We start from the raw sequence: 115,343 nt of genomic DNA, 5'->3' as shown, positions 1-115,343 counted from the left end.
GCGCGATTCTGGGGTGTTTTGTGAGATGTTCCCTTATGACATCGACACTCAGCGCATCATCGATTTTGGCGCAAAAGGCGTCATCTTATCGGGTGGCCCTGAGAGTGTCCATGCAGAAAATAGCCCACGTATTAACGATGCGGTATTTGATCTAGGCGTGCCAGTACTAGGTATCTGCTACGGTATGCAAGCAATGGCAGATCGTTTTGGCGGGCAAGTTCATGCCAGTGATATCCATGAGTTTGGTGCAGCGACCATCGAAGTAAATGGTCACTCGCAGCTGACTGACGGTATCGAAGACAGCAAGACTGACAGCGCGGCTGCCAAGCTAAACGTTTGGATGAGTCATGGTGACAAGGTCATCGAAGTACCTGAAGGCTTTGATATCATCGCTAGCACGCCAAGCTGTCCGATCGCGATTATGGCCAATGATGACAAGCAATACTACGGCCTACAGTTCCACCCAGAAGTCACGCATACGCTACAAGGTCAAGCGCTGCTTGGTCGTTTCGTTCATCAAATCTGTGAATGTGCAGGTGAGTGGACGCCAGACAATATCGCTGATATGCGTATCGCACAGTTAAAAGAGCAAATCGGTGACAAGCAAGTATTGCTAGGTCTATCGGGCGGTGTCGATAGTTCAGTCGTTGCCGCGCTATTGCACAAAGCAATCGGCGATCAGCTGACCTGTGTGTTCGTCGATAACGGTCTATTGCGTCTGCATGAAGGTGACCAAGTGATGCAAATCTTTGCAGAAAACATGGGTGTAAAAGTCATCCGTGTTGATGCTGAAGACTTGTTCTTAGATGCGCTAGCAGGCGAGTCTGATCCAGAGAAAAAACGTAAAATCATCGGCAAAACCTTCATCGACGTATTCGCTGATAGCGCGCGTCAAGTGAGTGAGCAGAGCGATGGTAAAGTCGTTGAGTTCTTGGCACAGGGTACGATTTACCCAGACGTGATTGAATCTGCTAAGTCGCATCAAGGCAAAGCACACGTGATTAAGAGCCATCATAACGTAGGCGGTTTGCCAGATGATTTGGCATTTAAACTGATTGAGCCGTTACGTGATTTGTTCAAAGACGAAGTACGCAAGCTTGGTATTACGTTAGGGTTACCAGCCAAAATGATCTATCGTCATCCGTTCCCAGGTCCAGGTTTGGGCGTGCGTATCCTTGGTGAAGTCAAAAAAGAATACGCGGATATCTTGCGTTTGGCTGATGCAATCTTTATGCAAGAGCTTGAGCGCTCAGGCTGGTATGACAAGACGGCACAAGCATTTGCCGTATTCCAACCAATCAAATCTGTCGGCGTGGTCGGCGATGGCCGCCGCTATGCGTGGGTAATCGCGCTACGTGCGGTTGAGACTGTTGACTTTATGACGGCTCGCTTTGCGCATCTGCCGTATGATTTGATCGAGACAGTATCGAATCGTATCATGAATGAAATCGCTGAAGTATCTCGCGTGACTTATGATGTGTCGAGCAAGCCGCCTGCAACGATTGAGTGGGAATAACACTTAATAAAAGCTATCAAACCAAAGATCTAATTAGTTCAATATAGCAATAAAAAAGCACTCAACTTAGTTGGGTGCTTTTTTTGGTTATTAATAAATGTACAATTTTTTTTAACTTTCTAATGACCATTCCTGTAAAGCAAAATCTATGAGTCTTTGCTGTCTCTGTATACTAGATCTAGATGACCATCTGTCATTATCTAAGAAATCCTCTAACTCATTTTGAGTTTTAAAGGGAGCTTTCAAAAAGTAACCATTATTTTTACTCTCAAAATCTAAGTTACCTTTGCTTGAGTTTGAGCTTAAGGGATCAATAGTAAGGTTACCTAAGCTATGTAAGTAATTATCTCTAAAGCTTTCATCCATTTCAGGAAGTGTTTCTATATTACTAACAATTTTTACACTAGGGTTTTGACTAGCTATATGCTCAATAGATAGTTTTAATTTAGTACTGGTGTTAGTTAGCTCTTGTTCCGACATGGGTGAAGCTTTAGGCTGTACATTTTTTCTTAAGTAATTCTCATACTTCCAAAAAAAGTAGTTCAGATCTTTTTTATTAATCCAATTATACAAATCTGAATGAGATAAGCTCTCTCTGAAAGATTTTTCACTACAATACTTCATTACTAATGATACTAAAGAGTCAAATAATTTTTCAAAATCCCCATTAAAATTATTAGCTAAGTTGAGTAAACTTGATTGACCAGTATTACTACGACTCTGATTAATTGCATAGACCCTAAAACTATAAATATTCAAAATTTTTACTGTTTTCTCAAAATTTATTTTAGCTTCTGTTTGATCGAGCTTGTAAGTCTTTATTAACAGTGGCCAAAAATTTCCTAATCTATTGAGTATAAAAAGTTCTCTTACTGACAATGATTTAGATCTAAATATTTCATGAACAGTATAAAAGGTTTCTTTTAGCTGTTGTGTATATTCGTTTATGTACTTCAAAGCCTGAGTATTATTTCCAGAGGATATTAAAGTATTGACGTGATTTTTAGTCTCTTGAACATGCTGTTGGTATTCCTTATTCGTCCAACGTTCATGACAAATAAAGTGATATTGCAAGATAGAATCCTCTTCTATTTTTCCGTTGAACTGTTCATACTCCTTATAAATTTCACTGAATCGAGTCCTTATTTTTTTAAGTAAGGCTTCTGGTAAGTCATCAGAAGCTATGTAGCTTCTGTACATCATAAAGCTTTTTATCTTTTCTAAGTTTGTCAGCCCTTTACCTCGATCATTTGTCGTCTCAAAGATCAGCGTGGCTTCTGCGGTATCTTGTACTGAGTAAACTAATACACGTGAAAATTCATCTACTTTTGACTTTAAAATATCAAGCTCTGTTTTTGATAGTAAATCTAGTCGGCTGACGAAGAATTTTTTCGCTAAATGAAGACGACGTTGTGCTGGAGTTCTTACAAAGTTTTCACCATCTTTATCTTCAAGGATATAGCTATGAAAAAAATCATTATCTTCTTCCAAAGCACGTAATTTATATTGCTTATGATATTTAACGTATGTTTCATACAGAAGGTTTAAATTATCTTCATCATCTTCTGATGAACTAAGCTTTCGCATACGATTGATAAGACAGCTCATAAAAATTATTATTGTAGTTAGTCTTTGCTGTCCATCGACAATATCAATTATTTCATGGTTACCCTCTAGCCCTTTTTCTTCGAATAATACTGTGCCAAGGAAATAACTACGATTGAGTTTTTGGTTATTTAAATCGTCTAAGAATTCACGTAGTTGTAAGTCTGACCATGCATATGCCCTTTGATATTCGGGAATATTAAATATAGTACGACCACTAAAAAGACTAGATATCTTTTTCTCACCATTATCCATTTTTGAACCTTATCTACATTAATTTAATTATTGTTTGTTTCTCTCTATAGTATCTACAAAATAGCAAAAGTTCTCAAATATTTAAATTAAGATAGACTAATATCATGTAAAGATAAAAAAAGCCCATGAAATCATGAGCTTAATTTTTAAATATATCAATATGAGAATCTAGAAATAATTACTATTTCTATGAATTATCTTGTGAGCCTCAACCCTTCACATTCACCACATAACGCCCAACCACTTTGCTCGACATAAAGCGATCTAGGTATTCTGGCGTTTGCTCTAACGTAATCTCTTCACCATAGCTCTCAAGATTAGGCAGCTTCATATCGGTGGCAACACGTTTCCAAATGGCTTCTTTATCAGCCAACGGAATATAGACCGAGTCGATACCCAATAGCGATACTGCGCGGGTAATAAACGGCATGACCGTCATAGAAAACTCAGCGCCACCTGCTAGACCACAGCTCGTCACCGCGCCGCCCGCTTTGGTTTGCTTGAGCAAGTTAGATAGGTAATCGCCACCGATGGTATCGATAGCATTCGCCCATAGCTCACGGCCGACAGGTTTATTACCGATTTCATTGATGGTATCGCGATGACGGACTTCGCTTGCGCCAAGCTCTTTTAAATGCTCGCTTTGTTCTGGCTTACCTGAGAATGCAATCACGTCATAGCCGAGCTGCTTTAAGATAGCGATACTGATCGTACCTACGCCGCCTGTTGCGCCAGTCACAGCAACTGGGCCATCACTTGGTTTTGCACCCATTTTTTCTAACTTTTGGACACTCAGTGCTGCGGTTAGGCCGCCTGTACCGTAGGTCATTGCTTCTTTTAGTGTCAGCGTTTCTGGGCAAGGTAGCGCCCACTCTGCTGGTATAGAGATCATTTGACCCAGACCGCCATCCGTATCCATACCAAGATCATAGCCGAATACCAATACTTCTTGTCCTGCGCTAAACGTGCCTGACTTATCACTAACGACCACGCCAGCTGCGTCGATACCTGGGGTATGCGGGTATTGTTTGGTGATTCGTTTATTGCCCGTGGCTGACATCGCATCTTTAAAATTCAACGATGAATAATGTACTTCGATGAGTAAGTCATTCTCCGGTAAGTCACTGACTTTGCGCTCTTGAATGCTTTTTTTAAATTCGTCATCGCTGGTTTCTTCGACGACTAAGGCTTTGAACGTTGTATCGTTTGACATGGTTATATCCTTATTAAATATTATTATTTGGGTTGATGAGTACTTGCTTATGTATATGTCTTCATTAGAATTACCATAACAACAGTACGGTTAAAATAAAAAAGCCCATAGTATTATCTAACGAGTAATACAGATGGACTTTTCATATTTATGATGCCTTCAATGACAATCAATGCAAGGTTAAAGTATCACTTAAGGTTTTAGGATAACTTTACCTTTTTTGCTTGATTGTACTTTTCCAGAGACGGCAGTTGTGATGTCATCTAGACTATAAATGGCTTCGATTGGTAGCTTTAAGTCGCCATTCGAAGCGCGTTCTAGTAGCTCATCGATTAGACGTTGTTTGTTTTCCAGATCCATTTCTTGGCTGGTTTTGCTGCCCCAGAATCCTTTTACAACGGCCTGCTTAAAGATCAAGCTGCCAGCGTCTAGTGCCATTGGCTTGCCTGACATGATACCAAACGAGACCAGCGTGCCTTTGCTACCCAGTAATGATAGTAGCTCATTGCTCGACTCACCACCGACTGAATCGACGGCTGCTGTAATCTTGTCATCGCCAATGATGGCGCGAACTTGGTCTTTCCAGTCATCGTCAGCAGTGACGACATTGTTTTTGATACCGAGCGAGGTCAGCTCTTCTATCGCATCTTTACTACGGACAAGGTTGATCGTATTTACACCGCGTGCTGCTGCTAGCATCGCAAGCGTTTTACCCACAGCACCATTCGCCGCGTTATGAATAATCCATTGACCACTTTCTACTTCCAAGAATTCTAATAGCATCAAGGCAGACAACGGCATAGCGATCAGCTGAGCAGCTAACTCGTCTTCGATACTATCAGGCATGTTAAATACCATGCTGGCAGGTGCGACAAAATACTCTGCCCACGTCTCGTGCACACTGGCGCACGCCACACGTTGGCCGACGCTTAGGTCTGTGACGTCATCACCCACAGCATCGATAATACCTAACGCCTCACTACCACCGATGGCTGGCATCTCAGGCTTATAGCCGTATTGACCACTTACGGTTAGCAGGTCATGGTTGTGAATAGGGGAGAGGATGGTTTTGATACGGACTTCGTTGGCAGCTGGCTGCGGCATCGGGCTGTCGCCAACGCTCAATACGTTGGAGGGTTTGCCAAAGCTGTTATGAATAGCACTACGCATGATGATTTCCTTTATATATTTATGATTTAATTTATTTATAAGTGTATGAATAACCGATGATAAACATCATGTCATTGAGATCATTCATCGATGTATTTTTTCTTCTAGTAGAAACGATACCATGATAATGATGCTTAGAGATTATCGACTAACAAAGACACTATACTTAAAAATAGACTGGTCGTCTAGGAGTTGAATACATTTGCGCTAACGGGATTTTGTTATAGAAAGCTTGGCTTACATCGGTAATATTCTTTGTGTTACCGCTCACACTATTGTAGAGCTGTTCATTTTATTTGGTTTATGAGTTTCAGCAGGATTCTCTAATGACTAGGGCTTTTTAGAGAGAAACTAAAAAGAAAAATCATTGGTAACATGACTCAATGAATTACAGCGAATATCTTAATTAATCACCGTGCTACTCAAGGTCGCACTAGAACGTATCACATGAATGCTCTTCCATATAATTATCTAAATTATCAAATGCCTTACGCTTAATAATAGATTGCTATTCCAAGTATTAGTTCGTAAGCACTATAAAATGTCAAACATATGTCAGATACAATTTATAACATAAGAGTAGCATTTTGACGAATGATGGGTTTTTTATAAAAAAATCGGTTAAGTCCTTGTAGAATTCCATAAATTAGTATGTTTTTTGTTCGTTTTTACTCACTAATAATATATGCAAATGTTTGACTAAACTCACGTTTTTTATATGAACTGAAAAATTGTTGACATCGATAACTTTTTTTACTATTACTATTACCAATAGTTTTCTAACAAGCATTATGAACAGATGGTAGTCATCTAGACAGCCACTTCAAACAATCTAGATAATTATGATGATTGCAAAGTTACTGGTCAAATCATGGCCTTTAACGACGTAAATAATGCATATGAAAACGATATATTAACTGTAAATGGATTTACTACTAGATTAGTTAATCTGATTGCCACCTGCCTGCTAGGACGCCATATGACCCGCAATTCTGTCTCCCTTCGTACTGCTGTATTTTTACCGACTTCTCTTGTACTTGCCATGTTTATGACAGGGTGTAGTGATAATGCGGCCACTAATAGTACCAACTCATCAGCCAATATTGATCCAAACGTACTAGCAGATACTCAAGAGCTGGTCATCAATAATGGAACAGAGCCTGAATCGCTTGATCCACATAAAGTGTCTGGTGTACCTGAGTCTAATATTGGTCGTCAATTATTTGAAGGGCTGACCAATACCGATGCAGACGGTAAAACCATTCCAGGAATCGCAACTGAGTGGGAGAGTCCGGATAACAAAGTATGGACTTTCAAATTACGTGATGCCAAGTGGTCAAATGGTGATCCAGTCACTGCGCAAGACTTTGTTTATAGCATGCGCCGCCTAGTCGATCCTAATACAGCGTCGCCTTATTCAAGCTATTTGGTTGATGCTAAAGTAGTTGGTGCTGATAAAATCGTTGAAGGTGCTGCAGGTATAGATACGCTTGGAGTAAAGGCAATTGATGAAAAAACACTGCAGGTTACTTTGTCAGAGCCAGTACCTTATTTTCCAGATATGCTTATTCATAATTCCGTCAAACCTGTGCATCAAAAAACAATCGAAGCATTTGGTGATAAATGGACAGATCCTGCCAATATCGTTGTCAACGGCCCTTATAAAGTCAGTAAATGGCAGATTAACGATGAGCTAGTCTTGACACGTAATACTTCTTATTATGATGATGCCAATACAACGCTTGATACCATCACGATGCTACCTATTCCCTCTAGCACGACCGATGTAGCACGCTATCAGGCTGGTGAAGTGGACGTCACTTATAATGAGATTCCAACCGAGCAGTTTGCTTCTTTGAAAGAGAAAAATGGTGATGAGCTTAGAGTTTCACCTTATCTCTGTACCTATTATTACGAGTTCAATACCGTCAAGCCTCCTTTCGACAACCCTAAAGTACGTCGTGCCTTAGCCTTGTCACTAGATCGTGACACCATTGCCGATAAGGTTATCGGACAAGGCCAAACAGCGGCTTATCAGCTCACACCTATAGCAGCTAATGGCAAGGTGGAAAACAAACCAGAATGGTCCACGTGGGATAAAGAGAAGCGTATTGCTGAAGCTAAGAAACTACTGAATGAAGCTGGCTACAACGAGAGTAATCCGCTCTCCTTTGAGCTGCTTTATAACACCAATGACAATCATAAAAAGGTCGCAGTTGCCGCCACTTCGTTATGGAAACAAGCGCTCGGTTTCGTCGATGTAACCTTGACCAATAAAGAATGGAAAACCTATCTTGATACACGCCGAAACGGTAACTATCAAATCGCTCGTGCTGGTTGGTGTGCCGACTACAACGAACCTTCAGCATTTTTGAATATTGCCAAATCTGACAATAGCGGTAACTACGGTAAGTACGCCAATGCCAATTTTGATAGCTTAATGGCTCAAACGTTAAAAGCGGGCGTCACGCCTGAGCAACGTGCAAGCTTATATCAAAAAGCGGAAGCACAGTTAGATCAGGATATGGGGCTACTTAATATCTATCACTATGTCAGCCCTCGTTTGGTAAAACCTTATGTCATCGGCTTTTCAACGAAAGATCCTCTAGACAACTGGCAAGGTAAAGATATCTCTATCGCCAAGCACTGATCATTAAGCACTGATCATCAAAGAATTACCATCCAATAGTCTTATTAGCAGGCGCTATGAAAAGGAGTAATTCCGATTGATAGCGTCCGTCTGCTATGGACCAGAGAAAGTCTGAAAGTGGCGTAAATACTCAAAACGAGCATTTTGAAATCAAGCGTTGTTGTACAGGTAACCTTATAAAGAGGCATTATGCTAAAGCTTATTTTTCGGCGGATTTTAGAAGCCATTCCGACCATGTTTGTTTTGATAACCGTGTCTTTTTTTATGATGCGTTTGGCACCGGGCAGTCCTTTTACTAGTGAGCGTAGTTTGTCGCCAGCAGTATTGGCCAATATCGAAGCCAAATACAATCTCAATGATCCTATGTGGCTGCAATATGTTAATTATCTAAAGCAGCTGGCTCTAGGCGATTTCGGACCATCCTTTAAGTATAAAGACTATACGGTCAATGAATTGTTATCGCAGTCCTTTCCGGTATCAATGGAACTTGGCTTGTACGCTTTTATATTAGCACTGGTGTTAGGGCTTATTCTTGGGGTGATAGCTGCGCTCAAGCAAAACTCTTGGATGGATTATATTCTAATGGCGTTTGCCATGACAGGTGTCGTGATTCCAAGCTTTGTAAAAGCCCCCTTATTAGTACTGGTGTTTGCGATTCTTTTACAGTGGCTGCCAGCTGGTGGCTGGAATGATGGAGCAGTGCGAAACCTGATACTGCCCGTTACAGCTTTAGCATTGGCTTACGTCGCTAGTATTGCACGTATCATGCGTGGCTCGATGATTGAGGTGATGAATAGTCAGTATATCCGTACGGCAAAGTCTAAAGGGTTGCCGATGCGTCGAATCGTGATGAAACATGCGCTCAGACCAGCATTACTACCTGTGATCTCTTATCTGGGTCCTGCATTCGTCGGCATTATTACTGGCTCTATCGTAATCGAGACTATTTTTGGTTTACCGGGTATCGGGCAGCTATTTGTGAATGGTGCGCTGAATCGCGATTATGGTGTTGTACTTAGTTTGACCATTTTGGTTGGTGTATTGACGATTGCCTTTAATGCCATCGTCGATATTTTATACGCCATTATTGATCCAAAAATTCAATATTAATATTGATATTAATGGCCACTTAAAGCACACCGTATAAATGCCAATTATCGCTTAAAAATAAATATTAGATTCTCAATTAAATGAGTAAGAGGACGACTATGAGCCTGACCGTAGACCAGCCAACCGAGCTTATGGAACTGCCTATCAAAGAGATAAAAGGCCGTAGCCTTTGGCAAGATGCATGGCGCCGCTTTTATCAAAACAAAGCGGCAGTGACGAGCTTTTTTATCCTATTACTCGTCGGTATGTTCGTCATATTTGTACCTATGCTAGCACCTTTTGGTTATGCAGAGACTGATTGGAACTTTATGCAATCTGCACCGTCTATTGAAAACAAGCACTACTTCGGTACGGACTCACTCGGTCGTGATTTACTCGTGCGTACAGCAGTCGGCGGGCGAATATCACTATTAGTGGGTATCGCTGGTGCAACGGTGGCGGTATTGGTTGGTACAGTGTATGGCGCAACGTCAGGCTATCTAGGCGGTAAGGTAGATATGATTATGATGCGCTTTTTGGAGATTCTAAGCGCCTTTCCATTTATGTTTTTTGTGATTCTACTAGTGACGATATTTGGTCGTAACCTTATTTTAATTTTCGTCGCTATCGGCTTAGTCTCTTGGCTAGATGTCGCTCGCATCGTCCGTGGTCAAACACTGAGTCTGAAGAGTAAAGAGTTTATTGAAGCGGCGCACGTTGGTGGGGTATCAGGTTTTGATATTATCCTGCGTCATATCGTGCCCAACGTGCTTGGTGTGGTTGTGGTGTATGCCTCTTTGCTAGTGCCAACGATGATTTTATTTGAGTCGTTTTTAAGCTTTTTAGGGCTTGGTGTGCAAGAGCCAATGACCAGTTGGGGTGCGCTACTCCAAGAGGGTTCACAAACAATGCAAGTTGCTCCTTGGCAAATTTTGATTCCCTCGGCTTTTTTAGTCATTACTTTATTTTGTTTTAACTTTATCGGCGATGGTCTACGTGATGCGTTTGACCCTAAAGACCGCTAGACTCAAGCTCGCTAGGAGAACAACATCATGTCAATACAAGATAGCAATAGCGCACCTGAGAAAGTAGACTCTACTGTTCGTAAAGTGAGCGCTGACTCAGTGCTCAATGCCCAAGCCAATCAGGCTAAACAAATTAGTCAAGAAAGCAGTTTATTAGCAGTTAAAGATTTATCTGTGCAATTTACAACCGAAGATGGACTTGTGACTGCAGTGAATGGTTTGAATTTTAATCTGCATGATGGTGAGACGTTGGGTATCGTTGGTGAGTCGGGCTCTGGCAAGTCACAGACGGCTTTCGCTATCATGGGTCTGCTAGCAAAGAACGGCCGAACCAAAGGTTCCGTAAAATTTGAGGGCAATGAGTTATTAGGCTTATCGCAAAGAGCATTGAATAAGATTCGTGCTGAGCAAATCGCTATGATCTTCCAAGATCCGATGACCTCACTCAATCCATATATGAAAATAGGCGATCAGCTTGCCGAAGTGTTGATTCTACATAAAGGAATGAGTAAAAAAGATGCGTGGGCGGAGTCGATCCGTATGTTAGATGCGGTCAAGATTCCTGAGGCAAAAAAACGGATTGGTATGTATCCGCATGAGTTTTCAGGAGGTATGCGCCAACGGGTAATGATTGCGATGGCACTCCTCTGTCGTCCGAAATTATTGATTGCCGATGAGCCAACGACGGCGCTTGATGTGACCGTGCAAGCACAGATTATGGTGCTGTTAAATGAGCTAAAGCGTGACTTTGGTACCACTATTATTATGATTACTCATGATTTGGGTGTGGTAGCTGGTATCTGTGATCGGGTACTCGTGATGTACGCTGGTCGTACCATGGCGTATGGGGAAACGGAAGAGATTTTTTATACGCCGACGCATCCTTATACCATCGGGCTATTAAAAGCTATTCCGCGTCTCGATGATGACAAAGGCAAGCTTGAGACCATTCCTGGTAGTCCACCGAACCTACTCAATCTACCGACTGGCTGTCCTTTTCATGAGCGTTGTACGCATGCCATGGATATCTGCCGTGATGTACCACCGCCGCTTGAGTTTTTACCAAATGAGCGTCAACGTGCTTGCCATTGGCATCCTGAGATGCAGATTGATGATTCAGCAGACGTTACTAAGGGTATGGCAACAGATACTGATATCAATAACCTATCAACATTGGAGGGCTAGGATATGACATTATCTAATATAAGCATAGTCAAAGAAAGCCAAGCTCCACTACTACAAGTGCAGGATGTGCATACGACGTTTAATATCAAACAAAAAGGGACGTACTTTTGGCAAAAGCCTGACACCTTAAAGGCTGTCAATGGTGTCTCGTTTGAGCTATTCGCTGGCGAGACTTTAGGTGTGGTAGGTGAGTCGGGCTGCGGTAAATCAACGCTGGCAAGAACGATTATCGGCTTAGTGAGAGCCAATGCTGGCAGCATAAAGTTTGGTGATGAAGAGATAGTAGGCGCCTCTAAGAAAACCATGAGAATAAAGCGCAAAGACATTCAAATGATATTCCAAGATCCGCTAGCGTCGCTTAACCCACGCATGACGGTAGGCGATATCATCGCAGAACCGCTGCGTACCTACTATCCAGAAATGAAGAAATCTGACGTACAAGATGAAGTGCGTACAATGATGAAAAAGGTTGGGCTGTTGTCTAATCAGATTAACCGCTATCCGCATGAGTTTTCTGGAGGTCAGTGTCAGCGTATTGGAATTGCTCGCGCCCTAATACTAAAGCCTAAAATCATCATCTGTGATGAGCCAGTATCGGCTCTTGATGTCTCGATTCAAGCGCAAGTCATTAACTTGTTGCAAGACATACAGCAAGAGATGGGGTTGGCGCTTATCTTTATCGCCCATGATCTATCAGTGATTAAACATATCGCGGATAGAGTGCTTGTTATGTATTTAGGTCATGCCGTCGAGCTAGGTATAAACGAAGCTGTATATGGAAATCCGACGCATCCTTATACACAAGCGCTGATGTCAGCGGTACCATTACCTGATCCTATTGCCGAACGTAATAAGGTCATTCAGTTATTAGAAGGCGACTTACCAAGTCCAATCAATCCACCGTCAGGCTGCGTATTCCGTACTCGCTGTCCAATAGCGGATAGCGAGTGTGCACAAATCAAACCTGTGTTAGAAGGGACTTTGGACCATAGAGTGGCTTGTTTAAAGAATAAGGTTGAGCTTTAATTAACCTACATCCATGATGCTATCGGTATAAAGAACACTAGTATAGATAATTCATCAGCGTAGTCAGTGATGTCCACTATGTAGTGATTTTAGCTGCGGTAGGGCATATTTCAATAAAACTCTATTCTACTCAGTACATGCTCTTGTATTAGATAGGCGCAGATGTACGCACTTGGCCACGCAAAGATAAAGGCCAGTCCCCAAGAATGCATTAATTCTGTAAAAAAGCCATCAACGTAGCCTACTTTTACTAATAATAGCGCTGACGAGATAATAAGCGACATCATCATCGCCATCAGACCTGTAAAGATAAGGCGATAGAGCTTGCGACGAATGCGTATTCTGATAGTGGGGAAGTTGGTCATAGTATTTGGTGTCCTACAAAATGATAGCAATTAATGACGCTCAGCCTATGATGCTGGCGTATGGCACAAATATAATTATGCGGTAATAAATAAGCGTAACTGACAAGATAGTTGGCTACGAGGGCACATGATACGCTTCGAAAATGAGTAGGTAAAATCGTTATTATTAATGGTAGGGTTTGCGATATGTTATTAATATGATTATTGTCTTTAAGGCAGCATTTTAAAGCTTTTTGAAGAGGATATTTCTAAAACGAATATCTCTAAAAATAGCGCGTTCTCAACAGTCGGTTTTGCTACGATAACTTACTATAACTAAGACCAAAAATAACTGGGAGTATAGTATGGAAGTTCAAGAACAACGAGGGTCTCAACAAAAAACATTAGGAATCATCGGTGGTATGAGCTGGGAGAGTACCGAGAGCTATTATCGTCTGATTAATGAAGGTGTCAAGCATCAGCTTGGCGGACTACATTCAGCAGATTTGTTGATTCATAGTGTGGATTTTGCGTTGATTAATGCGCTACAGGAGCAAGGCAGATGGGACGAGCTAGGCGTGATAATGGCTAGCAGTGCTCAGCGTCTACAAGCAGCTGGCGTACAAGGAATCATGATTGCCTCTAACACGATGCACAAACTGGTCGATGACGTGCGCTCCGCCACAGACTTGCCATTGACTCACATCGCTGATGCGACTACTGATGCTATCAAAAAACAAAATCTCACCAAAATAGCCTTACTTGGTACTCAGTTTACGATGACTCAAGATTTCTATAAGCAGCGTCTTATTGATGCGGGTTTACAAGTATTGATACCAGAAGATGAGGCGAGAGCAGAAGTACATCGCATTATCAAAAAAGAGCTGTGTGTCGGTGAATTTAAAGACAGCTCACGAGCGTATTATCGTCAAGTGATTAAAGATTTGGCAGCGCAAGGGGCAGAGGGTGTGATCTTGGGCTGCACAGAGATTGGTCTACTTATCAAACAGGCTGATAGCCCCATACCTGTATTTGATACCACAGCTATTCATGCAGCTGCGGCGGTAGATTTTTTATTAGAGTAGTGCGAACTGATAAAAATACCTAAGCCTATAACGTTTTTACCAGTCGCTCAAGCAGTTCAAACGTGCTCTCTTGTTTGACCAAAGTTACCCCTTGTCCTGCCCATAAGGATTGATGTTCTGCATCCATATTCTTAGACGCATGAGCTCGCATAGATTTGGACATGGCATTTAATTGTGGGTAGGGAGGTAGCTCGTCAGCGCTTTCAAATTGAGCAAAATCACGCAGATAATCGTTTAATAAACCACGAGCGAGCTTACCTGAAAATAATCGAGTTAAGCGTGTCTCTGAGCTGCGTCTGCTGTGACTGGCATCGAGTAAGGCTTGTTTATAAGTATCATTGATACCACATTGGTCGGTGGTCAAAAACGCCGTCCCCATTTGTGCAAGCTCAGCACCTGCCGCTTGTACTGCCTTGATATCCTGTCCTGTCATAATGCCACCTGCTGCAATCAAAGGAATATCAGTACAGGCGCGGGTTTGGGCAATCAAAGTCAATAATACCAATGGATCGCTTGCACTTTGCGGTAACCAACCACCGCGATGACCTCCCGCTTCGACCCCTTGTACACATACCGCATCTGCGCCAATATCTGCCCATGCTTTCGCTTCTAGTGGATGATTGGCAGTGCCGATGACGCGTGTGCCGAGACTTTGCAGACGCTGAACTTGCTCAGCACTGATAATACCAAAGGTAAAACTGGCAACGGGAACGGGGTTATCATAGAGCACTTGTAGCTGCTCTGCGAAGCTCTGCGCTGGGCGTTCAGGTAGTGCAATTTCGATATTATTGTCTTGATAGTATTGACTTAGCCAAGCGGGAATTTCGGTATCAAAGGTCGTGGATTCTTGCTCAGACAATACCATGAGATTGACCATAAACGGACGGTCGGTGAGCGATTTAATGGTACTAATTTGGCTGGTCAAAACATTTGGCGCAGTCATGCCAGATCCTAATGAGCCCAGTCCGCCAAAATTACTGACCGTCGCTGCCAGTTCAGGCGTGGTTGCTCCTGCCATTGGCGCTTGGATAATCGGGTAGGTGATATTAAGCGTATCAAGTAAGCTCATGAATGGTTCCTTTTTATTAGGATATTTACATGGCTTACTTTAACAGAGCTGAGTAAAGAGTATGTGAGATAGTGTTTATTTAGTTGCTGAATAGGGTGGTGGGTTTTGACTACGGAGTTGTAGTTAAGATAGTTGACTACAAAACTGTAGTTAAAGCTTATTAATACATATACTTGAGATCACTAAATATCTAGCCAAAGAAAGTTGAAATAAATAATGAGTAAAATATCTCAAATTACTCGACGTGACATATCTAACAAGGCAAAAGCAGCGAGCTAAATAAGACAGATTCTAGGTAGTTTGTCCGCTGTTGTCCAAGGCATTGCAGAGGTTAGAAAAGAATATGGTAGTGGTCATGGCAAAGATAGTAATTTTAAAGGTCTACAACCTAGACACGCTAAGTTAGCAGTTGGAGCATCATCTACCTTAGCTATATATCTACTAGAAACGCATGAAATGAGAAAATATAATTAAAATTTATCTTTTTAAGAAAGTTTGCTCACCTAGAAGGTAAAAAATAGGTCAGCTTTAAAGCCATCAAAAGATGACTAAGAAACTGACCCATTCTTATAATTCTACTTTTTACTATTAATTCAACTGCAACGACCCTTTCGCATTCATCAGTAGCTCAACCACATCATCACCGCTAATCACTTCAAAGCGCTTATCGATATCTGACTCTTCTACGCCGTTGTGCTTCATGCAGGCACCGCAGACCAATACTTGACCACCTTTTTCGATAAAGGCTTCTAGTAATTCACCAGCTGGCTCAAACGGATCGCCGATATCTACATTGTCTAGCGCGTTTGGTTTTGCCAAATGCACCGCATCCACCATTAATATCACAGTAGCAGAATGGCCTTTTTTCAGTGCCACGCCTGCCATGGTAAACGCTAAAGTAATTTTGCTTGGGTTTGATTCACTATTATCAAATAACGTACCGACATAATCTGTTGTATTAGCCATATTATTCTCCTTATAAGACTATATTTGTTTTGTCTGAGTATGTACTCACCACTATCCTAACATTTATTATATGTATTTATATAATGAGTTGTTATGAAATAGTAGCTATAAGGTTGCTTGCTTGTACCGTCTGTTAAATAAGATAAAAGTAATTAATTACTAGCTTATAAAGTTAAGTTAGTCAGCTGTATCGACAGGCGGCCACGGACGATCAGCATCACTTTTAATCCACTCAGCTACGTAACCCGTTGGCGGTAGATCCCAGTCAGATTGGCCTAGTGCAGCCAATACTTGTGCTGTGTCGATCACTCTACCACCCTTTGTCACACCAGTACGCAGTAGTCCAGATGAGCAGGGCTGTCCTTTGACCCACATTGATTGTTCGATATAGAGCCAGCGCGCGTCGATACCGACGATTTTGGTCTTGAGTGTGACTTTTTGAAAGGCACGAATACGCTTACGGTATTGAATAGTGCTTCCAGCGATGACCAAGCCCCAGCGTTTTTTTAACAACTGCTTGCCAAGCCCAGTCCGTACTGCAAAGTCCATACGACCCAAATCATACAGCGTAAATACGCGGCCGTTATTCATCTCCAAAAAATTATCTATATCGGATAAGCGGCAGCGAAACTGAATCTCACTAGTGTCCTTAAACGTCAGTGTATCGCCCTTTTTTGCTTTTAGAGCAGCATGAGCGATGGTGCTAGCATAACGGATAAATGGGTACATAAAACACTCTCAAAAGGTTATAAACGTTGGCGTTATTATTTTGTCATTGATGACAGTGATTACTTATTGTCAGAGACCACATCCTGAGAAGGCTCGCTAATAGAAGCCACACCAATCCAATTAAAATAAGCGCTGACCGTTTCAGGTATCCAGTTGATATCGAATTTTGAAGTCTTGGACTCTTTATCATTGGTGACAGACGATTTGCTTTTGGACTGACCGTTATCTGAGCGATAACGCAGATAACCGATGTGCCCACCGTGCTCAGTATCTAAGATAGTGACACTATCAGAGACATCATTTGGGGTAGCGGTAAAGCCAATAAAAGGATCATCTTTTGCACTGATTAATAGCAGAGGGTGAGTGACGTTGCGCAAATACGGCATGGCGGATGCAGTATGGTAATAGTCGTTTTTGGAGCGATATCCGTGACGCGGCGCGGTAAAGATATCATCGAAATCACTGATACGATTGGCAGCTTTGATAGAGTTGATTTCATCTTGAGTAAGATCGTTTGCCAATGCTTTTTTGATAATTGGGTTAAGCAGATAAGGCGTATAGATACGATGACTCAAAAAGCTGTGCATAGTAATGGCAGCTGAGGACATATCGACTGGCGCGGAGATAACCACTGCACCTTTACATAGGACTTTGTCCTCATATTCGCCCATGTATTTGGCCAGTGCATTGCCTCCCAATGAGACGCCAACGGCATAGATATTGGCATACTGCTCACGCAAGTTTTGTAGCGCATGATGCACCTCATCAGTGTCGCCTGCATTATAAAATACTGTGCCACTAGCAGGGATACCACCGCAACTACGGAAATGCGCTACCACAAAGTGCCAGCCTTGCGCGTGCATTTGGTACGCTAGTGCGCGCGCGTAATGACTGTCACTACTGCCTTCCATCCCGTGGAATAGAACAATCAATGGGGTTTGCTCAAGCTCGCCATCTTTTGACACTGCTACAGGGTGCGTATCATAGAAATCATAAGCAATATCACTCTCGTCCAATGAGTCTTTTTCGACCACGCGGCGGTAGGTCGGTGCCTTTGGCGCAAAAAACTTGGGCAGGATGCTTTGCAGATGGGGATTGGTCAGCCAAAATGGTGGCTTAAAAGGTGCTGGAGAGAATGGTTTGGTTGAAGTTGACATATATTGGTCTTATTTAATAATCGTGAAAAAACAAATAGAGGAGCGTGGTAAGGGTTTTTTATCATAACGCCAGTACCTGTGAAAACCAATAATTTTCAGTGAACGCATGATTACTGAAAACAGCTACTGGAAATTAGCTACTGAAAGCAGTTACTGAGAAGTAGGTGCTAAAAATCATTTACCGAGAAACAGTTACTGAAAAAATCTAACAAATAAATATATTGAAAAGAGAACTATCTGAAACGGCCGATGAGTAGTTAGTTATATTTTAGTCTTCTAGCTTATCTAATACTCGACCATCCATTGCTAAACGCTCTTTTAAATTTTCGACATCTGCTTCAGCAAATGTGGCGGTTAGGGTTACTTGCTTGCTATAGGCGACATCGTCGATGTGACCGCCAAGACTTTCTATTATATAGCGGCATTGCGCTTCAGTCGCAAATTCGGCCAGTATTTGAATCTGGGTCATCGGTACATAAGGGTTTAGTATCATCTCGTCGACGGCCGCTTGAGCAGAGCCTGCATAAGCACGAGTAAGACCGCCAGCACCCAATTTGATACCACCGAAGTAACGTACTACGATGATAATCACATTGCCGATTGACTTATGTTGTAGCACATTCAATATCGGTCGACCCGCTGTACCACTTGGCTCGCCATCATCATCGAAACCAGCACTAGTGGTATTATCTGGATCACCGATGATGTATGCCCAGCAGAAGTGCCGTGCATCGGGGTATTGCTCTCGCAGTTGTTCCACGTGAAACATTGCTTGCTCACGAGAGGTCACCGGATAGGCGTAAGCGATAAACTCAGATTTTTTAATTTCGAGTCGCGTGGTAACGGCACGTTTTAGCGTTTGATAGCTCATATTTCATCAGGCTTAGGTTGGATATGTTAAACTGGTCTGACTTTCACTGGCTTTTGTATTGAGCACAGTGTTCATTTAATTTTTCATTATAGTACCATTTCTAACCATCGAAGATAACGAGCCGCTCACGGCTGAGTGCTGGCGTCGTTAGTTTCTGATTTAGGGCTGGTATAATAAAACCGATGGTAGTAAATAGTATGCGTTTAGATAAATTCATTAGTAAAGCCACCGAGCTGTCGCGCAAAGAGTCAAAAAAGATCATGCACGCTGGCGAAATCACCGTAAACGATCAAGTGGTTAAAGATCCTGGCCTACATGTCGATGTCGTCAATGATGATGTGATGTGGGCAGGCGAGCCGTTGTCGGTCGCTGCGGGCAATCGCTATATCTTGTTATATAAGCCTGAAGGCTTCGAGTGCACGCTAAAAGTTAAAGAGTATCCAATTGTCACCGAACTGATTGCTGTACCAGAATTGGGCAGCTTGCGTATCGCTGGGCGTCTTGATGTCGATACCACTGGCGCATTGCTGATGAGTGATGATGGCGGCTGGCTGCACCGTGTTACCAGTCCTAAGCACGAGCATGCAAAGGTGTACGAGCTGACTTTGGCAGATGCAATGGATAGTGATGCACAAGAGAAAGCCGTGAAGAAAGTGACTGAAGGCATCTTGCTTGAAGGTGATTATGAGCCAACCAAGCCTGCTATTCTTGAGTTCATCGATGAAAAACATGCACGCCTAACATTAGAGCAGGGCAAATACCATCAAGTCAAACGTATGATGGGTTACTTCGGTAATCGAGTCACTGAGCTGCACCGCGCTAGTATCGGTCACATCAATCTAGAAGGCCTAGAGAAAGGCGATAGCCGTTTCTTAACGCCAGAAGAAGTTGCCAAGTTTTAATAAATGAGCACTGAGATTATTAAGCTTTGGCCTTAGTATTTGTCTTGAAACTATCGTTTTAAACCCATTAGCAGCCGCTACTCAGTGTGCTGCTTTTTGCGGTCTGCTATATAGTATTTATGTCTATTATCTGGCTGTGTTGCCTATCTCTTAAAGCTAAGTAGCAGTTTTGCGACATTAGCCATTTAGTGCTTTGAAAAACTATCCCATATGCTACAGTCTTTTTTATCTATATTTTTATGACAGACAACCCTTAAATTAATTCCAAGATTCTGACTAATCAGAAAATGTATTGCTACCTTTCAATTAGTGGTAGGTTTGGAGTTGGTCTTAATATTGAAAACTGCCATTATTAAAAACCAGATAGGAATCTCTCTGTGACATTACCTGTATTAAAGTCCGCTAGCCTAATCAGCGTCATACTATTAGCAACGACTGCTTGCGCTCAGCCAAGTTCGGCGGATGCCAACAGTAATAACATAACGCAAAGCACTACTAATTCACAATCAGCTCAAGCAGTGAGTGCGACTGTTGATAAGCGATTGCGCCAAGTACTGACCCAAGCAGGTATCAAAACACAGATTACTTCTATTGTGCCATCCAAACTGCCCAATATGTACCAAGTGAATTTGGCCGGACAACTGCCGCTGCACATTACCGAAGATGGTCGTTACGTCATACAAGGTGAGCTACAGAAAAACCCAAGTAAGCGAGTAGTGCCCAAAACGCCAGTACGTAGCACGAGTGCGCAAGTAGGCAAACCTGTCAATACGAGTGTCAAGTCTGACATGCTAGCAAATATGGCGGCGCTTAAGAACATGAGCGCGAAAACACCATTCTTTTATACCGCAGTACCGGGTGTCATCTGGGGTGCAACGCTAGAAGGCGTGCCGTTTTTACTATCGGACGATGCGCAGTATATTACCGATGGTGAAATATCAGTCATCGAAAATGGTCAATTTATCGGCCTCGATGAGAACTTTGAAAAACGCAAAAACCAGTCTGTGTTTGCGTCATTGGACAAAAGCCAACTGATTACTTATCCAGCAACCACTACTGAGAGAGCCGTTATCTATGTAGCTGATGACGTGAATTGCCCTTACTGCCGCCGCCTGCATCAGCAAGTGCCATCACTCAATGCAAAAGGCGTGACGGTCAATGTCATCGGCTATCCGATATATGAGGCGTCACCAAAGCAGATGCGTGGTATCTGGTGCCAAGCGAATGAAAACAGTCGTCGTCAGGCATTTGATAAGGCGATGCTACAGGGTGAAATGACACCTGCATCAGCAAGTTGTACAGTTGACCATGTGACACCCAATCGTGAAAAAGCAGCTGGACTTGCGGTGATGGCGACGCCTGCCATCTACCGTGAAGATGGCGTACTATATCAGGCGAGTTTTGAGAGTCCAGAATTTCTAGAATTTTTGGGTGTTGAATAATCGATTGGTATGGTTAAATGTTCGAGCAATTCAAGATTTTAATGTATTGGACTCCTAAACAAAGTAAAAAACCGCCTTATGAATCAGTTCATAAGGCGGTTTTTTATGGTTCTATTCAGACATTTTTGTACCTCAAAAGCTGTCTTAAATAATTTATGGTAAGACGATATCAACTATTTTCCAGTTAATAAGCCCTTCACGCTGCATCTCGATAGTGAGAGGGTAGCCTTTTACCTGACCACTAATACTAAAACAATTGATACTGCAGTAGCTCAGCGTTGGCTTTTCGCTGTCATTGCCTTGGGCTACTTGCTGCTCAAGTTCGGCAGCTTGTTTTTTCATGACTTGCTGCATTTGGCTTTTGACCACGGCATCGACATCACCGCGCTGAATAATTAAGCTCTGAATTAGGTTTTTCAAGTCAACTTGATCGCTAGCGATGGCCCATGCTGCGGCTAGCTCTTTGGTTGCTGTATTGGCTTGACCTTGGGTATTAATCACTTTTTCGATATTCTGCGGCGTGATGGCCCCTTCAACTGCCTGCGCGATAAAACCATTCGCGGCTTCGGTCAACGGCTCACCGCCCAATTCAGAAATTAGGGGATACTTAGTCATTGTCGTCGCAAATTGGCTGGTTAGCTGATTTTGGACGCTTGGTCGCACTTGCTCATAATCAATAGCCGCTGCGATAGTGGCACCGTCTTTATCATCATAAGCGTTTTTGAGCTGATAAGCACTGTAGTAAGGCGAGCCTGCATACACTGCTACCGCAATGATGATTAATAGAATAACCAGCTTTTTCATAAGACTTGATACCTTGTCGCAAGCGTCATCACTATGAGTATAAATGACCGTAGATGTGGCGGTAAATATTAGCACGACTGGGCACCGCTCAGGTACGAAAAGCTTTGCAGTAACCTTAATGAATCGTTTGGCTTTTGCCGCAGCAATGCCAACTGCTAATTTCATCATTTAAGAGCTTGATAAATCAGTAGACCATCTCCATAAATAGCGCAAACTTTTTATAATTGATTTGGCTAAGCAGCCTTCACCGTATTTGTTGGTTAAGTCTAAGCATTATGGTTCTATAGCATGGTGAGTTGTAATGTTTCATGTGAAACGTTATACATATCCATTAGCTAAGAATCACGAATAAGATTAAGACAATTATCAATTGAGCTGATGATTTGACGAACCGGTGTGGCTGTAAAGACGATAGGAGAGAGCATGAGTAAGCGCGATTTTTATGAAATATTAGGTGTCAGCAAAACCGCTGACAGCAAAGAAATTAAGCGAGCCTACCGTAAGCTTGCCATGAAATACCATCCAGATCGCAACTCTGATGATCCTGATTCGGAAGACAAATTCAAAGAAGCTTCAATGGCTTATGAAGTATTGAGCGACGAAGAGAAACGTTCAGCCTACGACCGTATGGGCCATGCAGCCTTTGAAAACGGCATGGGTGGCGGCGGCTTCGGCGGCGCAGGTGGCGGTAACTTCCAAGATATCTTTGGCGATATATTTGGTAACTTCGGTGATATCTTCGGTCAGCAGCGTGGTGGCGGCGGTGGGCGTTCGCGTCGCGGCTCTGACTTGCGTTATGTGATTGAGCTGACATTAGAAGAAGCTGTACGTGGCTGCAAAAAAGAAATCAGTTTCACGGCTCCTGCGCCTTGTGATACCTGTGATGGTAAAGGGGCAAAAAATGCTTCTGATGTGGTTACCTGTCAGACTTGTCATGGCCAAGGTCAAGTACGTATGCAGCAAGGTTTCTTTGCGGTACAGCAAGCTTGTCCTCATTGCGGCGGTACGGGTAAGCAGATCAAAAACCCTTGTTCAGACTGTCATGGTAACGGCGTAAAAGACAAATCACGCACCTTAGAAGTCTCTATCCCTGCAGGCGTCGATGATGGTGATCGCGTTCGTCTAGCTGGCGAGGGCGAAGCGGGCGGCGCTGGCGTACAAAACGGCGATCTATATGTCGAAGTACGCGTCAAACAGCACAATGTATTCACCCGTCAAGGTGCTGACCTATATATGGATGTGCCAGTAAGCATCACTGATGCAGCATTGGGTAAAGAAGTCGAAATCCCAACCTTAGATGGCAAAGTAAAAATCAAAGTGGCAGAAGGTACGCAAAGCGGTAAGTTACTGCGTGTACGTGGCAAAGGCGTAACGCCAGTCCGTACTACCATGAAAGGTGATTTGATTTGCCGCGTGGTTATCGAAACGCCAGTGAATCTGACTCGTGAGCAAAAAGACTTGTTACGCCAATTCCAAGACACGTTGGATGACGATAGCAAGCATCAACAGTCGCCGCATAAGAAGTCATTCTTCAAAAAAATCGGTGATTTGTTCGATTAAGAAACAGTCTAACTAAGTAGCTAGTATTAAACTAAGCCCAAAGGTTTCACATGAAACCTTTGGGTTTTTTATTGATGGTATAAAAAGCCCTTCGTGTGATGATATTTGCTAAACTTACGATAAATGATAGTCAAAAATAGTTTCACCAAATATAAAACATCTAAGGTAAAAACATGAGCGAACAAGCGAATAATAAATCTATCAACGTTGGGGTAATCGGTGCAGGCGGACGTATGGGTCGTATGCTAATCGAGGCAGTACAGAACAATCCACAAACTACATTAAAAGCAGCGATTGAGCGTCAAGGGTCTAGCCTAGTTGGAGCAGATGCCGGCGAAGTTGCTGCTATCGGCCATTTAAATGTGCAAATCGTTGATGACTTAGCCGCTGTGATTAATGATATCGATGTACTGATTGATTTTAGCTTGCCTGCTGCCACCGAAGAAAACATGCAAGTTTGTGCTGAGCATAATGTCGCTATGGTCATCGGTACGACAGGATTTAATGAACAGCAAGAACAAGTACTGGCAAAAGCAAGTGAGAAAATAACTATCGTATATGCGGGTAACTATTCGACAGGCGTTAATTTATCATTGAAGCTACTCGGTATGGCTGCCAAAGCGTTTGGTAATGATGCTGATGTAGAAATCATCGAAGCCCATCATAAACACAAAATCGATGCACCTTCTGGTACCGCATATATGATGGCTGAAGCCGTCGCAGAAGCTCGCGGACAAAACCTAAAAGACGTCGCTATCTGTGGCCGCGAAGGACAAACTGGCGAGCGCGAATCGGGTACAATTGGTATTCACGCAGTACGTGGTGGCGAAATCGTAGGCGACCATACTGTGATGTTTATCGCAGATGGCGAAGTGGTCGAGATTACCCATCGTGCACGCGCGCGCATGACATTTGCCGCTGGTGCAGTACGTGCCGCAACTTGGGTCGTTAAGCAAGAAGTAGGTCAGTACAATATGCAAGACGTGCTTGGATTAAGTGACTAACGACTGTTTATAGTTGACGGTCAAGTTTAACGTGATAACTGATGACTTAATAGTAATAAGGGAGCGGGTATGAATAGTATCAAACGTTATATTAGTCATAGACTGATAAATGCTATTTTTACCATCAACCTTACGAGCCGTGTATGTCTGTCTGTTGGTGCACTGAGTCTAGCCGTTCTACCAGTAACCGTACAAGCCAGTACTTCTCAAACCTATGTTATCCATACTTATGGTGGGGCTAGTCTGTTACCTGCAGTAAGGCAGCAATTAAATAGTAGCGCAGACGGTGGTACGGTGACTACGTATCAAGATAAATTGGTACTGCTAACGACGGCACGCAATTATCAGGCGGTACAGCAGTTGTTGTCTCAGATTGACCGTCAGCCACAGGCATTGACGGTCGCTGTACGTGTTGGCAATAGTAGTAGCGAGCAAGGCAATACTCAGCAAAGTCAGGTCATTATTACCAATCGCGGTATCCAAGGTGCAGGGGTTATTAGTCAGCGTAGCAGCCAGCAGCAGGGTAATAATCTATATCAAGTACAAACATTATCTGGTAGTGCGGCGAGTATCAGCACAGCTACGCTCTACTCACTGACTCAAACCTATAATACTAATAATCATTCAACTTATCATCGTTCAGCTAGTCACGACTTCAAACCACAGATCGTGATTCAGCAGCAAATGCTATTGCCAACGACACAAGGTATTGCTGTCACACCAAGACTGTTGCCTAGCGGGCAGGTGGAAGTACAACTTTCCCAAGTGGAAGAAAGGTTAGTGCAGCCGAATTCATCTTATAATCAAATGAGTTCTACTGGCAGTGCTAGCAATGCTATTCGAAGCCAAAGATTGAACAGTACGATGATCGTGCCACGTGGACAGTGGGTGACGATTGGACAAGTTTCACAAAACTCAAGCAGTAGCACCAGCAACGGTAGCCGAACTATTGATAACAACAGTAGCGTGCCTATTTCTTTAAGAGTTGAATAGTTATTAAATCGTTACGCACAAAAAAGCGCGATACGGGTATTAACCGTGCCGCGCTTTTTTGTGAAACATTAGAAATACTAGTCAATATAAACCACTTCGAGCGGTGGGAAACCATTGAACTCTACCGATGAGTAAGAGTTGGTATAAGCACCAGTAGTCAGCCAGTAGATTTTATCACCAATCTCAAGCTCTTCGGGTAGCTGATAGCCTGCTTCTTCATACATAATATCGGTTGAGTCACAAGTTGGACCTGCCAGTACTACTGTACCTTCACTGGTAGACGTTTCCATTTTAGGCGTATAGACAGGGTACTTGATAGCTTCACCTAGCGTCTCGATTAAGCCTTGGAATAGACCAACATCAGTATATACCCAACGAGTCAAATCGGTATCAGACTTACGAGAGATCAGTACCACATCACTGACCAACACGCCTGAACCACCAACCAATGAACGACCCGGCTCCAAAATAATTTCTGGCATTTCGTCATCATTATAGTCGTCAGTCAGATAGCTGGTAATCTCTTCCGCATAGACTTTGATAGGATTGACTTCGCTAATGTAATTGGTCGGGAAGCCACCACCCAAATTTATCATTTGTAGCTTGATACCTTCTTCATTCTTCATCCAGTCAAACATATATTTAACTTTGGCTAACGCATCATCCCATGCAGCGACGTCTTTTTGCTGGCTACCAACATGGAACGAGATACCATAAGGAACCAAGCCCAGCTCGCGTGCTTGAACCAGTAGGTCGATGGCCATATTAGGATGGCAACCAAACTTACGTGACAATGGCCATTCTGCTGTCTCTGAGCCTTGCACCAAGATACGAACAAATATTTTAGAACCTGGAGCATGTTTGGCAATGTTTTTTAGATCTGCTTCTGAATCAGTTGCATATAGATCGATGCCTTTCTCAAAGGCATACTTAACATGCTCAGCTTTTTTGATGGTGTTGCCATACGAGATACGAGATGGCTCAACGCCGCAACCAAGCACGCGATCAAGCTCATAAATAGAGGCACAGTCAAAGTTTGAACCAAGGTTTGCTAGTAGATCGATTACTTCCACCGCAGGGCTAGCTTTCATTGCATAATGCAGTTTTGCATTAGGAAACAGGCTTACCATCTCATGGTATTTGGTTTCGATACGACTAAGGTCAACTACTAAGAAAGGCGTTTCGCGACCTTCAGCAGCCTTGGTGAATTTCTGCCAGCTGGCAGGTTCAAAATATTGGTCAATTTTGATCATTGTCATAGTAGTAAACCTTTTGTGGAAACTGTATCGGTTAGAAAAATTATCGCCAAACAGTGAATGCTAAATATTAACACTCACTGTAGACGTAACTATGTGAAGGATAAAGACGAAATAAAAAAGATAAGAATAAAGAGTAGAGCTTTAAGAATTGACGGCTTGGGTCTGTTTTTCTGCTGATTGTGCTTCTTGCTTTTCACGTATTTTAAGAACTTTACGGACTTTATCACGAGCACGCGTCTGTTTAAGACGAGACAAGTAGTCAACGAAGATTACGCCATTTAGGTGATCCATTTCATGTTGGATACAAACAGCAAGCAGTCCTTCGACTACTTCGTCGATGACCTCACCGTTACCGTCTAACGCTTCGATACGGACCTTATTAGGACGTTCGACTTTGTCATAGACATCAGGTACAGATAAGCAGCCTTCTTCATACGGTTGCTTTTCTTCTACCAGTGGCGTGACTTTTGGATTGATAAAAACTCTAGGAGAGCTTTTGTCTTCAGACAAATCCATAACGATAAGCTGAATATGATGATCCACTTGACTGGCTGCAAGCCCAATGCCTTGAGCATCATACATCGTCTCGATCATGTCTGCGATTAAGGTTTTGATTTCAGCAGTCACTTCCTTGACAGGCTTGGCGATAGTACGCAAGCGAGGATCTGGGTAACTTAAGATAGGGAGTAGTGCCATAACGCTCACCTCAATGATAAGGACAAAATAGGGTTGATATTATAAGATAAATGGGGACAAAAGTAATGCTTATCAATACTTTCGCAGTCATATGATGCTATATGCAGATAGAAAGACTGGATTTCGATGATAAATGGCATAAAAAAGCCCTGCTTAATGCAAGGCTTTGTTTATATAGTATTTTAATTAGCTAGTAATCATTTATGACTAAACTATGCATGGCTTATGACCAATTATGCACGGCGTTTATTTACAATCATTTCATATAGGAACAATAGGATAATTGCACCGATCACTGAGAAAATCAGACCAGTGAAACCACCATCAGCGTTGATACCGATTAGGCCAGCTAAGAAACCACCTAGCATCGCACCAACGATACCCAATACGATAGTCATAATCCAGCCCATAGGGTCATTACCTGGTTTGATAGCACGTGCTAATAAACCTGCGACTAAACCTACAATAATCATCCAAATAAAGCTCATGTTATTCTCCTAATATTATTAATATTTATAATGTGTTACAAGTTTTGATAAATCTATTGTAAACACTCCCTGGACGCAAAAGTAAGCATAAAATGTTACTACTGTAGGGGCTATGTGAGGAAAAAGTCCGATTTGCTATCGAGTAAGGGCAATAAGTAAACGAAAGGTTACAAAGGTAGCAGTGGTGCTAACATCGTTTATCAATGTGGTACCTGTAGTGCTGAACTCATATAGTAAAGACATATAAATATTAGAAATAAAAAACGCAGCCATCTATTAGATGAGCTGCGTTTGTATAGAGGAAAATAATAAGAGTTATTTCTTTATAAGAGCTGCTTCTTTATCTTAGCTAGAAGCGTTAGCTTTTATGCAATGCGGTTAATAGACGCTGATGAATCCCTTCAAAACCGCCATTTGACATGACCACAATCGCGTCACCTGCTTTTGCATGACTGCTGATATGCTCAATAATAGCATCAATGCTTGATAGCACTTGTTGGTTGCCGATAGAGTCGCTAGTAGCCTTAGCTTGTTCGATGACCTCTTTTAAGCCCCATTCCAAACCAGTAGGCTCGTACCATAATGTATAGTCAGCAAGTGCCGCTGATTGAGCCAAACTGTCTTGATGAATGCCCATTTTCATGGTGTTACTACGCGGCTCAATGATGGCCCAAATGCGTCTATCAGCCAGCTTCTTTTTGGCACCATCTAATGTGGTTGTAATAGCTGTTGGATGATGGGCAAAATCATCAAAGACTAAGATGTCATTGACGTCGCCAATCAGCTCCATCCGGCGCTTGATACCAGCGAAATCTGATAAGGCAGCACAAGCAGTCTCAACACTGACACCAACATCATAGGCTGCAGCCACAGCAACTAACGCGTTATTGACGTTATGGATACCGCTCATTGACCAGTTTACGATAGCAGAGGCATCTTCATTAGCGGCAAAACTGACTTTGAACTGACTACCGTCTTCTTGAATCAGCTCAGCCTGCCAGTCGCTACTATCTTTTAGAGCACGCGTATTTTCGCTGGTATCGGCTAAAGTAGAGTCGATGACAGCAGTACGCCAGATAGGTGTCCAAACCCCTTTCGCTAGCGTATCTTCTAGACTGATGGTCGCGGCTGGCATAATAATTTTGCCACTGCTTGGAATCATACGCACCATATGGTGAAACTGAGTTTGTATTGCATTGAGGTCTGCAAAGATGTCTGCATGATCAAACTCAAGGTTATTCAAAATAGCAGTGCGCGGACGATAGTGAACGAACTTTGAGCGCTTATCAAAAAACGCAGAATCATACTCATCTGCTTCAATCACAAAGTAACCAGATTTATCGTCATCGCTTTTATCAGCACCCAAATAGCTGCTGTGTGCAAACACTTGCTGTAAGTGCTCGTCAGTCGTATCGACCAATGGCACACCGCCAATCAAAAACCCTGCATCGATACCAGCATAATGTAATATCCACGCAAGCATAGTCGTGGTTGTGGTCTTACCATGCGTACCTGCAACGGCGATTACGTGACGTGACTGCAATACTTGCTCAGATAAGAACTGCGGACCTGATGTATAGCGAAAGCCATTATCTAGCATATACTCAATCACATCCATGCCGCGCTTCATCGCGTTCCCAACGACAACTAAGTCTGGCGTTGGTTGCAAATGCTCTACCAGATAGCCTTCTTCGATAGTCACGCCAGCATTTTCGAGCTGAGTGGACATAGGAGGATAGACATTGGCATCTGAACCTGTGACCGTATGCCCAAGCGCACGTGCTAGCAATGCCAGTGAGCCCATAAAAGTACCACAAATACCAAGAATATGAATATGCATAGACGTTCCGTACGCGCTTGAATGAAAAGAATAGAAAGCGGATAAAATAAAGTATGAGGTGCCTAGCTGTCATCAGTAAAAATAAACGCTTTGATAAACAATGATCAATACATCAGCTGGGCAAACCAGCAATCATTGTAAAGTAAACCCTGTTCGATGACCAATAAAAAACGCCTAACAAGTAGGCGCTATGTAGCTAATACAAGTTGACTATTTTAGTATGCAGCGAGACGCCAATTAATAGCTAGCACGAAGAGACTTTTATTCAAGTGATTCTTATTGATGCGCCTATCATTTGCGAGATAACGTATAGTCATCCTCTAAATTATCGTGCTCATCGATCCGTATCAAATGATTGTCTTGGATATGGTAGGTCTCGATATTTTTCCCTTCATAGACAATAGTGATTTTATCACTGTCTTGTCGGTAGATACCCGATTCGAGTAGGGGTGTTTTTGGTTTTTCAGGATTATGATAATAACTTGCTTTTAGTACAGACCCATCAGCGAACAAGTTCAATGTAACGTCGATACTGTCGCAATCCGTACAAGAGACCATGCCGCCATAATCGCCCATCAATGTTGCTTGCAGCATACTGCTTTTTGCTTCTGATCGCTCCATAGAGCTGTCTGCATAGGTATCTTTATTTGACTGAGCAGCAGCAATTAATGATTGCCCTTCCACCATTTCGCTTGTCTCATCATCACTCGCTAGCTCAGCATTTTTAGTATTGTCATCTTGCAATGATTGTGAAGCCTCCTGCGACTCAGAACCAGTCGACGCGAACGTAGATACCATGTCTTTATCGGTATTGGACGAGGCACTATCACAGCCTACGATTAGCACGCATAGTGACGCTACAAGTAACGAAGGACGCCACCGTTTTACGATAGCAAGCGTAGTAGAGCGAACGGGAGCAAAATATATCATGGTCATACCAAAAACAGTTTTTAACAAGTATTTTTCAAGCTCATCTATACTATCGACAACGTAAAGCCATTGTCAAAGATAAGGATAATAAGGCATGGGCGCGTAGTAATAATATAAATTAAGAACTTGATAGCATTATCTTATATTCAAAATACAGATAGCTTATGAGTAGAAAGCGACAAATATCTAATGCTTATCTGTTTATAAGGTAAGCTGAGTAAAGATATCAAAGGCTTGAAAATATCTCTGTGGGCTTTTTGTTGTTGGCCTTATATCTAAAAGGCATAAGTTGACATTAGCGATACCTGTTGGTATCGCTAATATGGTTTATAAGGGCGAGTTAATAGTAGATAAAAAAACAGACATTGTATCGAAGATAGCAATGTCTGTTTTAAAAGCAGAAGTAAGAAAGAAACTTAACGTCTTATTGAGTCATACGATCTTAATTAGCAGACTTTATAATACGCATTAATATCAACACATGTACGATTAGCAGCACACTAAATAGAATCAACGACTGCTCAGGAATACTTAATCCCATAAGCGTCCAATCAACAGAGGCGCATTCGCCAGATCCTGCAAATACTTCTTTGAATACTTGTAGGATAGGGAGGGTATCAAGCCAATAGTTCAGTCCTGGACCACAAGAAGGTACTTGGTCAGCAGGCAGGTGTTGCAGCCATACATGGCGCGCTGCTACTGCAGTTGCCCAGCCGATACCTACTAGACTACCAAGCCATAGCAGTAGTCTTATCACTTTAGATTTAGGATTAAACAACGCTGATATGAGGGCGAATCCGCCCATGACGATTAGACCAACACGCTGAAAAATACAGAGCGGGCAAGGCGAAAGCCCTAGATGACGCTGTAGATAAAACAGCGCAAAACTCATGCCTATGATGGCCATTATCACCAAAAATACTTGCAGGTTACGGTAAGTGGTTAGCTGTCGCATTGTGCGGTTACTCTTATGGGTTTATCTATAATAGATGTAGGGTAGCAATCGAGATTAAGCAGTCAAAATTTCATAGTCAGGACTTAGCAATTAGACCTTAGCAATCGAAAACTAGTCATCAGAACTCAGCAATCAATAACTGGCAGTTAAAAGCTAGCAATCAAAGCTTAGCGATACTGCTGTAAAAATTCCGCAAAGTCTTCTGTTTCAGATTGCTCAATTTCAGCTTGCTGCAAGATAGATTTTTCTGCCAATACTTCGTATTTAGCTTGAGTGTTTGGACTAAGTGTCTGCTGTAGTAAAGACTCGCGATGCTGCTGAGCCAACGTAAATCCAAGCTGCCATAAGCTGCCTAAGCGTTTGCTATCAGAATTTACTTGTGCAGAGATAGTCGACTCAGAGTGTCCTGCTTTGCCCTGCATCAATGCTACAGCCGCGCGGTAATCGTTACCACCATAGTGAGCATCAAGCAATGCAGCAAGCGGCTGCATACGCTCTAAATGCGTTAGCATCCAGCTTTCAAGTGACTGCTCTTGACCATTATTGATAATATGCAAGTCATCACGGCGACCTTCATTGACCACACGCTCAAGATTGATAGCGAGCGTGTCTTCTTCTTCAGGTAGCAAGTCTGGTGAGTCACTGAACAGACAATACAGCGCCATCACTTCCAAGAAACAAGCGCTAGAGAGACGAATACCAACATCACTATATGGATCAAGGTCGATAGCGCGGAACTCAACATAGGCGATACCGCGACGCTCAAGCGCTTCGGTTGGTGTTTCACCGCTCATTGCGATTTGTTTAGGACGAATAGGGCTGTAGTACTCGTTTTCTATTTGTAGAATATGATTGTTAATTTGGATCGGGTTACCATCTTCGTCTTCTAAGCCAAGCTTAGCAAAGCTCTCGTGCGGCGTTTGGATGGCACGGCGCAGACCATCGACATACTCTGGCAGATAGTTATAACGGATATCAAGTTGCTCTTGCACGCTATTGGTATAGCCAAGCTTACCCATACGTAGGCTAGTCGCAGCAGGTTTGTAATAAGTCGAATCATTAAGCAATTCTAAATCATGCTCACGCCCTGCCAAGAAACAAGGACACACGCTCGGACTGGCACCCAGTAAATACAAAACAAGGCTGGTCAGACGTTTAAAGTTACGAATCAACCCTAAGTATTTCTCGTTTTTGAACTCTGTCAACGTTTGGCTTTGTGCGGTCGGTGTTTTGGCTTGCCATGTCTCAAACAACGTATCACCAAAAGACAAGTTGTAATGCAGACCAGCAATCGTCTGCATACGGCGACCATAGCGGATACCAAGGCCACTGCGATATAGAGTTTTTAGCTTACCCGTATTAGAGCTACCATAATCAGCTAGTGGGATATCTTCGTCTTTAGAAGACAACATGCAAGGCATCGATAATGGCCACATCAACTCACCTTCAGGTATGCCCTGATAGACCAATACGTGCAATTGGCGCAGCATATTGAGGGTTTCTTTTGGTGAGGACTTTGGTTCAGTGATGAGCTCAAGCAGACTTTCTGAGTAATCGGTAGTAATAAAAGGATGGGTAAGTTTTGACCCAAGTTTGGCTGGATGCGGAGTCTGTGCCAAGAAACCATCAGGCTTTACGCGTAGGCCCTCTTTTTCAATACCGCGGAGCATACCCGTTAAGTGTTGGCTATCAAACCAATTAGGGATGTCGAAATTAACAAAGCTACTCGCAAAATTACTCATAATAGTCATCTATTGTTATTTATTATGGCGGATCAAAACACGATAAGCGTTTGTCCATAAAATAGGTAAATGTTAGGTCAATAATCCCGTCAGTTTAGCTCAAAGCTGTGTTGAAAACCACGGACAATTACAAATACGATAAGCTTTAGGCAAAGCGATTTGTGAGGATTTTGACCTTATTTTTGATGCAAATTCATCTCGAATATAGCGTTATTCTGGCCAGATAGTTTGATAAAAAAAGCATCTACCTGAGAGATAGATGCTTTGTTCATTATGCCTACAAGCCATTTGACATAGTATTGGCACACTATCGCATTATCTTGATAATCATAGCGCGACCGCGTCCATCTGGCTTATATAGAGAATGACGAACCGCAGCCGCACGTGGTCGTGGCATTTGGATTGGTCACCACAAAACGTGCCCCTTCCAGTCCTTCGGTATAGTCAACGGTAGAGCCTTGCAAGTATTGATAGCTTAGTGAATCGACGACTAACGTCACATCACCATTATCAAAATTGGCATCGTCTTCGTTTAGATCGTTGGCAAAGTTAAACCCGTAAGAGAAACCAGAACAACCGCCTCCTGTCACATAGACACGTAACATAAGATCGCTATCGCCTTCTTCTTCGCGTAGACGGCGTACTTTTTGCGCCGCACTATCAGTTAGGCTTAGTACGGTTGGGTCTACTGGCTGGCTTGAGCTTGGACTAAATTGGTTGGCTGATTCGTTCATATCTACCTCAGTTGCTAGGATCAAATGCGGTCGTCGTCCTGTTTGGGTTTGCAATAGGGTACTTGCAAATAAAGATACGCACGGCGTTTGATTTAATTGGGTGCTGTCATTATGGCAAAGCTATTGGTGCATTATAAGCTGTTTGTACAATTTCAAGATATTATTTGTGCCACCACAATATTTTATTGGCACTATTGATAGTGGGCACTTATCTTTCAGCAGTATATCATAATGGGGGTGCTGATTCGTTTGTCAAGAGTGATGCAACTACTGAATTTTACTAACGAATAGCAGTGTCCCAATTTTGATATTGTGTTTTTTAAAATAACTGCGTCAATGGGCTAAACCAATAACCAGACTAAAAAATAATAGCGTGTGACTGTATAAAACACTACTTAATAATATTAGGCAGTCTTAAAGCTTATTAGTCATATTACGGTATTTTACGGTCATAACCTTTATAATAGTAACAACCATGTATGAGCTCAAGAGTCGCTTGTGCAACTTAAGGTATTTAGCGTAATAAATACTTAGTTTTGAAATAGTTATTTAATTGTTTGCCTATGGGGCAAGCGTTTGAAATAATAGCCGCCAGTTGGCATACCCTATGTGTGTTTCTTATTGCCCTATATCTATATTATTGTTGAGATGAAGAAATTATATGATCGAATTTAAAGACGTTGGTGTTCGCCGTGATGGTCGTGAATTGTTTGCAGGTGCAAGCTTTCAGCTCCATCCAGGTCACAAAGTTGGACTGACGGGCAACAACGGCACAGGCAAATCTACCTTATTTGCGCTATTACTGACGCAGATGGGGACAGGCGATACAGAGGTCACCCTTGATAAAGGTGAAGTCAGTATTCCTGATAGCTGGCATGTGGCGCACATGGCACAGGAAGTTGGTGCTACGACGCAGTCTGCAATCGATTATGTATTGAGCGGTGATGAGCAGTGGTATGAAATTAATGCTGCGCTAAATGATTTAAGCAGCGTGAGTGATGAGCAAATTGGTGTGCTACACCAACAGTTTGATGAAATCGACGGATATCGTACGCCGACCAAAGCGGCACAAATTATGGCAGGCCTTGGTTTTAAGACTAGCCAGCATGAGCTGCCGGTAGAAGGGTTTTCTGGTGGTTGGCGTATGCGCTTAAACCTCGCCAAAACCTTGATGAGTCGTGCTGATCTGATGTTACTCGATGAGCCAACCAACCATTTGGACTTGGATGCTATCTTGTGGCTTGAAACATGGATCAATGCTTATATGGGTCTGGTCATCGTCATCTCGCATGACCAAGCGTTTTTGGACGCGACAGTCGGTCATATCCTGCATGTAGAGCAACAAAAAATCACCCTATATACTGGTAACTATCAGCAGTTTATTCGTACCCGTCACGAGCGTATGGCGCAGCAGCAGCAAGCGTTTGAAAAGCAAGAAGCGACCAAGGCTCACTTGGATGACTTTATTCGTCGTTTCCGTGCTAAAGCCAGTAAAGCTAAGCAAGCACAGAGCCGTATTAAGCAGTTAGAGCGTATGGCAGAGCTATCACCAATGATGGCTGACAATCCTTTCTCGTTCCAATTCTATGAGCCAGCAAACATGAGCTCACCACTGATTGAGCTGACCAACGCAGATATTGGCTATAGTGAGACACCGCTTCTACATAATGCCAATGTACAAGTGACACCTGATACCCGTCTTGGCTTACTGGGTATGAACGGCGCTGGTAAATCAACGTTGATTAAAGCCTTAGTCGGTGAGCTTGGCGTATTAACAGGGAAGTATCGTGTTTCGGATACCCTAAAGCTCGGCTATTTCAATCAGCATCAAATGGATATCCTAGATGCCAAAGCAACGCCTATAGAAATGCTACGTCGCCTAGCAGGTAAAACCTCTGATGCGATGCTACGCTCATTTTTGGGTAGCTTTGATTTCCGCGGTGAGCGTATTGATACACCAAGCGAGCTATTCTCAGGTGGCGAGCGCGCGCGTTTGACCTTGGCATTGATCGTTTGGCAACGTCCAAACGTCCTTGTACTCGATGAGCCTACTAACCATTTAGACTTACAAATGCGTCAAGCACTGACTATAGCTTTACAAGGCTTTAAAGGTGCAGTGGTACTGGTCTCGCATGATCGAGAGTTGATTGCCAACGTCTGTGATGAGCTGTATCTGGTACACGATGGTATTATCGAAGAGTTCGATGGCGACATTGGTGACTATGGTAAGTGGCTAGCAGAGAAGCGCAAACAAGAAAACGCATCAGATAAAAATACTGGTAAGAAAAAAAGCAAAAAAGAGAGTAAGAAGTTTGTTTCACGTGAAACAGATAATAGCCAAGTAAATAATAAAGCAGCTGATAATTCGTCAAACAGTAAAGCTGCGACGCCTGCACTTAGTAAAGAAGAGCAGCGTAAGCTAGCGGCTGAACAACGTAAAATGACAGCACCTATCCGCCGTGAGATAGAGGAAACAGAAAAGACACTGGCTAAGATTGATAAGCAGCTTGTAACGCTTGAAGAAAAACTGGCTGATACAGAGCTGTACGAAGAGAGCCGTAAGTCTGACCTAATGGTACTACTCAATGAGCAAACAGCGCTACAGCAGCAACATAGTGATAATGAAGAAAAGTTACTACTATCAATGACGACTTTAGAAGAGATGGAAGCTAAGTTCGTATAAAGCGTTCTAGATAGTTATATAAGCAGATATAAAAAAGGGATGGCATAAGCCATCCCTTTTTTATTACATTATTCCTTACGATATTTGCCATCACCGTACGACAGTATTTCCATCGTGGTCGTACAAAGCTGACAGTTTATTTCACCAGCAGCGGCTTTTGATAAATCAAGGATACGACCTCTAATAAAAGGTCCTCTGTCCGTGATTTTTACAACGACGCTCTGCTTTGTCTTTTGATTTGTTACTTGTACCTTCGTGCCGAACGGTAACGTGCGATGTGCAGCGGTTAATGAGTTCATATTGAAGATACTGCCACTCGCTGTGCGCTTGCCATGAAACTTACTACCGTAATAACTGGTATTGGCTGCAAAAACTGTGGTGCTAAGTAGTAGCGATAAAGTGACAACCAAAGACTTGATTAAATAAGACATTTAATACCTTTAAGCAATTAATAAAATAGACAGATGCTTTTGCCTACGTTATCTATACTCCCTATGAGTATGAATAATAGGGGATTCTACAAGAGCTAGCTTGTCATATTATTACTGCCGTGTAAAAAACTCATGAGGTCAAATAGCTGTTTTCTAAGGAAAAGTAGATATTTTTTAGCAAAAAAAATGATGGTACAGGTACTAAAGCTAGACTTATAAAGAGTGATTCTCATAAAGAAGCTGACAAAATATTGGAAAGCCAACAACGCAATATAAATAGGTAATATATAAAGACCAAATCTATCGATATAGCATAATTATCGTTATGAAAGCTCAAATAGTAATAGATAATATAATGTAAAAAAACCTTGCTATATTCTTACTATTTTGTAGAATGCATAAGGTTAAACATTATTCTAGAGTATCTATCAAATACACTCATGATAAGTTTGATTTTTGGTCAAATAATCTATTTTTTATCGTCTTTCGAGGAAGTTTTATGTTGAAAAAAATTGCGTTCGCTTCAGTTGTCGCGGCAATGATTCCATTTAGTACAGCGAATGCTGATCTTGGCTCTAAATTTAAAAAAGTAGAGACTGGTCGTACGATTGAGCAAGTATACAAAGAATGTGGTATTGGTGGCGCTTTGTTCGGTAATTCAAGCCCTATCCTTGCTATTATCTCTAATGTGACTTGGGATTGGGGTACTACCGCTGCGACTTCTAATTCTATGTCTCCTGAAACTTGCCAAGGTGGCAATGTTAGAGCAGCTGTTTTGATCAAAGAAGCATTCCCAAGTGTGGAAAAAGACTTAGCTTCAGGTCAAGGAGCTCATTTATCTGCCTTACAAAGTGTTGCTAACTGTGATTCAGCCGCTAGTGTACGCACACAATATGGTCAATATACTCAGACTTCTGCCTATCGTACTGCTACGCAAGATCAAAATGCTGAGACGCTATTTAGCATCGTTAAGCAAAGCTGTGCTATCTAAATATTGAAAATGCTAGGTATTAAATTTTTAGTTTAATACTCAAAATTTTGATAATTTAATGATAAAAACACGTAAACCTAGTGCTTACGTGTTTTTTATTGCTCATGTATTTATGGTATCTAAATAAAATGCAAAAAATGTTTTTATGGGCGGCCTGTTTGGCTGCTACGACTATTTGCAACGCAGAAGTTGATGAAACGAAAGCCTATGCTTCAGCGCCCGTAACAGTAGATAAGGGAAATAAGTTCTCTTCTAGTAATGATTCAGCTATCGCAGCAGACGTGACTTTAAGTGATCCCGAGAACTTGTCAGATATTGAGCCAAGCGTACAACGACTCGATGAACCGCAGGTACAGGAGCAAAACCAAAACTCTCAAAAAGATACCGCTATTGACCCCATAAAACTAAAATCATTGGCTAAGCATTCCCAGTGGCAACATCTATTGTTTTATAAAAATGGCAAGGCTGAAGTCATCTCACCAGATTTTTATTTAACCAATCCTAAGCCTCGTTCGAAACGCAATTTTGATCCCTATGCAGAGCTTATAGCAACGATAGAGCAAATAAATAATGAGGGCGTAGTTTGTAAGTATCCAGCCAGATATTTATGGCTTAATCATCATTTACCAGAGCTGAACGTCGATCTCAAAAACTGCTCAAAATTACCCGATGCTAATCAAGAAATAAGCCTGATCCTAGTAAGCAGCTATCTAAAAAACCCAGCTTCTTCATTTGGTCATGTACTGGTCAAAACCAACACGCCTATAGATAATGTAAATAATACGAACAGTGATGACAGAGAGCTATCTAGCGAGGACTTACTTAATAATTCATACAACTTCGGCGCTCGTATTCCAGAAAATGAGAACGGTGCGATGTACGCGCTAAAAGGACTATTTGGGTTTTATGATGCTGGGTTTTCAGAGACGGAATTTTTTAAACAAGACGCGGTATATTCCAAGAACGAGCAACGTGATATGTGGGAGTACGTGCTCAATCTAGATACCTTTGAAACGCAATTATTGAACTATCATTTGTACGAAGCAAAGTCCGCTCGCTTTGACTATTACTTCATCAAGCAAAATTGTGGTTATCGCTCAGGAGAGATACTTGAGCTGATAAGCGACATAAGAACGACTGAGCGAGTAGGTCCTTGGTATGCGCCAGACTATGTATTCGATAAGCTACTAGAACACGACAACGGCGCTGATTCATTAGTGTCTTCGGTACGCTATTTGCCCTCTGAACAAACGCAACTGCGCGAGAAGTTTGTACAATTATCTAAGCCAATACAAGCCATCATAAACTCTGTTATTCGTACAGAAAACACTGCCCCGCTTTCTACTTTAAACGCGGATGATAGGGCGGTTGCGCTTGATTTTCTGATCTTACATCGTACTTATAAAATCTCGCAAGACGATACACCGAAGCAGCGAGCTTTCAAAAGCGAATTGCTCAGTCAGCGTTTTGCGCTACCAGCTAGCAATGGTTTGGCTCAGCTGACTGTACCGAACAAAGCATCACCAGCATTGAGTAACAAAACCACGCAGACTACCGTCGTTTTATCTGACGAGAGGGCAGAAGTTGGTTTATCGCTATTTGTAAAAGACCCGCTTAACGCTCATACGGATATTGATAAACGTTTTGAAGCCGTAAAAGCGTCACTGGGTTATAACTTTGATGAGCACCAATGGGCATTGACGGATTTTATATTTTTAGACATGCAGCAAATTGAAGATCTTAGACAACCGTTATCAAACGAACCTAAACTGTCTTGGCAACTAAAAACAGGCGCTCGTACAGACATGTTTACTGGCAATCGACATAGCCCTTATGCACAAGCTGGCGTTGGCGCAGGCGCTAAGTTTGGTAAACATATACTTGGCTATGGTATGGTCAATGCGACGGTCCATGATCAAGATAGACACGCAGATATCAGTATGGAGCTTGGCTTACGTATGAAACGTAATAACCAAAGTGCTGAATTGTCTTACGTAACTTCAAAGCGAGAAGGGCGCGCTGCTATTGATCTTACCAAATTGACATTACGCCAGCAGCTATCAAAGAATAACGATGCTAGGATTACAATGACATATTCAGGCACTGTGATGGCCGATAACGGCGTAGTGTTAGGTGATTCAAATACGATAGATGCTGCTATCGCTTGGCATCACTACTGGTAATATTTATATAACGGTGTTTGTTGTAATTATTGTTATGATGATAAGTAGGCTACAAAAATTGCTATAGCAGAATCTAGTAGCCATTTATACCGTATCGTTTGAAATTGGCAGACTGATACCACTAATATGTTTTTATTTTGGGGAAAATAACATGGCAGAGAAAAACTACTATGACATTTTAGGGGTCAAAAAAGACGCCTCAGACGCTGATATCAAAAAAAAATACCGTAAGCTCGTTCGTCAATATCATCCCGATGTCAGTGATCATCCAGACGCTGATAATAAAATTGCAGAAATAAACAACGCTTACGAAACGATCAGAGATAAAGACAAGCGCGCCGAATATGACGCTATGCTCAATAATCCGTTTGCTAGTCAAAATAGATCAAGTGGGTTTGGTGGCAGTGGGCAAACTGGTGCGGGTCAAGGTGGTTTTCGCTGGGAAGATATCAAAGATCAGTTTGGTGACGGTGAGGCCTTTGGTGATGGTGGTTTCCGCTTCGATGACATTTTTTCAGCATTTGGTCGCGGCGCACGTGGGTCAACTGGTGGACAAACGGGTGGTCGCTCTCAAAGCAGCGGTTTCGATCAGTTTGGTGGCTTTGGGACGCAAGATAGCAAAGGTCAGGATCAGCATGCCGAGATTACCGTTGATTTGTCTTCAGTCTATAGTGGCGACGACTATAGTATTAAGCTAAACGTCCCTGTTCGTCAGCCCAATGGTAATGTCGACTACGATAATAAAACCCTTAAGATAAAAATCCCTAAAGGCATCACTGACGGTAAGCAAATTCGTTTAGCAGGGCAAGGCGCTGCTGGTAGCAGTAATGGCAAAAATGGCGATTTGTTTTTGAAGGTTAAAATTCGTCATGATGCCAATATTCGTATAGAAGGTGCAGACGTTTATCAAACTGTGAATATTGCACCGTGGGAAGCGGCATTGGGTGAAAAAATCAACGTCAGTACGCCAGCGGGTACGCTTGGTGTGACCATTCCTAAGAATAGTAAATCCGGTAGCAATTTACGTCTTAAAGGCAAGGGTATCCCTGCCAAGCAAGCAGGTGACCTGTATCTAACTCTAAATATTGTCAACCCTGATGTCAGTAGTGATGCGTCGAGACAGGCTTATGAGCAGCTAAAACAAGCCTTTGCGGATACCAATATTAGTCGTTAAACAAGATTATGAATAACCATTACTTATTATTGAAGTAATAAACGAATAGCAGAGATGAATACGATACCGATGAAATAAAGAGAAAACGAGGATAATAGCTATGAACCACTCGACTGAATTTACAGACATCATCATGAGCTTAGATGAACTGGTCTCTGCCTGTGGCCAAGAGCGCCAATGGGTCATCGAATTAATCGAAGAAAATATCATTGAGTATGATGTACCAGAGCATGAAAAATTTACTGGTTATCAGCTGACGACAGTGCGCCGTGCATCGCGACTGAGTCGTGATTTTGAAGCCAGCGTACCAGCAATTGGTTTGATACTTGAGCTGTTAGATGAGGTTGAGCAGCTACGCCAACTCAAACGTCAGATAGAGCAGCAAGCACCAGTGGTTGAAGTCGATATAAACACTCTAAAGTAAACTAACAATCAAGATAACGCGCAAAAAAAGGGCCCTTTAAAGGCCCTTTTTTTATGTCTATAGAAAACACTTCAGCAGAAATTAACGCGAATACGTAGGATCCGCTGCTGCTGTAAATAATACATCAGTTGAAGAGTTCAAGGCAGTCTCAGCTGAATCCTGAATCACACCAATGATAAAGCCAATCGCAACTACTTGCATCGCGATATCATTTGGAATGCTAAATAAGCTAGCAGCGAGTGGAATCAATAGCAATGAACCACCAGCAACACCAGAAGCACCGCAAGCACTAATCGTAGCAACCAGACTGAGTAGCAGCGCTGATGCAAACGTCACTTCAATACCCAACGTATGAGCAGCAGCAAGCGTTAAGACGTTAATCGTAATTGCAGCACCAGCCATGTTTATAGTGGCACCTAGTGGAATGGTCACCGAATAAGTGTCTTCATGCAATCCAAGTTTACGGGCAAGGTTCATATTGACCGGAATATTGGCCGCTGAACTGCGCGTAAAGAAGGCAGTAATTCCTGATTCGCGCAGACATCTGAACACGAGCGGATAAGGATTTTTGCCCGTTTTAATAAGGACGATAAGCGGATTGGCAACCAACGCAATGAATAACATGCAGCTGATTAACACCATCAAGATACGTGCGTAGCCTGCCAAAGAAGCAAAGCCTGTTTCCGCAACCGTGCTAGCGACTAGGCCCAAGATACCAAATGGGGCTAAAGCAATAATCCATTTAACCACTTGTGAGATGGCATCAGCAAAATCACCGACAACATTGCGAGCAGTATCACTGGCTTGGCGCAATGCAAAACCGATAATAATTGCCCATGCTAAGATACCAATGTAGTTGGCTTCAGCGATTGCATTGATAGGGTTAGCGACCAAGTTCATGAGCAAGTTTGTCAAGACTTCTTTTAGGTCAGCAGGTGGTACTTGCGCGATATCGGCGTTGATCAAGACAAGCTCAGTCGGGAACAAAAAGCTGGCACCGACTGCCGTTAGTGCTGCCAAAAAAGTGCCGAACATGTACATGATAAGCACCGGCTTTACGTAGACTTCATTGCCACTGCGATGTTGACTAATGGCTGCCATAACCAGAATAAATACTAGGATGGGAGCGACTGCTTTTAGTGCGCCGACAAAGAGTGTACCGAGCAACCCTATGGCGGTGCCGATACTTGGCGCTAGCCAACCAATCAGTACCCCTAACACCAAACCAATAATAATAAGCGGCACCAGCCCTATACGCTGATACATCGCAATTAATGAACGCATCTGTACACCCTCAAGTCCGTTAAAAGTAAGTGAATTGTCACAACAGAAAATTTATCGAAGGATGGTAGCATTTTTTGACATATTCGCATACCGCTCATAGCAGTAGCTGTTGCGTGCAAACAGAGGGATAGTAGAGTTATACAACTAGTATAAAAAGAATGCAGCACTTATAGGCAAGGGCTAGCTACTCAGAATACCTCATTTATAAGAGAGTAAAAGCAGCGATATAGGCAGTGATATATAAGGTAGGAAGAGATTTCGCTGTAAAAGGTAAGAGGGAAATAAACGGCAAAGCTATAATTTAAAGTGGGTCAAATCGTAACCTAATTGCTGGTAGGCTTTATATTTATTACGACCTTCTTGGGTACTTGTAGCATCAGGTCGGATCAGCTCAAGGACTCGAGAGGGTTTTGAATTATTGGTAGCAGCCATAAAATCGTTGACGGGACGTATCGTCGTATTGAGCACGATACCATTAAAACCTGCTGGCATATGATTGCCTAGCAGTACAGGCGCTAATGATTTATGAGTAACAATGTTGATGTTGCTATCATCAGTATCTCTATCATTGGTACTTTTGTTGTCAATATCAGAAAGACATTGATGCGGTATAAAACTCGTGGGCTCTTGTGCCCAAAGTGCCGTATCTAGATTTGCTAGTAATGTCTCATCTTCAATTAAAATCAGCAAAGACTGAGCGCTTTTGTTAAGCGCCGTCTGAGTCAGCTGACAAATAAAGCCCAAGAAATCTTGGGCCTTACTTTCACTTAATACATAAAAACTGATTTTCATAAATGGATTAAGCCATCTCTGCGCTGTTTTTTAGATATTGCATAAACAATGGTACAGGACGTCCAGTGGCTGCTTTGTCTTTGCCGGAATTCCATGCAGTACCAGCAATGTCTAAATGCGCCCATGCTTGACCTTCTTCAATGAAACGCGACAAGAAGCAGGCGGCAGTTACGGCACCAGCACCTTTACCACCGATGTTTTGCATATCAGCGATTGGTGAGTCAAGCTGAGCTTGATACTCGTCATCTAAAGGCATATGCCAAATTAGGTCGCCTGATAGGTTGCTGGCATTTTCTAAATCAAACAGGACATCTTCATCATTACTAAATACGGCTGAACGCACATGGCCTAGCGCAACCACACAAGCGCCAGTCAAAGTGGCAACATCGATGATGGCTTTTGGCTGATAACGCTGCACGTAGCACAAAGTATCTGCTAGCACTAAACGACCTTCGGCATCAGTGTTCAAGATTTCGACTGACTTACCATTCATCGCTTTGACGATATCGCCTGGACGTGTTGCATCACCTGATGGCATGTTTTCAGCACAGGCTAGCGCACCAACGACATTGATTGGTAGACGAGCTTCGCACAACGCTTTGATTGTACCAAGTACTGACGCTGAACCACCCATGTCAAACTTCATCTCATCCATCGCCGCACCTGGCTTGATTGAGATACCGCCTGAGTCAAAGGTTACGCCTTTACCGACTAATACGATAGGTGCGTCGTCATTGGTCGCTTGTGCATTGTCATTGCTATTTTTGCTTGCATTTTTAGCTGACTTTTTGGTTGGTAGTTTATCGGCCAATGCCTTTAGACCACTCACTTTTGCGTTGCTAGTGGTTTGCTCGGTAGTGCCTGCATTTGAACTAAATTCTGATTTGCCACGGTACTCCATGAGTACCAGCTTACCTTCTTTGGTAGAGCCTTGTGCAACGGCTAAGAAGCAATGCATACCTAGCGCTGACATCTCGTCCTCACCTAGTACCTTCACGGTCAATAGGTCAGGGTAAGTTTTTGCAAGCTCTTGAGCTTGTTCAGCCATATAAGCTGGGAAGCAAATATTGCCAGGCTCATTGGCCACATCACGAGTCAGGCTCTGACCAGCAAATACTGATTGAGCAAATGCTAGCGCAGGCTGTAGTGACTCATCAGCTAATAGATAGACATCAGTCAATACAGGACTCGCTTGCTCAGACTTATACTTGTCAAAGCGGTAGCTAGCTGCCAACAGATTAAGGGCAAATTGACCGAAGTGATTTTCTTCTAGCGCATCACCCAAGGCGACAGTGATAGAAGACACACGCTTTTGTGTGCTGCTATAGATAGTATTGGCGATTTTTTGCAGTACGGTATTATTGAACTTATCAGTGTTACCTACACCGACCAATAGCAGTTGTACAGGGTTTTGCTTAGTGGTTTTTTTATCACCTGCCAGCGCATAGTCAGCAACAGTCTCACAGGTAGTACCCTTGAAATGTGATACTTCAATCAGCTGCTCAATACGAGTGGTATATTCGGTTAGCACAGATTCAGCCAGAATGTTTTTCTTGTCATCGACCAAAACAACCAGACAAGCATCGTCTTTACTTTTGGCTTCTTTTTTCAGGATTTTCTGCGTATGAGTCTTTGGTAAATGCTGAGATAATTTGATATTCATATAGTTATCCTTATTAGAGTTATGAAAATTGCAGGATTTGGATGACTGCTTATACCTGTCAGATTATTAGATTATTTGGTCTGTTGAGCAATCACAGTAGTGTAGCATATTGCGATAATCGTGCGCAGTTAGCAAGCCTTAGGTAATACGTTTGAATTATTATGCTGTACTAACTTACGCTATGGTTTAACGGTTACATTATCATTTTCCGATGATGCCAACATACTAGCCATTGACCAATTCATCGGTCGTTACCATCGCGGCAAATCTGTCTTGTAGTGCGGCCATGGCAGTATCATGCATGATTTCAGCGCTTATCGGCTCTCTTGTAGCGCTAGGTAGGTCGCGAGTGGCACAGGCATCGTGACAGACGAAACTATCAAAACCTAAATCAAATGCGGCGCGGACGCTTGAGCTGACACACATATGACTCATAAAACCCGCAAAAATAATCTGCTTTTTTTCTGCTGCTGAGATCAGTGATTGTAATTGCGTATCATAAAAGGCATTCGGATGCTTTTTAGCAATCACTGTTTCGCCATCTTGTGGCTGCAACTGTTCGACTATCTCAACGTTAGCTGATAAAGGGTCAAAGACATTGCCATTCTCTGCACCGTGATGGGTAATGTGGAAGATAGGTAGATCTTGCTGACGCGCTTTATCGAGTAGTAGGCGCGCATTGGCGACGGCTTTTGCCCCAGCGTCCCCTAATGGCATAGCGCCATCGACATATTCATTTTGATAGTCGATAAGAACAAGCGCGCAATTTGACCAGTCAAGCGCATTGAATGTGCCGCCAGCGAGTTCGAGTAGGGTAGAGGGTGTAGAGGTCGTTTTATTCATTAGTATTATTCTCCGTTTAACAATATAAGTATATTTTTCTATCAGTCAGTCTAGCAATTAATAACAGAGATAAATGTTCGATGATACGAATGACAAACAAACCTTTCTAAAATAAATAAAGCAAAAACTTAGCGCTATAAATACTATCAATTCGATGTAATTTGAGGTTTTAGCAATTATTTATCCAATATTTGCTATATTTGTTACTTACTGTCAATAATGCGCTCTCAGCAAGGTGTAGGTAATGTTTTCAAACACATTTCACAGCTATTTTTGGGCAAAACATGCTAGCATTAGCGGTTATATCTGTTGCTGGTGTTTATTGAGTATGACTAACCAGTCGCTTAGTAACGTTTACCGTTATTTGAGTATGTAAATGGCCCATATCATGCTGATGATATGTCGTCGTACGTCCTAGATATTTAATAAGCTCATCATCAATCGCGCGCATACCAACTGTTTAAGAGTACCCATTGTGATATTACGCCGCTACATGACACAACAAGTTGCCTCGACCACTGCCTTAGTGTTGGGGTTTTTGGTAGTGATGATGCTCGGCGGTCGTTTGATACGCTATTTTGGCATCGCTGCTGAAGGTCGTTTGGACGTCAGCCTACTGTTTACGATCATTGGGTATAACCTGCCGTATTTTTTAGAGCTGATATTACCGTTAGCATTCTTTATCGCTTTGATGCTGGTATTTGGCCGCTTATATGTCGATCAAGAAATGGCAGTGATCAATGCTAGTGGCGTATCTCGAGGTCGGCTTGCTCGATTGATGACACCATTAATATTAGCGTTGTTCGTCGGCGAGGCGGCGCTATCTGTCGTTGGCAAGCCTTGGGGCGTACGCTCATCTGAGGCTGTCTGGCAGCAGCAAGCATTGACCAGTGCATTTGATTTGATTCGTCCGAACGAGTTTATCAGTAGCGGCAATTATCATTTATATGTGGGTAGTCTCAGCGATGATAAGAAAAAGTTGCAAGATGTGATATTGATCCAATCTGAACCTGCGAAAAGAGGTAGTGCTGCTGAAAGTGTCGATGCTAATGCCACTGATATGAATAATACGATTGACAGCGAGACGGCCGAACAAATTGGCATCTCTGACATACCAAAAGATATTATAAATAGTGGTGCAAAAGACATTAGCAAAGACACTATCACACTGGCTAAGCGTGCTGAGCAAGTAGATACTGGCAATAGCGGCGTGACTCAGTTGGATTTGTTCCAAGGACGTCGTTACGAAGTTGGCGCAGGCAGTCTCAAATATAATCAAGTCGCTTTTGATCGTTATCGCATTACCTTGACTGAGTCTTCACAGGAAGTTATCACCGAAGACAATATTGAAACGCAACAGATAGGACCATTATGGCAAGCCGCCACGAGTAGCTCACCATCAGGCACGAATAGTGCAATGCGTGCTGCACAAGGTGAGCTTGGCTATCGTTTGGCGCTACCATGGCTGATGATTATCGCGCCTATGTTGGCTGTGCCACTGGCGCAAGTGCGTCCGCGTCAAGGACGTTGGCTGCGCTTGTTTCCTTCTATCTTATTATTTGTCAGCTGTGCATTAGGTATCATCTCGCTAAAAAACGCAGTGAGCAAAGACAGCATCAGCGTATGGGCGTATGCATGGCTCATCTTAGGGTTTATGGCGTTGGCGCTTTATATGAATTGGGGCAGCCGCGTGCAACATCGATTGCGCTTTCGCAAACAAGAGAATAGGCTAGCCGCTGCCGCAACTAGTTCAGTTAGCGACATCGATAATCAGAACAACAGCTCACAAGGAGGGCAGTCTTAATGCGCTCTTTATTTGCTAAGTCAGCCAAGTCTAATCAATTGGCTAAAAAACCTGCCAATCTAAAAGTCCTTAGTCGCTATGTCAAACTCAATGCTCTATTGGCTATTATCGCTGCCGTTATTGGTTTATGGGCGTTGCAGCTGATTTTCTCTTATTTATCAGAGCTTGATTCGTTAGATGATAACTACACCATGGGCGAGGCGCTCAAATATATCTTTTATCGTTCGCCTTACTTTTTAGAGCAATTTATCCCAACGGGTGCGCTATTGGGTGCTGTCATAGGATTGGGCTTGCTGGCGAATAAAAGTGAGCTGGTCGTCATGCGCGCGGCTGGGGTCAGTATTTATCGTATCGTCGGCTGGGTATTGCAGCCCGCTTTGATATTTGTACTACTGGCATTGGCTATCAACCAATTTGTCCTACCGTCTTCTAACCAATTAGCGAAACAGATTAATGATGAGGATAGCACCTCACTGGTCACATCAGTGCGCGGCTACTGGACGATACAGCCACGTTTCGAAACCACAGAAGCTGGCAGTGCCACACCTGATGGTAGCGATATTTTATATATTGATTATGCTGATGTCGCGGGTAATATTGGCGAAGTGAAACGCTGGCATTTGGATAACAATGGTAATTTGCAAACTGCTGTTCATGCGGAAGGTGGAAAGTATACTGGCCGTGAACCAATTGATGTGAACAGTGAAAAGCCAAGCGAGCAGTATCGTTACGAGTGGCAGCTAAATGATATGGTTAAGCTCTCTATCAATCAGGGATTTGAGAGTAGCCAAGCTATTTCACCATCAGATACGTTAAGCTTACCCTTTGCCCCAGAGTCTGTGTATCTGCTGACGCGTAAGGCAGAGGATTTGTCATTGACGCAGCTGTATGAGCATCGCACGTTTATGCGTCAACAGGGCAATCGCTCTTTAGATCATGAAGTCGCATTTTGGCAAAAGCTACTATCGCCATTATCGATATTGTCGCTGGTGATTGTCGCTTGCTCGTTTGTCTTTGGCTCGCTACGGACGCACAGCTTAGGCTTGCGTATCGTCGTGGCATTGCTGTTTGGTCTACTATTTAGCTATATTCAAGACCTAGTTGGTTTTGTATCGCTAGCGACAGGCTTTTCACCGATGCTTATGGTGCTATTGCCGATTATCGGCAGCGCGCTATTGGGCGGATATTTGATAAAACGCCAGATGTAAAAAGACAATTGGTCATACAAAATAAAAAGCACGCTAAAATTAATTTAGCGTGCTTTTTTATGTCGATTTCAATTTAAGCTTCAGTTTAAATAGCCGAAACTTAATCAGGAAAAGCTAAAACTAGTCTTTGGTCGCCATCGTAATCGTATAGGTTTTACCTTGTTTGATTTTATCACTATTGCCAAAAACTTCGGTAAATGAGCGTTTCACAAATTGGCGCAGACCGTTGATGGTGACGACATAAAAACGGCCACCTTTACGCATGCGCGCATAGGCATCGAGGAAGTATAAATAATGCTGCTCTTTGCCTACTTTGGCTGGCAAGTTTGACATCACAAGGCTAAAGTCTTTGTCTTTTGCCACATGATTAAAGCCATTTGATAAATGCACATCGACATTGTTTAGACCGTTTTTCTCACAGTTACGACGTGCGTATTCTACCGCCATAAAGTCTTTATCAATCAGCGTATGCTGACCATTTGGACATTCACGTGCTGCTGTCATGCCAAGTACGCCATAACCACAGCCCAAATCGATCGAGTCATCATCTTGCTCAAAATCCACATAATCAAGCAGCATCAAGCTACCGTCATCGAGCTTTTGTGGTGAAAAAATACCCCACGTGGTCGCAAAATCAAACGGCTTACCCAGCACTTCTTGGCGAAAATTGATATCTTCGCGCCAGTGTTCGGCATTTTTTAATAGGTCAGCAGGTGGTCTATGGCTCATGAGACTCTCAATTGATAAGTATGGTGAGTATTGTAGCGACAACCGAATAAAATTTCAGCTTACTTTTTGATACTGCAGTTCTCTGTTTTAAATGGATCAGAGAATTGCAGTATCAAAAAACTAACAACAGATAAAATAATAGCGATCTCGTAGCGGTTATAAGCGACTGAGATACCGATAGCACCAGTGTTCCATAGACCTGCTGCTGTCGCTGTTCCCTTTACACTGCCGCCACTTTTAAAAATTGCGCCACCACCGATAAAGCCCATGCCAGTAATAATACCGTACATGATACGTGCTTCGGCGTCACTATCTGAATAAATATCTCGACCCACCAACATGAAAGCACAAGAGGCAATCGTCACTAGCGGAAAGGTTCTGAGTCCTGCGCCACTGTCTTTCATTTCCCGATTGAGGGCAATGGGCAGCGACAGTATAAAGGCAATACATAACTGAAAAAAATGATAGCCCATTAATTGTAAGTCGATATCAAACCCAAACATAGTTCACCCCGCTATTCACAAGCCAGTAGTCAATAACTCATGATACAGGGTTACGGCTCATTTAAAAAACATCAATGTTATTTTAATGGTTTCTGCAATATCGTCATCACTACATGGCTGTAAGTTTGCGCCATCGAATTTTTTTAATTTTATCCTTTCAGTCTCTTCTTCAGTAAATGATCAAATATAAACGGTCCGAATGGTAAGAACGAGCCAAGCAAACCTGCAGGTAGGGCCCAAAGTGGCATTTTTATTCTACCCGCGATAATGATCAGCACCATGACATAAGCAACGAATAGTACCCCGTGCACTGGACCGACATAGCTTACTGCTTTTGGAATATCGAACATATATTTGAGTGGCATCGCGATACCAAGTAACAATAGAAAAGATGTACCTTCTAAATAACCCATGATAGTGAGGTTTCTAAGTGCAGAGTTTTGACTCTTTGTTAAGGTAGATGGTTGAGCTTGCGGCACGATATATTCCTTTTACAATCATCAGTAATATTAGATTTCAATGCTGCCCATATGACAAGGCGGCTACCCACGTGGATGATGCTCGGCATGTAATTTCTGCAATCTCGCCGTTGCCACGTGAGTGTAAATTTGCGTGGTTGATAAATCGCTATGTCCTAGCAATAACTGCACACTACGCAAGTCTGCGCCGTGATTTAGCAAATGCGTGGCAAAGGCGTGACGTAGCGTATGCGGTGATAATTCTTTATCGATACTGGCAACTTTGGCGTACTTCTTAAGTAGATACCAAAAGTTCTGCCGCGTCATATAGCCACCTTGCGCCGTCAAAAATACCGCTTGGCAATTGCCCGATTTTAAATGGGCAATCAAGTCTCCACGCCCATGAGAAAGATAATCTTCCAATGCATCAGCTGCATATTCGCCGAGGGGCACCAGTCGCGTTTTATTACCTTTCCCCGTGATTTGTAGCCAACCAGAATTTAGATTCACTTGCTCTAATGAGAGGTTAATCAACTCACTCACTCGCAGACCGCAGGCGTATAAAACTTCTAGCATGGCTTTATCGCGGAGACCAAGCGCGGTACTGGTATCAGGTGCAGCAAGTAGATTATCTACGTCAGCCTCAGCTAAGTCCTTTGGTAGCGGACGACCTAGCTTTGGGCTTTTGATACGTTCACAAGGATTGTCCTCACGCAGATTGCTAGCAATCATCCATAGATAAAACTGACGTAAGCTTGAAAGCATGCGTGCTTGGGTACGTGGGGTTTTGCCATCTTGAGCAAGGAGCGACAGACAATGCAGCACATCATCAGGCTGCCAACGTGTCAGGGCGATAGGATTGGTCAGCTCACAAGAGCGTAGGTCGCGGACGTACGCATTACGAGTACGCGTCGCTAGACCTCGCGCCAGCATGGCTTGACGAAACTCAGTCATATAAGCTGGCTCATCATCGACCGCCAATGCTTTAGGTTGACGCTGTTGCACGGCGCGATCACGACTCATAAGACAATACTCAGGTAGGGGTTAAGTGAGCGATAACAGATAGTCATTAATATAACGTCAAACCTATCATGCCGTTTTTTTCTTAACCAGATAGCGATATAGCGTCACGCTTGCAGGCGTATCATCATCGCTATCGATGGTGATTTCATCAGGATCAGCATCTAAGCTTACGTTTTCAGCCAGTGTTTCTTGACCGATTAGCTCATGACCCAAATGACGACAGAAATTCGGAATGTCGCGCGTGGTAGCAGGATCTGTCGCCAATATTTCAATCACTTCACCGCCATCCGCTTTGCGAATGACGCGGTGTAGCATCATGACGGGCTCAGGACAAATGAGCCCTTGAGTATCTAAGTGATGGTGGATAAGCGTGTCTGGTATAGAAGTGTTCATAGTCATTATTGTAAAGCTAAATAAGTGAATTTGAGGGTAAATAGTTTGCTTAAGTGCTTATCGCGGCGTACTTTGTAGATCGTCTACGCTTCAGTACTTTCAGCCTCTTCAACGGTATCAGGCGTACCAGCTACTTCTAAAAAATTAAAAAATCGCTTAAAACTTACTTTAAATAAGAATGCCACGCCCAACCAACAAGATAGTCCCAACCATGCAGTATCGGCAAAAATTAATCCGCCAACCAATATAATGGTTGATACGCCAATACTCATGGCAATCATCGACGGTTGATTTAAGCGATAACGATAAACGACTAACGCATCATAAATAGTAATGGGTATCGTGAGGGCTACTAGGGCATATGGCAAATTATAAAATAATTGATAAAGCAGTTGGTTATCATGGAAAGCTTTGATACTAGCAATCGTGCCAAAGACCACAAATGCGAAAATAGCCGCATAAATGAGATAAATCGCTATTTGGTTGGCACGCTGTGCGCCTTTAATACGGGCAATAGCAAGAGGAGCAAAACCATGTTGCGACTTATGTTGCGAGGGTTGGTCTGAGACAGTGGTCATATTAATCAGTCATTTATCCGTTGAGAGGTATGATGTATCGAAGTGACATTATAGCCACACACGTGTCTTTTACCTATTTGGCTGCTTTATTCTGCTTTGATTGCATCGATAGCGATACTGCTATTAGGATCAGCAAAATAGGTCGACATCAGAATACAAGCGGAGATATCATCGATTGGGTCGCGTTCGTTTTTGATCCAACCATTATCCCATGCGATTTCTCTTGCTTCGATGGAAGTCAGACGCTCATCACACAGTGATACGGTCACTGGCAAATGCTGCTCCATTACTCTATGGGCTAGACGACGAGCGAATTTGTGCGCTCGTTTTGAAAGCATGGAGCTAGTGCCATCCATATTAAGCGGTAGACCAACCACGACTTGCGCCACGCCCCAGACTTTGATGATACCAATTAGATTGTCCCAATCTGGCTGCCCGTTATTCATTGCCAAAATATCGAAGGCACGAGCCGTCTGTGTGATGGTATTACCGAGCGCCATGCCCATCTTTTTGACGCCGTAATCTAGCGCCAAGATAAGATGCGGCTTTACTTCTGGCTCAATAGTTTCAGCAATGATATTGCTATCTTTATCGAGAGTATCAACACCAATATCAATGTCATTATCTATAGCGTCTGTGCTACTGGCTGTAAAAGTGCTATCTACCATAGTAATGGGTGTCCTTTATGTCTTTATCTAAATTCGTAGAGCGTATGATATTATGCATGACCTATGTCACTACTAAGGTAGTCAAAGTTGACTCCGATTTTGTCGGCTGCAATTTGCCAGCGTTCTTCAAACGGTGTATCAAATAATAAGTTCAGATCAGCAGGGCAAACTAACCAATCACCATTACTCAGCTCTTGGTCTAGCTGTTTTTTGCCCCAGCTGGCATGACCTAGGCACAGCTGATAGTGACCGACGCCTTGACCTGCGGCAATACGCTTTAGAATATCTTGGCTAGTTGTGATGCAAACGTTCTCTGAAATAGCAAAAGAAGACGCCCATTCTGGCTGACCAGTATGCAGCACAAAGCCAACCTCCGGATACATAGGGCCGCCCTCTAATGCCACATCTTCCATCACCTGTGGATTGGTCACTTCAATATCTAAATCTTCTAGCAGCTTACCTACGCGAGATTGCTCAAGCGGACGATTGACCATCAGACCTAGCGCCCCATGCTTGTCATGACGGCAAATATATATAAGTGCCTGCTCAAACCTTGGGTCTGACAGCTCTGGTGCCGCAATTAAAAAATGATGGGTCAAATTGGTTTTAGACATAGAAACAAACGCAACCTAATAATAAGGGTGAAAGACCACTATATGGTGATAATCAATAGAAAAGCAAGATTCGCACCAATTGCTACTGACCATTATATAGACTCAGCTAACCATTCGTTTTGATGAAAACGAATGATTATTTAACGTTAGATAGGTCAAATAGAGAGTTACTTAACATCGGATAATAAGCTGCGGGCATGATCGCGCGTGACATCAGTGATAATGACACCACCAGACATACGCGCCAGCTCGTCTACTTGTGCACTGTTGGTCAGTATGAGTAGCTCGCTTTCGGTCTGTTCTTGATGGTGCTTTTGTACCAAGATATGTTGATGCGCTTGCGCTGCGACTTGTGCTTGGTGCGTGATGGCCAGTAATTGCTGTGTTTGTCCAAGCGAGCGTAGCAGTTCGCCAACCACTTGCGCAGTACCGCCACTGATACCGACATCGACCTCATCAAATACCAACATAGGCTTGGCGGCGTTGTTATCAGCATTGGTCGCTTGTAAGACTTGCATCACGAGTGCCATACGTGACAGTTCACCACCTGAAGCGATTTTATGTAGGGGCTGCATTGGCATACCGACATTGGCGCTGAATAATAAATCAATATCGAAACAACCTTGTGCATTGTACTGACTAGGTTCGGTTTTTTTGGTAAAAACAAATTCACATCGAGCATTGGGTAGCGCAAGTGGTTGTAGTTGTTTGATGAGTTGCTTACTAATTATCGGAGCAGCTTTTGTGCGCTCTTTATTTAACTGTGTAGCCAGAGCGAGATAGTCTTGCCAAGCTTGCTCAATTTGCGCTGCCATTGCATCGCTACTTGGCTCGTTCTCTAGCTGCTCCAATTGCGCCTCCCAGCCTTTTGCTTCATCAATTAAATCACTTGCTGGCAAGCTGTGCTTACGTGACAGACGATGTCCTAAGCTGATTAAATTGTCTAATGTCTGTAAGCGTTCAGGATCAGGTAGCTGCTGTTCGGCATAATCTGATAGCAGGGCAGTCACTTCAATGATTTGCTGTTGTGCTAGATGGAGTTGTTCAGAAGCTTGTTCAAACGTTTGACTGACGCCTACTTGGTTGTCACAGAGTTTAATCACTTGTCCGAGCAAGGTCATGACGTCTGGCTCATCGATATCATTGTCGAGCAAATGCAGACCATGACTGGCCTCTTGCATTAAGGCTTCAATATTGGAGAGCTCTTCGTGTTCAGATTCAACTTCTGCGTAGTCCACAGCCAATAACGGCGCAATATCTGCTAATTGGCTCTGCAACAACTGAATACGATCTTGACGCTGTGCTTCGCGGCTCGCGATGTCATCTGCGCGACGCTTTAGCTGCTGAAAGGCTTGATAGCTACTGGCAGTTTGGTTGGCTAACGGTGTTATCTGGGCCATCTCATCGAGCCATTGCACCACAAATTGCGGCTTGAGCAATGCTTGCTGAGCATGTTGGCTATGTATATTCACTAGTAAGGTGCCTAAACTCTTTAGCTCCGCTAAGCTAACCGGTGAACCATTTAGCCATGCTTTTGAGCGGCCAGTATTGCTTAATTGTCGACGAATAAGTACTTCAGGTTCTTCTAGTGGTCGATCATTTTTAGTAAACCACTCAGCGACGACGCTGTTATTTTCTACATCAAATTGAGCGTAGATATCTGCATGCGCGGCTCCATGCCTGACCATTGCACTGTCTGCTCGCTCACCGACACACAGTGATAGGGCATCTAGCAATAACGACTTGCCAGCACCTGTTTCACCAGTGATGACATTAAAACCTTCAGCCACGCTCAGCTCATGCTGATCAATCAACGCAAACTGATGTAAAGTTAACGATACTAGCATCAACGCCTCTCAGGACAGACAATGGACCTCATATAAATCTTAGGAAGCCATCTATAAATAGGGTAAATAAGGAAGTGAAAATATCTATTTAAATTTGCTAATTAGATAAATATTGTAGGCAAATAGTATGGTGTTAATTGTGCGTAAATACAAACTTTAAGACGAGGTATAACAGAATTTATTATTGGGAGATTACCATAAAACTATTAAAAACTGACAATAAATCATCAACATAATACCTATAATATTAATCATTAGGATAGTTAGATATCTAAAGATAAGCATAGTATGCGAAGAAGTATTCTGACTGATAATGATAAAAATATATCTAAGATAATGGCCTAGCATCCGCCTAGGAAAACACCAAATAAATATTAAACGAACGGGTAGATACTTGTCATCAAATAGAATTTTCCTAGTCGCTTTAACAAACTTTATAGATATAATGTGGTAGCATAATCTCACATAATGATAAACTCTTCTTATGCGTTTGATGCGCGATGCAACCTAATAACGAGTCATAATTTTGTAAAATTGTAGGCTTATAGTGGTAAAAACATGCCACTTAATCATTATTCAAAAGCGTTTTCATAGAACCTGTGGCTACCTTTAGCGCGCAGATATCTACTATAGAGGGGTAAGGTGCCTAAAGCAGGTATGTTTGCGTACTGGTCGCGTATTTTAAGCCCAGTGCAACTCTGTCAGTACTTTAACCCGTTACTTATTTTTTAGTTTTGCCATAATTATTTGATAAGGAAGCCACTATGACAGCGGCGCAATTTACTAACGTAACAGTTAATGCCCAAGCGACAGTATCTTATGATGGTCGCTGCTCAAGCCATACCATTATGTTTGAGGATGGTCGCCATAAAACGCTAGGCGTGATCTTACCTTGTGACAACTTGGTTGAGCATTATCACTTTAGCACCAACACTTCTGAGCGTATCGAAATCACCAGTGGTGAGTGTGAAGTGAAAATTAATGGTGACGATGAATTCAGCTATTACCGTGCAGGTCAGTCATTTGTCGTTGAAGGCAATAGCGGTTTTAACCTACGTACTGAAGAGATTGTTCAATATGTCTGTCATCTAGAAGGCTGATATTATTAATAGGGCGCTTGAGCTTTCATTCTAGCGCCTGCTCTATCACACATTAGTGTTTCGAGAAAATAAACAATATCGGATTGGTATTGTTTATTTCTTTTTTGACGTTTGGTTTACTGTTCTCTCATCATCAATGGGTCATGACACGTAAAATCTACGTTATCTTCTTTTATCCCGTCGCCTAGTGCGATATCCACTTTATATTTAGTAGGCCTATTATGGCAAAACCCATTTATTTTTACGGCATTCATGCCATTGATGCGTTACTTGAACATCGTCCTCTGGATGGCCTTAGCTTGTTTGTGCAGCAAGGGCGTGAGAGTGACAGTCATGTACAAGCTATCATGGCCGAAGCGGAAGCAAACGGCATTAGTATTCAACCAACCCAAAAAGACAAGCTAACGCAATTATGTGGCAGTCCGCAGCATCAAGGCGTGGTGCTCAATGCTCGTCCGTTAGGTTTCGCTGATGAAGGTTTGCTTGATACTATTATTGGCCGTGAGCAATGCTTGTTATTGGTACTAGATCAAATTACTGATGCACATAACTTTGGCGCCTGCCTACGTACCGCAGTGGCTATGGGTGTGGATGCAGTGGTTTGTCCAAAACACCATGCAGCGAGCCTAACGCCAACAGTCGCTAAAGTATCGGTTGGCGCAGCAGAGATGATGCCGATCATCAGCGTTACGAACTTAGCACGCACGTTGTCGCAAATCAAAAATGCAGGCGTTTTCGTATTTGGTACGGCACTTAGTGAAGAGGCTAAGCCAATACATGCCGCTGACCTAACTGGCAAGACCGCTATTATTATGGGTTCAGAAGGAGAGGGTATGCGTCGCCTGACAATGGAAAGCTGTGATGAGTTGGTTTATATTCCAATGTCAGGAAACGAGCATGGTAATCTACAGAGCCTAAATGTGAGTGTTGCTACTGGCATGGCGTTGTATGAGGTTAATCGCCAGCGAACTTTAGCTGCTGGGCAAGCGTAAGATACTCTTGATGTAAAGGTTCTAGTTGTAGATATAGAGAGGCAAGGTCGCTCTCATTGAGTATGACATTGTCTGCATGACGATTACGCTCTTCACGACTTAGCTGATTGGTCATAATGGCCTTAATCTTTTGTATGCTTTGATCATCACGCTGACTGGCACGCGCAAGCTGCGTATCTTCGGTCGCATCCATGACCAAAACACGTTGACATAAATTGGCCAGTCCTGCTTCTGCCGCCTCTATAAGTAGGGGCGCAGACAAGATTATATACGGTGAAGTACTAGCATCTAGCTGTGCTTTTGCTGTCTCACGTATCGCTGGGTGAGTGATAGCCTCAAGCTCAATCAGCGCTTCAGGATTTGCGAATACATGCGAGCGTACCGCAGCTCTATCCATGACACCCTCATCCGTCAGTATCCAATCACCAAATTTTTTCTGGATTTTTTGCAGAGTGGCGCTACCTTTAGCGACAGTCTCATGGGCGATCACGTCTGCATCAATAATATCGATGCCTTGCTCAGCAAACCAAGCACTAGCGGCAGATTTGCCACTACCGATACCACCCGTCAAACCAACCACGAGCTTCTTATTTTTTGGTTGAGAGGTTTGTGATTGGTGTGAATAAAAGTGCGATGTATTTTTTGACATAATAATGGCTTATCTGACAGATAGAACAATGAATGCAGCTTTTAACTCACAATCGGCCTTTTAAAGCTCTACTTATAAGTCGCTGCCGAAAATTTACTACAATAATTTAGTGTACGCTATCAGTTATTAGACATACATACCGAGATACCAACTGACGATATTTGAGCCATATAATAAGGCAACAATACCTGCTATAGCGATATAAGGCCCAAAAGCAAAAGGTCGGCTTTCACCCTGTTTCTTCATCAAGATCAATCCAACGATAGAGCCAAGTAAAGACGATAGTAGAATAATCAAAGGTAACACCATAGGTCCAAGCCAAGCACCTAATACTGCTAATAGTTTAAAATCCCCTTGACCCATTCCATGTTTTTTAGTGATTAAGTAAAACACTTTGACTACTATCCATAGTGATAAAAACCCAAATAGTAATCCCCATATCGACTGTGTTGGTGAGACAAACCAGCTTTGTGAGTTTACCGCTAATCCTAAGCCTGCTAAAGGAAAAGTTAGACGATCAGGTAGTAGCTGTGTGTCAAAGTCGATACCTGTTAGAGCGACCAGTGTCCATACTAAAACCAATGCGGACAAACCTGTAGCATTTACCCCAAACTTATATATTACTAATACGGACAGGAGGGCAGTTACTAGCTCAACGAGAGGATAACGTAGACCGATAGATGCTTTGCAGCTTGAACAGCGTCCGCGTAGTAATAGCCAACTTATTAAAGGGATATTCTCATACCACTTAATTTTATGTGTGCAATGAGGGCAGCGTGAGGCAGGTCGACTTAAAGTAAGCGGTTGGTCAGTAGCGACAATACTTGCTATGGGTAGCGTATGCTCGCGTGGTATATCGCCCTGCTCAGACATAAACTGGCTACACTCTTGTCTCCAACCATAGACCATCATCAGCGGTATGCGATGAATCACAACATTTAAAAAACTGCCAACACAAAGACCTAATAGGCCAAATACGAATAAAGCTAGGGTAATATTCTCTTGTAGTAACTGTATAAATTGCATCAAATAATTATCCTACTACTGAGCCCATCTGGAAAATTGGCAAGTACATTGCGATGACTAGGCCACCAACTAATATACCTAATACTGCCATAATTAACGGTTCCATTAAGCTGGTCAATCCATCAACCGCATTATCAACTTCGTTTTCGTAGTAGACAGCGACTTTATCTAGCATTTCTTCTAAGCTACCAGACTCTTCACCAATACCAACCATCTGAATGACTAGACTCGGAAACAAGTTGGTCGAGCGTATGGAAAACTGTAGTTGCTGGCCAGTAGATACGTCATTTTTGATCTGTTGAGTAGCGTTGTAGAACACAACATTATTGGTCGCCCCAGCAGTAGAGTCTAGGGCATCGATAAGTGGGACACCCGCGGCAAAAGTTGTAGATAGTGTACGAGAGAAACGTGCAATAATCGCTTGATAGGCAATGTTGCCAAATATGGGAGCTTTTAAGACAGCACGGTCTAAAAAGTCACGAAATTTCTTAGATCGTTTTTTAGCTTCTGAGAAGCCAACGATTGCACCACCGATAGCAATAATAAGGATAAACCACCATGCCTGCATCCATTCGGACATACCAACAACCATTTGGGTAAAGGCGGGTAGCTCTGCGCCAAATGATTCAAATAGATCGGAGAATACAGGTACTACTTTTATCAGTAGAATCATAGTAACAATGATAGCAACCACGATAACGGCAATAGGATACTTCATTGCTTTTTTGATTTTTGCTTTTAGTAGCTCACTCTTTTCTTTGTAAGTAGCGACTCGTTCAAGCATCGTCTCAAGTGCACCCGATTGTTCGCCAGATTCGACGAGTGAACAGAATAAATCATCAAAATAGCGAGGATGTTTGCGCAAAGAAGAAGCAAAGGTACCACCTGCTTCAATATCTGCTTTTATTTTCAATACTAAGTCTTTCATACTCGGATTATCGAGAGAGTCGGCGACAATTTCAAAAGACTGAGTTAACGGTACACCTGCTTTCATCATTGTTGCTAATTGCCGAGCAAAAATAGCAATATCAATGGCTTTAATAGCTTTTTTGAAAGTATAAAGTGGCTTTGGTTTTTTCTTGATCCCTTTAACCGTGATACCTTGTTTACGCAGGGTTGCCTTCGCCAGCTCTAAGCTACGACTAGTAGTTTCGCCCTTAACTTTCTGTCCGCGTCGATTCACACCGTCGTAAACAAAATCTAACAACATATCGGTCTTAGCTTTTGCCATGTTACCACCCTCAAAATTGTCCAATATATATTGTAAATTTACAATAGAATACCAGACTTAGGATACCAGTCAGGCATACTTTATTTTAGCGTAAAAAACCAGTGGCTATCTGTTTTATTTTTAAAGATATACGATAAGGAACGTTGCTAGTTTATCACTCTTATAATAACTAAAAGTCAATATGCTAAGACATAAATTACGTGTTCTATGATTTTACTTATTATTCAGAAGTCACTCGCATCATTTCCTGAATACTTGTGACACCTTGCAACACTTTTAAAATCCCAGAACGTCGCAAGTCGCGGAAACCATTTTTGATGGCAGCATCTTTGATATCTATTGCGTTACCATCTTCCATGATAATGCGTGAAATATCAGGGCTGACTTTCATCACCTCATAGATACCTACACGGCCTTTATAACCTTCACGGCATTCATTACAGCCGACTGGTTCATAAATGACATTATCAGTGTTATCTAAATCAGTATCGGTAAAACCAATCTCTAACAAGCTTTGACGCGGGATGTTAATAGGTTTTTTGCAGTTCTTGCAGAGACGTCGTGCCAAACGTTGAGCAATGACTAGGTTAACCGACGTGGCAATATTAAAGGAGGCGACGCCCATATTGCGTAGGCGCGTTAATGTTTCAGGTGCCGAGTTAGTATGCAAAGTAGAAAGAACCATATGACCTGTTTGCGCCGCTTTAATCGCAATCTCAGCAGTCTCAAGGTCACGAATCTCACCGACCATGACAATATCAGGATCTTGACGTAAAAAAGACTTTAGCGCATTGGCAAATGTTAGACCAACTTTGGCATTGACATTGACTTGGTTAATCCCTTCAAGGTTAATTTCGACTGGATCTTCAGCCGTTGAAATATTTGTTGCGCCAGTATTCAAGATGTTGATACCAGTGTAAAGTGATACTGTCTTACCAGAACCAGTAGGACCAGTGATAAGCAACATGCCTTGCGGTTTGTGTAATGCCTCTAAAAACATTTCCTGCTGATCTGGTTCATACCCTAACGCATCAATACCTAACATGGCTGAGGATGGATCAAGGATACGTAAAACAAGTTTTTCACCAAACAGTGTTGGTAGTGAGTTGACCCGGAAATCAATCGCTTTATTTTTAGAAATTTTAAGCTTAATACGCCCATCTTGCGGTACCCGACGTTCTGAGATATCCATTTGCGACATGACTTTCAAGCGTGCTGCAATTTTATTCGCAAGTTGAACTGGTGGATTGGCCATTTTTTGCATGACGCCATCGACGCGAAATCGTACTCTAAAAGACTTTTCGTATGGCTCGAAATGTAAATCAGAAGCTCCCATACGGATAGCATCGACTAGCATTTTATTAACGAACTTTACAACAGGTGCTTCGTCGATACCATCATCAAGCTTGGTCTCGTTTTTCTCTTCCTGTCCATCATCGAAATCGACATTTAAATCACTATTAGAAAAGCTATCAAAGCTTTGCATTGTATCTGCGTATGCACTTTCAATACGCTTTTTGAGCTTATTTTCTTCGACAACAATGGTTTCTATCGACAGTCGAGAATTAAAGGCAATCGCATCAATGGCATCAACGCGAGTGGGATCACTTAGTGCGACAAATAGACGTTGTCCTCGTTTAAAGAGTGGTAAAGCATTAAACTTGCGAACGATTTTTTCATCCACCAAGTCTTTTGGAATAACATCAACGTTTAATGCATCAAGATCAAATAGAGGGTCACCGAAAGCTTGGGATAGCATTTGGGCAAGTAAATAAGCATCGGCCAGTTTATTGTCTACCAGATAAGGTACCAGTCCTATTTGCTGCTGCTGCGACTCAATTTGTGCCGTCTTCATATTCGCTTCACTAACGACACCGTCGCTAATCAGTTGCTGCGCTAGACCGCCGTACTTACTGGTTGCGATAGACATTGTAACCTCTCCTTTGATACAAAATATTCTGTAGAACTGCTTGGTATTAGACGTTATATACTTGTCGTTGCTAGTCGATAACTCGCTTGAACTATATTGCTTTGTTTATCTTATCTACCTGTAAATCTATATATAGAACTAGCAATAATATTTGATTTCATAAACTCTGTAGTATAGAACTTTACTTTAGTTTGAAAAATTTATATATACCATTAGACGACTAGCTCGTAAAATAATGGTCTATTGATGCATTGTCTGTAGATAAGTTTGCAGAAGTGATTCTGCTCATGGTGGCACGCTACTATAGCACTTACGAATTATTTGTTATACTGACGCGCATATTAGCCGAATTGGCATGAATACATGAGACAAGGTAAATAAGTATGCAAGCTTGGGTAATTGGCAATTGGAAACAGAATCCTGCGACTAACAGTGCTGTCAATGCACTATTGGACGACTTATTGACTAAAGTTAATACTGAAGAACAAGCCAACTCGCAGGTGTCAAAAAACCGCTGTAAATTAATGGTAGCGCCCAGTTGTGTTCATTTAAGTACAGTGAGTACGCGTCTAGCAGATAGCTCAATACTCTGTGCCGCACAGGACGTCAGTACCTATAGTGCAAGTACAGGAGCCTATACTGGTGACTGCTCAGCACAGCAGATAGCAGATGCAGGTGCTACTTGGACGCTACTTGGCCACTCTGAGCGTCGTCAATATCATAAAGAGTCTCATAAATGCCTGATAAGCAAATTGTCTCATGCGTTTTCTCAGAAATTAGGTGTAGTATTTTGTATCGGCGAAACGCAAGAGCAGTATGACAATGGTCAAACACTCGACGTTATCAATGAGCAACTCTCTGTTATTAAGGATTTACTGACTCAACAGCCAGATTTAGCATCTTCGTTATCTGAAAAGCTGCTCATCGCTTACGAACCCGTATGGGCCATTGGTACAGGTAAAGTGCCTACTGTGGCAGAAGTGAGTAAGACTCATCAGTATATCAAGCAAACGGTTGCAGGCTTTGCTGATATAACAGATACGATTACCGTGCTGTATGGCGGTAGTGTTAATGCTGAGAATGCCAATAGCTTTGCTGCTGATGCCATGATTGATGGCGCGTTGGTAGGCGGTGCTTCATTAAAAGCAGAGAGCTTTCTAGCGATTGCCGACGCCTTTAACCAAGCCAATACTTAAATGAATAAATAACGCTCAGATATCAAGATCATAGCTTATAGAGAGTATGCTTTTATCGGTTAGTAAAAGTAGGTTTAACACTGCCCTTGCAATCGTGTACAATGCGCCTTATTTATATAGTCGATTTGGCATTTGATCATGCCGATTGTCTTTCTATTAACCTTACGTTTTATTTTCCGTTATCAGTCGTCATTACGCGGCAAAAGAGGCCACCATGTTTACGTTTATATTAGCCCTGCATATTATTGTGGCCATTGCCATGATCGGCTTGATTCTGATACAGCATGGTAAAGGGGCAGACGCTGGAGCTTCTTTTGGTGCTGGTTCATCAGGTACCGTGTTTGGCGCAGCAGGAACTGCTAACTTTTTGACGCGTGCTACGGCAGTACTAACGGTCATATTTTTTATTACTAGTATGACGCTTGCTGTTCATGCTCGTAAGCAAGCAGAGGATCAGTTTCGTCTAGATGCGCCAGTTTCAGCACCGCAAACGCCGCGTCCATTGACTCAAAATCCTGAGTAAGCCTCTTTTAAGTAGGCAGCGCTTGCTATTTTGGTAGGTTAGATTTACAATGCTTTCCTGTTTTCGCAACTCATGTTCTATAGATGCCTACCTTAAGCATCATTGATTATAGACTGGATGATAGGAACAGAGCAGTACAATGCGATTGTGGTGGAATGGTAGACACGCCATCTTGAGGGGGTGGTGGCGAAAGCTGTGGGGGTTCAAGTCCCCCCAATCGCACCAAGTTTTACAGACGCAGCATAGCGTCAGGTTGGATTTTTAGTAGATAATACTTATTTTATAATTAATTTAAAAAAAGTATTGACACTTCTACGAAACCTCCCTATAATATGCGTTCTAGATTGATGCGGGGTGGAGCAGTCTGGTAGCTCGTCGGGCTCATAACCCGAAGGTCGTTGGTTCAAATCCAGCCCCCGCTACCACTTTTTATACTGATGTTTTGTACACTAAATTTGTCAGTACCGATTAGCCCACCATTATGTTTGTGGGTTTTTTTGTATCTGAAGGTCAGTGTTATCGCGGTATCTATCCTACTTATGCTAAGCTCTAAGTCTATAGAGTACGATATTACTCGTCACTGGTCATCATCGGCCGCTACTGGCACGATGCTTCTTAAGCAACACTATCTTTTATTCCTCATACTTTTATCGATAGTAGTGCTTTATAAATAATAAAAGCATTGTCTGGCCGAGCTTGATGTTTTTTACGCTCGTCCCTATATAAATGCACAATATGTATCATATATTTGTGATTTAAAATTATATACTGACCGTGATTCTTATCATTATAAGATTGCTATATACAGATAAGAGTCAATCCTTAATACGGTTTACTAAGTACGATAGATAAGTGAATAGGAAAATACAAAGAGATTATGAAGCTTTCGACTAAAGTTGCAGAACTGACTAATATTATTGCCCCTGCCGTGGCCGCTTGTGATGTGTCATTATGGGGTATTGAGTTTGCGCCACAAGGTCGTCGCTCTTTACTACGTATCTATATTGAAGCATTGCCAGAAGAGCAAGCCCAAGATAAACAAGTAACGATTGAAGATTGCGCGGCAGTAAACCATCAAGTAAGCGGTATCTTAGAAGTTCATGATCCTATCGCTGGTGAGTACATTTTAGAAGTATCTTCACCTGGTTTTGATCGTGCGTTTTTCTCAGATGAGCAAATGCATGCGTATGTTGGTCAAACTGTGAGCTTGCGTCTGATTCAAGCTATCGGTACAGGCGATCAAAAACGTCGTAAAGCCACAGGTACTTTAGATAGTATTGATGAAAACTCTTTAAAACTGACGTCAAGCGATGGTGAGCAGTTTGAGATTGCACTAAGTAATATTGATAAAGCCAATTTGATTTATGAAGATGCCTAGATTTTTACTAGGGTAACTGTTTATAGATAGACAGTTTTATCTTCCAATAGCTTATGTGGCTTATAGCAACTATATAATAGCAGCACCCAAATTATAAAATTTAAGTCAATTAAAAAATGATAGGACAGGTATAGCATGAGTCGTGAAATCTTAACGGTAGTAGAAACTGTCAGTAATGAAAAGGGCTTAAATCCTGAAGATATCTTTGAAGCAATTGAAGACGCTTTGGTGGTATCGACTAAGAAGAAAGTATATACCGAGCAGCCAGAAGTGGCTGTACGGGTAGCAATCGACCGTGCCACTGGCGATTACGATACTTATCGTTACTGGACAGTGGTTGCAGATGAAGACCACGAAATGCCAGCTTGTCAGCTTGCTATCACCGATCTTGATCAGGAAGAATGGTCAATTGGTGATATTAAAGAAGAGCAAATTGAATCAATCGAATTTGGTCGTATTGCTGCTACTCAAGCCAAACAGGTCATCATTCAAAAAATCCGTGAAGCTGAGCGTGCACTAGTTGCAGATGCTTTCGAGCCGCGTGTTGGTGAGATGATGTATGGCGAAGTCAAAAAACAGACTCGTGATGGCTATATCATAGATTTGGGCGACAATGCCGAAGGTTACTTGTCACGTGATCAGATGTTGCCACGCGAACAACTCCGTGCAAAATCGCGTATTAACGCTATTTTGTACCATGTAAACCGTGAAAACCGCGGTGCACAGTTACTGTTATCTCGCACGCATCCTGAAATGCTATCAGCATTGATGCAAAAAGAAGTGCCTGAGATTGCAGAACAAATTATCGAAATTCGTAACGTCGCTCGTCTGCCAGGTACTCGTGCTAAAATAGCCGTGAAGACTAATGATCATCGTATTGATCCAGTTGGTGCTTGTATTGGTATGCGCGGTACACGTATCCAAGCAGTACAGCAAGAGCTAGACGGTGAACGTATTGATGTCGTGGTATGGTCAGATGATCCGGCCCAGTTCATCATCAGCTCTCTAGAGCCTGCTGACGTAAGCAGTATCATTTTAGATGAAGATACGCAAACAGCAGATATTATCTTTAGCACCAATGATCAATTGGCGCGTGCTATTGGCTCACAAGGTCAAAACGTACGTTTAGCGTCTGAGTTGACGGGCTATAAGCTTAATATGATGCTCGAAGAAGAGTATCAGCAACGTCAACAAAACGAATCGAAAGCGTTTATTGAATTATTCTATGAGCGCCTAGAGGTAGATAAAGATTTAGCACAGGCATTGGTTGATATTGGTTTTACTAGTATTGAAGAAATTGCCTACGTACCAGTTGAGACTTTCTATGATATCGAAGGTCTAGACGATGAAGCGATTGATATGATTCAAGAGCGTGCTAAAGAAGTCGTCATCGCTGATGAACTGGTCAAACAACAGAACATGAAAGAGCCAAGTCAAGAGCTTCAAGAGCTTGAAGGTATGACAGTCAGTTGGGCTTATAAGATGGCTCAAAAAGACATTATTACTGTTGATGACTTGGCAGAACAAGCCGTCTTCGATCTAGAAGATATCGAAGGATTAGACTCTGAAACTGCAGGAAAACTCATCATGAAAGCTCGGGAATCTTGGTTCGATGAATAAGCGGTAACTGCATATCGCTGTCTTTTGGTGATATGCTATTGAGAATAAAGCGCTGATATCTATTTATAAGTATCAGCCTTAACCCAATCATTTGTAGCCAACAACTGAATTGAACATATAGCAAATAATAGACAGTAGGTGATAATAAATGGCAGATAAGACCGTCAAAGAACTGGCAGAAATGGTAGGCAAAACTACAGATGCTGTAAAGCAGCAATTAGTAGATGCTGGCCTGCCTGCTCGCGCAGAGGATGACCTAGTCACCGAGCTTGAGCAAGAAAAGCTGGTGACGTATTTAAAGCAAAGTCATGGTCAACAAGAAAAGCGTCGTATTAGTCTTAAATCTAAGACGACCAGTACTGCACGTGTGACCGGCTCTTCTGGTAAATCTAAGAGCGTCAACGTAGAAGTGCGTAAAAAGAAAGTATTTGAAAAGCCTGATCCAGAAAAAATGGCTGAAGAGCTAGCTGCTCGTGAGCAGGCTCTAATTGATTCTCAAGAACGTGCAGCAAAAGAAGCTGAAGAACGCGCCGCTACTAAGAAAAAAGCGGAAGAGCGTCAAGCAGCAACGCTAGCAGCAATGCGTGCAAGCTTAGGATCTAGCAAAAAATCAGACGACAAAAACGATGATATTTCTACATCAGTTGTCGTCAAAAAAGGCGGCAAAGCGACTGCTGAAGTTAAGCCTAAAGAGCAGCCGAAGAAGAAAGTTGCTGCAACTAAGCCTAAAGTTGAAACCGCTGCGGAACGTAAAGCTCGCGAAACTCGTGAAAAAGAAGAAGCGCGTCTGCGTGAAATCGAACTAGAAACCCGCCGCACACAAGCTGAAGAAGCGCAAAAGCGTACACTTGAGCAAATGCGCAAAATGGCTGGTAAATATACAGATCGTGAACCTGTTACTGAAGTACGTAAAGATGAGCCATTGGCTGAAGGTCTGGTCGGTGATGCACTAGAAGAGTCATTTGAAAAAGAGCGTCGCGAAATCAAACGCGGTTCGAACAGTACTGGTACTCGTGGTCGTCGTCGTAAGAACCAAGATGAGCGCGAAATCAAAAACCGCAAAAACGGTTTGCGTTCAACTCAGGCATCACAGCATAAATTTGAAAAACCTGTCGAAAAAATCGTCTATGATGTCGAGATTAGTGAACAAATTTCAGTTGCCGATCTTGCACAGCGTATGGCGGTTAAAGCTCGTGAAGTCACCAAATTACTTATGAAAATGGGTGAAATGGCTCGTGAATCAGATACGATTGATCAAGCAACCGCAAGCTTGCTTGTTGAAGAAATGGGTCACAATCCAGTACCAGTTAGTGATACTAAAGTCGAAGATGACTTACAGTATGCAGTCGATGAGCGTAGTAGCAACATCCAAACTCGTCCACCAGTAGTAACTATCATGGGTCACGTCGATCATGGTAAGACCTCACTACTAGATAAAATTCGTGAAACTAAAGTTGCGAATGGTGAAGCGGGCGGCATTACACAGCATATCGGTGCTTACCATGTAAAAACTGATCGCGGTGTTATTACTTTCCTTGATACTCCAGGTCACGCAGCTTTTAGCGCAATGCGTTCACGTGGTGCTCAAGCGACTGATATCGTTGTATTGGTTGTTGCAGCTGACGATGGCATGATGCCACAAACAGCAGAAGCAATTGATCATGCACGTGCAGCTGGTACGCCAATCATTGTTGCTATCAACAAAATGGATAAGCCAGGTGCTGATCCTGACCGTGTTCTTAATGAATTAACGACGAAAGAAGTTGTTTCAGAAGAATGGGGCGGCGATACACCAATGGCTCGTATCTCAGCCAAAACAGGCGAAGGTATTGAAGACTTACTAGAATTCATTAGCTTGCAAGCTGAGTTAATGGAACTAGAAGCGCCACTAGACGGTGCTGCTCAGGGTGTGGTTATTGAATCAAGACTTGAAAAGGGTCGTGGTCCTGTCGTTAGTGTCCTAGTGAAAAAAGGGACATTAAAACAAGGCGACTTGGTTCTAGCTGGTGAGCACTATGGTAAAGTTCGTGCGTTGACTGATGAGCATGGCCAACGTATCAAATCAGCTGGTCCTTCTATCCCTGTAGAGATTTTAGGTCTGCCTGAGACACCTGCTGCTGGTAGCGAGTTCCTAGTTGTGACGGACGAGAAAAAAGCTCGTGAAGTTGCGGACTTTAGAACCAACCGTGAGCGTGAGCGTCAACTTGAGCGTCAGAATGCCATGCGTTTAGAAAGCATGTTTGATCAGATGGGTCAAGGCGATGTGTCATTCTTGAATATCGTACTAAAAACAGACGTACGTGGTTCACTTGAAGCACTACTAGCTGCCCTAAACGAATTGTCTACTGACGAAGTAAAAGTCAGAGTGATCAGTTCAGGCGTTGGTCCTATCTCTGAGTCTGACGTAACCCTTGCAGAATCTAGTGAAGCGGTACTGTTAGGCTTTAACGTTCGTGCAGATGCTACCGCACGTCGCAAAGCAGACACTGCTAACATGGATATTCGCTACTATAGCGTAATCTATGGTTTGATCGATGATGTGAAATCAGCAATGAGCGGTATGCTTGCTCCTGAACATCGTGAGAAAATCCTTGGTGTTGCAGACGTTCGTGAAGTATTCCGTTCTAGTAAGTTTGGTGCTGCTGCTGGTTGTATGGTGGTCGAAGGTACAATCTATCGCAACAAACCTATCCGCGTATTGCGTGATGATCAAGTTATCTTTACTGGTCAACTGCAATCATTACGTCGCTATAAAGAAGACGTTAATGAAGTACGTACTGGTATGGAATGTGGTCTGGCCGTTCGTGGCTATGATGTTGAAGCTGGCGATAAGATCGAAGTCTTTGAAATCCAAGAGTTCGCACGTACTATCTAAAGCTGCTGTTCAATAGCAGAGTATGTCTTAATGCAATATGCGTAATCCGCTGAGCTGTTTATATACTTTGCTAATATTCAGCTGTACTTAGGCCTAACAGGTACATCCTGCTAGGCCTTTTTTAGCACATATCAGTGCAACATTTATTAATCAGCAGACTTATACAGTAATAAAATAAGCCCATTAAAGTAAGGTAATAACATGAACCAACGTTTACAAAGATTATCGGATCAGATTCAGCGTGAGCTTGCTGTTCTTATTCGTGATGAAGTCAATGACCCTCGTCTAACAGGTTTTGTCACAATCTCTAGTGTCAAAGTTAGCCCAGATTTAGGCTATGCGGACGTCTATGTCACTATCATGGAGCCTGAGCTCAATGATGCCATGAACAAAACTAATCATGAAGAGAGCATCAAGGTATTGAATAAAGCAGCAGGGTTTTTGCGTACGGAACTAAGCCATAGCTTAAAAACACGTACTACGCCGCGCTTACGTTTTCATTATGATGAAGTAACGGCTCGTGGTAACTATATGATGGACTTGATTAGTAAGGCCGTGACTAAAACTGAGCAAAACGAGAATGACGAGTAAATTATTATTATGTCTATAGCGTCTAAGCAAGTTGATAAACAAGCCAATAAAGTACCTGAAAAAATAAAAGTTTCAGGTGTCATATTGGTGGATAAACCCAAAGGTATGACGTCGCAGCAAGTCGTGTCAAAAGTGAAGTATTTATTTAAATCACCGATACACGATAGTAAAAAGGCGGGGCATACAGGAACGCTTGATCCAATGGCAACTGGCTTACTGCCTATTTGCTTGGGTGAAGCCACCAAGTTTAGCCATTATCAACTGGATGCTGATAAATCTTATCAAGCGACTATCTTGCTAGGTAGCCAAACCGATACTGGTGATGCTGATGGCCAAATTGTAACGCAGGCTTCTATCCCAGTATTCGACGAAGCATCATTGGCAACTATTGCACAGCAGTTTTTGGGTGCTCAGCAGCAGATACCACCGATGTATTCAGCGCTAAAAAAAGACGGTAAAAAACTGTATGAATATGCTCGCGCTGGTATTGAGGTTGATAGACCGCCCAGAGATATCACGATTAAAGCAATCAATCTACAGATGATAGATGATACCCAGATTAATCTCACGGTTACTTGTACAAAAGGTACGTATGTACGTGTATTAGCGGAAGATATTGCAAAGCAGTTAGGTACGCTAGGACATTTGACGGCATTACGTCGTACACAAGTAGGGAGCTTTAGCATTGATGATGCTATCGCTTTATCTTCATTAGAAGAGCATGGTCTAGAGGAGCGTCAGTCTTGGCTACTGCCTATCGATGCTTGTATTGATATCAATGCTGAACTGATGCTGACAGAGGAACAATGCGCCCGTGTACATATGGGGCAGCGCCTAAACGTATTTGATGAGCTAACAGGTAAGCTCAAAGATTATGTTGCTAATATGGTTTCTAACCAGCTGTCTAATGATAGTTCTGTCGGTATCGATGATGACGCTAGTACCAATGGTAAAGCTGATACTGATCTTGATGTGCCTCAGCTCCTAGAGCACGAAATACCAGTTGATATACGTCTACTCAATGAGCAGGGAGAGTTTCTTGGTTTGGGGTCTGTGAGCTTAAACGGACGTCTACAACCTAAGAAATTGATTCAGCGCTAATAGTCACGTTTTCACCAATGTTACTTAAATAGAGAAACTACCACCTAACGTTGGCCTGATTTACTAATAGTTTACACTAATCACATACCGTCACATTTTATTGCAGGTTTCGCCTATGGTGAAACCTGTTTTTTTTGTACTCTAGATTCATCAGATAGGAAATGCTGAGCTAAAAAATAAAATGGATAAATATTATAAGAATAAAAAATTGCTATAAAGTTAATAATTAAAAAATAGACAATTAAAAGAAAAAATTAATGCAGAAAGGACGCATTTGAATAAAAATAAAATAGTTCAAAGGAAAATGTACTACCAAATAATAATAAAACTAGCTAATAAAAAGATAATGGCTCACAAAAACTAATAGATAAGAAGAAGGAAAGTTATGAAAACGATCGCTTTTTTACTACATAACCACTTCGAACAAGCAGAGTACGAAGACGTCAATAATCAGCTAAAAGACAAAGGCTACAAAACACTTCTCATAACAACAAATGATAAAAAAGAAGTGCAAGCCATGCAGCAAGACGTAGATAAGAGTGATACTTTTACTGCTGATATCTTTGCAGAAGATGCCAACGTTTCTGAGTATGATGCATTGGTTTTACCAGGCGGTACTGTCAACGCAGATACTATTCGTGGCAACGAAAAGGCTCATCAAATTATCAATACTATTCATGAAGCAGGAAAGCCATTAGCTGTTATTTGTCATGCTCCTTGGGTTCTCATCAATACAGGTATTGCTAAAGGCAAAACACTTACCGCTTATCATACATTGCAACTAGATTTAGAAAATGCTGGAGCAAACTACGTAGATAAGACAGTACAAATAGATGGCAATCTTATTACTTCACGTAACCCAGACGATATACCCAATTTTGTTGATGCCATAGATAATGCATTATCCTAGAATTTTGATTTCTAAATAAACCAGTTCAATTAATTAAGTACTATTAAATTTCAATTCCGTATAACTAACATTTATAACCATAACTAAGGAAGATACTATGTCAAACTCTAATCCAAATGATACTAAGCTTGAGCAACAACGTTCTGATTCAGCAGAAGCAGCACTTAAAGGTCAAACTGAAGACAATCATAGTGAAAACAGCGAAGCAGCAGCAGAACGTATCGCAGCTAACTTAGAAAACGCGAAAGAAGATAAGTAGGTTTTTAATATGCCACCTGTAATAGGTGGCATTGATATGTTTATAGTTTGCACGTCTTATGATCGATGAGTGCAACGACAGTTAGTCCACAAAATAATAATTCAGGAGCTAATATGAGTAATTCACCGAACAATATGGACGAGCAAGAAAAAGAGATTGAAAAGCTTGCAGAAGAAATCAATCCACGTGAGCATACTGCCCCAGACAGTCTAGCTGAAGTAACTACTGCCGCGCCTCTTGAAGATGATGAACTAGGCGGCAATGCGACAGAGTCTGACGTTAACAAGTAGCCTAGGTAGGCTCTTAATAGTTATCTATTAGATACTAGTTACCAGAGACTAAAGGTAGCTTTACAAGTATTATGAAAAACTGCTGCTAGTTCAGCAGTTTTTTGTTATAATTACCCCCACATTTAAATTAGGTTTTGGATGATGTACTGTCATTAGCCCATTACTTTGATTAAGTAGTGCTATAGCTAAATGCAATGTACGATTCAAAACATGCTAAATGGTTGTTAACTGAGCTTGTCGTACACTAGGTCAACTCTAGTAATGCAGGGTTGTCCTGAATGGCGTACAGGTTATTTTATTTATTATTCTATTGCTTTAATACTGACTCAAATTGCAGCCTGTATTTAAAGTTTTTAGCATTGCCGGAGATATTTATGCTAACTAATACCGATCGTGAACAAATCATCGCTCAATACCAACGTGGCGAAAATGACACTGGTTCTCCAGAAGTTCAAGTAGCTTTGTTGAGTGCTCGTATCAATGATTTGCAGAACCACTTTAAAGCACACAAAGCTGACCATCATAGCCGTCGCGGTCTTATCCGTATGGTTAACACGCGTCGTAAACTGCTTGATTACTTAAAAGGTAAAGACCTTGGTCGTTACACTACTCTAATCAGCCAGTTAGGTCTACGTCGTTAATCTAACGACAATAGTACGAGTGAATGCTGAATTTTTTGCTAAATCGCTTGGAACTTGTTTGTTGTTATCGATAAAATAGATTTTTCTAAAAACGGTGTGGAATAGTTTCACGCCGTTTTTTTATGCTTATTCGTTTTAGATACTGTGCTCAAGTAGTAAGAGGTAGAACCCCTTCTCTAGAATAGCTAAGAGGAATATAGGTATAAACTGTACTAACCAAGCCTCAAATGCGGTATTTTCTGATGATAATTGCGCTACTGTGCAATTAATTGGTCAATGGCTATAAATCACTGTAAAATAATGCCTTGTGAGTTTGATAGCGCATCTGCTACAGATATGGCAATTACTGATGAAATATTCATTATTTGGCTTGGTAATCAGCGCAGATAGCTGATATTTGAAAACCTAGAAAATAGCCTGTAGGGTTTTTAGCATCGAAGTCTTTTGACTTAATGTCTTTTTGATAGTATTTATAGTAAAGCCAAAATTGCACGACCGAATATACATAATAGTACGATGTCTAACTCAGACAAATATATGAGACAACCAAGTAACGTTATTGGCATTGGTTGCGATGATTTCTAATAGAAAACATGTCAACTGATAGCCATATACACAGAATTTTAATGACAGATATCAGCTTTTTTTGATGCTGATATCAGTTTTGTCAGTCAACATTAGGAAGATTATATGACAATGTTCAACACCATTAAGCGTGAATTTCAATATGGCAACCAGCAGGTTGTTATCGAGACAGGCCGTATTGCCCGTCAAGCAAACTCTATTTTAGTACACATGGGTGGCTTAACCGTATTAGTTGCAGCAGTCGTAAAATCAGAAGCTAAAGAAGGTCAAAACTTCTTTCCGCTAACGGTTAATTATCAAGAAAAAATGTATGCAGCGGGTAAAATCCCAGGTGCTTACGGCAAACGTGAAGGCCGTGCGAGCGAATTTGAAACTTTAACTTCACGCTTGATTGACCGTCCGATTCGTCCGCTATTCCCAGAAGGCTATGTAAACGAAATCCAAATTACCGCAACAGTTGTATCATCAGATAAAACTCAGTCTGCAGATATCGCTGCACTAATCGGTGCTTCAGCAGCATTGGCTATTTCTGATGCACCATTTAATGGTCCTGTTGCTGCCGCTCGTGTTGGTTTCATTAATGGCGAATACGTTCTAAACCCAACGTCTGAGCAGCTTGAAACCAGTGATCTAGATTTGGTTGTGGCTGGTACTAAGTCTGCGGTATTAATGGTTGAATCTGAAGCGGCAGAGCTGTCAGAAGACCAGATGTTAGGTGCAGTATTGTACGGCCATCAGCAACAACAAATCGTTATTGATAACATTGCTTCAATGGCTGAAGAAATCGGTACTGCTAAGCAGCAATACTCTGCTCCTGAGCGTGACCAAGCCCTTACCAGCAGCATGAAAGAGCAGTTCGGCGAGCAAGTTGCTGACGCTTATACCATTACTGATAAGCAAGCACGTTACACGAAGCTTGATGAAATTAAGCAGTCAATTATTGATGCACTTGCTGGTGATGCTGAGTCAGAAACTTATGCTGATACCGTATCTGAGCTTAAAGAAATCTATAACGACCTTAAATATCGTACTGTTCGTGACAATATCTTGTCAGGTAAGCCGCGTATCGATGGTCGTGACCCTGAGACAGTTCGTGCGCTTGACGTACAAGTTGGTGTATTGCCATATACGCATGGTTCAGCATTGTTCACACGTGGTGAGACGCAGGCATTGGTTACTACCACACTTGGTAACAGCCGTGACGTCAACATGATTGACTCACTAGGTGGCACGATTCGTGACCATTTCATGCTGCATTACAACTTCCCGCATTTCTCAGTTGGTGAAACGGGCCGTGAAGGTATTCCAAAACGTCGTGAAATCGGCCATGGTCGTCTAGCACGCCGCGGTGTACAAGCGATGTTGCCAGATAGTGAGCGTTTCCCGTATGTGATTCGTGTGGTATCAGAAATCACTGAATCTAACGGTTCATCTTCTATGGCTTCTGTTTGTGGCGCAAGCTTGGCATTGATGGACGCAGGCGTACCATTAAAAGCACCAGTTGCTGGTATCGCGATGGGTCTGGTTAAAGAAGGCGATCGTTTTGCTGTATTGTCAGATATCTTAGGTGATGAAGATCATCTAGGTGATATGGACTTTAAAGTAGCCGGTTCTAAAAACGGTATCACTGCACTTCAGATGGATATCAAAATCGAAGGTATTACCCCTGACATCATGGAGCAAGCGCTTAAACAAGCCCATGCAGGTCGTATCCATATCCTAGAAGCAATGAACCAAGTATTGCCTGAGAGCCGTACTGAAATCAATGCTCATGCACCAAACTACGCGGTTATCGAAATCAACCCAGACAAGATTCGTGACGTTATCGGTAAAGGCGGCGCAACTATTCGTCAGCTAACGGAAGAAACTGGCGCAGTTATCGATATCGATGATGCTGGTACTATCCGTATCTTTGGTGAAAACAAAGCAGCGACCAAGGCAGCTATCGGTAAAATCGAAGCACTAACTGCTGAAGTTGAAGTTGGTAAAACTTATGAAGGTACCGTTGCTCGTATCGTCGACTTCGGTGCATTTGTAAATGTCTTGCCAAACACTGATGGCCTAGTACATATTTCACAAATCGCAGAAGAGCGCGTAGAGAATGTATCAGACTATCTAAAAGAAGGTCAGGTCGTTAAAGTACTCGTACAAGACGTTGATAACCGTGGTCGTATCAAACTAACTATGAAAGGTGTTGAGCAGAACTAATACTCAATATCTGATGTAGTTTAAGTAATAAAAAACCGCTTTGAAATGCTCGTTATGAGTATTCAGGGCGGTTTTTTTATGTGTCCAAAAAGATGATGACTGGCTAGCTAAAAGGCCATTTGTAACTCAATGCTTTTAGGCAGGTGTATATCGATACGAAGTTTTGGTAGGTCTTGTAAGTACTCAGTTAGTAATGGCAACGTATCAGCATGCCAGTCTAAAGGCAGGGTATCTACTGTAGTGCTTTCATTGGATACGATATCACGTGGTCTGCCTGAGATAAGTGGCCGCGCAAGCAATGCAACTCTGCGTATACCTTGGTAACGTATAAGCGGCATTATTTGCTGTTGCAAATCAATCAAAGCAGCAGTCAGCCAACGTGTGCGCGCTGGATGATAAGGATGGTTTGATATCACAAGGTTGGCAATGTAGTTTGGCTGATTCCCATTACTACTGATACCAAGTCCGACTTGCTCACGTGTGCGCTTATTAAGTAAGCAGCTACCAACGTTCAGACTACCATCGCGGCACGCACGATGATAGCGACTATAATTATCAGGAAATAGAGTTTTCGCTCGTGTGAGTACAGGATCTAAAACGACACCAGCATTGTTGACAGGTAAAATAAGCAACTGTGCATTGCTATTTAAAATAGAGGCATGTGTGAATTGCAAAATCGCCATCGTAAGCCTCTCAATAACCAAATCAAGTATACGGTTATTGAACCGTCGCTTTATTAGAGTCGTTTGCTTCTAACTGAGCAATTTGTTGTTCGAGTAGCGCAATTTGTTCTGCCTTCATATCAGTCAATTGCTTATTCATAGCCACTTGTTCCGCTGCTAACTTTTCTTGTTCGGCCAGTCGCTGACGCTCATCTTCTAAACGATCAATCTCTTCTTTAGCCAAGCTATCATTTTCTGGTAGAGGTGCATCTAATATAGCAGTAGGATTTGGTATCGCGTTATTGTCATTATTGGCTGCTTCAGAGTTTTCATCCATGAGCACACCGTCGTCAATCACAGAATCATCTGATACTTCTGAAGTGCTGTCTGTGACTGATTCTGTCTGTGATTGGTTAGTTACTGGTGCTGAAGTGGCATCATCTATAGGGAGTGTGGACTGAGTGCCAGACCTTCCTACAATAAGGTAGACAATGACGATAAGTAGCAATACTGAGATAAGTATTGCCAAAATTTTCTGACGTGATTTAGTCTGTTTTTTCTTAGAAGTGTGGGTTGATGAAGGCCGGATATTGTCTGGTTTCATGTTGTGATCAATTCATATCAAGAATATAAGTAGCCATACTATAGCAAACTCAAAATAAAAAGCCTATCTATTGATAGATAGGCTTAATAGACCATTAAACAATAAAGGATTTAATCTGTTTTCAGATATGAAAACTAAATAACTAAGACTTAAATTTTACAGTACCGCTGGTGCCAGTTGCCATCGCATCACGAGCTATCTGATCTTCTAAATGGTTCTTAGCACTAATGGCATCAGGGTCAGGGCGATGCTCTGTGTGTCCGCACTGAGTGCATTCAATATACTCATCTGGGGCAGGAGTCACGATATTGATTTGCACCACAGCGTCCATCTCCTGACATTTCGGACAACGTACCCCTGCTAAAAATCGGCGCTTGGGACTAGATGATTGATAACGCATTTAAATGACCTCGCGCGTCGTTTGAGTATTTGCCGCATCAATATTTTTAACATCAGTGAAACCATTATGACGTAGCAAGGCGTCGATACTGGCGCTACGACCGCGGAAGTTTTCAAAGTTGGTTTTCGCTGGGAAACTGCCACCAACAGATAAGATAGATTCACGGAACGCTTTACCTGTCGCTGGGTTGAAAATACCGTCTTCTTCAAACTTGCTAAACGCATCAGCTGATAGCAGTTCCGCCCATTTATATGAGTAATAGCCTGCAGCATAACCACCTGCGAAGATATGACTAAAACCATTAGCAAAGCGGTTATAGTCAGGTGTTTGCATAACGGAGATATCATTACGGACAGTATTGAGCGTCTCTAAAATGGCATCGTAACTAAGTGCTGGCGTATGAGCGTGAATGAGTAAGTCGAATAGGGCAAACTCAATCTGACGCAGCGTTTGCATGCCGCTTTGGAAATTTTTGACTGCTAGTAGTGCATCAAGTTTGTCTTTAGGCAATGGCTCACCAGTCTCAACGTGACTGCTGATAAGGGCGATGCCTTCAGCGTCCCAAGCCCAGTTTTCCATAAACTGACTAGGAAGCTCGACTGCATCCCACTCAACACCATTGACACCAGCGACATCACCCACCGTCACTTGGGTCAATAAATGATGCAAACCATGACCAAACTCGTGGAATAAGGTTAATACTTCATCATGAGTCAATAAACTAGGTTTGCCATCAAGTGTTGGCGTGAAATTTCCAACCATAAAGCAAACGGGCAGTTGCTGATGGTTTTGTTCTTCATAGCTATAGCGAGATTGGAAACCACTCATCCATGCACCGCCACGCTTACCGCTACGCACAAATAAGTCAAAGTAGAAGCCACCAAGCAAGCGATCATCAGCGTCGAATAATTGATAAAAACTCACATCGTCATGCCAGCGAGATACTGAATCACTTTCTGCATTTTTATGGCTTTGCTCTTGTACTTTGATACCGTATAGACGCTCAACGATAGTGAACAAGCCATTAACCACTTTAGGTAATGGGAAATATGGACGAATTTCCTCTTGCGATAAGCTGAACTCAATTTGTTTTACCTTTTCAGCGATGTAAGCGCTATCCCACGGTTGCAATTCATCAATGCCATAATCACTAGCGTATTTCTGTAGCTGTGCCAAATCCGCTTTGGCAGCAGGTGTTGCTTGCGTTGCTAAGTCACGTAAGAATGTCTCTACTTCTAAGACACTGTCTGCCATCTTAGTCGATAGGGATACTTCGGCATAATTTGCAAAACCAAGTAGCTTGGCTTTTTGCTCACGTAATAAGAGTATTTGACTCATATTGTCAGCATTATTTAATGAATTACCTTTTGCATTGGTATGCGTATCAAATTCAGAGGCACGTGTGACGTAAGCATGATAAAGCGTCTCACGTAGGCTACGATCGTCCGCATGAGTCATGATCGCTAGATATACAGGGATATTTAAACTGGCCACATAGTAAGGAGTAGGAAGTGCATCTATATCGGCTTGGCTAAGAGCACCGCTAGCAAGCTCACGCGCTTTGTATTGCTCGCCTGCATCTGCCAATAGTGCCAAACCGCCCTCTGTTAGACCCTTTAATTGGGAGTTTTCTAAAGGCAGGGCAAATGCTTGCGTCGCATCCAATATATTGTCCGAAAAGGTTGCAGACAGGGTTGATAACTCACTTTGGATAGCGGCAAATTTTTCTTGCTCAGCTTGAGGTAACGCAACGCCTGATAACTCAAAGCTACGTAATGCCAGTTCGATTGCACGTGCACGAGCAGGCTCTAACGTAGCAAAGAAATTTGTGTCATTGACGATAGCTTGATAGCGATTAAACAAAGGCTGATGCTGGCCCACTCGCGTACCGTAAGCAGATAGCTTTGGTAACAGTTCATGGTGAACATGACGAATCTCATCGTTACTCATCACGCTATTGAGATGCGACAAAATGCCCCAGCTACGATCTAATGCCAAATTGATATGGTCAAAGCTCATCACATCTGCCAAAGCTTGTTCAGCGCTTATTTCTTCAGCACTTGTTTTTTCAGCACTGTCGCTTTCTATCACGGTTAAAGTATCTAAAAAAGCATTGGCAGCATCAATAGCATCAATTACTTGGTTCTGTAATGTATGTGGCGCAGTGTCGGCAAAATCGACAAGGCGTAAATCTAAAGGAGAAGGTGTCATATAGGTATCCGATATCAATGAATTATTATTAATCAAAATGAGAAAAGTCTAGCTACTATTGAAATATACAGTGTGTTCTTATTTTATATATAGATTATATAAAAGATGGGTTCGTTTGGTAAAAATACAACCTAAGCATCTATATACGATTCAAGTGAGTAAAGTAGTGCTAGCAATCTGAAAGTAAATATCGAAATTCTGATACTTAGATTCCACTTCTCAAGATAATTATCTGAATATGTAGTTATGCTCGCTAAGGCAGTCCTTTAACAATATAGAGTGCTCTACTTACAAAGCGCTATCATTTGCTTGCAAATTCACCCTACAGGTAGTGGGGTATAGCTGTTAGCATCAAGATAATGGAATTTAAATATTATGCATCGACAGGATGCAAGAAAAACACGGACAGAAATTTCTATGCTCATAACAGTATATAAGTGAAGAAATACATAAAGTTAAAAATGAACGATAATAAAACAAGGAGCAATATATGAAAGCGACTCTTAAAAGTTTACGTGAAACTAAAGCTAACCCTGCAGTAAGTATCTTTGTTAAAACGCATCGTGAACATCCAGCTAACGAGCAAGATCCTATCGCTCTAAAAAACCAATTAAAGGTTGCCGAAGATCGTCTGACGAAAGAGTACGATAAACGCACAGCGACTACCATTCTAGATAATATCCAAAATAAAATCAGTGAGCTCAATCACAATTATAACCTTGATACATTAGCTATATTTGCTAGCACAGATGATGTGCAAGTTATCCGTATGCCAATTGATACGACAGAACGTGTTGTAATTTCAGATAGATTTGCTACGCGTGACTTGGTTCGTGATATGGCAAGTGCAGTTCATTATTATACGGTGGTCTTAACCCGTGACAATGCTCGTTTGATTGAAGCATCTAATGACCGCGTTGTGAGAGAGTTCGATAAAGATGACGATGCACAAAACAACATGGAGAACATTCAGTTCCCTGTCGAAAACAACGGACTATACACAACAGGTGACGGTGGCTCAGATCGTTCATCAAACAACGAAAGCAGTCACTTAAAAGAATTCTTTAACCAAGTTGATAAAAGTGTCCAAGAACTATGGGGTGAGCATAAAATGCCTCTTGTCATAGTTGGTGATGCAAAAAATATTGGCTACTACAAAGAAGTATGCGATCGTCCAGATAATATCATCGCTACAGTATCGAATGCCACCAATCTAGAGGATGGTAGTGCACAGCATATCGTTGATAGTGTGCAAGAAGCTGTAGAAGAGTATCGCACTTCACTACATAAAGCTGCATTGGGTGAAATCGATAAAGCTCGCGGTGCGAATATGTTGCAGACTGATTTGCAGGAAGTGTATCGCAGTGCTTTCCAAGGGGCTGGCGAGACGCTTTATGTACGCCGTGGTTATATACAATCCGCTAAGATTGATGAAAAGGCACAAACGTTAAGTCCTGCCAATGATGCGACTACAGAAGGCATCACAGACGATGCAATCGGCGAAATCATCGAACACGTCATTCATAATGGCGGCGAAGCTGTATTTATGCCACAAGACATCATGGGTGAAGATCAACCAATAGCACTAGTAACTCGATACTAATTTGACGATGACACCTATGCGCGATGTTCATTTATGAGTCAGCCATTTATGAATTAGCCATTGATAATACATAGGTGTAATATGGGAGCATTGGTTCAATACGAGCCAGTGCTCTTTTTAGTGTTCAATATCAGCAATTTTCAATATACGTTAAAGGCATTGGTTCACATTGAGCCAGTGCTTTTTTTATTTTTAGGGTTTAATTTATGAAAGATAAAGTTAAATATTAACGTGCTTTTAAAACGGTTCAGAATAGAGCGGTATTTATTATTATGGTGCACAATGCTCTACTATAGTGCGTTTTTTAATTTGTATATGAATCAGTCTATATTTCGTTTTAGTTGCTGCCACAAAACATGTTAGATATTTACTTTTGAAATGATATTAAACTCATTACTATTTAACCAATCCATATATATCAAGCTATAAGCGTACCTAGGAGCCTATTTATTTTGTAGAAATAGGATAGATATTATGAATTTTTTAGTGCGCTAACTTTACTTTGTACAAAGATTAAAAGGTAAGTCGATAGTGATAGAAAATGGATGGCATACCGTTTGCATGGTTAACAGTACACGGTTAACTACCGTATATTATTAATCTAAGAGCTAAAAAAATGCCGTCTAGGGTTCCGATATAGTAGAGGAAAGCTTTCTAAAACTATATGACTGGTCCGAGAGATGGCGGTTCGAAAGAACTACACGGAGGGATAAAAGCCCGGGAGACTCTAAGTGACACTGTTCACTTAAGCTCATAACTGTGGAGTTTTTTATGTCATCCGTTTCAATCACTACTTCCGATAGCTCGTATTCAGACCGTTTCACCGCGCCTCTACCAGGTGGCCATCATTGGTGTGGACGTGTCAATAAAAACACTGTATTAACGCTCAAATCACTGGCAGCCAATGCCAATGCTAGCCTATATGTGGTCAATGCTGATGAGAAGCTTGAACGCTTCAACATGCCAGATAGTCTAAAAGCACAACACACCTTATACCTATCTGAAGGTCACGTACTCTACTCCGATATGGGCCGAGTGCTGGCCTCTATTATAAGCGATGACCATGGCTGGAACGATGCTATTTGTGGCCCTAGCACCGCTGCTATGGTCAGCTCACAATATGGCAAAAAAACTTTCCAAGATGCTCGTAACGAGCGCTATCAAAACGGTCTTGACGGACTACTAACAGAGATGTCGAAGTTTGCGCTAAATGAGCGTGACCTGACGGCAACGGTCAACCTGTTTTCCAAAGTCACCCCCGATCTACAAGGGCGGCTGTCCTATATCGCTGCTGACAACACCCACCAATCAATCGCCCTACGGTTTGAGATGAATTGCTTAGTATTCATCTGTAACGCCCCGCACCCACTTGACCCATCAGACATCTATGATCTAGCTGACATTGAGCTAACCATTGGTCAGGCAGCCCCTATAGTACCAAAGGCAGAGCTTGATATTTGCCGTGACTCTTGCGCGCAAAACCAACGCGGGTTTGAGAATAATGCACGCTATTTCGGCGACTATACGAACGCCTAACGAAAGGCATTGTTTGATAGTCGAAAGTAGCTATTAAGTGCTTATCAATTAAGCGGCATTAAATACTAATCAAGTGGTTATTAATTTCTAATTTTTGACTGGTAAAACGACTCTATAGGTTCGCTCACACTATACCTACGTCCATAACCATTCATAGTAACTAAGAGAGCAGACTCATGACAATTAATGATGATACTAAAAATAAAGATAAAGCTATTCAAAATCCAGTGCCAACAACTTTAGAGTCAACCGATCTGAAGCACATCAAACTGCGTGAAATTTGTGCTGCTGGAGAGGGATGGATGGCAGAGGTCAAGAAAAACCAAACCTTGCGCATCATAGATACTGAAGGCAATCAGGCAGTCGATACCTTGTTTATCAGCTGCGCTGATACGGATGAACGTTATAGTGCCACAGATACGTTGGCACAAAATCAAAAGCTGTTTTTAGAGATGGGTAGTCAGCTATTCACTAATAGAGGGCAAGTCATTGCCACTATCACAGATGACACCTGCGGTCGTCATGATACGTTGGGCGGTGCATGCTCATGTGAGAGCAATACCGTGCGTTACGCTCACGATACCTATCCTATGCATAGCTGCCGAAATAATTTTATGCATACTCTAGCAACGCATCCAGTTGCGCAAAAATATGATCTAAACCTACGTCATGTCGGACCAAATATCAATTTCTTTATGAACGTGCCTATTACGCCTGACGGTAGTTTGGCGTTTGATGATGGTATCTCAGCCCCTGGTAAATACGTCGATATCACTGCTCAAATGGACATGATTGTCCTGATATCGAACTGTCCTCAGCTTAACAATCCCTGCAACGGTTATAACCCTACGCCTATTGAGCTAGTGATTTATGAGTAAGTAAGGGACTTTCTAACAAGAAGATACTGCCTATTAATGAGAATGCTGAGGAAGTTGTGATGTTTAAAAAAGTATTGATTGCCAATCGCGGTGCTATTGCTTGCCGAATAATACGTACCCTAAAGCAAATGGGTGTCGACTCAGTCGTTGTCTATACTGATGTGGATCGAGGCTCACTACATGTCAGTCAGGCCGATGAAGCCATCAACATCGGCTCTGGTCCTGCCAGTGATAGCTACCTGAATATAGATAAAGTACTGCAAGCAGCAATAGATTCAGGTGCAGAAGCCATTCATCCTGGCTATGGGTTTCTGTCAGAAAACGCGGCATTCTGTGATCGCTGCAGTGATGCTGGGATCGCTTTTATTGGACCAACCTCTGAGCAGCTGCTGAGCTTCGGACTTAAGCATACGGCTCGTAAGCTTGCCATTGATAGCCAAGTGCCATTGTTACCCGGTAGCGAACTGCTACAAGATGTGGACGAAGCATTACGTGAGGCTGATCGTATTGGCTATCCTGTCATGCTAAAAAGCACTGCAGGCGGCGGCGGTATCGGCATGCGTTTAGTATGGAACGAGATCGAACTAAAAGATGCTTATGAGTCTGTGCATCATTTGGCACAAAGCAACTTCAGTGATGCAGGGCTATATCTCGAAAAATTTGTAGAGCATGCTCGCCATATCGAGGTGCAAGTATTTGGTGACGGGGCAGGTAATATCATCACCTTAGGAGAGCGTGACTGTTCTATCCAGCGTCGTAATCAAAAAGTGATTGAAGAAACGCCAGCGCCCTTACTATCAGATGCACAAAGACAAAACCTACAAGAGGTGGCGACTAAGTTGATGCAACAAGTCAACTATCGCTCTGCTGGTACCGTTGAGTTTGTGATGGATGTGTCGACGCAAGACTTCTATTTCTTGGAAGTGAACACCCGTTTGCAAGTTGAACATGGTGTCACAGAAGAAATCTATCAAGTGGATCTAGTACGCTGGATGATTGAGCTGGCTGCAGGCGAGTTCGTGTTGCCAGAGTTGCCATTGCACGCGTCAGGACATTCGATTCAGGTGCGTCTGTATGCCGAAGACCCTGTCAAAAGCTTTCAACCAAGCACGGGGATTTTAACAGATGCATATTTTGACCCAGCTGCTCGTGTCGAGACTTGGATAGAAACAGGCAGTGAGATATCAGCCTTTTATGACCCGATGCTAGCAAAAATCATCGTGACGGCACCTGACCGCAAGCAAGCACTGGAGAAAATGAGCCAAAGTTTGGCTATGTCACGTATGGCAGGTCTTGAGACCAATCTTGAGTATTTGCAGCAGATAGTGGCCTCAGAGACATTTTATGCAGGTGAGCAGACTACAAGGTTTTTGAACACTTTCACATGGCTCAGTCAAAAAATTGAAGTGTTGCAGTCGGGCGTACAGACGGCGGTGCAAGATGTTCTCGGCCGAGAAGGCTACTGGGATGTAGGTGTACCACCATCAGGTGCGATAGATGGTTTGAGTCTCAATACGGGTAATCAACTGTTGGGCAACCCATTTAATACCGCAGGTCTTGAGTGTGTGGTTACTGGACCGACTTTATTGTTCCATTGCGACAGTCAGATTGCTATTACTGGCGGTAGCATGGCCTGTACCTTGGATGGTGTAGAGCAGCCGATGTGGCAAACCATTCCTGTGCGCAAAGGCCAAAAACTCATTTGCGGCAATATCACTTCAGGCTGCCGAAGCTATATCGCTATCAAAGGCGGTATAAATGTCCCTGAGTACTTGGGTAGCCAAGCGACCTTTAGTTTAGGTCAGTTTGGTGGTCATGCTGGTCGTAATTTGCTCATCGGCGACATGCTACCTATTAACCAGTGCGATACGTCTATTGCTACTAAATCCTTACCTGCTGCCCAGCAACCAACGTTCAATGGGCTATGGCAAATCGCGGTCATGTATGGGCCACATGGCGCACCAGATTTCTTTACGGACGCTGATGTGACGCAGTTCTTTGAACATGAATGGGAGGTCCACCACAACTCTAGCCGTACCGGTATCCGTCTGGTCGGACCCAAACCTGAATGGGCGCGTGAAGACGGCGGCGAGGCGGGGCTACACCCTTCAAATATCCATGACAATGCCTATGCAGTTGGTGCGATTGACTTCACAGGGGACATGCCGATTATTTTAGGCCCTGATGGACCCAGCCTTGGTGGCTTTGTTTGTTTGAGCGTCATCGTCGCAGGTGAGCGCTGGAAAATGGGACAGCTCAAAGCAGGTGATCGAGTGGAGTTTGTCCCTGTCAGCTATGATCAAGCCGCACAATTACATCAGCGCTATGATGACATGCTACGGTCTGATGACTGTCATTTGGTTGATTACAGTTTGCCCATTCATACAGAAAACGCAACTTTGCAAACAGCCATACTAGACACTTTACCCATAAATAATGACCAACCAAAAGTGGTGTATCGCCCTGCTGGAGACAGCTATATATTAATTGAGTACGGCGAGCAGGTGCTTGATTTGCAACTGCGCTTCCGTGTTCAGGCATTGATGGAGTGGCTACAAGCACAGCATATCGATGCCATCATCGACATGACGCCAGGTATTCGCTCACTATTAGTGCATTACTATTCATTGAAATTGCCACAGGCAGCACTACTAGCAATTCTCAAGCAAGCAGAAAGCGCGTTGCCCGATATTAAGCATATGCAAGTGCCGTCCAGAATTGTTCATTTACCAATGGCTTGGGCTGACTCTCAGACTAAGCTAGCAACTGAGAAGTATCAGCAGCTTGTCTATCCTGACGCACCTTGGTGCCCTGACAACATAGAATTCATCAGACGTATCAATGGCTTGGCCTCTGCCCAAGCGGTCAAAGATATTATCTATGATGCCAGCTACTTGGTCATGGGGCTTGGTGATGTCTATTTGGGTGCGCCTGTTGCCACACCGCTCGATCCCAGACACCGCTTGGTCACGACCAAATACAATCCTGCTAGAACATGGACGCCAGAGAACGCGGTCGGTATCGGTGGCGCTTATATGTGTATCTACGGTATGGAAGGCCCAGGTGGTTATCAGTTCGTTGGTAGGACGCTACAAATCTGGAACCGCTACCGCTCGCATCCAAGCTTTGAAGCCGAAAAACCATGGCTGCTACGATTCTTTGATCAAATTCGTTTTTATGAAGTCAGTGAAGAAGAACTGTTATCGATGCGAACAGCCTTTAAGGCAGGTGAGCTCTCGATTGAGGTTGAGGATAGTGTGTTAAACCTCGCTGAGTATTACGAGATGTTGAGTGAAAATAAAGACAGTATTCAGACATTTAAAGATCAACAGCAAGCCAACTTTGATGCTGAACGACAACGCTGGAAGCAGCAAGGTCTTGATCAGTATGTGGGCGAAGATATTGATGCGGTAGAAGTATCATCAGAAGTTTCTGTACCTGAGGGCGGGATAGTCGTCAAAGCTCATATGATGGGCAGTGTATGGAAGATTTCTTGCGCGGTAGGTGATGTAGTCGATGAGGGGCAGACCTTAGCAATCATAGAAGCCATGAAAATTGAGATACCAATTGTCTCACCCGTTGCGATGCAGGTCGTGAGTATTGAAATTGAGATTGGTACTACAGTGAAACCCGAGCAGCCATTATTTGTACTGGCACCCATTACTGCTCACGAGACATTGATGGCAGACTCAGACGCACACGAAGAAAGCTAATACTGTACGGACTCATCTAGCCGATAGTGAGATAGCAAAACAACGATAAAAATGGCGAAGAATAATAGAGAGAGCAACTATGCAAAAGAATTGGACGATCAAAGATTGGCAAATCGCTTATGCCGAAGGAACTACCCAGCTAAGTGATCTACTGGATTATGTGGCAGGCATCAACAATGATAATAATGCTTGGGTTGAGATTGCGACTCCTAAGCAGCTAACCGCTCAGATTGATAGTATCGCCACGCAAAATCCTCAAGACTTGCCATTATACGGCATACCGTTTGCGGTAAAAGACAACATCGATGTGGCAGAGTTTCATACCACGGCAGGATGTACAGCTCCTTTGTATTTAGCTGACAAGGATGCGCATGTGGTTGCCAAACTCAAATCAGCAGGCGCTATCGTCATCGGCAAAACCAATCTTGACCAGTTTGCGACAGGACTGGTAGGTACGCGCTCTCCTTATGGAGCAGTGGCCAACAGCTTCAATCCTGACTATATCAGTGGTGGCTCAAGCTCAGGCTCTGCGGTAAGTGTGGCAAATGGCATCGTGCCCTTTGCATTAGGGACGGATACAGCAGGCTCTGGACGTGTGCCTGCGGGTCATAACAATATAGTAGGTTTGAAGCCTACAAAAGGCTGGTTCTCCAGTACGGGTCTCATTCCAGCGTGTCGATTACATGATGTGATTTCTATTTTTGCGTTAGGCGTTGATGATGCGTGGCAAGTAGCTCAGCTAATGAAAGGCTATGATGAAAAGGATGATTACAGTCGTATCCATCCTGCCACTGCGCCAGTCGCCTTTAGCCTTGGCAAAATCGCTATCCCTGATACCTTGGAGTTTTACGGTGATACTGAGTCAGAGCAGGCTTTTGAGATAGCCATCTCTCAGCTACAGACGATGGGTTATGAGGTCACACCGATAGACTTTACTGTCTTTAATAAGCTAGCAGATGCGCTCTATAACGACAGCTGGGTTAGTGAACGCACCTTTGCCATCGATCAGCTCGTCGAGCGTGACACATTGTTGCCTATCACTCGCCAAATCATCAATCAAGCTGAGAACTACAATGCGGTTGATGCGATGAGTGCTGAGTATTCTCGCGCTGCATTAAGTCGCCGTATTCAACAAACGCTATCTGAATTTGACGCACTAATGGTGCCAACTGCGCCGACTATTTACACCATCGATGCAGTCAATGCTGACCCGTTAACGAAAAACAGTCATATGGGAGCCTACACTAATTTTGTGAATCTAGCGGACTTGTCGGCGCTGGCGTTGCCGAATCTAATCGCTAGAGACGGCCTGCCACGCGGTGTGACCTTTATCGCCATGGGTTGGCATGACGAAGCCTTAGCCAACTTTGGTCATCAGTGGCAAACCGCTCTGGATATACCAATGGGAACCTCTCACCATCGTTATCACTCCGAGACATCTCAAACAATTCAATCTGATCAACCACAATCGCTTATTCCTCTAAGTACCAATGACAGTGATAGTAGTGTGGCGTTAGCAGTAGTTGGTGCGCATTTGAGTGGTATGCCGCTCAACTATCAGCTGACTGATAGAGGCGGTGTGTTGTCCGAGCAAACTCAAACGGCAGCTACTTATCAACTCTTTGCATTAGCTGGATCGACGCCTGCTAAACCAGGACTGAAGCGCCATGACGAAGGACGCTCTATTGCAGTAGAAGTCTGGCGAATCCCTAAAGCTAGATTTGGTGACATAGTCAACGAGGTACCTGCGCCATTAGGCATTGGCAATGTGGAATTGGCAAATGGACGCTGGGTCAAGAGCTTTATTTGTGAAGAATATGGGTTTGCAGGCGGTACGGATGTGACCGCGTTTGGTGGTTGGAAAGCTTATATAGCTGAACAGTCATAGCCAGTCACTTAGACTGCCTCAATTGACTTATGATTCAAAAATATTAGCGACAGTAATATTCTCTCTTATGGTATTGCAAACAATAATCAACGGACACTCCCATGATGGGCCTGTCTTTATTCAAGGAGTAAGACTCATGAATCGACGCTTATTTACTTTTGCCGTTCTCTCAAGCTTTATGCTATTTGGTTGTGACAATACTGCCACCGTATCAGCACCTGAAGGCGAGGCGGCATCAGAAAAAGTCACTGCCGCAAATGATGATCCGATTTCTATTGGTTACAGTGATTGGCCTGGCTGGGTGGCTTGGCAGATTGCGATTGATAAAGGCTGGTTTGATGAAGCTGGCGTGAATGTTGAGTTTAAATGGTTTGATTACTCTGCCTCGCTATCTGCTTTTGCCTCCAATCAGCTGGACGCCATTTCTGTGACCAATGGCGACAATCTGGTCAACGCTGCGAGTGGTAGTGAAGGCATTATTATCTTGGTCAACGACTACTCAGCAGGTAATGATCAGATCATTGCTAAACCATCGGTCACTAGCATAGCGGACCTAAAAGGCAAATCAATCGGTGTTGAAAAGGGCCTGGTAGATCATTTGCTGCTCAATAGCGCGCTGGCTGATAACGGGTTGACAGAGGCTGATGTGACACTGGTCAATGCCACCACAAACGAGCTACCGCAAGTTTTCACAAATGACAGTATTGATGCCGTCTCCATTTGGCAGCCCAATGCCAATCAAGCCCTAAAAAATGTATCAAGTGCTAAGGCTATCTATACCTCAGCGGATAAGCCCGGTCTTATTTATGACACGCTAGCCGTCAGTCCTGCCAGCTTATCTGCGCACAAGGCAGAGTATGCCAAAATCATTCAGGTATGGGGCAAGGTTGTCAATTATATCAATGATCCAGCGACTAGAGATGATGCGATCAGCATTATGTCTAACAAAGTCAACGTGCCTGCCGATCAGTACAGTTCTTTCTTAGAGGGCACCAAACTGATGGGTCTTGAAGATAACAAGAGAATCTTTGCAAAATCTGATGAGCTCAGCTCTATCTATGGATCTAGCTATCATGTCAATCAGTTCAATATTGACAATCAGATTTATGATCAAAAACTGGATATCGATAAATTGATCTATCCTGATTTGATTAATCAGTAAGGATAGTTGCCGTTTTATTTATTGCAAAGGTAGTGGTTGTCGAGTTTTCATCATCGTTTTAGAGGGTAGCCCATGAGTCATATCAACACATATCTAACCAAGAAAACCACGCTTGGGCTCAATGTACTCTCGTTTTTGATTCCGATCTTAATATGGTGTGCAGTCAGCTACCTTCCTTTTATCTGGCATCCACAAGTTGAGATTACGGATGCTGGCGCGAGCACTTATCTACAAGAGGGCAGCCGCATTGATAAAGAAGTATTTTATCGCGAAGCACAAGATGCCATGGCCTCTGATGCAGTACCGCCGCAAGGAAAACTGGTTAATCCTGTCTACCTCCCAGCACCCGATGAGGTAGCCACAGCGATGGTTACAGCCTTTGTTACCCCGCCTACGCAAGTGGATGGTCCTTGGCTACATGAGAGTCTCTGGCAGAGTATCCGTACGGTATTTATCGCTTTTTTTATCTCATCTATCGTCGGTATACCACTAGGTCTGCTGTGCGGGTTTTCTCAAAAAATTGCACAAATCACTCAGCCTTTCGTAGAGTTCTTTCGCTACCTACCAGCGCCCGCATTTGGACCTTTGGCCGTGGCGGTGCTTGGTATTTACGATGGACCAAAAATTGCCATCATCGTGATTGGAACTCTATTTCAACAGATTCTAATCATTGCAAATACCACGCGTACCATGGATCTTGGTTTGATTGAGGCAGGCTACACGCTAGGCACGACCAAACTAAAAAGTTTCTTTTATGTACTGCTGCCTGCCGTCTTACCTGATGTCTATCGAGACTTACGAGTCCTACTGGGATGGGCATGGACGTATTTGATTGTCGCTGAACTGATAGGAACGACATCAGGCATCACTTGGTTTATTGTGCAACAAGCCCGCTACCAGCATTTTGATAACGTCTATGCAGGTATTCTACTCATTGGGTTTATCGGTTTAGGTACAGATATCTTGTTGTACCAGCTCGGTAAAAAACTCTTCAAATGGAAAGCGAGTATTTAAATGATAAATAACGATATGGTCTCTTCCGTCCCTACAGATAGTGTTCACACCACCCATAGCGGTGCCACTGATGATTATTTCAAAGCGCTCTACCAGCGAGATGTGGTGCTGCAAGTTGATCAACTGACACAATCGTTTGATCAAGGTGGTAGCCAAAAAGTGATATTGAAGGATGTCAGCCTAAAAATCTATGAGCGTGAGTTTGTGTGTGTGATTGGTCCATCGGGTTGTGGTAAATCAACATTGGGGCGTATCGTTGCAGGATTAGATGCTTATCCCAGTGGAGAAGTAATCGTTGATAAAGAAAAAGTCAAAGGACCAAGCGCCAGTCGTGGCATGGTTTTTCAAGGCTATACGTTATTCCCTTGGAAGACGGTGAAAGAAAATGTGATGTTTGGCCCTATCATGGGTGGCCGCAGCAAGTCGAGTGCAGAGCGTAGCGCTCGTGAGTGGCTTGATGTGGTCGGACTGACTAAGTACGAAAACCACTATCCGCATCAACTGTCTGGCGGTATGAAGCAGCGTGTTGCGATTGCGCGCGCGCTGGTGAATGAGCCAAAGGTATTGATCATGGATGAGCCTTTTGGCGCACTTGATCCTTATACGCGTCAAAAAATGCAAAAGCATTTGCTGGATTTGTGGCGCAATATTGATATTACTATCGTATTTATTACGCATGACATGGATGAGGCAGTATTACTGTCAGATCGTATCGTTGTACTCAAAGCCAATCCAGGAGAGGTACAAGAGATTATTGAAGTGCCGCTCGCACGTCCTCGTTCTCCTGATATTGTGACAGACAGTCATTTTTTACAACTAAAAGCACGTATCAATAGTATTGTCCACAATCCACAACCTGTCATTGATCCTGCATTAACAGATATGCCAGATGTCCCGCGCATGACTCCTTTGGACAAACACAAATCCGTAACATAGCCATTTGTCTTTAACTGACAAAGGCAATGTTTGGTCTCCATGCTAACCAGCACAATCGTTGCTAGCCACATAGCGCAGCGTTTATGCGTTATTATCAGTCATAAAAGCTGTAACTGGTTTATAGGTTTTGCTTAGCAATACTACTACGAGTTATCTTTGATTAACTACTGCTGATAAATACGACTACTGTTATACTCAGTAGCGTATTCATCTGCTTGCTGATCTATTTATGACGAACAAATTTATGACTACCACCTCTTTTGTTTTAACCAGTTACAACATCCACAAAGGCATGTCACCGCTGAATCGCCAAGTGAAGATGCAAGGTATTGCTCAGGCGCTAGAGTCTGTGGGTTCAGACGTCTTGTGTTTGCAAGAAGTGCAAGGCCAAAACCTCAAACGTAATATGCAATACAACGAGTACCCAGATCAATCACAGCATGAATGGTTTGGCGAATTTTTAGATCTGCAAAACAGTTATGGCAAAAACTCAGAGTACGAAAACGGCCATCACGGCAATGCAGTATTGAGTCGCTTCCCGCTAGACCCCAAACACAATGTAAATATTACGGTTAATAAGCTTGAGCAGCGCGGTGTCTTGCACTGTGAGGTACAGCCTATCGGTTGGGAAATGCCAGTTGTCGTATTGTGTGCACATTTGAACTTGTTTGAGCGTGATCGTATCAAGCAGTATCAAGCGATTAGTGATTATGTGCGAAATGAGATTGCGCCGGATCAACCACTTATCTTGGCAGGCGATTTTAATGATTGGAAAAAGATGTCTTGTGACAAACTGGCGACAGATCTCGGTATGATAGAAGCGTTCAAGCATTGTCATGGCAAGCTGTTGCCAACCTTTCCAGCAAAGCTACCAGTACTCAGCTTGGATCGTATCTACGTGCGCAATTTGCTTGTGAAGGATGCTTGGGTACATACTGGGAAACCTTGGTCATCGCTATCAGACCACCTGCCTATCAGTGCAGAGCTGATGCTGCCCTAATACCCAACTATAATAATTCGTTTAAATGTATTATATTGGCAATCTATCGATATATGAACAATTGTCTTTATTGATCATATTATTGATTAACCATGTTTTCGATTGAAAGTGCTATTTGCAGCATAACGTTTCAATAAAATGAAGACCAAGTACAGCCTAATAAACAAAATATAAGGATATTTTACGATGGCAACAGCGTCTACTACTGATAATAATCAACAAGCTAACCACAACATACCTAAGACTCAGCACGCCGTACTCATACGCGAGTTCGGTGAGCCTGAAGTAATGAAATATCAAGATGGTGCTGATGTCCCTGAGCTACAGGACGACCAAGTACTAGTAAAAATTGCCTATGCTGGAATTAACCCTGTCGATTATAAAACTCGCCAAGGTAAAGGCTGGGGTGCGGAAAACATTCGCAAAGACAAGTTTGAGAATGATCAGCCGGCTATTTTAGGATTTGATGTATCAGGCGAAGTAGTCAGCAGTAATAGCGACGAGTTTGTTGTTGGCGATAGAGTAGCGGCTTTGACCTTTAGCGGTGGCGGCTATGCGCAATATGTGGCAGTAGATGCCAAGTTGCTTGCGAAAGTACCAGACAATGTCAGCTTAGAGCAGGCAGGGGCTTTGCCTTGTATCGGACAAACGGCACTACAATTCGTAGATTTTGCTGATATAAAGACAGACGAGCATGTGGTGATTAATGCACCAGCAGGCGGTGTCGGTCATTTGTTGATACAACTGCTCATGAATAAAGTGGCGCAAGATAACATCAAGGTGACGGTAATTTGCTCACCAGAAAAGTACGACAAGCTTGATGAATTAATAGACGTATCTAAGCTGGCGGGTTGGATAGATTATACAAAAAATGAAGCGTTTCCTGACCTACAAGCCGATATGCTACTTGATTTAGTCGGTGACGAAGCAGGTGTCCGCGCGCTTAGCGTTCTCAAGACAGGTGCTCGAGTAAATGTGTTGCCCACTATCTGGGTTGATAAGCTCAAAGAAGCTGGTCAGCAAAAAGACCTAGCAGTAGCAGGCTATAAAGCGCAGCGTAGTGGTCAAGATATGGCGCGTGTTTTACAGGAAGTAGCCGATGGCAAGCTGACTTTAAAAATTCAAAAAACCTATCCACTCTCAGAAGTTGTTGCAGCACACTACGAGCTACAAAAAGGCGATGCTTTTGGCAAGATTGTCTTAGCAGCAGCTGAGTGAATGTCGAGATTGCCCAAGTATTAGGTAGTGTTTGGTAAGATTTATTAGTAAGGGGATGTCTGTTGAAACCCAGTAAAATTAACTGATTACTTAACAAATCATACAAAAGTTTTATTTTGGACAACAGAACGTTCCTGTAGTCTTTGCTTATTTATCATAGGATAGAAAGCGAACGATACTAATAAAGGGAATAATATGACTATCAACAATAAGACTATCAATAATAAGACCAGCAATGAAAAAACAGATGACCACATTGCTTATGAAGCAAAAGTACGTGCAGAGATAGAAGCATGGAAGAACCCTGATAAAGGGATTTTGGATAAGATGCTAGCAGTGCTTAATACCCCTGTGGTAGCAGCCGGTGATGCGTTAATGGAAGCTCCACAATTTGGTGATTCTCTAAAAAAAGCAACTGAGGAAACAATTATTGCTTTGAGTGATGCAGCCAATTGGACATTGGACACTCAAGGCGTTATCGATAGCTATCAAGAGGCAGCAGATATTAACGACTCCTCTATCAAAACGCTGTCTGACATCAAAAGTCTACCCATTGCGGTTGTAGATAAACAAGTTAAGCTGTTTAAAAGCAAATATGTAGCGCTAACCAGTGCGCAAGGGGTGACTACAGGAGTCGTAGGCTGGGCGGGTATCCCTGCTGATGTCGTTGGGCTTATTACAGCTAATCTACGTGCGATTGGAGAATATGCAACGTACTATGGCTTTGATATCAATGATGAAGGCGAACAGTTATTTGCTATGTCTTTGTTGGCTGTGGCAACTTCTGCCTCTGTTGAGGAGCGTAAAGCGGCGTTAGATGACACTCATGCGATGATTAAAGATCCAGAAACTCAAGCATTTAATAAGATTAATGAAGAAGTTATGTCTCGTGTGCTGCGTCAGACATCGACTAAAGTAGCCACTAACATCGTTAAAACAAAAGCGGCGCAAATTATTCCAGCGGTAGGCGCAGTGGTCGCAGGTGGTGTTAATGCTAGCTACACTGCCAATGTGTGTGAAGCTGCTTACCAGTGTTATCGTGAGCGTTTTTTAGATCGTCTCGCGTAAGTATCAGATGACTCGTTAAGTCAGCGATAGTATCAAGATGTAAGCATATGCCGAAACGTTAGACTGATTCGCCCAGTATCGACCGTCTTTGTCTTAGTAATCGTATGCTTCCAAAAGGTTTGTGTATCACCATGCATCACAACGAGCTGACCAGACTCAAGATGAAGTTCAACTTTGTCTTGAGTTTTTTTATGCTTAAAAACAAATTTGCGTGTAGCACCGAGCGATAAGGAAGCAATAACTGGTTGATGACCGAGCTCTTTTTCGTCATCGGCATGATAGCCCATACCATCAGCGCCAGAAGGATAGTAATTGAGCAGGCAGGTATTAAAATTGGCAGTGACACCAATCTCTGCTAAAGCTTGCTCGATTTTCTGTTTCACGTGAAACACTATATCTGACCATGGAACAGTTTGCCGCACGTGTCCTGAGTATTGATAATTGGCATTTTCGTCTCCCATCCAAACGATTTGCCGAGTGGTTATATGAGTCTTACCAAATAACGTCACGATGTCTGACTGCCAAGGTAGCTCATTTAGTAGAGTATTATAAAGGGCAGTGGCATCGTCGATAATTACGCCTAGATCATTCACCTTACCATCATAGGGCAGTAAGTTATCCGTGGGTGCAGGGGCAAAGAGGTCAGCCATAATTCAGTCGTTGTAAATCCTTATTTGCTGCTTTGGTAGTGCTCGCTAATGATTTGAGCGCATAGTTCAGGCGCTTCCATTGGCAATAGATGACCATAATCTGACAGCGAAATAAGACTGCTATCTGGGACAAACTTTTTCCATTGCTTGCGTACTTTGTCATTGATGAACAGGGTAGGCTTGCCTGTAATCAAGGTGTAGGGACAGCGTAGTTTTTTGAGCGCAGCATCGATATGAGGGGCGCCAAAATAATTGGCCAGTTCTTGCTCTGGTGCAAACATAAGCGTATAGCTACCATCTGTGTTTTTACTCAAGCTTTGCTCAGCAAATACTTGCAAGTGTTCATCGCTGATACGTTTGTAAGCACGCTGCGCACGTAGGCTCTCGTAATAACTATGGGTACTTGGCCAAGTAGATTGCTTGGTTAACGTGCTTTTGAAAGGCTCACGGCTCAGTAGGACAGAGCGTGGCAACAGGTTATAAAAGGTGGCTTGGTGTTTGGTAAATGTGACAGGCTCGATCAGGTACAACTGCGAAAACAACTCTGGACGTTTGGCAGCTGCCATCGCTGTAGCCGTAGCCCCTTGCGAATGACCAATACCTATGACAGGCTTATCTTGGGTCTTTTCTAAAAACTCAATCAGCATATCAGCATCTTGCTCTCGCGTCAGACGACGACTTTGCGGCTTATCATACCAGTAGCCACGCAGAGCAAGTGAGCTAATATCAAACTCAGTGGCTAGCTTACTTAACAGCGGTGTATAGGTACCGACGGTAAAACTATTGCCACTATAAAAATGTGCTGGGGCGCGGGGAGTAGAGCTTGAATCTAGTGGCTGATTAAACTGGCTAAGGTCATAGTAGCGTGCTTGTTTTCCGCCAAGATTAATGCGGTTTGTGAATGCTTCCATAAAATAAACACTTCCTTGTGACTTATTTTGAGTGATTTTTTTGCAGTTTGTCTTCTTATGATTGAGCTTACTTAATGAATCCTAGTTGTCTTCACCTAAGAAACCACCGCTTTGACGTTGCCACAGTCGAGCGTAGACACCGTTTAATGCCAATAGTTCATCATGACTACCTTGCTCAATGATGCGGCCTTGATGCATAACGACCAGTCTATCCAATGCGGCAATAGTAGACAGGCGATGGGCAATAGCAATAACGGTCTTACCGGTCATGATGTCATTTAAGCTTTCGGTAATAGCATATTCAATCTCAGAATCTAGCGCACTGGTCGCTTCATCCAAAAGTAAAATCGGTGCATTTTTTAGCATAACACGTGAGATGGCGATACGCTGACGTTGACCACCAGAGAGTTTGACTCCGCGTTCACCCACTTGGGTATCGAGACCTGTATTGCCTTTATCATCATATAAGTCTTTGATAAAGTCCCATGCCTGAGCTTGTTTGGCAGCGATCATGATTTCTTCATCAGTAGCATCAGGACGACCATAGGCGATGTTTTCACGTACAGTACGATGTAGCAACGACGTATCTTGAGTCACCATACCAATCTGTTGGCGCAACGATTCTTGTGTGACCTCATCGATAGCTTGACCATCAATCAGAATCTTACCACTATCGACATCAAAAAAGCGCAGTAGCAAATTAACCAAGGTCGATTTACCAGCACCTGAACGCCCAACCAAACCAATCTTTTCACCCGGCTTAATATCTAAGTGGAAGTTGTCCAACAGTTTGATATATGAGTTAGGAGCGCGCTTAGCGATGTTGGTACCATCAACAGTCTCGCCAGTTTGGCCATTGTCTTCTTCATCATTTTCATAACTGAAGTCAACATGGTCGAACACGATACGCCCGTCCGTGACGGCTAGCGCTGGTGCGTCAGGTTTATCAATAATCGTCTGCGGTGCTGATAACGTACGCATACCATCTTGAACTGTACCGATACTCTCAAACAAACTGGCTGTCTGCCACATAATCCAACGTGTCAAACCATTTAGACGTAATGCCATAGCGGTCGCAGCAGCAATGGCACCAACGCCGACTGCGCCTTGTTGCCACAAGTACAATCCAATACCCGCGGTACTACTGACCAAGATCACGCTGATAAGATGGGTCGATACTTCTAAATAGCTGACCCAGCGCATTTGTGCATGAACCGTACCTAGAAATTGCCCCATGGCATTTTTGGCATAGCCCAGCTCACGACGCGAATGGCTAAATAGCTTAACGGTCATGATATTGGCATAAGCGTCCGTAATTCGTCCCGTCATCAAGGCACGGGCATCCGCTTGCACAATCGCTGTCTCCTTGAGCTTAGGGATAAAGTACCAAATGGTAATGGCAACCAAGACCAGCCAAATGACAAATGGAATAAGTAGTAAGCTGTCTAAATTAAACAAAATCACCCCTGAGGTGATAAAGTAGACAGAGACATACATAAACATATCGGTGACAGTCATCACGGTATCGCGTACTGCTAGGGCTGTCTGCATTACTTTAGCTGAGACGCGTCCCGAAAATTCATCTTGGTAGAACTGCATGGATTGCCCAAGCATGCGCTGATGAAAACGCCAGCGCATCTGCATGGGAAACACGCCTTGCAAGGTCTGAAAGTGGATAAACGATGACAAGGCAATCCACAACGGGCTTACTATCATGACAGCGAGCATGATGAGCAACATATCGCCTTTTTCTACCCATAAGTTTTGCGGTGTATAAACGCCCAACCAATCGACGATATTACCTATCCAAGCAAACAGCATGGCCTCGTAGATACCGATACCAGCGGACAAAATCATAAAGATTAGTAGCCAGCCGCGTAGGCCATTGGTACATGCCCACAAAAACTTCAGCATACCATCGCGAGGTGATGGTAATGGCATAGGAGTGTCTGGAAAGGCGGGTAGGCGGTTTTCGAAAAAGCGAAATAAAGCATTCATAGGCAGTAATAAAACATCAATAGCAGTACGTCAAGATGAACGAGAGGACTCGTTATCTAGAATCTTTACTTTTGTGATTGGGATTAGGTGCTATTTTAGCAAAATTACTAATCATACCTGCATGCTAATTGTAATTTGCTTAAGAATAGCTATGTCTTGAGAGCTTCAGTTATAACTATAATAAATAGATTGCTGTAGAAAACATATTTTGTTACATTCTACATCCAAACTTATTCATGGTTTAAATGTTGCTTTTATAAGTATGATTTTATTGCAAAAATCAGCTGATTAGCAGGTATTTTATTTAATGGTTTTTATCAATATACGAACAGTAATAACTCAACATTGAAGTTCAAAAGGTAGCAGTGAATGATGTATTTAATAATAGCGGTGCTATGTAGCGTCGCTGTCTCAGTACTTTTGAAAATATTGCGCCAGAAAAATATAGATATTCGTCAGACCATCGTGGCAGGCTATCCTGTGGCTTTTTTACTGACTTGGGTATTACTAAAACCTGATGTAGGTGCCATTCATGCGCTTGATAGCGCTTGGGGAATCATCATCGCACTTGGAGTACTATTACCTGCTGTATTTATCATTCTCGGACGAGCCATTGAAGCGGTGGGGATGGTAGCAACCGACGCGTCTCAGCGCTTATCACTCATTATTCCCATCGTAGCGGCTTTTTTGCTATTCGGTGAGGTGCTGACTGGTACACGTATACTTGGACTAGCGTTAGGCTTTTTGGCATTAGGTGCGCTTGTCTATCGAACACAGCATAACGATATTACTCGGCAAGCAAAGCATACGCCACTGTGGTTATTCGGGGTATGGGCAGGCTACGGCATTATTGATATTTTGTTCAAACAAGTGGCCAAACAAGGGGCGGCCTTTCCGTTGACTCTACTGGTAAGTTTTGGCGTAGCAGGTGTATTGCTTTTAGTCTATTTAGTGGTCACACGGGTACGTTGGCAAAAACAAGCGCTTATGACAGGTCTGCTGCTCGGTACATTAAACATGGGCAATATTTATGCCTATGTGCGAGCACACCAAGTGCTGCATGATTCTCCTAGCATCGTCTTTACTGGTATGAATGTCGGTGTTATTGCCGTAGCGACATTGATTGGCGTAGGTGTATTTAAAGAGCAGCTGAACCGTATCAATATAATAGGATTAGTATTGGCAGTCTGCTGTGTAGGGGTGCTATTTTTGGCGTAAAGCGCACTGTCCAAAAGTATTGGTTTCATAATTTTTTAGCTATATTGTCACGTATCCTATATAGGCATATAAATCATCCTATGATAAGGTTATCTACAAATAACACGGCTTGTATGGAATAAAAAAGCTTAGTTTATGATAGTTAACTTAACCAATAAAAATAGGATGCAGGCTCAATGGAATACGATAAGCAATTACAGCGTATAAAAAATGGTTCAGGCTTTATTGCTGCTCTTGATCAAAGTGGCGGCAGCACACCGAAAGCGTTAGAGACTTATGGTGTCAGCAGCGACGACTATGATAACGATGAAGCCATGTTTGATTTGGTTCATGAAATGCGTGCTCGTATCATGACATGTGACTGTTTTGATAGCGAGCGTGTACTTGGTGCAATTTTATTTGAAGATACCATGGAGCGCGAAGTCAATGGCAAGTCGACGGCCAATTATCTGTGGGAAGATAAAAATATCGTACCATTTTTAAAGGTAGATAAAGGACTGGCTGAGCAAATGAGCGGCGTACAAGTTATGAAGCCGATTCCGAATCTAGATCTATTATTAGATAAAGCAAAAAACTATCCCGTATTTGGTACTAAAATGCGCTCAGTCATCTATGAGCCAAACGTCGATGGTATCGAGCTTGTAGTACAGCAGCAGTTTGATGTGGCTAAGCAAATTATTTCAAAAGGTCTGATGCCTATCGTCGAGCCAGAGGTCAATATTGATAGCACTCAAAAGCATGAATGTGAGCTACTGTTGAAGACAGATATATTGCGCAATCTAGAACGCTTAAGTGACGAACATCAAGTGATGCTTAAGCTGACTTTACCTGAAGAAGCTGGGTTTTATCAGGAGCTAATTGATCATCCTAAAGTGCTAAAAGTTGTGGCGTTATCTGGTGGTTATAGCCGCACTGATGCTTGTGCCAAACTCAAACAAAACCCAGGTATGATTGCGAGCTTCTCGCGTGCCTTTACTGAAGGCTTGAGTAAACAACAAAGCGATAGCGAGTTTGCTGAAACCATTAATGCCTCAATTGAAGAGATTTATGAAGCGTCGAAAGTTTAAACGTAGTAAATAAAAATTCGTAATTAGATCATGAGTAAATAAGCAAAAAAGCCCTACTAGATAAGTGTGCAAATACTTAAATAGTAGGGCTTTTGTTATTTCAAAAATATAGGTTATTAACTCTACACCTCTTTATATAACTGACGTCCTTCGTTGTTATATTTTTTAGTCATTTCCGCCATGCCTTGGCGAATTTCCTCAGCAGTGGCTTCACCAACTTGTCCGACGAGTTCTGTATCTACCTCTTTGATTAGGTGACCAGCATCGGTTAAGTCACCCGTTTGCGGCGTCACTTTTTTATTAGCAGCATCTTTATCTAGTCCTGCTGCATATTCACGCACGTTTTGAGTGATTTTCATTGAACAAAACTTAGGGCCACACATGGAGCAAAAGTGTGCCGATTTGTGTGCGTCTTTTGGCAACGTCTCATCATGATATTCGCGTGCAGTATCAGGATCGAGCGCTAGATTAAACTGATCATCCCAGCGGAATTCAAAACGTGCTTTAGATAGCGCATTGTCACGTGCCTGTGCTCCTGGATGACCTTTAGCAAGGTCGGCAGCGTGTGCGGCAATTTTATAAGTAATAATGCCGTCTTTGACGTCTTTTTTGTTTGGTAGGCCTAAGTGTTCTTTTGGCGTGACATAGCACAGCATCGCTGTACCAAACCAACCAATCATTGCAGCTCCGATGGCGCTAGTGATGTGGTCATAACCTGGGGCGATATCTGTGGTTAATGGCCCTAAAGTATAGAAAGGCGCGTCAGCACATAGCTCAAGCTGCAAGTCCATGTTTTCTTTGATGCGGTTCATCGCGACGTGTCCAGGGCCTTCGATCATTACCTGTACATCATGCTCCCATGCGACCTTGGTCAATTCACCAAGCGTACGTAGCTCACCGAACTGCGCTTCATCATTGGCATCTTGCAAGCAACCAGGGCGTAGGCCATCACCTAAACTAAACGCCACATCGTACTGTTTCATAATTTCGCAGATGTCTTCGAAATGCGTGTATAAAAAGCTTTCTTTGTGATGGGCTAGACACCACTGTGCCATGATAGAACCACCACGTGAGACGATACCTGTCAGACGCTTTGCGGTGAGTGGTACATAGCGTAATAGCACGCCAGCGTGAATAGTAAAGTAATCTACGCCTTGCTCTGCTTGCTCGATCAACGTATCACGGAATATTTCCCATGTAAGGTCTTCAGCGACGCCATCGACTTTTTCTAATGCTTGATAAATCGGTACCGTACCAATCGGCACAGGAGAGTTACGGATTAGCCATTCACGGGTTTCATGAATATGATTACCCGTTGATAAATCCATAATGGTATCCGCACCCCAACGTGTTGCCCACGTCATTTTGGATACTTCTTCATCGATAGATGAACCTAACGCTGAGTTACCGATATTAGCATTGATTTTCACCAAGAAATTGCGCCCGATGATCATCGGCTCAGACTCAGGGTGGTTGATGTTGTTTGGGATAATAGCGCGTCCAGCCGCTACTTCATCACGAACAAATTCAGGGGTAATGATTTGAGGCGTATTGGCACCGAAGCTCTCGCCGTCGTGTTGACGCATATCGGTCAGTTCATGTTGCTTCTGCGTTTCGCGTATGGCGATATATTCCATCTCAGGAGTGATGATGCCACGGCGTGCGTAGTACATTTGCGTGACGTTCTGTCCCGCTTTGGCGCGACGAGGTTTATCAATATGAGCAAATCTAAGGTTAGCAGTGCTGATGTCGCGAGCACGCGCTTGTCCGTATGAGCTAGATAGGCCGCTTAACTGCTCTGTATCATTGCGTTCTGCGATCCAGTTCTCACGCAATTTTGGCAATCCACGTGTTAGGTCGATATCGACATTAGGGTCGGTATATACACCTGAAGTGTCATACACATAAAACGGTGGATTATGCTCACCGTCTTTATCTCCAGTACCGCCAACAGGCGTATCAGCCAAGCTGATTTCACGCATCGGTACTTGGATATCAGGTCTTGAGCCTTCGATATAGACTTTTCTTGAGGCAGGTAAGATGCGGTGTAGGTCGCGCGCATCTTCTTCGAAACGGGCATCACTTGCGGCACGGTGAGCAGGGGTTTTTAGCGCATCTGCTTTCTTATCTGCTTTGACGTTGGTCGTGTCAGCAGCATTTGAAGCAAGCGTTGTGTTGTCGGCTGGGTTATGCGTTTGGGCTTTCGGTGCAATTGAGGTGGTGTCTGCAGTAGTCATATGCTGTCCTAGCGTGTTGGTTTTTGAATAAAATCAACACCGCCAGTATCTGCGGGGGTAAGCATCCATTATCTAGACAAGTTTATATCATGAACCCACAACTTCGACCAAAAAATATCGTCGCGCATGGTGGTCATCAAATATTGGACGCAGCTTTATATCCTCTCTTCTTATCTGGTTATGCATCACGCATATTAAGACAGTAGTGACGATAAAAATGTATTTCTACGCGCCCTTTGTCATAAATAACAAAGTGCTTAAGACTTCCCTGCGTCGGTACTAACCGCATCAGGTTCGGCGGGTGATCTCTCAGCGAATGTATCAAGGCGACTACTTTAATAAAGCAAGTTTAATAAAGTGAGCCAAAAATACACCGCACCCCGAGTCTGTCAGTGTTGTAAATCAGCCTTCATATTAACAAAATTCTGTACCAACGGCTAATGGTATTTGGATACAAATATTCTGTGTCAAACACAAGGTTCCATATTTTCGTGAATAATTTTTTGAGTATTGATAGATGAGGATGCTTAATATTACTAGGTTGTAGACAAATTATTCAAATATTATGTAAAGCGAATGAAGGATTCTAGAAGTTGTCATTAAACTGTCATAAAGATTTGGCAAGATAACACGCATATCACAAGCAATGCTTTTTTATACCGTTGTTAAACTTCAGGAGTCCTACATGCGTTATTCGTTATTAGCAGTGGCCGTCAGTTGTACATTAATGCTTACGGCGTGTAATAAGTCAACAGATACGGCGGAGCCAACTGCTGATACTAGCAGTAGCGCTGTGACAACAGCTGAAACAACCTCTCAGACAGCATCTTCTGCTACGTCAGATTTTAAATCTGCTGAAAATATTGCTATGAATATTACAGGTGCAGGTGCGTCGTTCCCGCAGCCTATCTATGCGAAATGGTCATATGACTACAATGCTGCGACCGGCGGCCAAGTCAACTATCAGTCGATTGGCTCATCTGGTGGTATCAAACAAATCCAGTCAAAAACAGTAGACTTTGGTGCTTCTGATGCACCGATGACGCCTGAAGAGTTAGACGAAGCAGGTTTGATTCAGTTCCCAACAGTCATCGGTGGTGTTGTCCCAATCGTCAACATTGATGGTGTTGAGCCTGGTGCACTAAAGCTAGACGGCACAACGTTGGCTGATATCTATTTGGGTAAAATCAGTAACTGGAATGACCCTGCGATTAAGGCGATGAACCCAGATTTGACCTTGCCAGATGCCGCAATCACAACAGTATTCCGCTCAGACGGTTCAGGTACGACGTTTAACTTTACTGACTATCTTGCCAAGGTTTCACCAGACTGGAAAGACACCGTTGGCGTTGATAAAACCGTCAAGTGGCCGACCTCTGCTACTGGTGCAGGCGGTAAAGGTAACGAAGGCGTCTCAAGCTACGTAAACCGTATGAAAAACTCTATCGGCTATGTTGAGTATGCTTACGCTAAGCAGAATAAGATGTCACATACTGCGCTGAAAAACGCAGCTGGTAACATCGTACAGCCATCTGCTGAGACGTTTGCTGCAGCAGGTGATATCGACTGGTCACAACAAGAAGGCTTTTATAAAGTCATCACTAACTCTGAAACTGACCAAGCATGGCCTATCGCTGCTGCGACCTTTATCTTGGTACATAAGCAACCAGAAAATCCTCAGCAAGTCGCTGGCGTGTTGAACTTCTTTGACTGGGCTTATACCCAAGGTGATGACAGCGCCATGGAACTAGACTACGTACCATTCTCTGACACGGCAGTGGCCTTGTTCAAAGAGAAGTGGAACGAAGTAAAAGGTAGCGATGGACAGCCTGTCTACAAGCCAGCTCAGTAATTTGTTTCTGCTAAATGCTATTTAGCAACTGACAATTTATCCTCTCGAATAACTATTCTCCGGTAGTTGTTTGAGAGGTTTTAACACAGCAAATTTGATGAATACATCTCGATAAATATGCTTACTCATACCGTTTAAGTTTGTTGTGTTAAGACCTGATATACATCTTTTAATATTTCGATTCATCCCATTCAATGCTGAGACACTTATGACAGACTTAAGGTCCCAACTGGCTAAACAAAAACGTTACGACGCTTTATTTGTGAACTCTACCAAAGCGTTTGCCATACTCGTCCTCCTATCTTTAGGGGGCATTTTGGTGTCTCTAATTGTTGGAGCATGGCCGAGTATTCAAGAGTTTGGTTTGGGATTTTATACCAGCAATAACTGGGATACAGTCGCCAATGAATACGGGGCATTAGCGCCTATTTACGGTACCTTAGTCACGTCATTTATCGCTATTGTTATCGCGGTTCCAGTCAGTTTCGGTATTGCGATATTTTTAACCGAGATGTGCCCTAAGTTCCTCAAAAAACCACTTGGTATAGCCATTGAGTTATTGGCTGGTATCCCATCTATCATTTATGGCATGTGGGGACTGTTCGTATTTGCGCCATTCTTTGGTGATCACATTCAGCCATGGTTCATTGAGCACGTTGGGCCTTTGCCTATTATCGGTAAACTGTTTGCAGGTGCGCCTATGGGACTGGGTATGTTTACCGCCTCCCTAGTACTTGCCATTATGATCATACCGTTCATCGCTGCTACCATGCGCGATGTTTTCTCTGTCGTACCAGATTTACTGAAAGAGTCAGCATATGGCATGGGCGCGACGACTTGGGAAGTGATGTTCAAAATTATCCTGCCTTATACCAAAGCTGGTGTCGTTGGTGGTGTGATTTTGGGACTTGGTCGTGCATTGGGTGAGACGATGGCAGTTACTTTCTTGATTGGTAATGCGTTTAATATCAGTCCAAGCCTATTTACTTCTGGTGTGACGATTACTTCGGCCTTAGCCAATGAGTTTGCTGAAGCGTCTAGTGAGCTACATCTTGCGTCTTTACTACATCTAGGCTTAATCTTATTTGTTATCACCTTCATTGTGCTGTCTTTAGCAAAACTGATGCTCATGCGCATGGATCACAAAGCAGGTAACCGATAAGTCTGTTACCGATTTATTGAACCTTGATAGATATTGATAAAAGATATGGGAAATAAATATTATGCCTGCTAACAATGCGATCAATGCACCACTACCTACTAAGCCAAACGGCGCTACCCGCTATAATCAAAGCCTTTATAACAAGCGTCGTTTGACCAACAAGTTAGGTCTAGGCTTTGCCATGTCAGCGATGATTTTTGGCTTATTTTGGTTGTCATGGATTTTGGTGACTTTGTTTGTTGAAGGCTTCCAAGGCATGGTACAGCTGCCAATTTTTACCGCTGATACGCCGCCACCGATGAGTGCAGGCGGTTTACGTAATGCTATCGTTGGTTCGGTCATGTTGGCGTTTTCAGGATTATTTATCGGTGCACCTATTGGTCTTATGACAGGTATTTACTTATCTGAGTTTTCTAAAGGCAGTATGCTGGGCAAGGTCACACGCTTCTTAAATGATATTCTATTGTCAGCGCCATCGATTGTCATCGGTCTATTTATCTATGCACTGATGGTAAAAGGTCAAAGTTTCTCTGGTTGGGCAGGCGCGTTGGCATTGGCATTGATTGTTATTCCAGTGGTCGTGCGTACGACAGAAAACATGCTGAATCTGGTACCTAATAGTCTACGCGAAGCGGCCTATGCGCTAGGGACCCCTAAATGGAAACTGGTCACTCAGGTTACTGTGAAAGCTGCGCGCGCGGGACTGACCACAGGTGTGCTATTGGCTTTTGCTCGAATCACCGGTGAGACAGCGCCGTTACTATTTACTGCACTTAACAATCAATACTTCAGTACTGATATGGGTCAGCCTATTGCTAACTTACCTAATACCATCTACCAGTTTGCGATGAGTCCTTACGACAACTGGCATACATTGGCTTGGGCGGCAGCACTACTTATCACTGCATCTGTCCTAGTATTGAATATTTTGGCAAGATTTATCGGTGGTAGAGGTCAGCCCAAATAAGGGCTGAGAGCAGACCAGACTGTAGTACGCTACACGCTAAGCATTTACTTAAACTTATATGAAATTAATTGAGCTAGGTTGAAATATTATGAATGATGTCCTAAGCAACGTCCGTACGAACACGACTGCTGACAACTTTAATACGGCAACAGGCAGCCTATTAAATAGACCCATGTCTACTAGCGCCCAAGCTCAGCAACCAAATACTGCTGATTTTAATAAACAAACGATTCAAGATATTCCTAAGAATATGCCTGCTGCAAAAATGGAAGTTCGAGATCTAAATTTCTATTACGATGATTTTCAGGCATTAAAAAACATCAATATCGATATCGCTGATAAAAAAGTGACTGCTTTTATTGGTCCTTCAGGTTGTGGTAAGTCTACGCTACTACGTACCTTTAACCGCATGTACGATCTATATCCGGGTATGCGCGCAGAGGGCAACATCAACCTAGATGGCAAAAACATCTTGGGTAAAGATATCGATGTGAACTTACTGCGTGCACAAGTTGGTATGGTTTTTCAGAAGCCAACGCCGTTCCCGATGTCAATCTATGACAATGTCGCCTTTGGCGTACGACTGTATGAAAAATTAAGCAAAGACGAGCTGGATCATCGCGTCGAGTGGGCACTGAAGAAATCAGCACTATGGCCAGAAGTGAAAGACAAGCTAAAAGCATCAGGACTGTCGTTATCAGGTGGTCAGCAGCAGCGTCTGTGTATAGCACGTAGTGTAGCTACCAAGCCTGAAGTATTACTGCTTGATGAGCCGACATCTGCACTGGATCCTATTTCGACGGGTGCTATCGAGGATTTAATCGAAGATCTGAAAAATGACTATACCATCGCTATCGTCACTCACAATATGCAGCAAGCAGCACGCGTATCTGATTATACAGTCTATATGTATTTGGGCGATATGATTGAGATGGGTGAGACTGATCAGATATTCACCAAGCCTACCCAAACCGCGACGGAAGACTATATTACAGGTCGTTATGGCTAACATTGATTGAGATTGAAGTCGGTACAAGCAGACAACGCTGATTAGTATGTCATAGGCCGACTTTCTAACTTCATAGGCACACTGCGCTATTAAAATATAGATTCTAGGGAATACCTCTCATGCAAAGTGATAAGCATATCTCCAAAAGTTTTGACCAAGATCTTGATGAAGCCATCCGTTTATTTTTATACATGGGTGATAGCGCGGCCAACCAAGTGGCTAAAGCCATACACGCTCTTATCGATAAAGATGAAACACTGGCGCAAGAAGTCATCGATATGGACTTCGATATCAATCGAATGGAAGTCGAACTCGACGAGCACATTTTATTATTGGTCGCCAAACGCCAGCCAGCAGCCAGTGATTTGCGCTTAGTCATGTCAATCAGTAAAGGTGTGGTTGATTTGGAACGTATCGGCGATGAAGCGGTAAAGATTGCGCGAATGGCCAGTAAAATTGCGGCAGAAGGTAAATCAGCATACGGCTACGCTGAAGTTCAGCATCTGAGCAATCAAGTTCGTCTGATGCTAAACAACTCGCTAGAAGCTTTTAGTCAATCGAATGCGGAACAAGCGTTTGAAGTGATGCGTAATGACAGCGCGGTCAATACCGAATATCAGTCAGCCATTCGTGCTTTGATGACCTATATTATGGAAGACTCACGCCATGTATCAAAAGTCATCAATATCATGTGGATATTACGCTCGCTTGAGCGTATCGGTGACCATGCACAAAATGTCTCAGAGCTAGTGATTAACTATATCAGTGGACAAGACGTACGTCATTCAGACTATGCCATGGTCGAAAAAGCGGTACAAGAAGCCAATGATCGCTTAGCTGCTCGTCAAGTTAGTACATTGTCAGCCAATGAGCTTGAAACGTCAGATAGTGATGAAGGCTGATAAGAAAGACATTGATTCTCACCTTATAATAAAAAACGCGCTATAGTAAGCGCGTTTTTTTATGATTATTAGATATTGCTATTAGGAGGTAAGTACATCCTAGCTTTCTGGTGTCCAACCTTGTGCGCGCTCATAGTCTTCATTGTCTAAGAACTTATCACGCTGCTCTGTCAAAAACTTTTTAGCAGCAGGATCCATCATGCTTAGATGGTTTTCATTAATAAGCATCGTTTGATGCTCAAGCCATTCTTTCCACGCCTTTTCAGATACGGTCTCTTGCAGCTCTTGACCTTTTTTATTAGGGAAGGGTGGATGCGGCATTTTCGGTAAATCTTGCTTATATTTACGGCAAAACACAGTATTTGCTTGAGGGTTAAAAGTCTCAGTCATAAGGCATTCCTTATTCATTATATTAAGTGGTTAAATCAAATATCATATGAGTCTATGATAACGGTCTTGGTAGATTTAGCAAAGGGTACTAATGTATATCGTCAAGCCTCTATCCATTTGTTAAAAGTCTTTGGTAGTTGGTGTATGATAAATACTGTCTACGTTTAACCTTTTTATTGAAATTTCCAAAGCTATTGATATTTTGATAATGACATTGGCTAAACCGGTAAAGGTCATAGGACAAATAAAAACACCCGCATAGATAGCGGGTGTTAAATTTATATTAGCAGGTTAGCTTTTATTCAAAAGTACTGATTAGGCAAAGGCTTTTAGGCGAGCACGGCCATTGACCACCGCTTGCTTGACTTGGTTTGGCGCAGTGCCACCTAAATGGTCACGAGCTGCTAATGAGCCTTCTAGCGTTAGATAGTCGAAGACATCTTCACCGATAGCATCGCTAAATTGCTGTAGCTGTGCCAATGATAAATCACTTAGATCAACACCTTCTTTGATGCCTAAAGCAACAGCGTTACCAACGACTTCATGGGCATCACGGAATGCTACGCCTTGACGTACTAGGTAATCTGCCAAGTCAGTCGCAGTCGCATAGCCTTTCATCGTAGCAGCGCGCATGCTCTCCTTGTTTGGCGTGATGTTTGGTAGCATATCAGCAAACGCTAATAGTGAACCTGTCAACGTATCAACGCAATCAAACAAAGGCTCTTTGTCTTCTTGGTTGTCTTTGTTGTAGGCGAGTGGCTGGCTTTTCATTAGGCTAAGCAAAGTCATCAACTGACCAAAGACACGTGCCGCTTTACCGCGTACCAACTCAGGTACGTCAGGATTTTTCTTTTGCGGCATGATCGATGAGCCTGTGCAGAAGCGATCTGGTATCTGCACAAAATTAAACTGCGCTGACATCCAAAGAATAATTTCTTCGCTCATACGCGACATATGCATCATCAGGATAGAAGCCGCTGAAGTAAACTCAATCGCAAAATCACGGTCCGAAACAGCATCGAGTGAATTTTGACAAATACCTTCAAAACCTAGCAATTCAGCAGTGATGGTACGATCGATTGGGAAAGTCGTACCAGCAAGCGCTGCGCTACCAAGTGGCATCTGATTGATACGGCGACGTGCATCGACAAGACGCTCAGTATCACGATATAACATCTCAAACCATGCCATTACATGATGCCCGAAGCTAACAGGCTGTGCCGTTTGCAAGTGAGTAAAGCCTGGCATGATAGTGTCAGTATGTTGCTCGGCCAAATCAAGCAAGCCGCTTTGCAAGCGTACTAATAATTCAATGATATTATCAGTCTCTTCGCGCAACCATAGGCGAATGTCTGTGGCTACCTGATCATTACGGCTACGTCCAGTATGTAGCTTTTTACCAACGGCACCTATGATGTCAGTCAAACGTGACTCGACATTCATGTGCACGTCTTCCAGAGCGATCGACCAGTTAAACTCTCCCGCTTCAATCTCACGCAATACTTGCTGCAGGCCATCGATAATGGTGGCAACTTCATCAGCAGTTAAAATGTCACATTCTTTTAGCATCGTTGCATGCGCAATCGAGCCTTGAATATCGTGACGAGCAAAGCGCTGGTCAAAGCTCACAGAAGCAGTAAAGGCAGCAACGAAGCTATCTGTCGCTTCACTAAAGCGTCCACCCCACATTTGTTGGCCTTGGCTACTAGCAGACGCAGTCTGCGTTGTGGTACTTGTTATAGGAGCATCTGTGCTAAAATCAGAGTCAGATGAACTTTTACTTGATTCAGGATTACTAGGTTTTGAAGAATTGGCGTTCATATCGGTACAAGACAAGTCAAGAGAATAAGAACTCGAGTATAGCAAATGATGAGGTTGCCTTACTAGCTACACGCTTAGAGTTTTTTATTCCTAAACTCATGGAGATCATGAGGCCTTGGCAGTGGCTGACATATATCTTTTTTTGGTCCTTGTTCCTAACGGTAATGGAGCGCCATAGTCTAGCCACTTGGTCAGACTTCATGATTCAGTTTGTACGTAGCTTTACTCAAAACACTCTGACGGTTATTCCCTCACTGTATTTAGTTGACTATTTACGCCCTGCCTTCAAAAACGCCAGTATTCTTAGCGTAAGTATGCGGATTGTACTGTTACTAATGTTTGCTGCTGCAGTTTCGATGGCGTTAGTCACATTATCTATGATTAATTTCGGCTGGCTAACATATGATAGTCGCACGTTTATATTGAATATCGTGCTCAATACAGTGTTGTCTGGCGGTTTTACCACTGTGTTTTTATTATATTTTCTGCGCAGCTACCGTGAGCTTAATGCGCTCAAGCTGTCCTTTGAATATAAATTGACTGCACAAAATGACCTAATAAAAGCCCGTACGGCCCCGCACTTTTTCTTTAATACTATCAATACACTCGTATCACTGATTGAATCAAACCCGCCCAAAGCCGCTGACTTATTACAGCACGTCTCTGCATTGTTCCGTGCTAGTTTTAGTGGTACACGTGAGATTAGCTTTGAAGAAGAGGTTGATCTTTGTGAGCATTATTTGGCAATCGAATCTAGTCGTTTAGCAGACAAGCTCGAAGTCAATTGGAAGTTACCTGAAGAAGATATCATGTATGACATGGTTATCACTGCGCTAACGCTACAAAGCGTGCTAGAGAAAATACTCCTCAATGTGGTAGAGCTGACCACAGAAACTATCTGTATTAATATTGAAGTCACGTGGGAACAACACCGAGTTAAAATCATGATTGATGTTGCGCTTCCCAAAAAGACACTAATTATCAATCATGACTTGCGTCAGCATATGAATTTCTATATTCAAGCTGATCGTTTGCGCGCCCATTTTGGACAAAGTGCTGATATCCAAAGTTCGGTAGCCAGTACTCAGATTATCACCATCATCGACTATCCTCTACAAGACGTCGGTTTATAACTTACTGTTCTTTATTAGCTTTCTCCATTCTTTTACCTTTCAAAAGCCTATATGGCATACTTATTGCATCACTATGTATAGACGTCATAATTTATGCTTGATAAATAATGATTACGAATAAGTAATATCATAACTACCGTGAAACACAATTACACCATATAAAATCTACCTATAGCAGGAGTATATTGTCCGCTATAAAAACTGGTAGCTTTCGTCAGAATTTTATTAAATAATTTAGATTTTATATTCTAAGTGATTGATAATGAGTGCTAATATAGCCGTAATATTATTAAATGAAATATTAAGTATGTCCTTGGATGGGAGTTTGCATGCGTATCGTAGTTTGTGATGATGAGCCCCTAGCGCGTGAGCGCTTGGTGAGAATTGTACAGGAGTCAGGCCATGAAGTAGTTGCTCAGGCCACAACAGGT

Annotated in this window: 100 protein-coding genes, 2 tRNA genes and 2 riboswitches (2 of these 104 cut by a window edge); of the genes, 56 read left to right on the top strand and 46 right to left on the bottom strand. The window is 42.8% G+C overall.

Annotation, left to right across the window (positions count from 1 at the left end):
* Positions 1 to 1,516, top strand: the 3' portion of a protein-coding gene (gene guaA, locus ABFV72_RS05490; RefSeq protein ID WP_347162734.1) for a glutamine-hydrolyzing GMP synthase. 95 nt of this gene lie to the left of the window's left edge; only the last 1,516 of its 1,611 coding nucleotides appear in the window; the start codon falls outside the window, past its left edge; its stop codon occupies positions 1,514 to 1,516.
* A gap of 111 nt (positions 1,517 to 1,627) precedes the next feature.
* Here guaA and ABFV72_RS05485 read toward each other — a convergent pair whose 3' ends face one another.
* The 3 genes from ABFV72_RS05485 to ABFV72_RS05475 all read right to left on the bottom strand — a co-directional run bounded on the left by ABFV72_RS05485 (position 1,628) and on the right by ABFV72_RS05475 (position 5,759).
* Complete coding sequence (locus tag ABFV72_RS05485; protein ID WP_347162733.1) at positions 1,628 to 3,376, bottom strand: DUF262 domain-containing protein; 1,749 nt, start codon at positions 3,374 to 3,376, stop codon at positions 1,628 to 1,630.
* Between the two features lie 208 nt (positions 3,377 to 3,584).
* Positions 3,585 to 4,589 carry a YhdH/YhfP family quinone oxidoreductase gene (locus tag ABFV72_RS05480; RefSeq protein ID WP_347162732.1) on the bottom strand — a complete coding sequence of 335 codons (1,005 nt, stop codon included), beginning with the start codon at positions 4,587 to 4,589 and terminating at the stop codon, positions 3,585 to 3,587.
* 192 nt (positions 4,590 to 4,781) lie between these two features.
* Positions 4,782 to 5,759: a zinc-binding dehydrogenase gene (locus ABFV72_RS05475; protein WP_347162731.1), complete on the bottom strand. Its 978-nt coding sequence runs from the start codon at positions 5,757 to 5,759 to the stop codon at positions 4,782 to 4,784.
* 979 nt (positions 5,760 to 6,738) lie between these two features.
* Here ABFV72_RS05475 and ABFV72_RS05470 point away from each other — a divergent pair.
* From ABFV72_RS05470 to oppF, 5 genes are all read left to right on the top strand, one after another.
* Positions 6,739 to 8,409: an ABC transporter substrate-binding protein gene (locus ABFV72_RS05470; protein ID WP_347162730.1), complete on the top strand. Its 1,671-nt coding sequence runs from the start codon at positions 6,739 to 6,741 to the stop codon at positions 8,407 to 8,409.
* A gap of 189 nt (positions 8,410 to 8,598) precedes the next feature.
* Positions 8,599 to 9,519, top strand: a complete 921-nt coding sequence (gene oppB / locus ABFV72_RS05465; RefSeq protein WP_191114461.1) for an oligopeptide ABC transporter permease OppB — start codon at positions 8,599 to 8,601, stop codon at positions 9,517 to 9,519.
* A gap of 98 nt (positions 9,520 to 9,617) precedes the next feature.
* On the top strand, positions 9,618 to 10,523 hold the full coding sequence (gene oppC, locus ABFV72_RS05460; RefSeq protein ID WP_347162729.1) for an oligopeptide ABC transporter permease OppC: 906 nt from the start codon (positions 9,618 to 9,620) through the stop codon (positions 10,521 to 10,523).
* A 27-nt stretch (positions 10,524 to 10,550) separates the two neighbouring features.
* Complete coding sequence (gene oppD / locus ABFV72_RS05455) at positions 10,551 to 11,708, top strand: oligopeptide ABC transporter ATP-binding protein OppD (RefSeq protein WP_347162728.1); 1,158 nt, start codon at positions 10,551 to 10,553, stop codon at positions 11,706 to 11,708.
* A gap of 3 nt (positions 11,709 to 11,711) precedes the next feature.
* A complete protein-coding gene (oppF, locus tag ABFV72_RS05450) occupies positions 11,712 to 12,734 on the top strand; it encodes a murein tripeptide/oligopeptide ABC transporter ATP binding protein OppF (RefSeq protein WP_347162727.1) in 1,023 nt (340 codons plus the stop codon).
* Positions 12,735 to 12,844: 110 nt separating this feature from the next.
* On the opposite strand, the gene ABFV72_RS05445 is transcribed toward oppF, so the two are convergent.
* A complete protein-coding gene (locus tag ABFV72_RS05445) occupies positions 12,845 to 13,099 on the bottom strand; it encodes a DUF2798 domain-containing protein (protein ID WP_101204702.1) in 255 nt (84 codons plus the stop codon).
* A 344-nt stretch (positions 13,100 to 13,443) separates the two neighbouring features.
* Here ABFV72_RS05445 and ABFV72_RS05440 point away from each other — a divergent pair, with 344 nt between their 5' ends.
* Positions 13,444 to 14,163, top strand: coding sequence for an aspartate/glutamate racemase family protein (locus ABFV72_RS05440; RefSeq protein ID WP_347162726.1), 720 nt, complete (start codon positions 13,444 to 13,446; stop codon positions 14,161 to 14,163).
* A gap of 25 nt (positions 14,164 to 14,188) precedes the next feature.
* Here ABFV72_RS05440 and ABFV72_RS05435 read toward each other — a convergent pair whose 3' ends face one another.
* Positions 14,189 to 15,232: an NAD(P)H-dependent flavin oxidoreductase gene (locus tag ABFV72_RS05435; RefSeq protein ID WP_347162725.1), complete on the bottom strand. Its 1,044-nt coding sequence runs from the start codon at positions 15,230 to 15,232 to the stop codon at positions 14,189 to 14,191.
* A 279-nt stretch (positions 15,233 to 15,511) separates the two neighbouring features.
* Between ABFV72_RS05435 and ABFV72_RS13095 the strand changes: the two genes are divergently transcribed.
* Positions 15,512 to 15,706, top strand: coding sequence for an abortive infection family protein (locus ABFV72_RS13095; RefSeq protein ID WP_431192081.1), 195 nt, complete (start codon positions 15,512 to 15,514; stop codon positions 15,704 to 15,706).
* A gap of 114 nt (positions 15,707 to 15,820) precedes the next feature.
* Here ABFV72_RS13095 and ABFV72_RS05430 read toward each other — a convergent pair whose 3' ends face one another.
* The 4 genes from ABFV72_RS05430 to ABFV72_RS05415 form a co-directional block, all read right to left on the bottom strand.
* Positions 15,821 to 16,198: a DsrE family protein gene (locus ABFV72_RS05430; RefSeq protein WP_102078217.1), complete on the bottom strand. Its 378-nt coding sequence runs from the start codon at positions 16,196 to 16,198 to the stop codon at positions 15,821 to 15,823.
* Between the two features lie 177 nt (positions 16,199 to 16,375).
* Positions 16,376 to 16,927 carry an acyl-CoA thioesterase gene (locus ABFV72_RS05425; RefSeq protein ID WP_347162724.1) on the bottom strand — a complete coding sequence of 184 codons (552 nt, stop codon included), beginning with the start codon at positions 16,925 to 16,927 and terminating at the stop codon, positions 16,376 to 16,378.
* A gap of 59 nt (positions 16,928 to 16,986) precedes the next feature.
* Complete coding sequence (locus ABFV72_RS05420; protein ID WP_347162723.1) at positions 16,987 to 18,084, bottom strand: YheT family hydrolase; 1,098 nt, start codon at positions 18,082 to 18,084, stop codon at positions 16,987 to 16,989.
* A 268-nt stretch (positions 18,085 to 18,352) separates the two neighbouring features.
* The gene (locus ABFV72_RS05415; protein WP_347162722.1) at positions 18,353 to 18,955 is read right to left on the bottom strand and encodes a YigZ family protein; all 603 of its coding nucleotides are present in this window, start codon (positions 18,953 to 18,955) and stop codon (positions 18,353 to 18,355) included.
* A gap of 197 nt (positions 18,956 to 19,152) precedes the next feature.
* Between ABFV72_RS05415 and ABFV72_RS05410 the strand changes: the two genes are divergently transcribed.
* Entirely contained in the window at positions 19,153 to 19,857 is a 705-nt protein-coding gene (locus ABFV72_RS05410; RefSeq protein WP_347162721.1) for a pseudouridine synthase, read from the top strand.
* 377 nt (positions 19,858 to 20,234) lie between these two features.
* A complete protein-coding gene (locus tag ABFV72_RS05405) occupies positions 20,235 to 21,299 on the top strand; it encodes a disulfide isomerase DsbC N-terminal domain-containing protein (protein WP_347162720.1) in 1,065 nt (354 codons plus the stop codon).
* A 153-nt stretch (positions 21,300 to 21,452) separates the two neighbouring features.
* On the opposite strand, the gene ABFV72_RS05400 is transcribed toward ABFV72_RS05405, so the two are convergent.
* Positions 21,453 to 22,271, bottom strand: coding sequence for a DUF2939 domain-containing protein (locus ABFV72_RS05400; RefSeq protein ID WP_347162719.1), 819 nt, complete (start codon positions 22,269 to 22,271; stop codon positions 21,453 to 21,455).
* A gap of 255 nt (positions 22,272 to 22,526) precedes the next feature.
* On the opposite strand from ABFV72_RS05400, the gene dnaJ reads away from it, so the two are divergent.
* The 3 genes from dnaJ to ABFV72_RS05385 all read left to right on the top strand — a co-directional run bounded on the left by dnaJ (position 22,527) and on the right by ABFV72_RS05385 (position 25,660).
* Complete coding sequence (gene dnaJ, locus ABFV72_RS05395; protein ID WP_057757637.1) at positions 22,527 to 23,663, top strand: molecular chaperone DnaJ; 1,137 nt, start codon at positions 22,527 to 22,529, stop codon at positions 23,661 to 23,663.
* A 173-nt stretch (positions 23,664 to 23,836) separates the two neighbouring features.
* Entirely contained in the window at positions 23,837 to 24,667 is an 831-nt protein-coding gene (gene dapB / locus ABFV72_RS05390) for a 4-hydroxy-tetrahydrodipicolinate reductase (RefSeq protein ID WP_347162718.1), read from the top strand.
* A gap of 69 nt (positions 24,668 to 24,736) precedes the next feature.
* Positions 24,737 to 25,660 carry a hypothetical protein gene (locus ABFV72_RS05385; protein WP_347162717.1) on the top strand — a complete coding sequence of 308 codons (924 nt, stop codon included), beginning with the start codon at positions 24,737 to 24,739 and terminating at the stop codon, positions 25,658 to 25,660.
* Between the two features lie 77 nt (positions 25,661 to 25,737).
* On the opposite strand, the gene ABFV72_RS05380 is transcribed toward ABFV72_RS05385, so the two are convergent.
* The 8 genes from ABFV72_RS05380 to erpA all read right to left on the bottom strand — a co-directional run bounded on the left by ABFV72_RS05380 (position 25,738) and on the right by erpA (position 34,304).
* A complete protein-coding gene (locus ABFV72_RS05380; protein WP_057762254.1) occupies positions 25,738 to 26,913 on the bottom strand; it encodes a type III PLP-dependent enzyme in 1,176 nt (391 codons plus the stop codon).
* 147 nt (positions 26,914 to 27,060) lie between these two features.
* Complete coding sequence (gene def / locus ABFV72_RS05375; RefSeq protein WP_057757649.1) at positions 27,061 to 27,615, bottom strand: peptide deformylase; 555 nt, start codon at positions 27,613 to 27,615, stop codon at positions 27,061 to 27,063.
* A 233-nt stretch (positions 27,616 to 27,848) separates the two neighbouring features.
* The gene (locus ABFV72_RS05370) at positions 27,849 to 28,103 is read right to left on the bottom strand and encodes a GlsB/YeaQ/YmgE family stress response membrane protein (protein WP_057757652.1); all 255 of its coding nucleotides are present in this window, start codon (positions 28,101 to 28,103) and stop codon (positions 27,849 to 27,851) included.
* A gap of 358 nt (positions 28,104 to 28,461) precedes the next feature.
* Positions 28,462 to 29,943 (bottom strand): UDP-N-acetylmuramate:L-alanyl-gamma-D-glutamyl-meso-diaminopimelate ligase, encoded by a 1,482-nt coding sequence (mpl, locus tag ABFV72_RS05365; RefSeq protein WP_347162716.1) that lies wholly within the window; start codon positions 29,941 to 29,943, stop codon positions 28,462 to 28,464.
* 291 nt (positions 29,944 to 30,234) lie between these two features.
* A complete protein-coding gene (locus tag ABFV72_RS05360; protein WP_347162715.1) occupies positions 30,235 to 30,879 on the bottom strand; it encodes a copper resistance protein NlpE N-terminal domain-containing protein in 645 nt (214 codons plus the stop codon).
* Positions 30,880 to 31,315: 436 nt separating this feature from the next.
* On the bottom strand, positions 31,316 to 31,828 hold the full coding sequence (locus ABFV72_RS05355; protein ID WP_347162714.1) for a disulfide bond formation protein B: 513 nt from the start codon (positions 31,826 to 31,828) through the stop codon (positions 31,316 to 31,318).
* A gap of 167 nt (positions 31,829 to 31,995) precedes the next feature.
* The gene (gene gshA, locus ABFV72_RS05350; RefSeq protein ID WP_347162713.1) at positions 31,996 to 33,570 is read right to left on the bottom strand and encodes a glutamate--cysteine ligase; all 1,575 of its coding nucleotides are present in this window, start codon (positions 33,568 to 33,570) and stop codon (positions 31,996 to 31,998) included.
* Between the two features lie 353 nt (positions 33,571 to 33,923).
* On the bottom strand, positions 33,924 to 34,304 hold the full coding sequence (gene erpA, locus ABFV72_RS05345) for an iron-sulfur cluster insertion protein ErpA (protein ID WP_057757666.1): 381 nt from the start codon (positions 34,302 to 34,304) through the stop codon (positions 33,924 to 33,926).
* A gap of 661 nt (positions 34,305 to 34,965) precedes the next feature.
* On the opposite strand from erpA, the gene ABFV72_RS05340 reads away from it, so the two are divergent.
* Positions 34,966 to 36,987 carry an ATP-binding cassette domain-containing protein gene (locus tag ABFV72_RS05340; RefSeq protein ID WP_347162712.1) on the top strand — a complete coding sequence of 674 codons (2,022 nt, stop codon included), beginning with the start codon at positions 34,966 to 34,968 and terminating at the stop codon, positions 36,985 to 36,987.
* A 68-nt stretch (positions 36,988 to 37,055) separates the two neighbouring features.
* On the opposite strand, the gene ABFV72_RS05335 is transcribed toward ABFV72_RS05340, so the two are convergent.
* Positions 37,056 to 37,418: a septal ring lytic transglycosylase RlpA family protein gene (locus ABFV72_RS05335; protein ID WP_057757673.1), complete on the bottom strand. Its 363-nt coding sequence runs from the start codon at positions 37,416 to 37,418 to the stop codon at positions 37,056 to 37,058.
* A 499-nt stretch (positions 37,419 to 37,917) separates the two neighbouring features.
* Between ABFV72_RS05335 and ABFV72_RS05330 the strand changes: the two genes are divergently transcribed.
* From ABFV72_RS05330 to ABFV72_RS05315, 4 genes are all read left to right on the top strand, one after another.
* On the top strand, positions 37,918 to 38,409 hold the full coding sequence (locus ABFV72_RS05330) for a DUF3015 family protein (protein ID WP_347162711.1): 492 nt from the start codon (positions 37,918 to 37,920) through the stop codon (positions 38,407 to 38,409).
* Positions 38,410 to 38,537: 128 nt separating this feature from the next.
* A complete protein-coding gene (locus tag ABFV72_RS05325) occupies positions 38,538 to 40,592 on the top strand; it encodes a DUF4105 domain-containing protein (protein WP_347162710.1) in 2,055 nt (684 codons plus the stop codon).
* Between the two features lie 151 nt (positions 40,593 to 40,743).
* Entirely contained in the window at positions 40,744 to 41,766 is a 1,023-nt protein-coding gene (locus ABFV72_RS05320; protein WP_347162709.1) for a DnaJ C-terminal domain-containing protein, read from the top strand.
* A 100-nt stretch (positions 41,767 to 41,866) separates the two neighbouring features.
* Positions 41,867 to 42,190 carry a chaperone modulator CbpM gene (locus ABFV72_RS05315; RefSeq protein ID WP_057757684.1) on the top strand — a complete coding sequence of 108 codons (324 nt, stop codon included), beginning with the start codon at positions 41,867 to 41,869 and terminating at the stop codon, positions 42,188 to 42,190.
* A gap of 81 nt (positions 42,191 to 42,271) precedes the next feature.
* Here ABFV72_RS05315 and sstT read toward each other — a convergent pair whose 3' ends face one another.
* The 4 genes from sstT to ABFV72_RS05295 all read right to left on the bottom strand — a co-directional run bounded on the left by sstT (position 42,272) and on the right by ABFV72_RS05295 (position 46,772).
* Positions 42,272 to 43,474 (bottom strand): serine/threonine transporter SstT, encoded by a 1,203-nt coding sequence (sstT, locus tag ABFV72_RS05310; RefSeq protein WP_057757687.1) that lies wholly within the window; start codon positions 43,472 to 43,474, stop codon positions 42,272 to 42,274.
* 294 nt (positions 43,475 to 43,768) lie between these two features.
* Positions 43,769 to 44,266: a DNA polymerase III subunit chi gene (locus tag ABFV72_RS05305; protein WP_347162708.1), complete on the bottom strand. Its 498-nt coding sequence runs from the start codon at positions 44,264 to 44,266 to the stop codon at positions 43,769 to 43,771.
* A gap of 7 nt (positions 44,267 to 44,273) precedes the next feature.
* Entirely contained in the window at positions 44,274 to 45,929 is a 1,656-nt protein-coding gene (locus ABFV72_RS05300; RefSeq protein WP_347162707.1) for a leucyl aminopeptidase, read from the bottom strand.
* 225 nt (positions 45,930 to 46,154) lie between these two features.
* Positions 46,155 to 46,772: a cysteine hydrolase family protein gene (locus ABFV72_RS05295; protein ID WP_347162706.1), complete on the bottom strand. Its 618-nt coding sequence runs from the start codon at positions 46,770 to 46,772 to the stop codon at positions 46,155 to 46,157.
* 493 nt (positions 46,773 to 47,265) lie between these two features.
* Here ABFV72_RS05295 and ABFV72_RS05290 point away from each other — a divergent pair, with 493 nt between their 5' ends.
* Both ABFV72_RS05290 and lptG read left to right on the top strand, forming a co-directional pair.
* Complete coding sequence (locus tag ABFV72_RS05290) at positions 47,266 to 48,576, top strand: LPS export ABC transporter permease LptF (protein ID WP_347162705.1); 1,311 nt, start codon at positions 47,266 to 47,268, stop codon at positions 48,574 to 48,576.
* Positions 48,576 to 49,784 carry an LPS export ABC transporter permease LptG gene (gene lptG / locus ABFV72_RS05285; RefSeq protein WP_347162704.1) on the top strand — a complete coding sequence of 403 codons (1,209 nt, stop codon included), beginning with the start codon at positions 48,576 to 48,578 and terminating at the stop codon, positions 49,782 to 49,784. Before ABFV72_RS05290 ends, lptG begins: the two co-directional genes overlap by 1 nt.
* A gap of 120 nt (positions 49,785 to 49,904) precedes the next feature.
* On the opposite strand, the gene ABFV72_RS05280 is transcribed toward lptG, so the two are convergent.
* The 9 genes from ABFV72_RS05280 to recN all read right to left on the bottom strand — a co-directional run bounded on the left by ABFV72_RS05280 (position 49,905) and on the right by recN (position 56,597).
* Positions 49,905 to 50,513: a class I SAM-dependent methyltransferase gene (locus ABFV72_RS05280; RefSeq protein ID WP_101204678.1), complete on the bottom strand. Its 609-nt coding sequence runs from the start codon at positions 50,511 to 50,513 to the stop codon at positions 49,905 to 49,907.
* A gap of 59 nt (positions 50,514 to 50,572) precedes the next feature.
* Positions 50,573 to 51,016 (bottom strand): MgtC/SapB family protein, encoded by a 444-nt coding sequence (locus tag ABFV72_RS05275; RefSeq protein WP_347162703.1) that lies wholly within the window; start codon positions 51,014 to 51,016, stop codon positions 50,573 to 50,575.
* A gap of 149 nt (positions 51,017 to 51,165) precedes the next feature.
* On the bottom strand, positions 51,166 to 51,495 hold the full coding sequence (locus tag ABFV72_RS05270) for a DUF3817 domain-containing protein (RefSeq protein ID WP_347162702.1): 330 nt from the start codon (positions 51,493 to 51,495) through the stop codon (positions 51,166 to 51,168).
* 63 nt (positions 51,496 to 51,558) lie between these two features.
* Positions 51,559 to 52,497: a site-specific tyrosine recombinase XerD gene (xerD, locus tag ABFV72_RS05265; RefSeq protein ID WP_179798572.1), complete on the bottom strand. Its 939-nt coding sequence runs from the start codon at positions 52,495 to 52,497 to the stop codon at positions 51,559 to 51,561.
* A 66-nt stretch (positions 52,498 to 52,563) separates the two neighbouring features.
* Positions 52,564 to 52,890: a sulfurtransferase TusA gene (gene tusA, locus ABFV72_RS05260; protein WP_347162800.1), complete on the bottom strand. Its 327-nt coding sequence runs from the start codon at positions 52,888 to 52,890 to the stop codon at positions 52,564 to 52,566.
* Positions 52,891 to 52,973: 83 nt separating this feature from the next.
* Complete coding sequence (locus tag ABFV72_RS05255; protein WP_347162701.1) at positions 52,974 to 53,468, bottom strand: hypothetical protein; 495 nt, start codon at positions 53,466 to 53,468, stop codon at positions 52,974 to 52,976.
* Positions 53,469 to 53,554: 86 nt separating this feature from the next.
* On the bottom strand, positions 53,555 to 54,136 hold the full coding sequence (ruvX, locus tag ABFV72_RS05250) for a Holliday junction resolvase RuvX (RefSeq protein WP_347162700.1): 582 nt from the start codon (positions 54,134 to 54,136) through the stop codon (positions 53,555 to 53,557).
* A gap of 50 nt (positions 54,137 to 54,186) precedes the next feature.
* Entirely contained in the window at positions 54,187 to 54,750 is a 564-nt protein-coding gene (locus ABFV72_RS05245) for a YqgE/AlgH family protein (RefSeq protein WP_101204671.1), read from the bottom strand.
* A gap of 167 nt (positions 54,751 to 54,917) precedes the next feature.
* Complete coding sequence (recN, locus tag ABFV72_RS05240) at positions 54,918 to 56,597, bottom strand: DNA repair protein RecN (protein ID WP_347162699.1); 1,680 nt, start codon at positions 56,595 to 56,597, stop codon at positions 54,918 to 54,920.
* A 764-nt stretch (positions 56,598 to 57,361) separates the two neighbouring features.
* Here recN and ABFV72_RS05235 point away from each other — a divergent pair.
* Both ABFV72_RS05235 and rlmB read left to right on the top strand, forming a co-directional pair.
* A complete protein-coding gene (locus tag ABFV72_RS05235) occupies positions 57,362 to 57,697 on the top strand; it encodes a pyrimidine/purine nucleoside phosphorylase (protein WP_057757729.1) in 336 nt (111 codons plus the stop codon).
* A 221-nt stretch (positions 57,698 to 57,918) separates the two neighbouring features.
* A complete protein-coding gene (gene rlmB / locus ABFV72_RS05230; protein WP_057757732.1) occupies positions 57,919 to 58,689 on the top strand; it encodes a 23S rRNA (guanosine(2251)-2'-O)-methyltransferase RlmB in 771 nt (256 codons plus the stop codon).
* On the opposite strand, the gene coaE is transcribed toward rlmB, so the two are convergent.
* The 4 genes from coaE to pilB all read right to left on the bottom strand — a co-directional run bounded on the left by coaE (position 58,652) and on the right by pilB (position 63,525).
* On the bottom strand, positions 58,652 to 59,338 hold the full coding sequence (gene coaE / locus ABFV72_RS05225; protein ID WP_347162698.1) for a dephospho-CoA kinase: 687 nt from the start codon (positions 59,336 to 59,338) through the stop codon (positions 58,652 to 58,654). The two genes, rlmB and coaE, sit on opposite strands and share 38 nt — an antisense overlap.
* A 126-nt stretch (positions 59,339 to 59,464) precedes the next feature.
* The gene (locus tag ABFV72_RS05220; protein ID WP_347162799.1) at positions 59,465 to 60,364 is read right to left on the bottom strand and encodes a prepilin peptidase; all 900 of its coding nucleotides are present in this window, start codon (positions 60,362 to 60,364) and stop codon (positions 59,465 to 59,467) included.
* Positions 60,365 to 60,371: 7 nt separating this feature from the next.
* Positions 60,372 to 61,595, bottom strand: coding sequence for a type II secretion system F family protein (locus ABFV72_RS05215; protein ID WP_347162697.1), 1,224 nt, complete (start codon positions 61,593 to 61,595; stop codon positions 60,372 to 60,374).
* 220 nt (positions 61,596 to 61,815) lie between these two features.
* Positions 61,816 to 63,525 (bottom strand): type IV-A pilus assembly ATPase PilB, encoded by a 1,710-nt coding sequence (pilB, locus tag ABFV72_RS05210; RefSeq protein WP_347162696.1) that lies wholly within the window; start codon positions 63,523 to 63,525, stop codon positions 61,816 to 61,818.
* Between the two features lie 383 nt (positions 63,526 to 63,908).
* Here pilB and tpiA point away from each other — a divergent pair, with 383 nt between their 5' ends.
* The 14 genes from tpiA (at position 63,909) to pnp (ending at position 77,702) form a co-directional block, all read left to right on the top strand.
* Positions 63,909 to 64,721, top strand: a complete 813-nt coding sequence (gene tpiA / locus ABFV72_RS05205) for a triose-phosphate isomerase (RefSeq protein WP_347162695.1) — start codon at positions 63,909 to 63,911, stop codon at positions 64,719 to 64,721.
* A gap of 214 nt (positions 64,722 to 64,935) precedes the next feature.
* Positions 64,936 to 65,244, top strand: a complete 309-nt coding sequence (gene secG, locus ABFV72_RS05200) for a preprotein translocase subunit SecG (protein WP_021814138.1) — start codon at positions 64,936 to 64,938, stop codon at positions 65,242 to 65,244.
* 141 nt (positions 65,245 to 65,385) lie between these two features.
* Positions 65,386 to 65,469 (top strand) — tRNA-Leu (locus tag ABFV72_RS05195).
* A gap of 123 nt (positions 65,470 to 65,592) precedes the next feature.
* A tRNA-Met gene (locus tag ABFV72_RS05190) sits at positions 65,593 to 65,669 on the top strand.
* A gap of 452 nt (positions 65,670 to 66,121) precedes the next feature.
* Positions 66,122 to 66,622, top strand: a complete 501-nt coding sequence (rimP, locus tag ABFV72_RS05185; RefSeq protein WP_057757748.1) for a ribosome maturation factor RimP — start codon at positions 66,122 to 66,124, stop codon at positions 66,620 to 66,622.
* 135 nt (positions 66,623 to 66,757) lie between these two features.
* The gene (gene nusA, locus ABFV72_RS05180; protein ID WP_347162694.1) at positions 66,758 to 68,242 is read left to right on the top strand and encodes a transcription termination factor NusA; all 1,485 of its coding nucleotides are present in this window, start codon (positions 66,758 to 66,760) and stop codon (positions 68,240 to 68,242) included.
* A 148-nt stretch (positions 68,243 to 68,390) separates the two neighbouring features.
* Complete coding sequence (gene infB, locus ABFV72_RS05175; protein WP_347162693.1) at positions 68,391 to 71,117, top strand: translation initiation factor IF-2; 2,727 nt, start codon at positions 68,391 to 68,393, stop codon at positions 71,115 to 71,117.
* A gap of 201 nt (positions 71,118 to 71,318) precedes the next feature.
* Positions 71,319 to 71,708, top strand: coding sequence for a ribosome-binding factor A (locus ABFV72_RS05170; protein ID WP_102078739.1), 390 nt, complete (start codon positions 71,319 to 71,321; stop codon positions 71,706 to 71,708).
* Positions 71,709 to 71,717: 9 nt separating this feature from the next.
* Entirely contained in the window at positions 71,718 to 72,809 is a 1,092-nt protein-coding gene (gene truB, locus ABFV72_RS05165) for a tRNA pseudouridine(55) synthase TruB (protein ID WP_347162692.1), read from the top strand.
* A 385-nt stretch (positions 72,810 to 73,194) separates the two neighbouring features.
* Positions 73,195 to 73,719, top strand: coding sequence for a type 1 glutamine amidotransferase domain-containing protein (locus tag ABFV72_RS05160; RefSeq protein ID WP_347162691.1), 525 nt, complete (start codon positions 73,195 to 73,197; stop codon positions 73,717 to 73,719).
* A gap of 97 nt (positions 73,720 to 73,816) precedes the next feature.
* Entirely contained in the window at positions 73,817 to 73,978 is a 162-nt protein-coding gene (locus ABFV72_RS05155) for a hypothetical protein (RefSeq protein WP_162799524.1), read from the top strand.
* A 113-nt stretch (positions 73,979 to 74,091) separates the two neighbouring features.
* The gene (locus ABFV72_RS05150) at positions 74,092 to 74,268 is read left to right on the top strand and encodes a hypothetical protein (RefSeq protein ID WP_347162690.1); all 177 of its coding nucleotides are present in this window, start codon (positions 74,092 to 74,094) and stop codon (positions 74,266 to 74,268) included.
* Between the two features lie 374 nt (positions 74,269 to 74,642).
* Positions 74,643 to 74,909, top strand: a complete 267-nt coding sequence (gene rpsO, locus ABFV72_RS05145; RefSeq protein ID WP_045443035.1) for a 30S ribosomal protein S15 — start codon at positions 74,643 to 74,645, stop codon at positions 74,907 to 74,909.
* A gap of 690 nt (positions 74,910 to 75,599) precedes the next feature.
* Positions 75,600 to 77,702: a polyribonucleotide nucleotidyltransferase gene (pnp, locus tag ABFV72_RS05140; protein WP_347162689.1), complete on the top strand. Its 2,103-nt coding sequence runs from the start codon at positions 75,600 to 75,602 to the stop codon at positions 77,700 to 77,702.
* A gap of 107 nt (positions 77,703 to 77,809) precedes the next feature.
* Here pnp and ABFV72_RS05135 read toward each other — a convergent pair whose 3' ends face one another.
* The 4 genes from ABFV72_RS05135 to ABFV72_RS05120 form a co-directional block, all read right to left on the bottom strand.
* Positions 77,810 to 78,385, bottom strand: coding sequence for a hypothetical protein (locus ABFV72_RS05135; RefSeq protein WP_347162688.1), 576 nt, complete (start codon positions 78,383 to 78,385; stop codon positions 77,810 to 77,812).
* A 34-nt stretch (positions 78,386 to 78,419) separates the two neighbouring features.
* Positions 78,420 to 78,968, bottom strand: coding sequence for a hypothetical protein (locus ABFV72_RS05130; RefSeq protein ID WP_347162687.1), 549 nt, complete (start codon positions 78,966 to 78,968; stop codon positions 78,420 to 78,422).
* A gap of 142 nt (positions 78,969 to 79,110) precedes the next feature.
* Positions 79,111 to 79,368 (bottom strand): YheV family putative metal-binding protein, encoded by a 258-nt coding sequence (locus ABFV72_RS05125; protein ID WP_347162686.1) that lies wholly within the window; start codon positions 79,366 to 79,368, stop codon positions 79,111 to 79,113.
* Entirely contained in the window at positions 79,369 to 81,579 is a 2,211-nt protein-coding gene (locus tag ABFV72_RS05120) for a M3 family metallopeptidase (RefSeq protein WP_347162685.1), read from the bottom strand.
* Positions 81,580 to 82,069: 490 nt separating this feature from the next.
* Here ABFV72_RS05120 and ABFV72_RS05115 point away from each other — a divergent pair, with 490 nt between their 5' ends.
* The 11 genes from ABFV72_RS05115 to ABFV72_RS05065 all read left to right on the top strand — a co-directional run bounded on the left by ABFV72_RS05115 (position 82,070) and on the right by ABFV72_RS05065 (position 97,595).
* A complete protein-coding gene (locus ABFV72_RS05115) occupies positions 82,070 to 83,182 on the top strand; it encodes a hypothetical protein (protein ID WP_191114503.1) in 1,113 nt (370 codons plus the stop codon).
* Between the two features lie 612 nt (positions 83,183 to 83,794).
* A riboswitch (guanidine-I (ykkC/yxkD leader) is annotated at positions 83,795 to 83,908 on the top strand.
* A gap of 45 nt (positions 83,909 to 83,953) precedes the next feature.
* Positions 83,954 to 84,718, top strand: a complete 765-nt coding sequence (locus ABFV72_RS05110; protein WP_347162684.1) for an urea amidolyase associated protein UAAP1 — start codon at positions 83,954 to 83,956, stop codon at positions 84,716 to 84,718.
* A gap of 176 nt (positions 84,719 to 84,894) precedes the next feature.
* Complete coding sequence (locus ABFV72_RS05105; RefSeq protein WP_347162683.1) at positions 84,895 to 85,596, top strand: urea amidolyase associated protein UAAP2; 702 nt, start codon at positions 84,895 to 84,897, stop codon at positions 85,594 to 85,596.
* A 59-nt stretch (positions 85,597 to 85,655) separates the two neighbouring features.
* Complete coding sequence (gene uca / locus ABFV72_RS05100) at positions 85,656 to 89,309, top strand: urea carboxylase (protein ID WP_347162682.1); 3,654 nt, start codon at positions 85,656 to 85,658, stop codon at positions 89,307 to 89,309.
* A gap of 79 nt (positions 89,310 to 89,388) precedes the next feature.
* Complete coding sequence (gene atzF / locus ABFV72_RS05095) at positions 89,389 to 91,197, top strand: allophanate hydrolase (protein WP_347162681.1); 1,809 nt, start codon at positions 89,389 to 89,391, stop codon at positions 91,195 to 91,197.
* Positions 91,198 to 91,333: 136 nt separating this feature from the next.
* On the top strand, positions 91,334 to 92,359 hold the full coding sequence (locus ABFV72_RS05090) for an ABC transporter substrate-binding protein (protein WP_347162680.1): 1,026 nt from the start codon (positions 91,334 to 91,336) through the stop codon (positions 92,357 to 92,359).
* Between the two features lie 72 nt (positions 92,360 to 92,431).
* Positions 92,432 to 93,373, top strand: a complete 942-nt coding sequence (locus tag ABFV72_RS05085) for an ABC transporter permease (RefSeq protein ID WP_197128637.1) — start codon at positions 92,432 to 92,434, stop codon at positions 93,371 to 93,373.
* A gap of 15 nt (positions 93,374 to 93,388) precedes the next feature.
* Complete coding sequence (locus ABFV72_RS05080) at positions 93,389 to 94,309, top strand: ABC transporter ATP-binding protein (protein ID WP_347162798.1); 921 nt, start codon at positions 93,389 to 93,391, stop codon at positions 94,307 to 94,309.
* 244 nt (positions 94,310 to 94,553) lie between these two features.
* A complete protein-coding gene (locus ABFV72_RS05075) occupies positions 94,554 to 95,309 on the top strand; it encodes an endonuclease/exonuclease/phosphatase family protein (protein ID WP_191114504.1) in 756 nt (251 codons plus the stop codon).
* 186 nt (positions 95,310 to 95,495) lie between these two features.
* Entirely contained in the window at positions 95,496 to 96,527 is a 1,032-nt protein-coding gene (locus ABFV72_RS05070) for an NADP-dependent oxidoreductase (RefSeq protein WP_347162679.1), read from the top strand.
* 195 nt (positions 96,528 to 96,722) lie between these two features.
* Positions 96,723 to 97,595, top strand: coding sequence for an EcsC family protein (locus tag ABFV72_RS05065; RefSeq protein WP_347162678.1), 873 nt, complete (start codon positions 96,723 to 96,725; stop codon positions 97,593 to 97,595).
* 32 nt (positions 97,596 to 97,627) lie between these two features.
* Here ABFV72_RS05065 and ABFV72_RS05060 read toward each other — a convergent pair whose 3' ends face one another.
* The 3 genes from ABFV72_RS05060 to ABFV72_RS05050 all read right to left on the bottom strand — a co-directional run bounded on the left by ABFV72_RS05060 (position 97,628) and on the right by ABFV72_RS05050 (position 101,154).
* The gene (locus ABFV72_RS05060) at positions 97,628 to 98,245 is read right to left on the bottom strand and encodes an alpha-ketoglutarate-dependent dioxygenase AlkB family protein (protein ID WP_347162677.1); all 618 of its coding nucleotides are present in this window, start codon (positions 98,243 to 98,245) and stop codon (positions 97,628 to 97,630) included.
* A 20-nt stretch (positions 98,246 to 98,265) separates the two neighbouring features.
* Positions 98,266 to 99,156, bottom strand: coding sequence for an alpha/beta fold hydrolase (locus ABFV72_RS05055; RefSeq protein WP_347162676.1), 891 nt, complete (start codon positions 99,154 to 99,156; stop codon positions 98,266 to 98,268).
* Positions 99,157 to 99,237: 81 nt separating this feature from the next.
* On the bottom strand, positions 99,238 to 101,154 hold the full coding sequence (locus ABFV72_RS05050) for an ABC transporter ATP-binding protein (RefSeq protein ID WP_347162675.1): 1,917 nt from the start codon (positions 101,152 to 101,154) through the stop codon (positions 99,238 to 99,240).
* A 369-nt stretch (positions 101,155 to 101,523) separates the two neighbouring features.
* Here ABFV72_RS05050 and ABFV72_RS05045 point away from each other — a divergent pair, with 369 nt between their 5' ends.
* Positions 101,524 to 102,372: an EamA/RhaT family transporter gene (locus tag ABFV72_RS05045; RefSeq protein WP_347162674.1), complete on the top strand. Its 849-nt coding sequence runs from the start codon at positions 101,524 to 101,526 to the stop codon at positions 102,370 to 102,372.
* A 176-nt stretch (positions 102,373 to 102,548) separates the two neighbouring features.
* On the top strand, positions 102,549 to 103,439 hold the full coding sequence (locus ABFV72_RS05040) for a fructose bisphosphate aldolase (protein WP_347162673.1): 891 nt from the start codon (positions 102,549 to 102,551) through the stop codon (positions 103,437 to 103,439).
* A 122-nt stretch (positions 103,440 to 103,561) separates the two neighbouring features.
* Here ABFV72_RS05040 and thiC read toward each other — a convergent pair whose 3' ends face one another.
* Entirely contained in the window at positions 103,562 to 105,676 is a 2,115-nt protein-coding gene (thiC, locus tag ABFV72_RS05035; RefSeq protein ID WP_347162672.1) for a phosphomethylpyrimidine synthase ThiC, read from the bottom strand.
* 248 nt (positions 105,677 to 105,924) lie between these two features.
* Positions 105,925 to 106,069, bottom strand: a riboswitch (TPP riboswitch).
* Between the two features lie 292 nt (positions 106,070 to 106,361).
* Between thiC and pstS the strand changes: the two genes are divergently transcribed.
* The 5 genes from pstS to phoU all read left to right on the top strand — a co-directional run bounded on the left by pstS (position 106,362) and on the right by phoU (position 111,568).
* Positions 106,362 to 107,528, top strand: a complete 1,167-nt coding sequence (pstS, locus tag ABFV72_RS05030; RefSeq protein ID WP_101211185.1) for a phosphate ABC transporter substrate-binding protein PstS — start codon at positions 106,362 to 106,364, stop codon at positions 107,526 to 107,528.
* A gap of 208 nt (positions 107,529 to 107,736) precedes the next feature.
* Complete coding sequence (pstC, locus tag ABFV72_RS05025; RefSeq protein WP_101204645.1) at positions 107,737 to 108,690, top strand: phosphate ABC transporter permease subunit PstC; 954 nt, start codon at positions 107,737 to 107,739, stop codon at positions 108,688 to 108,690.
* A gap of 61 nt (positions 108,691 to 108,751) precedes the next feature.
* Positions 108,752 to 109,657 carry a phosphate ABC transporter permease PstA gene (gene pstA, locus ABFV72_RS05020; RefSeq protein WP_101204644.1) on the top strand — a complete coding sequence of 302 codons (906 nt, stop codon included), beginning with the start codon at positions 108,752 to 108,754 and terminating at the stop codon, positions 109,655 to 109,657.
* A gap of 172 nt (positions 109,658 to 109,829) precedes the next feature.
* Positions 109,830 to 110,666, top strand: a complete 837-nt coding sequence (gene pstB, locus ABFV72_RS05015; RefSeq protein ID WP_101204716.1) for a phosphate ABC transporter ATP-binding protein PstB — start codon at positions 109,830 to 109,832, stop codon at positions 110,664 to 110,666.
* Between the two features lie 119 nt (positions 110,667 to 110,785).
* Positions 110,786 to 111,568 (top strand): phosphate signaling complex protein PhoU, encoded by a 783-nt coding sequence (gene phoU / locus ABFV72_RS05010; protein ID WP_347162671.1) that lies wholly within the window; start codon positions 110,786 to 110,788, stop codon positions 111,566 to 111,568.
* A gap of 99 nt (positions 111,569 to 111,667) precedes the next feature.
* On the opposite strand, the gene ABFV72_RS05005 is transcribed toward phoU, so the two are convergent.
* Both ABFV72_RS05005 and argH read right to left on the bottom strand, forming a co-directional pair.
* Complete coding sequence (locus ABFV72_RS05005) at positions 111,668 to 111,958, bottom strand: oxidative damage protection protein (protein ID WP_057757820.1); 291 nt, start codon at positions 111,956 to 111,958, stop codon at positions 111,668 to 111,670.
* A gap of 315 nt (positions 111,959 to 112,273) precedes the next feature.
* Positions 112,274 to 113,647 (bottom strand): argininosuccinate lyase, encoded by a 1,374-nt coding sequence (gene argH, locus ABFV72_RS05000; protein WP_347162797.1) that lies wholly within the window; start codon positions 113,645 to 113,647, stop codon positions 112,274 to 112,276.
* Between the two features lie 239 nt (positions 113,648 to 113,886).
* Here argH and ABFV72_RS04995 point away from each other — a divergent pair, with 239 nt between their 5' ends.
* Together ABFV72_RS04995 and ABFV72_RS04990 are read left to right on the top strand one after the other, a co-directional pair.
* Positions 113,887 to 114,912: a histidine kinase gene (locus ABFV72_RS04995; protein WP_347162670.1), complete on the top strand. Its 1,026-nt coding sequence runs from the start codon at positions 113,887 to 113,889 to the stop codon at positions 114,910 to 114,912.
* Between the two features lie 329 nt (positions 114,913 to 115,241).
* Positions 115,242 to 115,343, top strand: the beginning of a protein-coding gene (locus tag ABFV72_RS04990) for a LytR/AlgR family response regulator transcription factor (protein ID WP_102078269.1). The gene runs 636 nt beyond the window's last position; only the first 102 of its 738 coding nucleotides appear in the window; it begins with the start codon at positions 115,242 to 115,244; its stop codon lies beyond the right edge, outside the window.

Source organism: Psychrobacter proteolyticus, assembly GCF_039762275.1.
GTDB classification, from domain to species: Bacteria; Pseudomonadota; Gammaproteobacteria; order Pseudomonadales; family Moraxellaceae; genus Psychrobacter; species Psychrobacter proteolyticus_C.
Note: the sequence above shows the minus strand (reverse complement) of the source record. Positions and strands in the feature narration are given on the sequence as shown.

Excerpts from the sequence above, each read along its gene's own strand:
- ABFV72_RS05485 (WP_347162733.1), bottom strand. The coding sequence starts at position 3,376 with ATGGATAATGGTGAGAAAAAGATATCTAGTCTTTTTAGTGGTCGTACT.
- ABFV72_RS05480 (WP_347162732.1), bottom strand. The coding sequence starts at position 4,589 with ATGTCAAACGATACAACGTTCAAAGCCTTAGTCGTCGAAGAAACCAGC.
- ABFV72_RS05475 (WP_347162731.1), bottom strand. The coding sequence starts at position 5,759 with ATGCGTAGTGCTATTCATAACAGCTTTGGCAAACCCTCCAACGTATTG.
- ABFV72_RS05470 (WP_347162730.1), top strand. The coding sequence starts at position 6,739 with ATGACCCGCAATTCTGTCTCCCTTCGTACTGCTGTATTTTTACCGACT.
- oppB (WP_191114461.1), top strand. The coding sequence starts at position 8,599 with ATGCTAAAGCTTATTTTTCGGCGGATTTTAGAAGCCATTCCGACCATG.
- oppC (WP_347162729.1), top strand. The coding sequence starts at position 9,618 with ATGAGCCTGACCGTAGACCAGCCAACCGAGCTTATGGAACTGCCTATC.
- oppD (WP_347162728.1), top strand. The coding sequence starts at position 10,551 with ATGTCAATACAAGATAGCAATAGCGCACCTGAGAAAGTAGACTCTACT.
- oppF (WP_347162727.1), top strand. The coding sequence starts at position 11,712 with ATGACATTATCTAATATAAGCATAGTCAAAGAAAGCCAAGCTCCACTA.
- ABFV72_RS05445 (WP_101204702.1), bottom strand. The coding sequence starts at position 13,099 with ATGACCAACTTCCCCACTATCAGAATACGCATTCGTCGCAAGCTCTAT.
- ABFV72_RS05440 (WP_347162726.1), top strand. The coding sequence starts at position 13,444 with ATGGAAGTTCAAGAACAACGAGGGTCTCAACAAAAAACATTAGGAATC.
- ABFV72_RS05435 (WP_347162725.1), bottom strand. The coding sequence starts at position 15,232 with ATGAGCTTACTTGATACGCTTAATATCACCTACCCGATTATCCAAGCG.
- ABFV72_RS05430 (WP_102078217.1), bottom strand. The coding sequence starts at position 16,198 with ATGGCTAATACAACAGATTATGTCGGTACGTTATTTGATAATAGTGAA.
- ABFV72_RS05425 (WP_347162724.1), bottom strand. The coding sequence starts at position 16,927 with ATGTACCCATTTATCCGTTATGCTAGCACCATCGCTCATGCTGCTCTA.
- ABFV72_RS05420 (WP_347162723.1), bottom strand. The coding sequence starts at position 18,084 with ATGTCAACTTCAACCAAACCATTCTCTCCAGCACCTTTTAAGCCACCA.
- ABFV72_RS05415 (WP_347162722.1), bottom strand. The coding sequence starts at position 18,955 with ATGAGCTATCAAACGCTAAAACGTGCCGTTACCACGCGACTCGAAATT.
- ABFV72_RS05410 (WP_347162721.1), top strand. The coding sequence starts at position 19,153 with ATGCGTTTAGATAAATTCATTAGTAAAGCCACCGAGCTGTCGCGCAAA.
- ABFV72_RS05400 (WP_347162719.1), bottom strand. The coding sequence starts at position 22,271 with ATGATGAAATTAGCAGTTGGCATTGCTGCGGCAAAAGCCAAACGATTC.
- dnaJ (WP_057757637.1), top strand. The coding sequence starts at position 22,527 with ATGAGTAAGCGCGATTTTTATGAAATATTAGGTGTCAGCAAAACCGCT.
- dapB (WP_347162718.1), top strand. The coding sequence starts at position 23,837 with ATGAGCGAACAAGCGAATAATAAATCTATCAACGTTGGGGTAATCGGT.
- ABFV72_RS05385 (WP_347162717.1), top strand. The coding sequence starts at position 24,737 with ATGAATAGTATCAAACGTTATATTAGTCATAGACTGATAAATGCTATT.
- ABFV72_RS05380 (WP_057762254.1), bottom strand. The coding sequence starts at position 26,913 with ATGATCAAAATTGACCAATATTTTGAACCTGCCAGCTGGCAGAAATTC.
- def (WP_057757649.1), bottom strand. The coding sequence starts at position 27,615 with ATGGCACTACTCCCTATCTTAAGTTACCCAGATCCTCGCTTGCGTACT.
- ABFV72_RS05370 (WP_057757652.1), bottom strand. The coding sequence starts at position 28,103 with ATGAGCTTTATTTGGATGATTATTGTAGGTTTAGTCGCAGGTTTATTA.
- mpl (WP_347162716.1), bottom strand. The coding sequence starts at position 29,943 with ATGCATATTCATATTCTTGGTATTTGTGGTACTTTTATGGGCTCACTG.
- ABFV72_RS05360 (WP_347162715.1), bottom strand. The coding sequence starts at position 30,879 with ATGACCATGATATATTTTGCTCCCGTTCGCTCTACTACGCTTGCTATC.
- ABFV72_RS05355 (WP_347162714.1), bottom strand. The coding sequence starts at position 31,828 with ATGCGACAGCTAACCACTTACCGTAACCTGCAAGTATTTTTGGTGATA.
- gshA (WP_347162713.1), bottom strand. The coding sequence starts at position 33,570 with ATGAGTAATTTTGCGAGTAGCTTTGTTAATTTCGACATCCCTAATTGG.
- erpA (WP_057757666.1), bottom strand. The coding sequence starts at position 34,304 with ATGAACGAATCAGCCAACCAATTTAGTCCAAGCTCAAGCCAGCCAGTA.
- ABFV72_RS05340 (WP_347162712.1), top strand. The coding sequence starts at position 34,966 with ATGATCGAATTTAAAGACGTTGGTGTTCGCCGTGATGGTCGTGAATTG.
- ABFV72_RS05335 (WP_057757673.1), bottom strand. The coding sequence starts at position 37,418 with ATGTCTTATTTAATCAAGTCTTTGGTTGTCACTTTATCGCTACTACTT.
- ABFV72_RS05330 (WP_347162711.1), top strand. The coding sequence starts at position 37,918 with ATGTTGAAAAAAATTGCGTTCGCTTCAGTTGTCGCGGCAATGATTCCA.
- ABFV72_RS05325 (WP_347162710.1), top strand. The coding sequence starts at position 38,538 with ATGCAAAAAATGTTTTTATGGGCGGCCTGTTTGGCTGCTACGACTATT.
- ABFV72_RS05320 (WP_347162709.1), top strand. The coding sequence starts at position 40,744 with ATGGCAGAGAAAAACTACTATGACATTTTAGGGGTCAAAAAAGACGCC.
- ABFV72_RS05315 (WP_057757684.1), top strand. The coding sequence starts at position 41,867 with ATGAACCACTCGACTGAATTTACAGACATCATCATGAGCTTAGATGAA.
- sstT (WP_057757687.1), bottom strand. The coding sequence starts at position 43,474 with ATGCGTTCATTAATTGCGATGTATCAGCGTATAGGGCTGGTGCCGCTT.
- ABFV72_RS05305 (WP_347162708.1), bottom strand. The coding sequence starts at position 44,266 with ATGAAAATCAGTTTTTATGTATTAAGTGAAAGTAAGGCCCAAGATTTC.
- ABFV72_RS05300 (WP_347162707.1), bottom strand. The coding sequence starts at position 45,929 with ATGAATATCAAATTATCTCAGCATTTACCAAAGACTCATACGCAGAAA.
- ABFV72_RS05295 (WP_347162706.1), bottom strand. The coding sequence starts at position 46,772 with ATGAATAAAACGACCTCTACACCCTCTACCCTACTCGAACTCGCTGGC.
- ABFV72_RS05290 (WP_347162705.1), top strand. The coding sequence starts at position 47,266 with ATGACACAACAAGTTGCCTCGACCACTGCCTTAGTGTTGGGGTTTTTG.
- lptG (WP_347162704.1), top strand. The coding sequence starts at position 48,576 with ATGCGCTCTTTATTTGCTAAGTCAGCCAAGTCTAATCAATTGGCTAAA.
- ABFV72_RS05280 (WP_101204678.1), bottom strand. The coding sequence starts at position 50,513 with ATGAGCCATAGACCACCTGCTGACCTATTAAAAAATGCCGAACACTGG.
- ABFV72_RS05275 (WP_347162703.1), bottom strand. The coding sequence starts at position 51,016 with ATGTTTGGGTTTGATATCGACTTACAATTAATGGGCTATCATTTTTTT.
- xerD (WP_179798572.1), bottom strand. The coding sequence starts at position 52,497 with ATGAGTCGTGATCGCGCCGTGCAACAGCGTCAACCTAAAGCATTGGCG.
- tusA (WP_347162800.1), bottom strand. The coding sequence starts at position 52,890 with ATGAACACTTCTATACCAGACACGCTTATCCACCATCACTTAGATACT.
- ABFV72_RS05255 (WP_347162701.1), bottom strand. The coding sequence starts at position 53,468 with ATGACCACTGTCTCAGACCAACCCTCGCAACATAAGTCGCAACATGGT.
- ruvX (WP_347162700.1), bottom strand. The coding sequence starts at position 54,136 with ATGGTAGATAGCACTTTTACAGCCAGTAGCACAGACGCTATAGATAAT.
- ABFV72_RS05245 (WP_101204671.1), bottom strand. The coding sequence starts at position 54,750 with ATGTCTAAAACCAATTTGACCCATCATTTTTTAATTGCGGCACCAGAG.
- recN (WP_347162699.1), bottom strand. The coding sequence starts at position 56,597 with ATGCTAGTATCGTTAACTTTACATCAGTTTGCGTTGATTGATCAGCAT.
- ABFV72_RS05235 (WP_057757729.1), top strand. The coding sequence starts at position 57,362 with ATGACAGCGGCGCAATTTACTAACGTAACAGTTAATGCCCAAGCGACA.
- rlmB (WP_057757732.1), top strand. The coding sequence starts at position 57,919 with ATGGCAAAACCCATTTATTTTTACGGCATTCATGCCATTGATGCGTTA.
- coaE (WP_347162698.1), bottom strand. The coding sequence starts at position 59,338 with ATGTCAAAAAATACATCGCACTTTTATTCACACCAATCACAAACCTCT.
- ABFV72_RS05220 (WP_347162799.1), bottom strand. The coding sequence starts at position 60,364 with ATGCAATTTATACAGTTACTACAAGAGAATATTACCCTAGCTTTATTC.
- ABFV72_RS05215 (WP_347162697.1), bottom strand. The coding sequence starts at position 61,595 with ATGGCAAAAGCTAAGACCGATATGTTGTTAGATTTTGTTTACGACGGT.
- pilB (WP_347162696.1), bottom strand. The coding sequence starts at position 63,525 with ATGTCTATCGCAACCAGTAAGTACGGCGGTCTAGCGCAGCAACTGATT.
- tpiA (WP_347162695.1), top strand. The coding sequence starts at position 63,909 with ATGCAAGCTTGGGTAATTGGCAATTGGAAACAGAATCCTGCGACTAAC.
- secG (WP_021814138.1), top strand. The coding sequence starts at position 64,936 with ATGTTTACGTTTATATTAGCCCTGCATATTATTGTGGCCATTGCCATG.
- rimP (WP_057757748.1), top strand. The coding sequence starts at position 66,122 with ATGAAGCTTTCGACTAAAGTTGCAGAACTGACTAATATTATTGCCCCT.
- nusA (WP_347162694.1), top strand. The coding sequence starts at position 66,758 with ATGAGTCGTGAAATCTTAACGGTAGTAGAAACTGTCAGTAATGAAAAG.
- infB (WP_347162693.1), top strand. The coding sequence starts at position 68,391 with ATGGCAGATAAGACCGTCAAAGAACTGGCAGAAATGGTAGGCAAAACT.
- ABFV72_RS05170 (WP_102078739.1), top strand. The coding sequence starts at position 71,319 with ATGAACCAACGTTTACAAAGATTATCGGATCAGATTCAGCGTGAGCTT.
- truB (WP_347162692.1), top strand. The coding sequence starts at position 71,718 with ATGTCTATAGCGTCTAAGCAAGTTGATAAACAAGCCAATAAAGTACCT.
- ABFV72_RS05160 (WP_347162691.1), top strand. The coding sequence starts at position 73,195 with ATGAAAACGATCGCTTTTTTACTACATAACCACTTCGAACAAGCAGAG.
- ABFV72_RS05155 (WP_162799524.1), top strand. The coding sequence starts at position 73,817 with ATGTCAAACTCTAATCCAAATGATACTAAGCTTGAGCAACAACGTTCT.
- ABFV72_RS05150 (WP_347162690.1), top strand. The coding sequence starts at position 74,092 with ATGAGTAATTCACCGAACAATATGGACGAGCAAGAAAAAGAGATTGAA.
- rpsO (WP_045443035.1), top strand. The coding sequence starts at position 74,643 with ATGCTAACTAATACCGATCGTGAACAAATCATCGCTCAATACCAACGT.
- pnp (WP_347162689.1), top strand. The coding sequence starts at position 75,600 with ATGACAATGTTCAACACCATTAAGCGTGAATTTCAATATGGCAACCAG.
- ABFV72_RS05135 (WP_347162688.1), bottom strand. The coding sequence starts at position 78,385 with ATGGCGATTTTGCAATTCACACATGCCTCTATTTTAAATAGCAATGCA.
- ABFV72_RS05130 (WP_347162687.1), bottom strand. The coding sequence starts at position 78,968 with ATGAAACCAGACAATATCCGGCCTTCATCAACCCACACTTCTAAGAAA.
- ABFV72_RS05125 (WP_347162686.1), bottom strand. The coding sequence starts at position 79,368 with ATGCGTTATCAATCATCTAGTCCCAAGCGCCGATTTTTAGCAGGGGTA.
- ABFV72_RS05120 (WP_347162685.1), bottom strand. The coding sequence starts at position 81,579 with ATGACACCTTCTCCTTTAGATTTACGCCTTGTCGATTTTGCCGACACT.
- ABFV72_RS05115 (WP_191114503.1), top strand. The coding sequence starts at position 82,070 with ATGAAAGCGACTCTTAAAAGTTTACGTGAAACTAAAGCTAACCCTGCA.
- ABFV72_RS05110 (WP_347162684.1), top strand. The coding sequence starts at position 83,954 with ATGTCATCCGTTTCAATCACTACTTCCGATAGCTCGTATTCAGACCGT.
- ABFV72_RS05105 (WP_347162683.1), top strand. The coding sequence starts at position 84,895 with ATGACAATTAATGATGATACTAAAAATAAAGATAAAGCTATTCAAAAT.
- uca (WP_347162682.1), top strand. The coding sequence starts at position 85,656 with ATGTTTAAAAAAGTATTGATTGCCAATCGCGGTGCTATTGCTTGCCGA.
- atzF (WP_347162681.1), top strand. The coding sequence starts at position 89,389 with ATGCAAAAGAATTGGACGATCAAAGATTGGCAAATCGCTTATGCCGAA.
- ABFV72_RS05090 (WP_347162680.1), top strand. The coding sequence starts at position 91,334 with ATGAATCGACGCTTATTTACTTTTGCCGTTCTCTCAAGCTTTATGCTA.
- ABFV72_RS05085 (WP_197128637.1), top strand. The coding sequence starts at position 92,432 with ATGAGTCATATCAACACATATCTAACCAAGAAAACCACGCTTGGGCTC.
- ABFV72_RS05080 (WP_347162798.1), top strand. The coding sequence starts at position 93,389 with ATGGTCTCTTCCGTCCCTACAGATAGTGTTCACACCACCCATAGCGGT.
- ABFV72_RS05075 (WP_191114504.1), top strand. The coding sequence starts at position 94,554 with ATGACTACCACCTCTTTTGTTTTAACCAGTTACAACATCCACAAAGGC.
- ABFV72_RS05070 (WP_347162679.1), top strand. The coding sequence starts at position 95,496 with ATGGCAACAGCGTCTACTACTGATAATAATCAACAAGCTAACCACAAC.
- ABFV72_RS05065 (WP_347162678.1), top strand. The coding sequence starts at position 96,723 with ATGACTATCAACAATAAGACTATCAATAATAAGACCAGCAATGAAAAA.
- ABFV72_RS05060 (WP_347162677.1), bottom strand. The coding sequence starts at position 98,245 with ATGGCTGACCTCTTTGCCCCTGCACCCACGGATAACTTACTGCCCTAT.
- ABFV72_RS05055 (WP_347162676.1), bottom strand. The coding sequence starts at position 99,156 with ATGGAAGCATTCACAAACCGCATTAATCTTGGCGGAAAACAAGCACGC.
- ABFV72_RS05050 (WP_347162675.1), bottom strand. The coding sequence starts at position 101,154 with ATGAATGCTTTATTTCGCTTTTTCGAAAACCGCCTACCCGCCTTTCCA.
- ABFV72_RS05045 (WP_347162674.1), top strand. The coding sequence starts at position 101,524 with ATGATGTATTTAATAATAGCGGTGCTATGTAGCGTCGCTGTCTCAGTA.
- ABFV72_RS05040 (WP_347162673.1), top strand. The coding sequence starts at position 102,549 with ATGGAATACGATAAGCAATTACAGCGTATAAAAAATGGTTCAGGCTTT.
- thiC (WP_347162672.1), bottom strand. The coding sequence starts at position 105,676 with ATGACTACTGCAGACACCACCTCAATTGCACCGAAAGCCCAAACGCAT.
- pstS (WP_101211185.1), top strand. The coding sequence starts at position 106,362 with ATGCGTTATTCGTTATTAGCAGTGGCCGTCAGTTGTACATTAATGCTT.
- pstC (WP_101204645.1), top strand. The coding sequence starts at position 107,737 with ATGACAGACTTAAGGTCCCAACTGGCTAAACAAAAACGTTACGACGCT.
- pstA (WP_101204644.1), top strand. The coding sequence starts at position 108,752 with ATGCCTGCTAACAATGCGATCAATGCACCACTACCTACTAAGCCAAAC.
- pstB (WP_101204716.1), top strand. The coding sequence starts at position 109,830 with ATGTCTACTAGCGCCCAAGCTCAGCAACCAAATACTGCTGATTTTAAT.
- phoU (WP_347162671.1), top strand. The coding sequence starts at position 110,786 with ATGCAAAGTGATAAGCATATCTCCAAAAGTTTTGACCAAGATCTTGAT.
- ABFV72_RS05005 (WP_057757820.1), bottom strand. The coding sequence starts at position 111,958 with ATGACTGAGACTTTTAACCCTCAAGCAAATACTGTGTTTTGCCGTAAA.
- argH (WP_347162797.1), bottom strand. The coding sequence starts at position 113,647 with ATGTGGGGTGGACGCTTTAGTGAAGCGACAGATAGCTTCGTTGCTGCC.
- ABFV72_RS04995 (WP_347162670.1), top strand. The coding sequence starts at position 113,887 with ATGAGGCCTTGGCAGTGGCTGACATATATCTTTTTTTGGTCCTTGTTC.